This is a genomic window from Plantactinospora sp. CA-294935, assembly GCF_050936445.1.
Taxonomy (GTDB): domain Bacteria; phylum Actinomycetota; class Actinomycetes; order Mycobacteriales; family Micromonosporaceae; genus Plantactinospora.
The window spans coordinates 6769815-6882545 of sequence record NZ_JBNJMU010000001.1; the positions used below are offsets into that span (position 1 = coordinate 6769815).

Here is a 112731-nt window from a genome sequence, read left to right on the forward strand (position 1 = left end):
CCGGCGCCTACACGTTCGGCAAGACCCGCGACGTGCGCCGGGTGCAGCCCGACGGCAGCGTGCGCTCCGCGCGGCGTAAACGGGCCCGCGAGGACTGGACGGTGGTGATCGAGGACCACCACGAGGGATACCTGACCTGGTCGGACTACCTGACCGTCGAGGCGAAACTGGCGGCGAACAACACCCAGAAGAATGCCCGGCCGGTGCGGGAAGGCATGGCCTTGTGTCAAGGCATCATCTTCTGCGGCGTGTGCGGGGGCCGGGTCGGCACCCGCTACGACCGCCGTGACCGCAAGGTCACCTACAGCTGCCAGGTCAAGGACTCCGCCCGCACGCCGCAGTGCCGCAACTTCTCCGCAACGGCGGTGGACGAAGCGGTCGCCGCGTTGTTCCTGGACACCATCACACCCGAGCAGATCGGGATGGCCCTCGGCGCGGCCGAGGAGAAAGTCGCCGGTTCCTTCCGGCTCAACCCGGTCCTGCCGACAAAGCAGGCCAGGGACAAGACTGGCTCCCCAGGCCACGGCCTGTCGCGGTGACGCGACCGGGGGCATCGAAGCGACCATGATTGCAGGGGGTAGATCGTGACCGAGTGGACCAACGAGGCGGCGATCCAGCGGTGGGGGTCCATGCCGCGTGCGGTGCTGGAGCAGATGGCGCACGACGGCGATTTCGCCAAGCGCCACCTGATCAATCCGGTTCTGCTGCGCATGCTCGGTGATCTGACCGGCCAGCGGGTGCTCGACGCCGGCTGCGGCAACGGCTACCTGAGCCGGATGCTGGCCGATCGCGGCGCGCTCGTCGTCGGGGTTGAGCCCGGCCAGTCGCTGTTCGACTTCGCCGTGGAGCAGGAAACCGTTGCGCCGCAAGGCATCCGTTACGTTCAGGCCGACCTGTGCGCACTGCCGGAGCTCGGCGCACCGTTCGACGCGGTGATCGCCAGCATGGTCCTGCCCGCCGTCCCGGACTGGACCGGCGCCATGCGCGCCTGTGTGCATGCGCTCAAACCTGGCGGGCTGTTCGTGTTCACCGTCAACCACCCCTGTTTCGAACAGCTGTGGACGACCTGGCGCGAGCACGGACAGTACCGGACCAGCCGCTACCTGGACGAGTACGAGATCCCGGGCCCGAGCGGCGTCGACTTCCACCGCACCGTCTCGACCTACCTCAACCAGCTCATCAGCCTCGGCTGCCACGTGACCGAAGTCGCCGAACCGGGGCTCGACCCCGAGAGCGCTGCCGACGGCCCCGAGGACATCGAGGCGTATGCCCACCTGCCGAACTTCCTCATCGTCGCGGCGCGGCGAGCGGCCTGACACCGACGACGCACAGATCGCCTCGATGAGCCGCAGAGAACTGTGGTACGGCACGACTAGTCTCCACGTCCATGCATGCCGGGCAGGGCCCGGCATCGGCACCGCCGCGATGAGGATGGCGGAGGCGAATGAGCTTGACCTCGCCCCAAGGGAATAGCCCAGGCTGGGCGGGTGAACGACGCGGACCTCATGCTGCCCGGCGAGTTCGGCGCAGCGACCCGGCTGTCGTCGAAGGCGCTGCGCCTCTACGCCGAGCAGGGCCTGCTGGTACCCGTCGGTGTCGACCCGGCCACCGGCTACCGCCGCTATCACCGTGATCAGATCCCGCGCGGTCGGCTGATCGCCCGGCTGCGCATCTTGGATCTGCCGCTGGCGCGCATCGCCACTCTGATCGAGCTCAGCCCGCACGGCCGCCAGGCCGAACTGCGCGCCTGGCTGGCCGCCCAGGAGGCCCACCTTCGACACCGGCGCGAGCTGATCGAGGCGCTCGATGGTGCAGCTGCACCGATCACCGCCGCTCCACGGCTGCGAGTGAGGCCACCACGCAAGCTGTTGTGCCAGGAACGGCGCGTGCACATCGGCGGGCTGGACACCTTCGTCACCGACGCGCAGCAACGCATCCGTGCCCGGCTGCAGACGACCGGCCTGCCGCACGACGGACCAACCTTGGTGCAGTTCCACGGGTTCGTCACCCACGACAGTGACGGACCTGTCGAAGTAGCGGTGCCGTTCACCGGCTCCGTCGAACCCGTCGATGACTTGCGAGTCCGGCTGTCGCCGGCCGGCACCGATGTCTACCTGCCGGTCGCCGAAGCCGACGCCGGGTTCCCCGACATCCTGCGCGCCTACGAGACGGTGGAGGCGTGGATCGACGCGAACCGTCTGGTCAGCCTCGCCAGCCCGGTCGAGATCCGGCCCGGCACCGACGGCGCGCTCCTCGACGTCACCTACCCCATCTCGACCAGCGAAAGAGGCTGAAGTATGCATCCCTACATCGGTTCCGGGCCCTACTGCTACGCCAACTCGCTGGCAATGGCCCTCGGCCCCACGGCCCCCTCCCCATCGATCATCGAAGTGTTGACCGGCTCGCCGTTCGGCGTACATCTGCTCGGCGGGCGGCTGCCGCTGTTCGACCCTTACGGCTGGGACGACCGCGGCATCGACGATGCGATCGCGCTGCTCGGCTGGACCTGCCGCCGACAAAGCGCCGACGACGGCGAACAAGCCCTGGCGATGCTCCAGGAAGCGGTCAAGACCGGCCCCGTCCTGGCCGGACCGCTGGAAATGGGCCTGCTGCGTCACGTGCCCGGAATGACCGGCCCCATCGGGTCGGACCACTTCGTAGCTGTCCTGGAAGCCGACGACACGCTGGTCCGGTTCCACGATCCGTACGGCTGCCCCTACGCGACCCTGCCGACCCAGGACTTTCTGGCCGCATGGCGCGCCGACACGATCACCTTCTACCACGCCGAGCCGTACACGATGCGCGGCGACTTCCAGCAGGTCCGCGAGATCACCACCGAGGCCGCGCTGCGCGCGGCCCTGCCCGGCGCGGTCGCCTGGCTGCGCGGACGCGACGACCTCGCCGTGCCACCCGGCACCATCGGCGGCGCCGCCGCGGTGAACCACCTCGCTGACCTGGTAACCGACGGACTGGACCCCGAGACACACGATCACCTGACGCATTTCGCGATCCGGGTCGGTGCTCGGCGGCTCACCGACGCCGCCACCGCGCTCACCAGCCTCGGCCGCAAGGAAGCCGCCGCCGTCGCTACCCAGCAAGCCCGACTGGTCGGCAGCCTCCAACACGACATCGTCAACGGACACACGGAATCCGCCGCCCAGACGTTGCAGCAACTCGCTCCGACCTACGACCAACTGGCCGTCGCGCTCAGCTGACACCGCCGCACCCGCAGCGCCCGGCCGACGGTAATCTCCAACCACGACAGTCCGGCCACGCCGGCCACACCGGCACGCCACCCACCAGACAACCGAAACCGTTTCGAATCCGAACAACAACCGCAGAGAAGGCAGTATGAAAGCGCCCGTCGGGACCAGCATGGACATGGTGGCCCGGGTGCTACCCGGGTCGATCCCGACCGGCGCGGGCGACCCGGCGAGCGGCCCGGCTACGACCGGCTGGCGGTGAACAGCAGCGGGGTGTCGACCCCCTGTCCGGCGGCCAGGTCGGCGAGGAAACCGCCCAGCCAGCCGACCGCGTCGAGCGACCACTCCGTGAGCGTCCCCTGGAAGGTCACCCGGTGCCGGGGCGGGCCGTTCCAGAAACCGTCGTCGAACGGCGGCGACATGGGTGGCGGATCCTGATCGGCCAGTGAGTACGAGTCGCACTCGAAGACGTGCTGGTCCAGCCGGCCCATCCGCTCCCGGATCGGCGGTGCCGCCGAGGCGACGGACGGCGCCCGGCCGCTGTCCAGGATGACCCGGACCGGCGTACGTGACCCCGGGTCACCGGCGCCGAACCAGCCGGCGGTACGCAGCGACGGCATCCCGGCGTACTCCGGAGGCGACGACGCGGGGTCGAGGCCCTGCACCGGCAGCAACACCTGCACCGCCCGCAGGTCCAGCGTGCCGATCCGGGCCGTCACGTCACCGGCGCAGCGCAGGAACGGCTGCACCGGCAGCGGGCGGTCGGCGGGCAGCGGCTCCACCCCCACCTGGAACCAGGCGACCAGGGAGGCGTCGGGGACGGCGAGTGGATGGTCCTGCCCGGCGTCGTTCATGCCCCACAGGCCCGGTGCCCCGGTCTTCCGCTCCTCGATGCCCGCGTCGGTGATCCGGACGACCCCGCCGACGTCGTCCAGCCACCCCATCGCGAGCGACCGTTCGTAGAACAGCGCGTACGCGTCCGCGGCACTGTGCGGGTCCCGCCACGGGTGCGGCGTCAGGCTGCCGTAGAGCGCGGCGAACATGGTGCCGACGGGCGAGCGGGCACCGGGTGCCAGGCCGGGGCGGGCTTGCGCGCTGTCGCCGGTCACGTCCGCTCCGCAGCCTGGTCGGGCGGGGCCGTCGGGCGCCAGCCGAGGGCCGGGCCGAGTCGGGTCGCCATATCGGTGAGGATCTGCACGTAGTCGTCGTGCCCGAAGGTGAACGGCAGGGCGAAGGCGACCTCGTCGACCTCCTGGAAGGCGGGGTGCGCGTGCAGCCGCGCGGCGATCTCGGCCGAGCTGCCGACGAGGTCGGGCGCGAACATCATCCGGGCCGGCCCCTGCGGCGTGGCGGTGCGGGGCATGCGCTTCTCGGCGTACCCCCGGTATTTCGCGCGTTGCTCCGGCGACGCGCTGTCGGTCGGGATCACGACCAGCCCCTGGGAGACCCGGGCCCGGTCACCGTCGGGGTGGTGGGCCCGGAAGGTACGGATGTGCGAGAGCTGGATCTCGGCGAAGTCCTCGGACTCCTCCGCCTTGACCACGCTGCTGGTCAGGAAGTTCATCCCGTGCTCGCCGGCCCACCGTGCGGAGCGCAGGCTCCCGCCGCCGTACCAGATGCGCCGGCCCAGCCCCTCGGCGTGTGGCTGGACCCGGTCGGAGTAGACCTCGAAGCCCTCGACCCCGCTGAAGTCGGTGACCGGTTCGCCCCGGACGGCGTCGAGCAGCCGGCGTACCCGCTGGTAGCTGAAGTCCTCGACGTCGGCGGTCTCCGGATAGAGCGCCTGCCTGACCCGGTCGTAGTGCATCGGCGGGCCGACGCTGACGCCCGGGTTGAGCCGGCCACCCGAGAGGATGTCGACCGTTGCCAGATCTTCGGCCAGGCGCAGCGGGTTCTCCCAGCCGAGCGGGATGACGGCGGTGCCCAGCTCGATCCGGCTGGTCCGCTGCGAGGCCGCCGCCAGGACGGCGACCGGGGACGAGATGCCGTACTGGAGGTGGCGGTGCCGCACCCAGGCGCTGTCGAAGCCCAGCCGCTCGCCGAGCGTGATGATCTCCAGGGTCGTCTCGTGGCCCCGGCGTGGGTCGGCGGCGTCGAACAGCCCGATGGTGAGGAACCCCAGCTTGCGCAGGGGCTTCGAGGTCGGCGGCAAGGGTCCTCCTGTCCTGCGCGGGCGATCCGGGGCGTCGGCGTACCGGCCGGAACGACCTAACCCGGTTGCCCCGGCCCTCGCCCATCGGCGATGCTGCCGCAAGTCTGCCCCTTGATCAGGAGAGCTGTCTTGCCCGTTCCGAAGATGCACGAGGATGAGATCGACATCTCGGCGGAGCTGGTCGCCCGGCTGGTCGCCGGGCAGTTCCCCGAGTGGGCGGACCAACCGGTGCGTCCGGTGGCCGCCTCCGGCACCGTGAACGCGCTGTTTCGGCTGGGCCCGGAACTGGTGGTGCGGCTGTGCCGGGTGCCGTGGGCGGCGGGGGAGGAGGCGGCGGAGCACCACTGGTTACGACGGCTGGCGCCGTACCTGCCGGTCGCCGTACCGGCTCCGGTGGCGGTGGGGAAACCCGCCGAGGGGTACCCGTGGAACTGGTCGGTGCTGCGCTGGCTTCCCGGCGCCAACCCGGTCCCCGGCCAGCTCGCCGCGGCGGACGACCTCGCCGCCGACCTGGCCGGATTCGTCCGCGCCCTCCGGTCCGTCGGGCTACCGGACGGTCCGCCGGCCTACCGGGGCGGGCCGTTGGCGGACCTGGACGTGCACACCCGGAACGCGATCGCCGAGTTGCGCGGGACCGTCGACACCGACGCGGCCACCGCCGCCTGGGACGACGCCCTGCACGCCCCGCCCTGGGCGGGCCCGCCCACCTGGGTGCACGCCGACCTGATGCCCGGCAACCTGCTCACCGTGGACGGGCGGCTCAGCGCGGTCATCGACTTCGCCACCGTGGGTGTCGGCGACCCGGCCTGCGACCTGATCGTCGCCTGGAACCTGCTGCCGGCCGGCGCCCGGGGCACGTTCCGGGCAGCGGTCGACGACGCCGACGCCGCCACCTGGCGGCGGGCCCGGGGCCGGGCACTGTCGATCGCGCTCATCGCGCTGCCCTATTACCAGGACCGGGCACCCGGGTACGCGGCCGAGGCCCGGCACACGATCGACGAGGTCATCGCCGATTTCGACGCCTTGGGATAGCTGCCCGGGCGCGGCATAGTGAACCGATGGCCATCCATCTCACGACCCCGCGTCTGGTGCTCCGGGAGTTCACCGGGGCGGATGTCGACAATCTCGTCGCGCTCGACGCCGACCCCGAGGTCATGTACTTCATCAACGGTGGTCGGCCGACGCCCCGGGAGTACGTCGAGCAGGTGGTCCTGCCGCGATGGCTGCGTTACTACCGTGAGTCGCCGGGGCTCGGGTTCTGGGCCGTCGAGGAGCGGGCGTCCGGGGAGTTCCTCGGGTGGTTCCACCTCCGGCCGGGTGAGGGACATCCGGCGGACGAGCCGGAGTTGGGCTATCGGCTCCGCCGTTCCGCTTGGGGCAGGGGGTACGCCACGGAGGGCAGCCGGGCGCTGATCGACAAGGCCTTCGCCGAGCAGGGCGTACGGCGGGTGCTGGCCGAGACCATGGTCGTGAACACCGCGTCGCGGCGGGTGATGGAGAAGTCCGGCCTGCGGCTGGTCCGGGTGTTCCACGCGGACTGGCCGGACCGGATCCCCGGTGACGAGCACGGCGACGTCGAGTACGCGCTGGACCGGGCGGACTGGCAGCGGCAGCGGGCGGCGGGCCCGGACGGTACTCGTTAGCGCCGGCCTCCGTTCGACACGCCGTACGGTCCCCACCTGCCGGCAGGGCCGACGCCGTTGCGGTCCGGCGGGTACCCGGACCCGTTGTCCGGGGCGTGGTCGAGTCGGGCGAAGTATCAGGATTCCCCCTGGCATCATGCGTCCGTTGTGAGAGGGTTTGCGCGGTGGGGCTCGCTGGTTGGTCGCGATCGCCCCACGTCAGCATTCGACGTCGACGGGGGCCGACAGATGAGGTGGCTGGTCGGAGGGGCGGCAATGGTCGCCGGAGGATTGGTCGTCCGGCGGCTGCTCGGCGGATCAGCGCGCGGCGACGGACAGTGGCCGCAGCGCCTCGCCGGCCGCCGCAAACCGCGCTGGCACGTCGCCACCGTGAACCGCCCGGCAGACAAGATCGCCGTGGACGGCCAACTTCCGGAGCCGTTGACCGGCCTCGGCGACGCGGTCGAGATCCAGGTCCGGCCGGCGGCCGGCAACCGGGGCACCGAGATCGCGGTACGGCTCAGGGACGGCGCCCGGCTTCCCGCCGCCCCGGCGGTCCGGCGAGCGATGGGCCGGGATCCCGAGCAGGCGATCCGGGCCGCGCTGCGGGAGGCGAAGCAGCTCATCGAGACCAGCGAGGTGCTGCACCCCGACTATCCGCCGACCACCGAGTCGACCCCGTTGAACAGGCCACTCCAGCTAACTACCCGGCACGGGCGCAGGGAGGGCCGGCTGTGAAGGCGCTGGTGTGGGAAGGGGCCAACGAACTCGCCGTACGCCAGGTGCCGGATCCACAGCTCCGCAACGACCAGGACGCCATCGTACGGGTGCGCCAGACCGTGACCTGCGGGTCGGACCTGCACCTGCTCGGCGGGTACGTGCCGTTCATGGAGCGCGGCGACGTGATCGGGCACGAGTTCCTCGGCGAGGTCGTCGAGGTCGGTTCGCAGGTGCGCAAGCACCGGGTCGGGGACCGGGTGGTGGTCTGCTCGTTCGTTTCCTGCGGCAAGTGCTGGTACTGCCAGCAGAAGCAGTACTCGCTCTGCGACAACGGGAACACCAACCCGGTGATCACCGAGAACGTCTGGGGGTTCGCGCCCGGCGGCTGCTACGGGTACTCGCACGCGCTCGGCGGCTTCGCCGGCAGCCACGCGGAGTACATCCGGGTGCCCTACGCCGACCAGGGCGCCTTCGCCGTACCGGAGGGGGTGAGCGACGAGCGGGCCGTCTTCGCCTCCGACTCCGCGCCGACCGGCTGGATGGGCGCCGACCTCGGTGGCGTGCGGCCGGGCGACGTGGTGGCGATCTGGGGCGCCGGGGCGGTCGGGCAGATGGCGGCCCGCGCCTCCGCCCTGCTCGGTGCCGACCGGGTGATCATGATCGACCGGCTCGACGACCGGCTGGAGATGGCGCAGCGGCACCTCGGGGTGGAGACGCTGAACTACGAGCGGGAGGAGATCGGCGGCGAGCTGCTGGAACGCAGCGGCGGCCGGGGTCCGGACGTCTGCATCGAGGCGGTCGGGATGGAGTCGCACAGCGGCGGTCCGCAGCTCTGGTACGACCAGGTGAAGCAACAGTTGCGGATCGAGACCGACCGTCCGGTGGCGGCCCGGGAGGCGATCTACAACTGCCGCAAGGGCGGCAGCGTGTTCGTGCTCGGTGTCTTCGCCGGCATGGTGGACAAGTTCCCGCTCGGCGCGCTGATGAACAAGGGGCTGACCCTGCGCGGCGCCCAGCAGCACGGGCAGCGGTACATCCCCATGCTGCTGGAGCGGATGGCCCGGGGCGAGCTGGTCACCGAGCACCTCGCGACGCACACCATGCCGTTGGACGAGGCACCGCGCGGCTACGACATGTTCAAGCAGAAGCTCGACGGTTGTGTGCGGGCCGTCTTCGTGCCCGCCGGCTGAACTGCCGGGGCGGCCCGCCGGCAACTCCCTCCGCCGGGCCCCGGCGCCGGTGCCACCCCTCGCCCTGCCAGTCCGTTCGTCGATGGGATGAGCCGCGATGCGGAAACGGGTAACCACCGAACCCGGACACGACCCTGGGCGGCTGATCCTGGCCCCCGCCCGCTCGGGCGGATATCCCGGGCCGGTCCGGGAAGCGGTCAAGGGCAGCCAACTCCTCCGCCTGCTGGCCACCACCGACGCCAAACAGATCGGGCTGCTCTATCTGACGACGTCGTTCGGCTTCTTCCTGGCGGCGGGGCTGGAGGCGCTGCTGATGCGGGCCGAGCTGGCGCGTCCGGGAATGCAGTTCCTCTCACCGGAGCAGTACAACCAGCTCTTCACCTCGCACGGCACCATCATGATGCTGCTCTTCGCCACCCCGCTGGCGTTCGCGTTCGGCAACTTCCTGGTGCCGTTGCAGATCGGCGCTCCGGACGTGTCGTTTCCCCGGCTCAACGCGCTGGCGTACTGGCTCTACCTGTTCGGCGGCCTGATGGTGCTCGGCGCGTTCCTCGTACCCAACGGGGGGCCCGACTTCGGCTGGACGGCGTACCCGACGCTGAGCCGCTACGAGCACAGCCCCGGGATCGGCGGCAACCTCTGGGTGGTCGGTCTGGTGATCTCCGGACTGGGCACCATCCTCGGCTCGGTCAACCTGATCACCACCACCCTGACCCTGCGGGCACCGGGCATGACGATGTTCCGGATGCCGCTGTTCACCTGGGCGATGCTGATCACGGCGCTGATGGCGGTGGTCGTCTTCCCGCTGCTGGCGGCGACGCTGCTGGCCCTGCTCGCCGACCGGGTGATCGGCGCGCACGTCTTCGCCGCCGACCACGGCGGGCCGATCCTCTACCAGCACCTGTTCTGGTATTTCGGCCATCCCGAGGTCTACATCGTGGCGCTGCCGTTCTTCGGCATCATCAGCGAGATCATCCCGGTCTTCAGCCGCAAGCCGCTGTTCGGCTACAAGACCATGGTGCTCGCCCTGGTCGTCATCTTCCTCTACTCGATGACGGTCTGGGCGCACCACATGTTCTCCACCGGCCAGGTGCTGTTGCCGTTCTTCTCCGCGTTCACGTTCATCATCGCCGTACCCACCGGGATCAAGTTCTTCAACTGGATCGGCACGATGTGGAAGGGGCAGTTGACCTTCGAGACGCCGATGCTCTTCTCGGTCGGCTTCCTGGTCACCTTCCTTTTCGGCGGGTTGACCGGCGTGCTGCTCGCCAGCCCGCCGGCCGACTTCCACACCACCGACACCTACTTCGTCGTCGGCCACTTCCACTACGTGCTCTTCGGCACCATCGTCTTCGCCGCCTTCGCCGGGGTCTACTTCTGGTTCCCCAAGATGACCGGCCGGCTGCTCGACGAACGCCTGGGCCGGGTCCACTTCTGGACGATGTTCCTCGGCTTCCACGGCACCTTCCTGGTGCACCACTGGCTCGGCAACGAGGGCATGCCCCGCCGGTACGCCGACTACCTGTCGACCGACGGCTTCACGATCCTGCACACCGTCTCCACCATCAGCAGCTTCGTGCTCGGTGCCTCCACCCTCTTCTTCATCTACAACGTCTGGAAGTCGTGGCGGTTCGGCCGGATGGTCGACGTCGACGACCCCTGGGGCTTCGGCAACTCCCTGGAATGGGCCACCAGCTGCCCGCCGCCGCTGCGCAACTTCGACCGGATGCCCCAGATCCGGTCCGAGCGGCCCGCCTTCGACGCGAAGTACGGCCCGCTCGTCGCCGACCTCGGCCGGGACCTGCCGCAACGGGCCGCCGAACCACCGCAACGGATCCGCGACGAACTGCACCGTGGCCGTAGGACGCCGGAGCCGCCGATGGCGGAGGGCGCCGAGCGGGCCCGGGAGACGGTCGCGCACTATCCACCGGAGCAGTCCGGCGCCCGGCCGGTGCAGGTACCCGAGCCGGACGAGGTCCGCCGGCCGAGCTTCGAGCGGACCGACGAGGCGACCGACAACCCGTTCGACGCCGAACGCACCGGACCGAGTTCGAAACGGTGGCGGGACCCCCCGAGCGGCAGAGAGGAAGAGGAAGCGGACTAGACCGGCGGACCAGCAGCTCAGGCGCGCGGCGGAGCAGAGACGGTGACCCGCGGTGGGGGTGCCGGCGTGCGGAAAGTCCATCGAGGGGTGACACTCTGCCCATGACGGTGATCCCGCCCGCGACACGCGTCCGGCACTGACGGGGGAGCGGTCGTGGCCACCGACCTCACCCGCCGGGAGTTCCTCGGCCTCACCGCAGGGGCCGCCGCCGCTGCCACCGGACTGGCCGCCGTCCGTACCGTCGAGGAGCGGCACCGGGTGATCGTGGTCGGCAGCGGGTACGGCGGGGCGATCGCCGCGTACCGGCTGGCCGAGGCCGGCGTACGCAGCGTGGTGCTGGAACGCGGCCGGCGCTGGCCGGTGACCCCGGCCGGGGACACTTTCCCGCCGTTCCTGCGCCCGGATCGCCGGTCGTCGTGGTTCACCCCCACCCCGGTCTATCCCGGCATGCCGCCGGCGGTCTACCGGCCGTACGCCGGACTCTTCGAGAAGATCGTCGGACAGGGTATGAACGTGGTCACCGGTGCCGCCGTGGGCGGCCTCTCGCTGGTCGACGGGGTGCTGCTGCAACCGGCCGGGCCGGTCTTCGACCGGGTGATGCCGGCCGAACTCGACTACCAGGAGATGGCCGACCGCTACTACCCCCGGGTCCGGGCCCGGATCGGGGTCGGCACCATCCCCGACGACGTCCTGGCGCACCCGCGCTACGCCGGCACCCGGCTCTTCCTCGACCAGGCACGCCAGGCCGGCCTGCCGGCGGCGCGGATCGACGAGGCGTGCAACTGGTCCGTGGTCCGGGCCGAGCTGACCGGGGACGCGGTGCCGTCGGCGTCGATCGGCGAGTACCTGACCGGGATCAACAGCGGAGCGCGTACCTCGGTGGACCGCAACTACCTGGCCCGGGCCGAGGCGAGCGGGCTGGCCGAGGTCCGGCCGCTGCACGTGGTGACCGACATCGCGACCGACGCGCAGGGCCGGTACGTCGTCCGGGCCCGGCACATCGATGCCGACGGCAACCTGCTGGAACGGGTGACGTTGACCGGTGACGCCCTGGTGCTGGCCGCCGGGTCGATGGGTACCTCCCGGATGCTGGTCCGGGCCCGGGAGACCGGGGCGCTGCCGCGCCTGACCGAGGAGGTCGGCCGGCACTGGGGCAACAACGGGTCCCGGATCCACCTGCGGGCGTTGGTGCCCGAGCCGACCGGGGCGTACCAGGGCGGCCCGACAAGTGTGGCGATCATGCGCTGGGACGACCCGGAGAACGCGGTCACCATCGAGTTCGGTCCGGCGCCGTTTCCGGTGGAGACCCACGCGATGCCGGTGCCGGGCTTCGGGATCTGCGAGCCGGTCGGCCGCTTCGAGTACCTGCCGCTGACCGACGACGTCCGGCTGGTCTGGCCGCCGGACGGGGACCGGGCGGCCCAGCAGGCGATCCGGGCCGCCCTGCGACAGTTGGTCACCGGGTCGGGCGAGTCGTCCGGCCCGCCACCGCCGCCGACCGGGATCGGCGTGCTGGACGGGTTACTGTCGCTGGCCGCCGCCGCGCCGTACGGGCTGCTGGACATGAACGGGCTGGAGGCGTACACCTTCCATCCGCTCGGCGGCGCGGTGCTCGGTCGGGCCTGCGACGGCTTCGGCCGGGTCGCCGGCCATCCCGGGCTGTACGTCGTCGACGCTTCGTTGATCCCCGGTTCCACCGCGGCCTGTAACCCGGCGCTGACCGTCGCCGCGCTGGCCGAGCGCTGCCTCGACGACATCGTGGCCCGGGACGTGGGTGTCGTCTTCTGACAGCTCGGCTCGGGCGATTCTGTCGTACCGGGGCGGCAGGATGCGGGCCGACGACCCCAGGGAGTGAGTGACTGATGATCGGAAAGCTGGAGATGGTGGTGCTCGACGCGCCCGACATCCAGGGTCTCGCCGCGTTCTACGGAGGGCTGGCCGGGTGGGTGGAGTCGGACGTGGACGACGACTGGATCACGCTGGACACGCCCGACGGCTGGCAGGTCGGCCTGCAACTGGCTCCGGACCACCAGCCGCCGCGCTGGCCCGGCCAGGACCGACCCCAGCAGGCTCATCTCGACCTGCGGGTCCCCGACCTCGACGCCGGACTCGACCGGGCCGTCGGCCTCGGCGGGACCCTGCTGAACCGGAACGAGACGTGGTACACGATGGCCGACCCCGCCGGGCACCCCTTCGACCTCTGCCTGAAGGCGGACAACCCGAACACCACCCTGATGGGCGTGATGCTGGACTGCCCCGACGCCAAGGTGCTGAGCGCCTTCTACGCCGAGCTGCTCGGCAAGCCGGTCAGCTACGAGGCCGACGGCATGGCGATGATCGGCAACGACGGCGAGCAGCCGGTGCTCTTCCAGCAGGTCGCCGACTACACCGCACCCCGCTGGCCGGACCCGGCGCATCCGCAGCAGGTGCACCTGGACGTGCTCGTCGAGGACTTCGACGTCGCGGAGCCGGCGGTGCTCGCGCTGGGCGCGACGCGGCAGCCGGGCGGTGGGCGCACGTTCCGGGTCTACACCGACCCGGCCGACAAGCCGTTCTGCCTGACCCGTCCCGGGCAGCCGTAGCCGCCCAGCGGCCGTTACGCCCAGCGGGGCAGCCCGGCCCGCATCCTCGGGTCGGCGGGTTCGCCGAACCGCAGGTGGTTGCCGAACGGGTCGGCGACGGTGAGCACCCTGCCGTCCCACTGGGCCTGCTCGACCCGCGGTGTCCAGACCGCCGGCCCCCACACCGGCACCTCGGTACGCCGCTGGTTCAACCGTTCGCGTAGCTCGTCGATGCCGTCGATCCAGAGGAACACCGTCGCACCCTGACCGGCGTCGTACGCCGTCTCGGCCAGGTGCAGGGTGGTGCCGTGCCGGGACACCTGGCCGTAGTACGCGGTACCGGGGCCGGCGTTGGGTCCGCCGAAGTCGACGGTGAAACCGAGGAAGTCCACATAGAACTGGAGAGCCGGGTCGACGGCGAAGATCCGTAGTACCGGGATCGTGCTGTTGCCGGCGCCCCACGGGAACGCGGCTTCCGGCTCGTCGCCGGCCGGTGTGGCGGCGGCCGGTTGCCGGGCGGCCAGGATGTTCCAGTTGTCGACGCCGTGCTGCCGGGCGACGATCTCCAGGCACTCGCTGTGCGTCACCGCCAGGTCGAACCGGCCGCGCAATTCGCCCCGCAGCGCCCTGGCCATCGCCTTCGGGCCGGGAGTCGCGGACGCCGGACCGGGAGTCGCGGGCGTCGTGCCGGGTTCGGCCGCCGCGTTCGTCGGGTCGGGGATCGACGTGGTCATCGAAGCTCCATACCGGCGGCCGTCGTCTCAGCGCTTGCGTTACTGACCGGGCCGCCTTCGGGAGTCTCCGGTGCGACAGTCAGGAATCGAGCGATGCATTCACCAAACCCGGGGGCGCAAGCGGCCGGCCGCATCGGAGCCGGTCACAGCATAGCGTCCCGGGTATCCCACCACCGCCCCGCGCGCCGGCCTCCCGGGCGGCGGCCATCCCGCCCGGGAAGACCGGACATCCGCACGCCCGTCCCGTCGCGCGCCCGGGCATTAACTGCTCCGGACGGGACGGGACGGGACGGGCGACGGCGGCCGGTCGCCGGGTGGGCCGATCCGGCGCTCAGCTACCGGGGCGGGGGAACGCCACCGGGCTGCGGTGCCCGGCGGTGTCGACGGCGCGTACGCCGAAGAAGACGTTGTCCTTCGACAGGTCGATGGTGGTCGTGGTGACGTCGCCGACCGGGATCACGTGGGTCCACTCCGGTGCGGTGGTCTCCCGCCAGACGACCTCGTAGCCGGCCAGGTCCGGTTCGGTGCCCCGGGTCCAGCGCAGTTCGGTGTCGTTGGTCAGGTTCGAGGTGACGATGGTGGCGCCCTTCGGCGTGCCGGGGGCCTGGGCCAGGGACCAGAGCGCCGCCGCGTTCACCTTGGCCACCCGGGTGATGTACTCGAAGTCGCAGAACTCCGGCAGGTCGCCGTACTGCTTGCCGTCGACCACCCGGACGTCCTGGTGCTGGTGCGCGAAGTCCTCGTTCGGCTCGGTGAACCGGCCGGCCGGGTACCCCTGCTCCAGGAACGAGATGTGGTCGCTGCCGCGCAGGTAGCGGTCCCGGCGGTAGATCACCCGGATCCGCATCCCGGTGCTGTCGTTGTCCGCCACATCGCTGACGTACCGGGCGAGTTGCCGGCTCGGCGAGTCGTTCTCGCCGCCGACCGAGCGCCGGGTGTTGCCCTCGGCCGGCGTCTCGGCCGTCGGCACGCCCTCGGCGAAGAGCCGGAGCGTACGCCGGTCCCGGGTGCCGTCGTCCGCCGTCGAACTGCCGACGATGTCGTCGCTGAACATGCCCTGCACGTCGGCGCCGGCCGCCTTGTACTGCCGGGCCATGTATCCCGAACCGTAGAGGCCCTGCTCCTCGCCGGCCACCGCGGCGAAGACGATGGTGGCCTCGCTGCGCCGGGTCGCCATGATCCGGGCGAGTTCCATCGCCACCGCCACCCCGGAGGCGTCGTCGTCGGCGCCCGGCGAGTCGCTGGTGGCGTCCATGACGTCGGTGCACCGGGAGTCGTAGTGCCCGGTCACCACGTAGATCCGCTCCGGCGAGGTCTCTCCGCGCAGCGTGGCGACCACGTTGGTGATCCGGGTCGGCACCGGGATCCGGGAGGCCGGCTCCTGGATGTACGACTGGAGTTCCACCGTCATCCGTCCGCCGGAGCGGGCGGCGTAACCCCGCATCTGCTCGTAGATCCAGTCCCGGGCGGCGCCGATGCCCCGGGCCGGGTCGTCCTGGCTGGAGAGGGTGTGCCGGGTACCGAACTCGGCGAGCCGGCGGACGATGGCCTCGATCCGGCGCTGGTCGATCTCGCGGAGCAGCTCCCGCAGTTCCCGGTCGGGCGACTGGGGCCGGATCGGCCGACCGGGTCCGGACGGGCCGCCGCCGGTGCTGGCGGAGGCGGCCGGGGCGACGGTGAGCGGAGCGGCGACCGTGGCGGCGGCCGCGGTGACGGTGGCGGCGGACAGGAACGTACGGCGGCTCGGCTTTGTGGGCCCGTCGCCTCGGGAGTCCTGGGATGTCATGCCAGGCATCGTCATCAATGCGAGCTGTGGCTGTCAACGGGCATGATCGTCTTTCTCGCCCGGTCCGCCGTCGTCGGCGACCCGTCCGGTCCGCCCGGACCCGTCCGCCGGGTACGCCCACCGGTGGGTTTGCCCGGCGGATGGCCGGGAAGGGGCCTCCCATGACCAAACCGCGCGTTGTGATCGTCGGGGCCGGGTTCGCCGGCTACCACGCGGCCAAGAGCCTGTCCCGGATCGCCAACGGCCGGGCCGAGATCATGCTGCTGAACCCGACCGACTTCTTCCTGTACCTCCCGCTGCTGCCCGAGGTGGCGGCCGGGATCCTGGAGCCGAGCCGGGTTTCGGTCTCCCTCGCCGGCACCCTGGACGGGGTCCGGGTGGTGATCGGCGAGGCGAAGCACATCGACCTGGCCACGAAACGGGTCGACTACACCGGCGCCGAGAACGACCCCGGGCAGCTCGACTACGACCGGCTGATCATCTCGGTCGGCAGCGTCAACAAGCTGCTGCCGATCCCCGGGGTCACCGAGCACGCGCACGGCTTCCGAGGGCTGCCCGAGGCGCTCTACCTGCACGACCACGTGGTCAGCCAGATCGAACTGGCCGAGGCGACCGACGACGAGGCGGAGCGGGACGCGCGTACCACCTTCGTGGTCGTCGGCGCCGGCTACACCGGTACCGAGGTGGCCGCGCACGGGCAACTCTTCACCGACGCGCTGGCCGCCCAGCACCCCCGGCTCGGCGTACGGCCGCGGTGGATGCTGCTCGACCTCGCCGAGCGGGTACTGCCGGAACTCGACCAGCGGATGTCGCAGACGGCCCGCCGGGTGCTCGACGCCCGGGGCGTGGACGTGCGGATGGGCACCACGGTCAAGGAGGCGACGGCCGACGGCGTGCGGCTCAGCGACGGCGAGTACGTGCCGACCCGCTCGCTGATCTGGTGCGTCGGCGTCCGCCCCGACCCGCTCGTGGCCGACCTGGGACTGCCCACCGAGAAGGGGCGGCTGGTGGTCGACGAGTTCCTCAACGTGCCCGGCTTCCCCGACGTCTACGCCTGCGGGGACGCCGCCGCCGTACCCGACCTGACCCGGCCGGGCGAGTCGACGGCGATGACCGCCCAGCACGCCCAGCGGCAGGGGAAACTGGCGGCGCACAACGTCGCCGCCTCGTACGGGCAGGGCAAGCGGCGGCCGTACCGGCACCACGACCTCGGCTTCGTGGTGGATCTCGGCGGCACCGACGCGGCCGCGAACCCGGTGCACGTGCCGCTGTCCGGGCTGCCGGCCAAGGCGGTCACCCGCGGCTACCACCTGATCGCGATGCCGGCCAACCGGGCCCGGGTCAGTGCCGACTGGCTGCTGGACGCGGCGTTCACCCGACAGGCGATCCAGCTCGGCCTGGTGCCGGCGAACGCCGTACCCCTGGAGAGCGCCTCTCCCGAGCTGCCGGCCCGCCGGTAGCGGCGGGCCGGCAGGGCGCGGTGTGCCGTCACGGGCCGAAGCGGGGTCCGCTCGCCCGTTCCGGCGGCGGTGCGGCCATCCCGGCGCCGACCTCGTCGATCGCGTCGTCGATCTGGTGCGCCAGCGCCACGTCCGGCGCGGTCACCGCGTCCAGTGAACGCGTCCGGACGGTGAGCACCGCCGTCCCCGGCGACTCGCGGCCGACCATCGGCCCCCGACCGGTCTCCGGCCGCAGCCGGGACAGCCGGCCCAGCACCCGGTCCAGGTTCTCCGGCGGCAACTCGATGGTCCGGGTCAGCCTGCGGCGGTCCCCCGACCAGTAGGGGAGGGTCGCCAACGCGTCCCGCAGTTCGTCGTCGGTCAGCGCGGCGGTGGCGCCGGCCGGGTCGACCAACCCGCCGCCGGCCGGTGGCGGGCCGAGCAGGTCCCGCAGCTCCGGCGGCAGGTTCAGCGAGTCGATCAGCCCGCCGTCCTGTGCGGCGAGCGCGCTCAGCGTCGCCTGTGCCTGGTACCGGGCCTGTTCCGGGCTGCGATGGGTCAGCCGGGCCACCTCGTCGAGGAAGCCGGCCAGGTCGCGGCGCCGGTTGCCGGCGGCCAGCGAGCCGTCGTCGTGCAACTGGTTCGGTACGGCGGCGAGCAGCCGCTGCCGGTCGGCGGCGTCCAGCGCCCGGGCCAGCGTGACGACCGTGGCCCCGGCGGCGGCCCGGGCCTGTTCGAAGTCGACGCCGGCCCGGCGTCCGATGTCGGAGACGAGTTCCCGGTACCCGATCACCGGGACGTCGGTGGTGGTCGTGCCGACCAGCTCGTCGGGGACCGGGTTGGGCCGCTCGGCCGGTGCCGGCGGCGGGGTGACCGGGCCACCGCGCTCGGCGTTCGGCTTGCGGCTCCCGGCCGGGGCGGGACCGTCCCGGCGGCCCCGGTCGAGGCTGGTGAGCTGCTTGTCCGCGCCGAAGGTCGCGCCGACCTCGCTCGGCCGCCGGCCCCGCTGACGGGCCTGCCGGGCCAGGGTACGGCGCCGCTGGTTGTCGCCCTCCATCTGCTTGCCGCTCATGCCGTCTCCTCGCTGCGCTCGTCGTCGTGAGCCCGAAGAGTTCGACCGGCCGATCGCCGATCCGGGCCCACCTCGGCTCGCTCCGCGTTTCGCCACCACCGGGGGTCGGCCATGCGCCGGCCGACCGTACGCCTGCGGCGCGATCAACCGCCTTCCCGACCCCGCACCGGCGAAACGCGCCGGGACCCGGGGCCCGGAGTGCGGGGAGTTCATCCGGCCGGGGTGAGGCCAGCTCACCCGACCGGCGCCGATGATCGGGTCGGCCCGTGAGACCCACGCGCCCGCCGGAGGAGGGTCACCATGAAGCGGATCGTCGAGATCGTCCCCGCCCGGCCCGGTTGGTACGCCCGCTGGCGGCTCGCCCCGGACACGACCCGTTGCTACCCGGTGTCGCTCTGGGCACTGCTGGAGGAGACCGACGAGGGTGGTCGGGAGGTCATCGGGGTGGACGCCGTCGGCCAGTGGCCCGGCTCCGAGGAGAACGAGACGGGCGGCGAATTCGTCCGCTACCTGTTCCAGCCGCCGGACAGCGGCGCACCCGAAGATGCCGCCCGCGCCGACGAGTTGGGCGTCGAGCCGATCCGCCAGCCGGCCCGGCTCAAGGCCGTCTGAGCGACAGGCCGTCTGCGGTTCAGAGCAGTTCGAGCGGTCGCGGTCCGTCGGGTGCCGGGAAGGCCCGGTCGAGTTCGGCGAGGTCCTCCTCGGTGAGGGTCAGCGCGGCGGCCGCCCGGTTCTCCCGGACGTGCTCCGGGCTGCTCGCCTTGGTCACCGTGCAGACCCCGTCCTGACCGAGCAGCCAGGCCAGTCCCACCTGTCCGGGCGTGGCGTCGTGCCGCCGCGCGACCCGGGCCAGCACCGGGTGCCCGAGCATCCGGCCCCGCTCCAGCGGCGAGTACGCCATCACCGGCAGGCCGGCGGCGCGGCAGCGGGGGAGGAGGTCCCACTCGGCGCCCCGGCGGGTGAGGTTGTAGGGGATCTGGTCGGTCTCCACGGCGGTACCGCCCGGGATGGCGGCCAGTTCGACCACCTCCGGTACGTCGAAGTTGCTCACCCCCCAGTGCCGGATCAGTCCCTGGGTGATCAGACTGGTGAACGCCTCGACCGTCTCCGGCAGCGGTGCGTCGCCGCGCTGGTGCAGCAGGTACAGGTCGATCCGGTCGGTGCCGAGCCGCTCCAGGCTGCGGGCGCAGGCGTCGGCGGTCCCGGTGACGCCTGCGTGCTGCGAGGAGACCTTGCTGACCAGGAAGATCTCCTCGCGCCGGTCGCCGAGCGCCTCCCGGATCAGTTCCTCCGCGCCGCCGTCGGCGTACACCTCGGCGGTGTCGATCAGGGTGAGGCCGGCGTCCACCCCGGCGCGGAGCGCGGCGATCTCGTCGTCCCGCCGTCGTGGGTCCTCCGCCATGCCCCAGGTGCCCTGGCCGAGCGCGGGAATCTCCTCGCCGGAGGGAAGTGTGACCGTGGGGACGCCCCGCTCCGCCATGCCCGTTCTCCTTCCTGACCAGGCCGTACCCCTGCCGCCGGTGCGCGCCTTCCCCCGGCCGTCCCCGGCAAACCGACCTCGCCGGCCGGTGGCCGGGGAAGGCGGCGAACGGGCCGCCCGGTACCGTCGGCCGGCACCGGGGCCTCGATGTGGTCCTCTGGTCGATGCGTATACTTGCCTGACTGCAAGTATTGGCTGCCGAACGTTCGGAGGCGGGTGTGGTTTTCTCCGTCAGGCATGTGGCGCACTCCCGAGTGGTGCGCCTCCACCTGGCCGGCGAACTGGACGTCACCACCGCGCCGACGCTCGGCGCGGAGATCGACCAGTTGGTCGACGACGGGCACCATCGCCTGCTCGCCGACCTCGCGGAGCTGACCTTCTGCGACTCCAGCGGCCTGGCGGCGTTCGTCCGGGGGGACGACCGGGCCGGCTCCCGGGGCGGCTGGCTGCGGTTGACCGGCGCGACGGGGCGGGTCGAGCGGGTGTTGCGGATCAGCGGCCTGGACGACTTGCTCCGTTATGACCGGGAACAGCATGACCCGGCCGCCTTGGGCGACCGTTGATCGGTTAGAGTTCGCACGCCGCGTCAATGGTCGACAGCTTGCCGGAGACCACACCGTAGGCTGGTGACGCGGGTCGTGCCGTTCCATCCCGACGACCAGAGGCAGGTGTGCCGTGCACGCAGCCGAGCCGAACCCCGTACGCATCCTGGTCGTCGACGACGACCCGGGCGACGTCCTGATGATCGAGGAGGCATTGGCCACCTCGGAGGTGCCGAAGGCGATCGACGTGGTCGGCGACGGTCAGGAGGCGATGGAGTTCCTGCACCAGGAGGGGCGGCACCGGGAGGCTCCCCGGCCGGACATGATCCTGCTGGACCTGAACATGCCCCGGATGGACGGTCGGCAGGTGCTCAACCAGGTCAAGAGCGACGACAACCTGCGGACGATCCCGATCGTCGTGCTGACCACGTCCAACGCCGACACGGACATCCTCGGCAGCTACAACCTGCGGGCCAACGCGTACGTCACCAAGCCGATCGACCTCGACGACTTCAACGACGTGATCCGGCGGATCGACGAGTTCTTCGGGCAGATCGTGGTGCTGCCGAAACGCCCCTGACCGGGGCATCGCCGGGCGGACTCGACGCCGGCCCGGCCGAGCCCGCCGGACGGGCGGCTGGCCGTCCGGCGATACTCGCCCAGCCTACCGGCTGCACTTTCGATCATGCCCTGTCGGCGGCGTGCGTCGCCTTGTTACCGTCGGCGCCCAGCGGGATCGAGAGGAGCACGGGCGTTGGACGGGGCGACGGCGTACCTGGTGGCGGCGGCGGGTCTGCTGGTCGCGGCGGCGGGCGTGCTGGTGGCGGTGGTCGCGCTGCGTACCGCCCGGAAGCGGGCCGCCGGGCCGGCCAGGACACGGGTGACCGATCCGTTCCGGAGCGCCGACGACGACGCCGACGCGCTGCGCGGCGACCCACGCACCCTCAAGCCCGGCGACCTGGTGGAGATCCGGCACACCTCGTACGGAGTACGCGGCACGCTGCGGTTCCGGGAGGGCGCCTGGGGCTGGACGGAGCACCTGCTCGACGACGCGCACGGCAGCAAGCTCTGGCTCTCGGTCGAGGAGGACCCCGACCTGGAACTGGTGCTCTGGACCGCGCTGCCGGACGTTGACGTCAGCCCGGGCCCGGCCGAGCTGGAGGTCGGCGGCCGGCGGTACCGGCGGGACGAGTCGGGGCGGGCCACCTTCACCTCGGCCGGCAGCACCGGACTGCACCCGACCGGCACGGTCCGCTACCACGACTACGTCGCCGCCGACGGCTCCCCGCTCTCCTTCGAGGCGTACGGCGACAGCGAGCGCTGGGAGGTCGGCACCGGCGAGCGGCTGCACCGGGCCGAGGTGCTGATCTATCCACAGGCGACGGACGGCGCCGACGACCCGGCGGCGGGGCGGATCGGCTGAGACGATGCTGGTCACCCTGCACACCGCGTACGAGGACACCACCGCCGCCGAGCTGAGCCTCGCGCTGGACACCCCGGAACAGCCCGCGCTCCACCTGCTCGACCTGGGCCGGCTGGCACACCTGGGCCGGCCCGGGACCCGGCTCCAGCTCCGGCTGCTCGGCGCCTCCCACCAGGTGGTGCTGGAAGGTCCCGGCGGTGGGCTGATCGAGACGGTGGCCTGCCTGCCCGGCCGGCGCCCCGAGCTGCCGGCGACGCTGACCGACCCGGCCACCGGCTACCGGTTCACCGCCCGGGTGCGGCGGCTGGCGCCGGCGCGGATGTCGGCCGCGACCGCCCGGCTGCGGCGTGACCTCGCCGGCGACCCGTACGCGCTGGTCGGGGTCTTTCCCGGCGGTCCGGACGCGATCACCGCGCTGCGGGTGGCGCGCCGGACCGACCCGGGCGGGGACGGGACCGGCCGGATCGGTTGGCGCACCTGGCACGCGTACCCGCAGAGCGGCGAACTGGTGGAGACGGAAACGGTGGTGACGGCGGTATGACGTACCGCAGGTGGTTCGTGGTCGGCGGCGCGTTCGCGCTGGTGGGCGCCTTGGTCGCAGGCTTCGCCATCTTCTACGGCAACTTCTCCCCGCGCGGCTACGTGCGGGACCGGTACGTGCGGGCGGCGGCCCAGGACATCGGCGGGGACGCGACCGCGTACCGCTCGGACAAGTCGCCGAGCGTGGTCGCCGACGAGATCACCGGGGCGTGGCAGCCGGCCGACCGGTACGTCGACGCCAGCGGCGTCTACCTGCGCTACGACGAGGACTCGGTGGTGATCCTGCCGCTGGCCGGCGGCTCGCTGATCCTGCTGGAACGCCTGGTCACCGCCTATCCCCGCTACTCCAGCACGGTCGGCAACGCCTGGGGCTGGGGGCGCGGCAGCACGGTCCGGGGTGGCGGCCCCGGCGCCGGCAAGTAACCCGGGGCACCATCCCCGCGGCTCACCACCACCCCCACCTCCTCATCCCTCCGGAGCCTGATGTGTTGACGACCCTCGCCACCGACCTGCTGGCCACCCTCGCCTACGGGGCGGTCGGGCTCGTGCTGATGGCCGTCGGCTACCTGCTGGTCGACCTGGCCACCCCGGGCCGGCTGCACGACCTGATCTGGGCCGACCGCAACCGCAACGCCGCGCTGCTGCTCGCCTCCAACCTGGCCGGGGTGGGCGTCATCGTCACCACCGCGATCGTGGTCAGCCACGACGACTTCGTCGAGGGGATCGTGAGCTGCGCCGCGTACGGGCTGCTCGGGTTGCTGATCATGGCTGGGGCGTTCCTCCTGCTCGACCTGGCCACGCCGGGGCAGCTCGGCGAGATCCTGGTCGACCCGGAGCCACATCCGGCGGTCTGGGTCTCGGCGGTGGTGCACCTGTCGACCGGGGCCGTGATCGCGGCCGCGATCAGCTGATGGCCGCCGGCGCAAAGGGAGGCGGCGCGCGGAGCGGGAACGCGCGCTGGGTCGCCGCCGGGCGGGCGAAGGCGGCCGAGAAGACCGCCAAGCGACTCAAGATCGTCCTGGCGGTCGTCGTGAGCCTGGCCGTCGTGGGGTTCATCGTGCTCGCGGCGCTGAGCCCCGACGACGACAGCACGCTGGTGCCGCCGCCCGAGCCCGTCGAGCGGACCGACACCGTCACGCTGCTCCGGCGGGCGCACACGACGCAGCAGATCTGCTACGGCTGGCGGCTGCGGAGCGGCGGAGCGTCGTACCAGGCCACACCGGTGAGCGTCGGCTCCAACCTCGGCGACGACGTCGCGGTGGACAGCGATCCGACCCGCTGCCCCCGCTGGGTGGAGATCGACGCGGCGGTCTGGTACACCTCGGCGAGCAGCGAGTCGAGCGACAGCGCCTCGTACCGGGTGAGCAGCTCCGCCGACCTGGCGCACATCGACTTCGACCGGGGTCTTCAGCGGTTCGGCGTCGATTCCGACCGGTTCGTCGACGATCCCGGCTGGGCGGTCTGCCAGGCGGCGGTGCTGCTGCCGCTGCTGGTCTCGGAGAACGGTGCCGGCTCGGCGACCCGGGCTCCGAGCGCGTCGGCTGCCTCGACGGCACCGTCGCCGCTGCCTGATCCCGGGAACGACTTCTGGCGCGACCGCTGGGTTCTCCTGCTCGGTGCCGCCGGGCTCTTCCTGCTCACCGCCCTCTTCCTGGCGATCGGCGTGTTCGAGCGCCGGCACCAGGATCCGCCGCCGGTCGCGTCCGCCACCGACCCGAGCCCGGGCGCCGGCGGCGCGGCCGTACCCCGGAAAGGCCGCCGCAGCCGCGGTCGACGCCGATGACGGAGACCCTTCCCGACCCCGGTGCGGTGCCGGAGACCGCGCCGAGCGTGCCGGCGGGGAAGCCACGGCGGCGGGCGGCCCGGGCGGCGGTGCTCGGCGCGGTCTTCGTCTGCGCCGCCTGCGGCCTGGTCTACGAGCTGGCCCTGGTGGCGCTCGGCAGCTACCTGATCGGGGACACCGTCGGCCAGGCGTCGATCGTGCTCGGCGTGATGGTCTTCGCGATGGGCATCGGGGCGCTGGTCGCCAAGCCGTTCCAGCACCGGGCCGCCGCCGCGTTCGCGGTCGTCGAACTCGCCCTCGCGCTCTTCGGCGGACTCTCGGTGCTCGGCCTCTACGCCGCCTTCGCCTGGCTCGACCTCTACGCGCCGGCCCTGGTCGGCACCGCCCTGCTGCTCGGGCTGCTGATCGGGGCGGAGATCCCGCTGCTGATGGTGCTGTTGCAGCGGATCCGGGAACAGTCCGCCGGCAGCGCCGTCGCCGACCTGTTCGCCGCCGACTACGTCGGCGCGCTGCTCGGCGGCCTCGCCTTCCCGTTCCTGCTGATGCCCTTCTTCGGCCAGCTCCGTGGCGTACTGGTGGTCGGGGTGGTGAACGCGCTGGCCGGGTTGGCGCTGGTCGGCACGGTCTTCCGGCGGGAGCTGACCGCCCGGGTCAGGGTCGCGCTGGCCGCCGGCACCGTCGCGGTCGGACTCGTCCTCGGGTACGCCTACCTGACCGCCGCCGACTTCGAGGTGACCGCCCGGCAGCAGCTCTTCCGGGATCCGGTGGTGCACGCCGAGCGCAGCGCGTACCAGGAGATCGTGCTGACCCGGTCGGTCCCGCTGGTCTCGCAGGGCGTCACCGACCTGCGGCTCTATCTCAACGGGGACCTCCAGTTCAGTTCGGTCGACGAGTACCGCTACCACGAGGCGCTGGTGCATCCGGCACTCGCCGGCAGCCGGCGCTCGGTACTGGTCCTCGGCGGCGGCGACGGGCTGGCCGTACGGGAACTGCTGCGCTATCCCGACGTCGGCTCGGTGACCGTGGTGGAGCTGGATCCGGCGGTGGTCCGGCTGGCCCGGACCGAGCCGCAACTGCGGGCGCTGAACGGGGATGCCTTCGCCGACCCCCGGGTCCGGATCGTCAACGCCGACGCCTTCGGCTGGCTGCGCGCCCAGCCGGCCCGGTTCGACGCGGTGGTGGTGGACCTGCCGGACCCGGACGAGACGGCGACCGCGAAGCTCTATTCGGTGGAGTTCTACTCGCTGGTCCGGGCGGTGGTCGCCGACCGGGGACGGGTGGTGGTGCAGGCCGGTTCGCCGTACTTTGCGCCCCGCTCGTACTGGTGCGTCGAGGCGTCGCTGCGGTCGGCCGGCTTCGGCACGCTGCCGTACCACGTCGACGTGCCCTCGTTCGGCGACTGGGGGTTCCTGCTCGCCGCCCCGGGGCCGGACGCGCCGGTGCTGGGGCTGCCGGCCGAGGTACCCGCACTGCGCTACCTGGACGCCGGGACGCTGCGGGCCGCCACGAACTTTCCGCCGGACCGGCACCGGCTGGAGCTGCCGCCGTCCACCCTGCTGCACCCCCGGGTGCTGGAGTACGCCCGCGCGGAGTGGCGCCGCTACTGAGCCGGTCCGGCGTACCGCTCAGACCAGTGCACCGACCACGGTTCCGGCCCGCCCCTCGTGCTGGGCGTACGCGTCGGGGAACGCGGAGACCTGCACCGCCTGCGCGGCACCGGTCACGCTCATCTCCTGCCAGCCGGGGATCTGGAGCAGGGCCGCGTAGAACTGCTCGGCCGCGTACGCCGGGCGCATCAGGTCCGCGACGGTGCCCCAGCCGGAGCTGGGCCGTTGCTGGAACAGCCCGACCGAGTCGTGGTCGTAGCCGACGCCCTGGTTCGGGTAGTCCAGCGATTCCGGCAGTACGCCGCTGGCCAGGTTGTAGAGGTTGCTCTCCTGCATGGCGGTGGCGATCGCGACCACCAGCCCCCGGCGCGGGATGTCCATCTTCACCCCGACCTGGACGATGGTGTGCGCGTTGTCCATCTGTGCCTGGGTGAGCCCGGCGACCGGGGTCGGCCGGCTGGGTTTCTTGCTGGCCCGGGCGACCTTGGTCCGGGCCAGCGTCGGCCGGGCGGTCGGCGTGGCGGAGGGGGTGGCGGTCGGCGTGCTGGTCGGGGGCGGCGCGGGCGCCCGTTCGGTGGCCCGGGAGGCGGGCTGGCGTTCGGCGCTGGCGGCGCGCTCGGCGAGCAGGTTGGCCGGGGCGGGGTCGACCGGTGTGGTCGCGGCCCGCGACTCGACGAAGACCACCGCGCCGAGGCAGCAGGCCACCGCGGCGACCGAACCGACCCGGACCGGGCCGGACGAGAGCAGTGCCCGGGTCCGGCGCAGCCGGCGCGGCGCGCCGGCCCGGTGCCGGCCGGTTGCCTGGTCGGTGGAGTCGACATCGGCCGAACGGTCAGCCTGCGCCCCGTTGTCCTGTCCACGATCAGTGTGTTCCGTGTGATGCACCCGCCGAGGTTAGGTAACGCCGAGCTGAATGGGGCGGGTCGGGTCGGTGGCCTGCGCCACACTTTTGCCTGGTCAACCGGGCAGTCGTCGGCACCGGAGGCCGACCGTGGCGGGACCGGGCAGATGTGGCATGTCCGTCTTGTCGCAGCGGCCGTGCCGGTCGGGCACGCTTCGCCTTCGCCGCCCGGGCCGGCGTCGAAGATCGCCCGGTTCGGTCGTTCGGTCCAGTTCGACTGGCCCGGTCGGACCCGTCCGGAGTTGGCCCGAATGGTCGGGCGGTCGATGCGGGCGCCGTCGCCCCGCTGGTTGATGCCGCCCGGGGTGACCGGACCGGCCGGTTGGGGGCGCATGCTGTCCGGTTGTCGGCTCGGGTAGACAGCGGCTCCGATACGATGCTGTCGGTGGCGGAGAGCAAGATCAAGCCGGCGGGTGGCGGGCCGGCCGGGCGGGGGCGGCGCCGCGGCATGCTGATCCTGGTCGCGGCCGCACTGCTGACCGCGTTGATGGCCGGCCACCGGTTGATCCCCAACGTGCGGGGCCTGGGCAGCCTGGTGGACAGCGGTGCACCCTTCCTCGGCCTCGGAGTTCCGCTGCTGGTGCTCGCCGCCGTGCTGCGTCGGTCCCGGATCGCGCTGGCCGGGGCGCTGGTGCCGGCCCTGCTCTGGGCGGTGCTCTTCGGCACGGCGTGGCTACCCGGCGGCGGAGGCGGGTCGGTGCGGCTACGGGTGGCCAGTCAGAACCTGCGGGCCGGCAACCCCGACCCGGCCGGCACGGTGGCCAGCCTGGCCGATACCGAGGCCGATCTGATCGGGTTGCAGGAGGTCTCCGGCGACACCCGTACTCCGGTCGCCGGGACACTGGCCGGGCGCTACCCGTACCGGGCGGCCGTCTCCACGATCGCGCTGTGGAGCAGGTTCCCGATCCGCGAGGACGCCGGCGTCGACACCGGGCTGGCCTGGACCCGCGCGCTGCGGGCGGTGGTGGCCGCACCCGGCGGCGACGTGGTCGTCTACGTCGTACATCTCGGCTCGGCCCGGGCCGGGGACACCGGCACCCGGGACCGCACGGTGACCGCGCTCGCCACCCGGATCCGGCAGGACCCGGCCGAACGGCTGATCGTGCTCGGCGACCTCAACACCGCCACCACCGACCGCATGATCGAGCCGCTGACCGAACTGCTCAACGACGCCCAGGCGGACGCCGGTCGGGGACCGGGCTTCACCTGGCCGGCCGCCCTGCCGCTGACCCGTCCCGACCACGTGCTCTACCGGGGGCTCACCGCGGCGTACGCCCGGGTCGTCCGTACTCCGGCCAGCGACCACCGGGCGGTGACCGCCGGCTTCCGGTAGCCGCCGCCCGCCAGCGGGGCGGATCAGCGGCGGCCGGGGTCGGCCGGGGTGACGGTGAGGGTGTGTCGGCCGCCGTCGCTGGAGAACGGCCAGAGCCGGTCGGCGTACCGGGCCAGGTCGGTGAGCTGGTCGCGGTTCAGGCCGACCGAGGCGATGCTGGCCCGTACGTCGGCCCGGTAGAGCCCGTCGGCGTCCCGGGCGAGCCGGGCCTGGGCGCGGACCTGGACCGTGTGCGCCTCGTCGGTGATGCCGGTGGCCGCCTCGACCGCCGCGTGGTGCAGGCAGGAGGCGAACGCCGCCGCGAGCAACTGCTCGGGGGCGAGCCCGGTGCAGTGCGGCGCCAACGGCGAGGCCAGGGTGGTGGAGAGTTCACCGTCGTCGGTACGCAGCCGGCCCCCCTCGGCCGTCGCGGTGGCCTCGTGCACCCAGGCTTCCGATTCCGGCATCCCGTACCCCTCCCCGTGTGGCTCCCCGGCCGGGCTACCCGGCACGGCAGCCGGGAAACCCGCAGCTCAGCCCGGGCAGCCGTCAAGATCACGTCAAGAACCGCCATGCCCGTGTAGTCGAACCGTCAGGACCGGCCGGCCCCACCCGATCCGCGGGTTTACCTGGATCGGGCGGTCGAGAACGGTCGCCCGGACGCGTGTGCTGGAGAGGACGTTTCAGTGGTCGACGTCGTGTTGGTGGTGCTGACGCTGGGGCTCTTCACGGCCCTGGCCCTGCTCGCCCGGGCGGTGGAGCGGCGGTGAGCGCAGTCAATCTCATCGGCCTGGTGCTCTCAGCCGGGCTGGCCGTCTTCCTGTTGTTCGCCCTCCTGTTCCCGGAGCGTTTCTAGATGAGTACGACGACCGCGGGCATCCTCCTCCTCGCCTCGCTCGCCGTGGTGCTGGTGGCGGTCCACAAGCCCTTCGGCGACTACCTGTACCGGGTGGTCTCCGGAACCCGGCACTCCCGGGTCGAGCGGGGCATCTACCGGCTGATCGGCGTCGACGCGAAGGCCGAGCAGTCCTGGGGGACGTACGCGCGCAGCGTACTGGCGTTCTCCCTGCTCTCCCTGCTGTTCCTGTACGCCTTCCTGCGGTTGCAGGACAAGCTGTGGCTCTCGCTCGGCTTCGACCCGGTCACCGACCACATCGCCTGGAACACCGCCGTCAGCTTCGTGACGAACACCAACTGGCAGGGGTATTCGGGTGAGTCGACCATGGGTCACCTGGTGCAGATGGCCGGGCTGGCCGTACAGAACTTCGTCTCCGCCTCGGTGGGCGTCGCGGTGGCGGTGGCCCTGGTCCGGGGCTTCGCCCGGAGCCGCACCGACCAGCTCGGCAACTTCTGGGTCGACCTGGTCCGGATCACGTTGCGGATCCTGCTGCCCATCGCGGTGCTCGGCACCATCGTGCTGATGATCGGCGGGGTGGTGCAGAACCTCTCCGGCGGCACCGACGTGACCACGGTGGCCGGCGGCACCCAGACCATCACCGGCGGCCCGGTCGCCTCGCAAGAGGTGATCAAGGAACTCGGCACCAACGGCGGCGGCTTCTACAACGCCAACAGTGCCCACCCGTTCGAGAACCCGGCCACCTGGACCAACTGGTTCGAGCTGTTGCTGATCCTGCTGATCCCGTTCAGCCTGCCCCGGGTCTTCGGCCGGATGGTCGGACAGAACCGGCAGGGCTACGCGATCGTCGCGGTGATGGCGATCCTGGCGATCGTCAGCATCACCCTGACCAACGTCTTCGAGCTGACCGGCGACGGTACGGTGCCGCAGGCGGTCGGTGCGGCGATGGAGGGCAAGGAGGCCCGGTTCGGGGTCTCCAACTCGGCCTCCTTCGCCGCGATCACCACGCTCACCTCGACCGGTGCGGTGAACTCGTTCCACGACTCGTTCACCCCGCTCGGCGGGATGATGCCGCTGGTCAACATGATGCTGGGCGAGGTGGCGCCGGGCGGCGTCGGCGCCGGCCTGTACGGCATGCTCATCCTCGCGGTGATCACGGTCTTCGTGGCCGGCCTGATGGTGGGGCGCACCCCGGAGTACGTCGGCAAGAAGATCGGCGCCCGGGAGATCAAGTTCGCCTCGCTCTACTTCCTGATCACCCCGATGCTGGTGCTGATCGGCACGGCGACGGCCTTTGCCACCGGCAACAACTCCACGGCCCTCAACGTCGGCCCGCACGGCCTGTCCGAGGTGCTGTACGCCTTCACCTCGGCGAGCAACAACAACGGTTCGGCGTTCGCCGGCATCACGGTCAACACGCCGTGGTGGGACGTCGCGCTCGGGCTCTGCATGCTGCTCGGCCGGTTCCTGCCGATCATCTTCGTGCTCGGCCTGGCTGGCGCGCTGGCCAGGCAGAAGCCGGTGCCGGCCTCGGAGGGAACGCTGCCAACCCACCGGCCGCTCTTCGTCGCGATGCTCGCCGGCGTGACGGTGGTGCTGGTGGCGCTGACCTTCCTGCCAGCGCTGGCGCTCGGCCCGCTGGCCGAAGGGTTGTGAGCCCGATGAGAGTCCTGAACGACATGGTGAGGAAAGGGACAATGACTGTCAGCCCGGTGGTGCCCGCCCCTTCTGGTGGGCTGCCGTCCTCCGGTCCCGCGAGCGGTGGCCGGGTCGGCGGTGGGCTGCTGGACCCCCGGCAGTTGCTCCGCTCCCTGCCGGACGCGGCGCGCAAGTTGAACCCGGTGACGCTCTGGCACAACCCGGTGATGTTGATCGTGGAGGTCGGCGCGGTCTTCACCACGGCGCTGGCCATCGCCGATCCGAGCGGTTTCGGCTGGGCGATCACCGGCTGGCTCTGGTTGACCGTGCTCTTCGCCAACCTGGCTGAGGCGGTCGCCGAGGGCCGGGGCAAGGCGCAGGCGGCGACGCTGCGGCAGGCGAAGCGGGACACCGTCGCGACCCGGCTGACCGGCTGGACGCCGGGGACGAAGCCGGGCGCGTACCGCGACGAGGCGGTCGTCGCCACCGAACTGCGACACGGCGACATCGTGCTGGTCGAGGCGGGGCAGGTCATCCCCGGTGACGGCGACGTGGTCGAGGGGATCGCCAGCGTGGACGAGTCGGCGATCACCGGCGAGTCCGCCCCGGTGATCCGGGAGTCCGGCGGCGACCGCAGCGCGGTGACCGGCGGCACGAAGGTGCTCTCCGACCGGATCGTCGTGCGGATCACCCAGCAGCCGGGGCAGAGCTTCATCGACCGGATGATCGGTCTGGTCGAAGGGGCGAACCGGCAGAAGACCCCGAACGAGATCGCGTTGAACATCCTGCTCGCAGCGCTCACCGTGATCTTCTTGATGGCGGTGGTGACGCTCCAGCCGTTGGCGATCTTCTCCAAGGGCTTCCAGGGCGCGGCACCGGACACCGCGGCGATCAACGCGGACGGGGTCAGCGGGATCGTGCTGGTCTCGCTGCTGGTCTGCCTGATCCCGACCACCATCGGCGCGCTGCTCTCCGCGATCGGCATCGCCGGGATGGACCGCCTCGTCCAGCGCAACGTGCTGGCGATGAGCGGCCGGGCGGTCGAGGCCGCCGGTGACGTCAACACCCTGCTGCTGGACAAGACCGGCACCATCACCCTGGGCAACCGGCAGGCGGCGGAGTTCGTCCCGGTCGACGGGGTCAGCGCCGAGCAGGTCGCGGACGCGGCCCAGCTCTCCAGCCTGACCGACGAGACCCCGGAGGGGCGCTCGATCGTGGTGCTGGCCAAGAACGCGTACGGTCTGCGTGAGCGCCCCGGCCTGGCCGGCAGCGACTTCAGCGCCGGCAGGTCCGGCGGGGATCGTAACGTGCCGTTCACCGCGCAGACCCGGATGTCCGGGGTCGATCTGGCTCCGGACACCACCGTGGGCGGCGGTGCCGGCAGCCCGTCCCGGCGGCTCCGCAAGGGCGCCGCCGCCGCGGTGCTGAAGTGGGTCCGGGAGAACGGCGGGGACCCGACCGAGCAGGTCGGGGAGATCGTCGACGGGATCAGCGGCGGCGGCGGTACCCCACTGGTGGTGGCCGAGCACGTCGAAGGCGAGCCGGCCCGCGCCCTCGGGGTGATCCACCTCAAGGACGTGGTCAAGTCCGGCATGCGGGAGCGTTTCGCCGAGATGCGCCGGATGGGCATCCGGACCGTGATGATCACCGGTGACAACCCGCGTACCGCGAAGGCGATCGCGGACGAGGCCGGGGTAGACGACGTCCTCGCCGAGGCCACCCCGGAGGACAAGCTCGCGCTGATCAAGCGGGAGCAGGAGGGCGGGCGGCTGGTCGCGATGACCGGTGACGGCACCAACGACGCCCCCGCGCTGGCCCAGGCCGACGTCGGGGTGGCGATGAACACCGGTACCACGGCGGCCAAAGAGGCCGGCAACATGGTCGACCTCGACTCCGACCCGACCAAGCTGATCGAGATCGTGGAGATCGGCAAGCAGTTGCTGATCACCCGGGGTGCGTTGACCACCTTCTCGATCGCCAACGACATCGCCAAGTACTTCGCGATCATCCCGGCCATGTTCGCCGGGATCTATCCGAGCCTGGACGCGCTGAACATCATGCGGCTGTCCAGCCCGGAATCGGCGATCCTCTCGGCGGTGGTCTTCAACGCGATCATCATCGTGGTGCTCATCCCGCTCGCCCTGCGCGGTGTCCGGTACCGGCCCAGCAGCGCCAGCAAACTGCTGACCCGCAACCTGTGGGTCTACGGCCTCGGCGGCATCGTCGCGCCGTTCGTCGGCATCAAGATTCTCGACCTACTTCTCTCGCTCATTCCAGGGATCTCGTGATGCGCCTACCAACCTGGCTCGCCCAACACCTGGCCGCGTTCCGGGCCGTGCTGGTCTTCACCGCACTGCTCGGCCTGGCCTACCCGCTGGTCATGGTCGGGGTCGGGCAGATTCCTGGCCTGCACGACCGGGCCGAGGGCTCGCTGGTCCGCGGTGCCGACGGAAACCTCGTCGGCAGCAGCCTGATCGGCCAGTCCTTCACCGACGCGGACGGCAACCCCGTGCCGCGCTACTTCCAGAGCCGCCCGTCGGCGGCCGGCGACGGCTACGACCCCACCGCCACCGCCGCCAGCAACCTGGGGCCGGAGAGCGTCGAGGACACCCTCCCCGTGCCCGGCGCCGTCGACGAGGAGGGAAACCCGGACGAGGGTACCCAGAGCCTGCTCACCCAGGTCTGCGCCCGTAGCAAGGCGGCCGGTGAACTCGACGGCGTCGACGGCCGGCGACCGTTCTGCACCACCGACGGGGTCGGCGCGGTGCTGCGGGTCTTCCACCGCGACGGGCTGACCGGTCCGGTGACCCGGGCGGTCAGCGTCAACCAGGCATGTCCGGCCACCCCGTTCGTCGGCACCTTCGGCGGGGTGACGGTGGAGTGCGCCGTGCCGGGGCAGGACTACTCCGGCGGGCTGATCACTCCGATCCGGGGCGACGCCCCGGCGAAGCCGGCGGTACCGGCCGACGCGGTCACCGCCAGCGGCAGCGGCCTCGACCCGCACATCAGCCCGGCGTACGCGTCGATCCAGGTGGCCCGGGTCGCCCGGGAGCGGCACACCACCCCGGACGAGGTACGCCGGCTGGTGGAGGAGCACACCGACGGGCGGGGGCTCGGCTTCCTCGGCGAGTCCCGGGTCAACGTGCTGGGACTCAACCTCGCCCTGGACCGCGAGCTGCCGGCCGGCGGCTGATCCGCACCGGGCGGCCCCGACAGATAAGGCAGGATCGGCAGCGTGGCACGCGGGCAACTGCGCATCTACCTCGGGGCCGCCCCGGGGGTCGGCAAGACGTACGCGATGTTGGAGGAGGCGCACCGCCGGGCGGCGCGCGGCACGGACGTGGCCGTGGGTCTGGTCGAGACCCACGGCCGCCGGCACACCGCCGCCATCCTCGGCGACCTGCCGGCGATCCCCCGCAGGACGATCCGCTACCGGGACAGCGACTTCACCGAGATGGACGTCGACGCCGTGCTGGCCCGCCGGCCCGAGGTTGCGGTGGTGGACGAGCTGGCCCACACCAACGTGCCCGGGTCGCGCAACGGCAAGCGCTGGCAGGACATCCAGGAACTGCTGGACGCCGGCATCGACGTACTCACCACGGTCAACATCCAGCACCTGGAGTCGCTGAACGACGTCGTCGCGCAGATCACCGGGGTGACCCAGCAGGAGACCGTGCCGGACGGCGTGGTGCGCGGCGCCGAGCAGGTCGAACTGGTCGACATGACCCCGGAGGCGCTGCGCCGGCGAATGGCGCACGGCAACATCTACCACCCGGACAAGGTCGACGCGGCGCTGGCCAACTACTTCCGGATCGGCAACCTCACCGCGCTGCGCGAACTCGCCCTGCTCTGGCTCGCCGACTCCGTCGAGGACCAGCTCGACCGGTACCGGGCCGACCAGGGCATCGCCGCCACCTGGGAGACCCGGGAACGGGTGGTGGTCGGGCTCACCGGCGGGCCGGAGGGCGACACGCTGATCCGCCGGGCGGCCCGGATCGCGGCCCGGGGCAGGGGCGCCGAGCTGATGGCGATCCACGTCGCCCGCAGCGACGGGCTGCGCGGCGCCGACCCGGGCACGCTGGAGCGGCAGCGGCTGCTGGTGGAGCGGCTGGGCGGCAGCTACCACCAGGCGATCGGCGCCGACATCCCGACCGCGCTGCTCGACTTCGCCCGAGGCGTCAACGCCACCCAGATCGTGCTCGGGGCCAGCCGCCGGGGCCGGTTCGCCCAGATCCTCTCCCGGGGCGTCGGGGCCACCACCACCGCGCTCTCCGGGCCGATCGACGTACACCTGGTCACGCACGAGCGGGTCGGCCGGGGCCGATTGGCGACGCCGCCGGCCGCGCTGTCCCGGCGGCGCCGGCTGGTCGGCCTCGGGCTGGCCGTCGTCGGCATCCCGCTGCTGACGTACCTGCTCTGGCTGCTCGCCGACGACCTGTCGCTCAGCAGCGACCTGCTGCTCTTCCTCGCCGCCGTGATCGGGATCGCCCTGGTCGGCGGCTGGTGGCCGGCGCTGCTCGCCGCGCTGCTCAGCTCACTGCTGATCAACTTTTTCTTCACCCCGCCGCTGCACCGGTTCACCATCGCCGAGACCGAGAACCTGCTGGCGCTGGTGGTCTTCCTGCTGGTCGCCGCCGCGGTCAGCGGGGTGGTGGACCTGGCCGCCCGGCGTACCCGGGAGGCGGCCCGGGCCAGCGCGGAGGCGCAACTGCTCGGCGCGGTCGCCGGCAGCGTGGTCCGGGGCGCCCGGCCGGTGACCGCACTGCTGGAACGGCTGCGCGAGACCTACGGGCTGGGCTCGGTCACCCTGCTGGAGCGCTCCCCGGACGCGCCGGAGAGCCCGGACCGGCAACGGGACCCGCGTGCCTGGCGGGTGGCCGCGAACGTCGGCGAAGAGCCCTGCGGCACCCCCTCCGCCGGAGACGCCGAGGTGGGCGTCGACGGCGACCTGCGGCTGGTGCTGCGCGGGCGCCTGCTGCCGGCGGCCGACCGGCGCATCGTCGAGGCGTTCGCCGCGCAGGCCGCCGTGGCGCTCCGGCAGGAACGGCTCGCCGAGGAGGCGGCCGCGGCCCGGCCGATCGCCGAGGCGGACCGGCTGCGTACCGCACTGCTGGCGGCGGTCAGCCACGACCTGCGTACCCCGCTCGCCTCGGCGAAGGCGGCGGTGACCAGCCTGCGCAGCGCCGACGTCGAGTTCGACGCGGGCGACCGGGAGGAGTTGCTGGCCACCGCCGAGGAGTCGCTGGACCTGTTGACCCGGCTGGTGGCGAACCTGCTGGACATGAGCCGGCTCCAGGCCGGGGCGCTGGGGCTGCGACCGGCACTGCTCGGCCTGGAGGACGTGGTGCCGTCGGCCCTGGACGAGCTGGGCGAACCGGCCCGCCGGGTCCGGGTCAGCCTGCCCGCGCACCTGCCGGCGGTCCGCTCCGACCCCGGCCTGCTGGAACGGGTACTGGTCAACCTGGTCGCCAACGCGTTGCGGTTCAGCCCGGCGGACCGGCCACCGGCGATCACCGCCAGCGAGCACGGTGGCTTCGTCGAGCTGCGGGTGGTGGACCAGGGCCCGGGGCTGCCGCGCGAGCAGTGGGAGCGGGCCTTCCTGCCGTTCCAGCGGCAGGGCGACCGGGGCAACCACGCCGGGATCGGGCTGGGACTGGCGCTGTCCCGGGGGTTGGCCGAGGCGATGGGTGGCAGCCTGGAGCCGGAGGAGACCCCGGGTGGCGGGTTGACCATGGTGCTGCGGCTACCCGTGGCGGACGAGGAGGGGACCGGGTGACCCGGGTACTGGTGGTGGACGACGAGCCGCAGATCCTCCGCGCGCTGCGGATCAACCTGCGGGCCCGGCGGTACGACGTCGAGGTCGCCGGGGACGGCGCGGCCGCACTACGGCTGGCGGCCAGCCACCGCCCCGACATCGTGGTGCTCGACCTCGGCCTGCCGGACATGGACGGGGTACAGGTGATCCGGGGGCTGCGCGGCTGGACCAACGTGCCGATCATCGTGCTCTCGGGCCGGGCCGGCAGTCAGGACAAGGTGGCGGCGCTGGACGCCGGTGCCGACGACTACGTCACCAAGCCGTTCGGGGTGGACGAGCTGTTGGCCCGGGTCCGCGCGGTGACCCGACGGGCCGCCGGAGCCGGCGAGGAGGTGCCGGCGGTGGAGATCGGCCGGCGCATCGTGGACCTCACCGCGCACGCGGTACGCACCGCCGACGGCGCCGAGGTGCGGCTCACCCCGACCGAGTGGCACCTGCTGGAGATCCTGGTACGCAACCCGGGCCGGCTGGTCAGCCAGCGTCAACTGCTGCACGACGTCTGGGGCCCGCAGTACCAGTCGGAGACGAACTACCTGCGGCAGTACATGGCGCAGTTGCGCCGGAAGCTGGAGGACGACCCGTCCCGGCCCCGGCACCTGCTCACCGAGCCGGGGATGGGCTACCGCTTCCAGCCGTGACGTCAACCGGGCGGGGGTCCCGGCCTGCCGGATCAGCCCGGCTCGTCCTCATCGGCTCGAATCGGATGCGCCCGACGGTGCTCTCTCGCCCAAGCCAAGACCTCGGACTTGCGGCCTGCCGGCCGCAGTCTCGCCGCAACATCCATCCGGTACCGGGCCGGGCAATGGAAGATCAACGACAGGAGCTACCCAGCTGTGGCATGTCGGCGCAGTGTTGATGGTCGATTCGTTGATAACAGTGCGGCGGGAGCGGCCGGAGGCTGACGATGGAGTTGCGGGTGCTGGGGCAGGTGCAGATCCGAGTAGCTGATCGCGTGGTGGCGGTCGGGCCGCCGCAGCAGTGCGCGGTGCTGGCGGCCCTGGCCATCGACGCGGGCCGGCCGATGTCCGTCGAGGCCCTGGTGGACCGGGTGTGGGGCCCGGCCGCACCGCCGGGAGCACGCCGGACGCTGCACACCTATGTCACCCGGATCCGGCGCCTGCTGGAGCGCTCCGACACCGCGGACAACCGGTCCGAGCGGCTGGTGCTCCGCACCGCCGCAGGATATGTCCTCGACATCGACCGTCTTCGGGTGGACCTGCACCGGTTTCATGACCTGGTGGGTCGGGCGCGTGAGTCGCACTGCGCCGGGGACCGGCGGGCCGCGATGTTGCGCGAGGCCCTGGATCTCTGGCGTGGAGAGCCGCTCACCGGCCTCACCGGGCCATGGGTGGAGCGGACACGCGAGAGGTGCCGCCAGCAGCACCTCGATGCGGTCCTGGCGTGGGCCCAGGCCGAACTCCAGGTCGGCAACCCGATCGTCGTCGTCGGACCGTTGACCGACCTGCTCGACGAGTACCCGCTCGTGGAGCCGTTGACCGCCGCTCTGATGCGGGCCCTGCACGCCACCGGTCGGGACGCGGAGGCCCTGGACCGGTACGCCGCGACCCGCCAGCGGCTGGCCGACGACCTCGGCGTCGACCCCGGGGCCGCGCTGCGGGGACTGCACGTGGCGATCCTGCGCGGGGAACTCGATCGGGTCGCATCCGCGCCACTTGCGGTGGCGGCGCCGGCCCGACACGTGCCGGCGCAACTGCCTCCCGACGTGTACGGGTTCGCCGGCCGCGGCGGTGAGCTGGATCAGCTCGACACCATCCTGGACGCGGCCGCCGAGCAGCCCACCGCTGTGGTCATCTCGGCGTTGTCCGGTACGGCCGGAGTGGGCAAGACCGCGCTGGCGGTGCACTGGGCGCATCGGGTGGCCGACCGGTTCGGCGACGGACAGTTGTACGTGAACCTGCGCGGGTTCGACCCGGGCGGCTCGGTGATGAACCCGGCCGAGGCGGTGCGCGGGTTTCTGGACGCGTTCGCGGTACCGCCGCAGCAGATCCCGGCGGGCCTGGACACCCAGATCGGCCTCTACCGCAGTCTGCTGGCCGGGCGGCGGGTACTGGTCGTGCTGGACAATGTCCGGGACGCCGACCAGGTCCGCCCGCTGCTACCCGGCGCACCGGGCTGTCTGGTGGTGGTGACCAGCCGGAACCAGTTGCCCGGCCTGGTCGCCGCCGAAGGCGCCCGCCCCATCACGCTGGACCTACTCTCGGTCGACGAGGCGCGACAACTGCTGACCCGCCGCCTCGGAGCGGCCCGGGTGGCGGTCGAACTGCCGGCCGTCGACGAGATCATCGCCCGGTGCGCGCGGCTGCCGCTGGCGCTGGCGATCGCGGCGGCCCGCGCAGCCATCGATCCGAGACTTCCGCTCGCAACGTTGGCCGGCGAACTGCGCGACGCCCGGGGCAGCCTGGACGCGTTCGCCGGCGCCGACGCGGGGATCGACGCGCGGTCCGTGTTCTCCTGGTCGTACCGTGCGCTCAGCCCCGGCGGGTCGAGGCTGTTCCGGTTGCTCGGGGTGCACCCCGGTCCGGACATCGGCCTTCCCGCCGCCGCCAGCCTCATCGGCACCCCACCCGCACAGGTGGGACCGCTGTTGGCCGAACTCACCCGCGCTCACCTCGTCGCCAAGCAAGCCCCGGGCCGGTTCGCCTTCCACGACCTGCTGCGCGCCTACGCCGCCGAACTCGCGCACGCCCTCGACGACGAGGGCGACCGGAACGCGGCGGTGCACCGGGTGCTCGACCACTACCTGCACACCGCGCACCGCGCCGCCCGGCTGCTGGACCCGCACCGCGACCTGATCACGTTGGCCGACGTCCATCCCGGTACGACGGCCGAGGAACTCGTCGACGAAGCCCAGGCGACTGCGTGGTTCAACGCCGAGCACGCGGTGCTTCTCGAAGTTGTCCGGCTGGCGGCCCAGGTCGGGTTCGGCACCCACACCTGGCAGCTGACCTGGACCCTCACCGATTTCTTCGACCGCGGCGGACACTGGCAGGACCAGATCACCGCCCATACAGCCGCACTGACGGCCGCGCGGCGCCTGGCCAACCGCACCGGTCAGGCGTACGCCCACCGGGGTCTCGCCCGCGCCTACGCCCGCCAGGGGCGGGAGGACGACGCGTACACCCACTATCGGGAGGCGCTCGCGCTGTTCCGCGAGTTGGGCGATCACACCGGCCAGGCGTACACGCACCGTGGCCTGGCCTGGGTGTACGAGCAGAAGGGGCGCTGCGGGGAGGCGCTGCGCCACGCCCAACAAGCACTCGACCTGTACCGGGCCGCCGGCCACCGGGGCGGGCAGGCCAGGGCGCTGAACTCGGTCGGCTGGTTCCACACGCTGCTCGGCGACCACCAGCAGGCGCTGACTCACTGCCAGCAGGCCATCGTCCTGCATCGGGAGATCGGGGACCGTCCCGGTGAGGCCGACACCTGGGACAGCCTCGGCTACGCTCATCACCAACTCGGCGACCACCAGCAGGCCGCAGCCTGCTACCAGAACGCCCTCGAGCTGATCCGGGGCTTCGGCGACCGCTACTCCGAGGCTGCCGTCCTCAACCATCTCGGCGACACCCGCCGGGCGGCGGGTGAGATCGACGAGTCCCGCCGGATCTGGCAGCGCACCCTGGACATCCTCGACCAGCTCGGACACCCCGAGGCCGAGCAGGTCCGCGCCAAGCTCACCGGCTGACGATCCCGTCCACGCCCGCGGCCATCAACAATCCGTTGAGAACTCGACCCACAGCCCTGCCGGATGCTGAGGCGGCAACCGCAGAGGTCGCCGGCCACACCCCACCAACGGGGGTGGCATGTCAGTCGCAGCAGAGGAGAGACTGTGATGCCAGTGAAGAGATTGTCGAGTGTCCTGGTCGGTGCGCTCGCCGCAGTTGCCCTGCTCCTCGGGGTGGTCGTGGCGCCCGCCCAGGCATCGCCAAACGTCGGCAACATCGGGCTGGGTTCGTCCAACGCGGCCGGGGTGCGGTGCGTACAGGCCGGCCTGAACTACGTCGGCGGCGCCGGCCTGGATGTCGACACCATCTTCGGGCAGGCGACCAAGCGCGCGGTCGAGAACTTCCAGCGCTTCTTCGGCCTGAGCGTCGACGGCATCGTCGGCAAGGCGACCGGCACCACGCTCATCGATATGGTCAACTACAAGGCCGGCTATCCCATGTGGCCGCACGGCGGGGGCTGCTGGTCGGTCATCCCGACCTACACCTGATCGGCGAGTAGGTCCGAAGCCGTTCGGGGCTGCGGGCACGGGGTGAAGGGTGTCGAGGATCTGGTCGTGACGACAGACCTCAACACCCTTCACGCACTCTGCCTGAAGATCGAACGGTGGGCAGGCGGACAGTGCCGCGACGGGCGCCCCGACTAGCTAGCTCGCCGACAGTGCGGGGGAGCTGCCCACGGGTCGCGCCTTCGTCATTCGCGCAGGTTCCTGCCGGTGCCTGCGGGCCGGCGTTGAGCCAATGGCGTTGCCACCGGTCGGGTTGGGGCCTTGGCCTCCAACATGCCGGCGTCTCGCTGCGCCGGAGCCCGCACCACCAGCGCCAGCCCGACCAGTACGACCGCACCGGCCACGATCTCCGCCCACGTGATCGGCTCGCCGAGCAGCAGGGCGGCGGCGGCCAGCCCGAAGATCGGCACCAGCAGGCTGAACGGGGCGACCCGGGCCACCGAGTAGGTGCCGATCAGCCGGTTCCAGATGCCCCAGCCGACCAGCGTCGAGAGGTACCCGACGTAGCCGACCGCCAGCACCGCGCTCCAGGACATCCCGATGATCGCGTCGAGCACCACCCGTGGCCCGTCCACCACGCCGGCCAGGCCGAGAAGCGGCAGCGGCGGTACCAGGCTGGACCAGACCAGCAGCGACAGCGGCCGGGTCTCGCCGCTGGCCCGGACCACCACGTTCGCCAGCGCCCAACTGCCGGCGGCGGCCAGGGTGAGCGCGAAACCGATCGCGGTGGCGTGCCCACCCGTGCCGACCGCCAGCAGGGCGATCCCGGCCGAGCCGGTCAGCACCCCGGCGAGCTGCGTACCGCTCGGGCGCTCGCCGAGAAAGGCGGTGGCGAGCATCACCGAGACCATCGCCTGGGTCTGCAACACCAGCGAGGCGAGCCCGGGCGGCATCCCGGCGTCGATGGCGACGAAGAGGAGGCCGAACTTGAAGACGCCGAGGACCAGCCCGTAGCCGAGCACGTACCGGAGCCGCGCCGTCGGCCGGGGGACCAGGAAGACCAGCGGCAGTGCGGCGGCGACGAACCGCAGCGCGGTCAGCACCAGCGGCGGCAGGTCGCGGAGGCCGACCTCGATGACGACGAAGTTGACTCCCCAGAGGGCGGCGACCAGGACCGCCTGCATGCGGTGCGGAAATCTCATGCCGACCACGCTGCCGGCCGGCTCGTTTAAGGTCCAGTTCAAGATTCTTAACGGGTGTTGTAGCGTGCCTACATGGACCTGGACGTCCGGCGCCTGCGCGTACTGCACGAGGTGGCGCTGCGCGGCGGGGTGACCGCTGCCGCCGCCGCGCTGCACGTCACCCCGTCGGCGGTCTCTCAGCAGCTCGCCCAGCTCGCCCGCGAGGCCGGCTATCCGCTGGTCGAACGCTCCGGCCGGGGCGTGGTGCTCACCTCCGCCGGGCAGGTGCTCGCCGGGCACGCCGAGCGGATCCTCGGCGCCGTCGAGCAGGCGGTCACCGGGCTCGCCGTCGCGCACCGGCGGGTCGCCGGGACCGTCCGGGTCGGCTCGTTCCCGTCCGCTGCCGGCGCCCTGGTCGCCCCGGCCGCCGCCCGGGCGATGGCCGCACACCCCGACCTCGACGTACGGGTGAGCGAGGCCGAGGACGAGCAGAGCCGGCTGGACCTGCGCTCCGCCGCGCTGGACATCGCGGTCCTCCAGGAGTACGACCACGTACCCGGGATCGCCACCGCCGAGCTGGACCGGCACCCGATCGCGACCGACCCGATGCACCTGATCACTCCGGTCGGCTGGGGCCGGCGCACCGGGTGGCTCGCCGACCTGTCCGAGGTGCCCTGGGTGGCCAGTGCTGCGCACACCCCGTGCGGCCGGTCCACCCTGCACGCCTGCCACCTGGCCGGCTTCGAGCCCGACATCCGGCACCGGGCGGTCGACTTCGCGCTCACCCTGGACCTGGTGGCAGCCGGGCTCGGTGCCGCACTGGTGCCGGGGATGGCGTTGCGCAACGTACCGGCCGGGGTGCGCGTCGAGCCGCTGCTCCGGCCGGTCACCGGTCGCCGGATCTTCGCGGTGACCCGTCCGCGCGGCGACGGCCCGGTCCATCCGGCAATCGCCGCCGTGCTGGACGCGTTGGCCCAGGTACCACCCGCAACGCACTGACCGCCCGGTGCCGCAGGGCATCGTCGAGGAGTTCGTCGGTGCCGCGTGTGATGCTGGCCGGCGTGATCGTCGATTTCGAGGCCGAGCTGTGGATCTGGGACGCCCGGCGTGACGACAGTTGGACGTTCGTAAGCCTGCCGGCCGAGGCGTCCGAGGAGATCCGCGAGCTGACCGCCGGACGGCGTCGCGGCTTCGGTTCACTCCGCGTCCGGGTCACCCTGGGCGGCAGCGGGTGGACGACCTCGATCTTCCCGGACAGCGCGCGGGGATGCTTCGTGCTGCCGGTCAAGCGCGCCGTCCGCAGGGCCGAAGGGCTCGACGCCGGTGACCTCGCCGCCGTGACCGTCGAACTCCTCGATTCCTGACCGTCCACATCCTCGACTGTCGAGTCGGAACGCCCCCGGCACCGCCCGTCGCACGACCGCGGCCGAGCACCCCTGCGAGTCCTGCCGCATCGCGTCGAACAGCAGGTCCGGGGGCTACGGTCGGTCGGCGGCCTGGATGGGAACAGACTCCCGGAGCAGCGTTCCGAGTGCCGCCCAGGTGTCGGCCACGGTCGCCCAGTCCGGCACAGCGCCGTCCGGCGGCCGTTCGTCGGTCCCGCCCAGGAACAGGTAGCGGTGCTCGACGGTCTCCAGGTGGGCCAGTACGTCGAGCCGGTCATCGACGAAGTGGGTGATGCCGAGGCGCTGGCAGACCGGCGCCTTGTCCCGGCGTTCCCGGACGAAGTGCAGGTGGCCGACGGGGATGCCGGTGCGGTCGAAGAACCGGTGGTGGACCAGCCAGGCGCGGGTGTTGGCGGCCACCTTCGGCCCCGCCTTGGAGACCAGGTGCAGCCGCCCGGCGAACGGTCCGGCGGTCAGCGCGGCGAGGGCGTCGAAGACTCCCGGCACCGCCGGTGTCAGCAACGGCTGGCCGCCGAAGAACGAGGTGTCGTCGTCCCGGCCGGCGAGCGTGACGAGTACCCCTCCGACGTCGACGCCGAGCATCGGCGGTCGGGTCGGCCCCGGGCCCCGGTACGGCCCGGGCTGCTGTCCCGGCCGGCGTTGCCCGACCCGCTGCCGTGCCACCTCGACCTCCGACCCGCCGTGGAACCGCCCACCGCGACGCCGCCAGGCTATCGGCGGACCGCTGGCCGACGACAGTGCGTTTTCAGGCCGGCAGGTCCAGGTCGAGGCCGAGCCATCCGGCGAGGTCCCGGATCTCCCGGGTCATCGCGCCGGTCGACCCGCCAGACGCACTTGACCCCTCGACGACCGCCGGCTCACCCGCGTCGCCGACGTCCGACGGCTCCACCGGGCACTCCGGCCCGCGTGCCCGGGCGATCCCGAGGGCGCGCAGCCGCCGCTCGTCGCGCAGCCGCCGCGCCTGCTCCTCGGGTACGGCCTCGGCGGGGTAGACCCGGGTCGCCAGGTCCCACAGCCGGTGCCGACCGTCCCGACCGGCGACCGCCACCTCGCCGCGCAGCACCATGAATTCCACCGACGTCGAGCAGCGTCTCCGGCCGGGGCCGGTCCAGCAGTTGGGCCCGTACGGCGATCCGCCGCGCGTCGCGTCGGGAGAGCTCGTGCACGACCACCCGCCCAGGCTAGGCGAGCGCACCGGCGCAGTGCCGGGCCCGGGGCTACCGCCGCCCGAGGAAGCGCTGACCGGCGAGTTCGATCCGTTCGATCTCGGTACGGAAGAAGCCGGCGATCTCGGCGCACCGGTCGAGGTTGGTCGGGCCGCCCTCCCGGCGGGGCAGGTCCGGATAGGGGCTGCCGACCACGAAGATGTTCTCGTCGTTGAACTGGTTGGCCGGGGCCGTGTAGTTGAACGAGCCGGCGACCACCACCGCCTCGTCGATCACCATCAGCTTGTGGTGCAGCTTGCCGAAGGCCGGTGACCGGACCGGGGCGTACAGCGCGATGTTGGCCCGGTCGAGGTCGTGGGTGGCGGCCCACTTCTGCACGCCCTGCCCGGGGTCCACCGCCCCGGTCACGGTACGCCCGGCGGCGGCCAGCGCGATCATCGCGTCGTCGATCCCGGACGAGCCGGAGAAGGTGAAGATGGCGAAGTCGACCCGGGCGGTCGCCTTCAGCATCTGCTTCATGATCTCCAGCTCCGGGGTGTGGTCCGGCGCGAACAGCACCTTCACCGGCACCCCGCCGACGTTGTACGCGTTCGGCACCCGGCCGTGCTCGCCGCGCCCGAACCGCCCCTGCCGGAGCCGGGCGAACTCGTCGGCGTACTCCTGGCAGATCCGGGTGTCGTGGAAGACCACGACGTGGTTCAGGTTGCGGTGGCAGTCGGTGCCGGTGAAGTTGGCCGAGCCGGAGAGCACCGCCGCCCGCCCGGCGGCCCGCTGCCGGTAGTCGCGGACCGCGAACTTCTGGTGGAAGATCGCCGGGTTGTAGTCGGCCTTGACGTCGACGTTGCAGCGCAGCAGCGCGGCGACGATCCGCCGGTTCGGTTCCAGGCTGCGGCTGCCGGGCTCCGGCTCCCACTGGGCCCGGCGCCGGGCGTCCGCCTCGGGTTCGCCGGCCCGGACGGTGACCCGGGGCAGTTTGGCCGTCCGCAGGTAGTCCTGCTCCAGCACCATCCGGACGCTGACGCCCCGGAACCGGGCGTCCAGGATCGCCTGGGCGATCGGCTCCGAGTCGAGTTCCTGGACGGCGATGTCGAGGCTCTCCCGGGCGCCGGCGATGAAGTCGACCACCACCTGTTCGAGGTCGTCGGCCGCGCCGAGTTCCCGAGGGCCGACGTACGCCTCGATCTTCTTGCCGGCGAAGGTCGCCATGCGGCACAGGTTCGCATCCCGGGCCCCGCACCGGTGTCGTCCTGGTTACAAACCCGGCCCCGGACCGGACAGCCGTACCCGTTCGGGTGGCAGGCTGGGGGCCGTGTATCGGGAGCGGATGTCCGGGCTGGCCGGTGCCGTCGTCTGGACGGTCACCCGGACCGCCGACGCCGGCCCGGGACGGGTCCTGCCGGACGGCTGCATGGATCTGATCTGGTCCAGCCGGAGCGGCCTGCTGGTCGCCGGCCCGGACACGGTCGCCCAGGTCGCCGCCGGACCGGCCGGCGAGCGGTACGTGGGACTGCGCTTCCCGCCGGGCACCGGCCCGGCGGTCTTCGGGCTGCCGGCACACGCGCTGCGGGACCAGCGGGTTCCGCTCGCCGCGCTCTGGCCGGGACCGGAGGTGGCCGAGCTGGCCGAGCGGGTGGCGTCGCACGACCGGCCCGGCCGGGTGCTGGAGTCGGTCGCGGCCGCCCGGCTCGCCGCCGACGGCGGCCCGGACCCGCTCGCCGCGCCGCTCGCCGCCGGGCTCGCCGTCGGCGGCGACGTGGCCGGCACGGCCGACGCGCTGGGGCTCGGCACCCGGCAGCTACACCGGCGCAGCCTGGCACTGTTCGGGTACGGCCCCAAGACGCTGGCCCGGATCCTGCGGATGCGCCGCGCGCTCGCCCTGGCCCGGTCGGGTACGCCGGCCGCCGAGGTCGCCGCCCGCACCGGGTACGCCGACCAGGCGCACCTGTCCCGCGAGGTCAGGAGCCTGGCCGGGGTACCACTGCGGCAGCTTGTCAGGTCCTAGCCCGCTGCGGGTGCGAGCGGGGCGTAGAGGTCGACGCCGTTGCCGTCCGGGTCGAGCAGCACCGCGTACCGCTGGCCCCAGGGCGCGTCCCACGGCTTGAGACGGCCCTCGTGGCCGGCGGCGGTCATCTCGGCGTACACGCTGTCCACCTCGGCCGGATCGGCGCACCGGAAGGCGAGGCTCATCTGCGACCCGGCCGGCGGCGAAAAGTCCGGCTCGATCGAGCGGACCATCTCGTGGGTATCCCACATCAGGCGCACTCCGCCGGGCAGGGTGAACTCGGCATGCGGCTCGGTGTCGGCACCGGCCGGGATCTCCAGTCCCAGCTTCCGGTAGAAGGCGAGAGATCGGGCCATGTCGGCCACGACCAGCCCGAATGCGTCTAGTCTCGGTGTCATTCGGGCAGCGTAGGAACCGGTTGCGTCCGCGTCTTGAACGAATCGGACCTGCCGGCCCGGCGTTCCGGGTGCCGGTGCGGTCGGCGGATCATCGGCGTACGGTGTGTTTAACGGCATCCGACGTTCTGCTTTCCGCCACTTGGCCGGTGGGTTGCGGGGCGTCGGCCACGTTGTCGTGCGCGCGGGTCGGGTCGTCCGGGCAGGCGGCCGGACACGGCGCTCTTTTTTGGGTACGGGGGTAGACAGAAAGGGAGGTAGCCGGGAGATGGAACAACTGGCCTACCTGGACGCGGGATCGGGCAGCCTCATCGTGCAGGCCGTGGTCGGCGGCGTCGCCGGGGTCGCGGTGGCGGCGAAACTCTACTGGCGCAGACTGACCAGCCGGTTCCGCAAGCAGCCCTCGAAGCAGGATTGAGGGCGGTCCACACCCGATGGTCGCACCACCTCCCGTCCCGGCAACGTCCAGCACCCCCGATTCCGTTCCCCGAGCCGATCCCGGCTCCTTCCGCGACCCGGCGAACCGGGTCTTCCACGCCGACGGCCAGGTCCTCCGGGGCCTCGGCCCGCAGGCCGCCGAGGACTGGCGGGCACTCGCCGGTGCAGAGTTCTTCGGCCGGCTGCTCGCCGACGGCAAGGTCTGCGGCACCGAGACCGTCGACCCGGCGACACTGCCGGCGAGCGCTGCCGTGCAGTGGGCGACCGTACTCCGGCACGAGCGCATCCCGTTCGTGTCGTACCCGTACGAGTGGTCCTTCGCCATGTTGCGGGACGCCGCACTGCTGCACCTGGAGATCCTCCGTACGGCGGTACCGGCCGGCTTCACCACGAAGGACGGTTCGGCGTACAACCTCCAGTGGCGGGGCGCCGAGCCGGTCTTCATCGACATCGGTTCGTTCGAGCCGGCCCGCGACGGCGAGCCGTGGGCCGGCTACCGGCAGTTCTGCCAGACCCTGCTCTATCCGCTGCTGCTCCAGGCCCATCTGGGGCTGGACTTCCAGCCCTGGCTGCGATCCCGGATCGACGGCATCGAGGCGGGCGAGCTGCGCAAGCTCTTCGGCGGGACCCGGCGGTTCCGGGCCGGCGTGCTCAAGCACGTGCACCTGCACGACGCCATCCAGTCCCGGTACGCCGCCGCCAGCACCGGTACCGTGCGGGCGGAGTTGAAGGACGCGGGCTTCTCCCGGGACCTGGTCCTGGCCACCCTGCGCGCGCTGGAGAAGCTGGTCGGCCGGCTCGACTGGCAGCCGCCGGCCAGCCACTGGTCCGGCTACCGGGAAACCTGCACCTACTCGACCGCCGACCGGGAGGCCAAGGAGCGGTTCGTCGCCGAGGCCCTGGCCGAGCCGAACCGGTCCCGGCTGGTGCTGGACCTCGGCGCCAACGACGGCACGTACTCGCGGCTGGCCGCCGGGTACGCCGACTACGTGGTCGCGGTGGAGAGCGACCCGGCCGTGGTCGACCAGCTCTACCGCCGGCTGCGGGCCGACGGCGAGCGCCGGGTGCTGCCGCTGGTGATGGACCTGGCCGACCCGTCGCCGGGCGGCGGCTGGCGCGGGGTGGAGCGGGGTTCCTTCGCCGCCCGGGCCGAGGCGGACGCGGTGCTCGCGCTGGCCGTGGTGCACCATCTCGCCATCGGGCGCAACGTCCCGCTGCCCGAGGTGGTCGACTGGCTGGTCGGGCTGCTCGCGGCGGCGGAGGGCGGCGGCCGGCTGGTGGTCGAGTTCGTGCATCCGGACGACCCGATGGCGGTCCGGCTGCTGGCGAACAAGCCGGCCGGCCTCTTCCCGGACTACCGCCGGGAGGAGTTCGAGCGGCTGCTCGGGCAGCGGTGCACGATCGTCCGCCGGCTCGAACTGCCGTCCGGCACCCGCACCCTCTACCTCGGGACGCCGCGTGGCTGAGCCCGCTACCACCGGGCCGGCCCCCGACGACGTCCCACCCACCGACGACGCCCCACCGACGGACGAGGCACGGCCCGGGGCGTCGGGTGGGGATGCGGGACCGGTCGCCGCCGCCACGCCCGGTGGGGATGCCGAGCCGGTCGCTGCCGAGCCGGTCGCTGCCGGGGCGCCGGAGCGACCGGGAGTGGCCGCCCGGTCATGGCGTCGGGTCGAGTCGCGGGCCCTGGTGGAGATCGTGGCGCTCTGCGGACTGGTGATCACCCAGCCACTGCTCGACGTGACCGGGAAGAGCCCGGACTTCTTCCTCTTCCACGGCGCAGGCCGGCGGGACATCCTGCTGCTGGTGGCCGCGTACACCGTGCTGCCGCCGTTGGTGCTGTGGGGGACCGGTGCGCTGCTCGGGCTGCTCGGCCGCCGGGTCGCGGGGCCGGCCCGGGGCCGGGCGGTCCGGGCGGTACTGCACACGACGACCCTCGGCCTGCTGCTCGCCGCGCTGGCGGTCCAGGTGGGTAAACAGCTCACCCCGGTACGCGGCGCGCCGCTGGTCGTGCTCGCCGTGGCGGTCGGCGCCGCCGGGGCGTACGCGTACCGGCGCTGGCAGGTCACCGGCCAGGTGCTCCGGGTCGCCGCGGTCGGTCCACTGGTCTTCGTGCTGCTCTTCGTCTTCGCCTCGCCCGCCTCGGCCGTGGTGCTGCCGGGGGAGCGGTCCGGGGCGGCCGGGGCGAGCCGGGGCGGGGTCAGTCATCCGCCGGTGGTGATGCTGATCCTGGACGAGTTCCCGCTGACCTCCCTGCTCGACGCGTCGGGCGCGATCGACGCCCGCCGCTACCCGAACTTTGCCCGGCTGGCCGGCGAGTCGACCTGGTACCGCAACGCGACCGGGGTGAGCGGCTACACCCCGTACGCGCTGCCGGCGATGCTGACCGGTCGGTACCCGGGCGAGCAGCAGGCGCCGCACCACTCGCGCTATCCGGACAACCTGTTCACGGTGTTCGCCGGGCCGTACCAGATCCGGGCCCAGGAGAGCATCACCCAACTCTGCCCGCCACGGGTCTGCCCGGACCGGGCCGCCGGATCCGCCCGGGGCGGCCTGCCGACGCTGCTGCGGGAGAGCGCCACCCTGCTGGAGCAGATCGTCTCGCCGTCCGAGACGGGGCAGCGCGACCCCGAGGACTCGTACCGGGAGATCACCCGGCGCGAGGCCGGGGACGCCGACGAACCGCCGCCGCCGACGGATCCGCAGTTCCGCTGGGGCGCGCTGGACGAGAACCAGCCGGCCCGGTTCGCCGACTTCCTCGCCACCCTCCGGCCGACCGTCAGGCCGACGCTGCACTTCCTGCACCTGCTGCTGCCGCACTCGCCGTGGAACTACCTGCCCTCCGGGATCCGATACGGGTCACCGGACGGGATGCCCAACGACGGTGACGGTTGGGTCGAGCTGGCCCACCGGCGGCACCTGCTGCAACTGGAGTACACCGACCGGCTGCTCGGCGAGACGCTGCGCCGGCTGGACGAGACCGGCCTCTACGACGACGCGCTGGTGGTGCTCACCGCGGACCACGGGGTCAGCTTCACCCCGGGGGTGCAGGGGCGCGGGCTGGGCGCGGTGCAGCGGGTGCCGGGCGAGGTGCTCTGGGTACCGCTCTTCGTGAAGCGGCCGGGGCAGCGGGCCGGCGCGGTCGACGACCGGAACTGGGAGCACGTCGACCTGCTGCCGACCGTCGCCGACCTGGCCGGTGTCGAGGTGCCGTGGCGGACCGACGGCGCCTCGGCGCTGCGTACCACCCGGGCTCCCGCGGACAAGCACTACTACGACCAGCCGGGGCAGCCGCGTACGGTGCCGGCCGGTGTCTTCGCCGACGTGGTCGCCGGCCGGGCGGGCCCGGTGCTGCCGGCGCAGCCTCGACCGGACCTGATCGGTCGCTCCGTCGCCGAGCTTCCACTCGGCTCGGAGGCCGGCTCGGTGACCGTGCGGAACCGGTCCGATTTCGATCAGATCGACCAGACGGGTGGCCGGCTGCCGGCACTGGTCTACGGCACCGTGCCCGACTCGGTGCCGAACGGGACGCTGCTGGCGGTGGCGGTCAACGGCCGGATCGGTGCGGTGGCTCCGGTGGTGCCGCCGGACCCGGGCGGGCAGCGGTTCGGCGCCCTGGTGACCGACGAGTCGCTCTTCCTGCCGGGCCGGAACACCGTGGACGTGTTCCAGGTCACCGACACCGGCACCCTGCGCCCGCTGCGCGACTGACCCGCCGAGCCGGCCGGGCCTGCCCTGACCTGGGGATCGGCCCGGCTGGCGACGGCCGCCGGCGGGTGCGCCGGGACCATCCGCGCCGGCCGGGCCGGACCCGGCTCCCATGATCGCGGCCAATGCGCGCCCGGACGGGAGTTCGGCGTCGGGGCAGCGGATAGCAGGTTTCTTCCCGGCGGCAAACGTGTGACCAGCGTGATCCATCACTCACCGGTCGACCACCCGAGGTCCTCGGCTACCCTGCACGATTACCGTAAAAAGTGAAGGCAATTCAACGTAGATTCTGCCGGCGAAGCGAGGATCACATGACGGATGTCAAACTCGACCACCCGGGCGGCCAGCTGTCGATACCGGTCAAGCCCGCGGTCGACGGCCCAGCCGGCATCGCCACGGGCAACCTGTTGAAAGAGACGGGGTACGTCACCTACGACCCCGGATTCGTCAACACCGCGGCCTGCTCCTCGGGGATCACCTACATCGACGGCGACGCGGGCATCCTGCGTTACCGGGGCTACCCGATCGAGCAGTTGGCCGAGAAGTCCTCCTTCCTGGAGGTGTCGTACCTGCTGATCTACGGCGAGCTGCCCACCACGGCACAGCTCACCGAGTTCGACGAGTGGATCCGGCGGCACTCGCTGCTGCACGAGGAGATGCGGCGCTTCTTCGACGGTTTCCCCCGGGATGCGCACCCGATGGCCGTGCTCTCCTCCGCGGTGAGCGCCATCTCCACCTTTTACCAGGACAGCCTCGACCCGTTCGACCGGGAGCACGTGGAGATCTCCACCGTGCGGCTGATGGCCAAGGTGCCGACCATCGCGTCGTACGCGTACAAGAAGTCGATCGGGCAGGCGATGCTCTACCCGGACAACTCGCTCGGGTACGTCGAGAATCTCCTCCGGATGACCTTCGGAGTGCCGGCGGAGCCGTACGAGGTGGATCCGGTCGTGGCCCGGGTGCTCGACATGCTCCTGGTGCTGCACGCCGACCACGAGCAGAACTGCTCCACCTCCACTGTCCGGCTGGTCGGTTCGAGCCAGGCGAACCTCTTCGCCTCGGTCTCGGCCGGGGTGAACGCGCTGTTCGGTCCGCTGCACGGCGGCGCCAACCAGGCGGTGCTGGAGATGCTCGACGACATCAGGGCCGGCGGCGGCGACGTGCCGGCCTTCGTCCGGCGGGTGAAGGACAAGGAGCCGGGCGTCAAGCTGATGGGCTTCGGGCACCGGGTCTACAAGAACTACGACCCCAGGGCCGCCATCGTCAAGAAGGCCGCCCAGGACGTACTGGCCCGGATGAACAAGCCGGACCCGCTGCTGGACCTCGCGATGCAGTTGGAGGAGATCGCCCTCGCCGACGACTACTTCGTGTCCCGCCGGCTCTACCCGAACGTCGACTTCTACACGGGGCTGATCTACAAGGCGATGGGCTTCCCGACCAAGATGTTCACCGTGCTCTTCGCGCTCGGCCGGCTGCCCGGCTGGATCGCACAGTGGCGGGAGATGATTTCGGACCCGGAGACCAAGATCGGCCGCCCCCGGCAGATCTACACCGGCGCCGCCGAGCGGGACTACGTACCGGTCGAGAAGCGCTGATCCATCCCAGGCCGTGAGGCCCGGTCGTTCACCGGCCGTCGACGCGTACCGTGCGCGCCGGCGGCCGGTTTGTCGTGGGCCGCCCGGCGGCGGACGAAGTCGACCTTCCGTGTAATGGCTCTTACATCGGGTAGTCGGCGGTGGCCACGTGCCCGACCGCGTCAAAGCGGTGCGAACCGCTGCGTAGAAGGAGCCTGTGATGACCCATATGTCACGTTCGGCGCAACCCAGTCATGATGGCGAGTTCGAATTCTGGCGTAACCACGCGCAGATCTCCCTGCAGCCGGTGGCCGCGCCATCGATCCTGGGACTCTTCGGTTACGCGGCCGCCACCTTCGTCGTCGCCACGAACCTTGCCGGCTGGTACGGCAACACGACCACCCAGACGTTCCTGTTCCCGTTCGCCGCGATGCTGGGCGGGCTCGCGCAGTTCCTCGCCGGGATGTGGGCGTACCGGGCGCGTGACGGGCTGGCTACCGCGATGCACGGGATCTGGGGTGCGTTCTGGCTCTCCTACGGGATCCTCTACCTGCTGATCGCGATCGGCGTACTGGTCCAGCCGACCCCGTTCGTGGCGATCGGTTTCTGGTTCGCCGCGCTCGCCGCGATCACCTGGTCCGGGGCGTTCGCCGCGCTGGCCGAGAACATCGGACTCACCCTGGTGCTGGCGACCCTCGCCGCCGGGGCCACCTGTCTGGCCGTGGGGCAGATCGCCGACATCTCGCCGTGGCGTACCGCCGGTGCCTACATCCTGATCGCCTCCGCGGTGGTCGCCTGGTACACCGCGACGGCGATGATGCTGGAGGGCACCTTCCGGCGGGTCATCCTGCCGATCGGCAAGCTGCGCGGCCCGAACGTGCCGGGCCGGGAGCCGCGCCAGGTCATCCAGTTCATGGCGGGCGAGCCCGGCATCAAGGTCGGCCAGTAGCCGACCGGCCGGCGGCGGTGCCGGCCCGACGCGCCGCACGGACGGGTTCCGGACGACGGGCCGGAGCCCGTCCGCTCCCGGTGCCCACCCCGGGTGCCCGCCCGGGTCCGGTGCGGCTGGTTTGTCGCTTTGCGACGGTTGTTCGGGTTCAGCCCGATAGCGTGATGGTGCGCGGCGTCCGCGACGACGGCCGGGCGACGGTGAACGGGCGACGACGGCCGGGCGACGACGACGGGGCGACGACGGCCGGGCGACGGTGAACGGGCGACGGTGAACGGAGGGAACGATGCGGGGAGCACCGCTGGACATGCCCGACGGAACGCTGGACATGCCCGACGGCGACGGCCAACTCCTGCCACGCGCGCTCGGCCTGCTGGGCCTCGGCCTCGGTGTCGCGGCGCTCGCGGCGCCGCACCAGGTCGGCAGGCTGGTCGGGCTGGACGGCCCGGCGCCGGCCCCGTCCGTCGTACTGCGGGCGATCGGTGCCCGCGAACTGGTACCGGTCCCCGGGCTGCTGTTCGCCGGCCGGCCGGCGGGCTGGGCCTGGGTCCGGGTCGCCGGGGACCTGCTGGATCTGCTACTGCTCGCCCGGGCGCTGCCGCACCGGCGCGGCCAGCACCGCCGGCGGGTCGCCGCCACCCTGGGCGCCGTCGCCGGAATCACCGCCGTCGACGTGCTGGCCGCGCTGCGGAGCGGGCGCTCCGCCGGGGCCCGGCGTCGGACGCTGCGCGCCAGTGCCACCGTCACCGTCAACCGGCCGGCCGACGAGGTCTACCGGTTCTGGCGGGACTTCGAGAACCTGCCCCGGTTCATGTACCACGTGGAGTCGGTCCGCTCCGACGGGGACGGGCGGTCACACTGGACCGTCCGGGGCCCGGGCGGGCGGCGGATCGAGTGGGACGCCGAACTGGTCGAGGACAACCTCAGCGAGATGATCGCCTGGCGTTCGGCCCGTGGTGCCCGGGTACCCAACGCGGGGCGGGTCCGGTTCGCCCGCGCGGCCGGCGGCCGGGGCACCGAGATCCGGGTCGACCTGGCGTACGCGCCGCCGGGCGGGGCGGTGGGCCGGGCCGTCGCAGCGCTCTTCGGCGAGGAACCGGGGCAGCAGATCCGGGACGACCTGCGCCGGTTCAAGCAGGTCATCGAGACCGGAGAGGTCGTCCGCTCGGACGGCAGCCCGGCCGGGCTGGCCACCCCGCAGCAGGTACTCCAGAAGCCGGCGCGGCCCCGGGCCGGGCGAGCGGCCGGCTGACCGATCGCGCAGACCGGAGGTGGTGCATGAAGGCGAACTGCTGGCAGGGCCGGGAGAGCGTCCGGGTGGAGGAGGTGCCCGAGCCGCGGATCCTGAACGCCCGGGACGCCGTCGTACGGGTCACCAGCACCGCCATCTGCGGCTCCGACCTGCACCTCTTCCATGGGTACATCCCGACGATGAAGCACGGCGACATCCTCGGCCACGAGTTCATGGGCGAGGTGGTCGAGGTCGGGCCGGAGGTCGGCAACCTGCGGATCGGCGACCGGGTGGTGGTGCCGTTCCCGATCGCCTGCGGCAACTGCCGGGCCTGCCAGACCGGGTTCTACTCGCTCTGCGAGAACTCCAACCCGAACGCGGGACTCGCCGAGAAGCTGCTCGGGCACTCGCCGGGCGGCCTCTTCGGCTACTCGCACATGCTCGGCGGGTACGCCGGCGGCCAGGCCGAGTACGCCCGGGTGCCCTTCGCCGACGTCGGACCGCTGAAGGTCCCCGACGACCTGCCCGACGAGAAGGTGCTCTTCCTCTCCGACATCTTCCCGACCGGTTACATGGGTGCCGAGATGTGTGGACTCACCGGTGGCGAGGTCGTCGCGGTCTGGGGCGCCGGTGCGGTGGGCCTGCTGGCGATGCGCAGCGCGTACCTGCTCGGCGCCGAGCGGGTGATCGCGATCGACCGGTATCCGTACCGGCTGCGGATGGCGCAGGAGCGGGCCGGCGCGGAGCCGCTGAACTACGAGGAGGTCGACGTGGTCGAGGCGCTGCGCGAGATGACCGGCGGCCGGGGGCCGGACGCCTGCATCGACGCGGTAGGCATGGAGGGGCACCACTCGTCGGCGGTGCTGTCCGGGTACGACCGGGTCAAGCAGTCGGCCCGGCTGGAGACCGACCGGCCGCACGCGCTGCGTCAGGCGATCATGAGCTGTCGCAACGGCGGCACGGTCTCGGTGATCGGGGCGTACGCGGGCTTCGTCGACAAGTTCCCGATCGGTTCGCTGATGAACAGGTCGCTGACGCTGCGCAGCGGGCAGTGCCACGTGCAGCGCTACACCCGGATGCTGCTGGACCGGATCCGCCGTGGCGAGGTCGACCCGAGTTTCGTCATCACCCACCGGCTGCGCCTGGAGGACGCGCCGATCGGCTTCGAGATGTTCCGGCAGAAGGCGGACGAGTGCGTCAAGGTCGTGCTCAGGGCGTGACCCGGACCCCGGCCCGACCGCCGCGAGGCGCTGTCCCGGTCGCCGGGCCGGGCCCGCGGCGCGCCGCCCCGGCACGTTCGACCCCACCCGCAGCGGGTACGCCCCGGATCCGGTCCCGGATTGGCCACCGGGGCGCGGCGGACCGTGCGGAGGCGTGATGGACGGCGTCGGCAGGCAGTGGACGGCGGCGGTGCCGGTCACGCCGCGCCGCCAGTGGCTGCGGATCTTCCTGGTCGGCCTCGCGCTCTGGCTCGCCACGGTGGTGGTCATCTTCCTCACCGGGAACCCGACCCTGCTGCCCACCCTGGTGCTGCTCGGCAGCTTCCTGGTGCCGGTGACCTTCGTGGCCTGGGCGTTCCAGCGCCGGGACACCGGCGAGGTCACCGTCAGCCTGGTCTTCGGCACCTTCCTCGCCGGTGGCGTACTCGGGATCCTTGCCTCGGCCGTGCTGGAGTCGTACCTGCTGCGCCCCTCGGTGCTGCTCTTCCTGGGGGTCGGCCTGATCGAGGAGGCCGCCAAGCTGGCCGCGCTGGCGCTGCTGACCCGGCGGTTGAGAGCCAAGACCATCCGGGACGGGATGATCCTCGGTGCCGCGGTCGGCTTCGGCTTCTCCGCGCTGGAGTCCGCCGGGTACGCCTTCATCGCGCTCTTCACCGTGCAGGGCCTGTCGGTGGTGCAGGTGGTGCAGACGGAGATCCTGCGTGGCCTGGTCGCGCCGGTCGGGCACGGGCTGTGGACCGCCATCCTCGGCGGTGTGCTCTTCGCGCCGAGCGGCCGGGACCACTTCGTGGTCGGCCTGCGGCTGCTCTTCGCCTATCTGGGTGTGGCGATCCTGCACGCGCTCTGGGACGCGATGCACACGATCGCGTTCTACCTGACCCTGTTCTTCACCGACGCGCGCGGCCTGCTCACCCTGGACGGTTCGCTGGGCCAGCCGACCCCGGTCCAGGCGGTGTTGATGCCGGCGCTGGAAGGGCTTGGGCTGGCGCTCGTCGCCGTGATCGGGGTCGTCTGGCTGGTGGTGCTGTGGCGGTCCGCCCGGCACGGACCGGGGCGGCCGACGAGCGGCTGGCGGGTGCCGACCGGTTCGGGCAGGGCACCGGCACCGCGCCCCTGAGCCGCGCCGGACCCCGGCGCCCCGGCCGTGACCGCCGCCGGCGCGGCGGGAGCTGGTCGGCCGAGGCGAGTCGTAGCACGCCCCAGGCGGCCAGGCCGGCACCGACCATCGCGGCCAGGCCGCCCCAGTAGCCGCCCGCGGTCCGTTCCCCGAGCAGCAGCACGGCGATGGCGGCCGAGGCGACCGGGTTGGCCAGCGTGACGGTGGCCAGCGGTGCGCCCAGCCCGGCGCCCCGGTAGGCGACCTGGGACAGCAGCAGCCCGGCCGCGGCCATCCCGGCCACCGCCACCGCCAGTCCGGCGGTGGCGAACACCGCGCCGCCGTCGGTGACGAGTCCGGAGACGAGCTGGGTGAGCGCGGAGGCGACCGCGAAGGCGATCCCGGCCGCGGTGGCGGTGAGCAGGCTGCGCGGCAGCGCCGACCGGCTCGCCCGGCCGGCCAGTACCAGCGCGGCCACCAGTGCGGTCGCCACCCCGGCCAGCGCCCAGCCCTGCCCGGGCAGGAGGTCGTGGTCGCCCGCCCCGGGCAGCGTCAGCGCGAGCAGCAGTACCAGGCCGGCCACCGTGGCGGCGGCCCCGGACCACTGCCGGGCCGACGCCCGGCGACCGATGGCGGCCGCCGCGATCGGCAGCGCGAGCACCAGGGTGAGTACGCCCAGCGGCTGCACCACCGAGAGCGGCCCGTACGCCAGCGCGGCGACGTGCAGGGCGGCGCCCGCGCCGTTGCCCGCCACCGAGAGCCACCAGCCGGACCGGCGCAGGACGGTGCCGAGATAGCCGCGCCCTGCGTCCCCCGTCGGTCCGGCCTGGGTGGCGAGCCGTTCCTGTAGCACCGCCGCGCCCGCGTACGCCGCTGCCGAGGCCACCGACAGGACGATCGCCAGCACCAGTGCGATCACGGCCGGCCCCCGGGACCATGAATCGTCATGACCTCATGATCCTCCGTAACCGCTCTCCTGGCGTCCCCCCGTGGTGGGCATCACCCGTACGCCGCTGGGCGTAGAAGGACGCTGCCCGGTTCACCCGGGAGGGGGAGATCCTCCTCCCCGAGAGCGGTGCCGCTCCGCTGAGGAGGACGGTCCGGACAGCCGGGGCGGCGGCGTCGCCTAAGCTGTCAGCCGGACCGGATCTCAAGCGGCCGGCCGGCGGGAACGCCGAGGCGGACCAGCGGGAGGGGGAGCGGATGCACCGTACGGCGGTGAGGCTGTTCGTGCTGGCGGCGGTCGCCGAGGCGATCTCCTGGCTGGCCCTGTTGGTCGGGATGGCGGTCAAGTACGGCCCGCCCGGCAACGAGATCGGCGTGCAGATCTTCGGCCCGGTGCACGGTGGACTCTTCCTCGCGTACGTCGGGCTGGTCCTGCTGGTGGCCCGGCTCGGCCGGTGGCGCTGGCTGACCGTCGGCGTCGCACTGGTCTGCGCGGTACCGCCGTTCGCCACCCTCGGCTTCGAGCGGTGGGCCCGGCGCCGGGGCCTGTTGACCGTCTCCTCCACCGGCTCGGTCACCGGTGCGGGGCAGCCGGCCGGAGCCGACCGGCCGCTGGAGGACGCGGCCCGACCCTGACCGGTCCGGGGTGCGCGCTAGCGTCCCAGCACGAGCCAGGCGACGAACGCGCCGATCAGCAGCAGGCCGATCGCGGCCTGGGACAGCAGTGCCGGCCCGAGATGTGACCAGAGGGTCGGGGTACGTGGCGTGAGCAGTTGTCCGGTGGTGAGGTTGACGATCCGCTCCACCCGGGGTGCGAGCCCGGCGTCCTTCTGCGAGCGTACGGTCACCTGGACGTGGTCAGCCGGCTCCAGCGCGCTCTGCGGCAGGTGTCCGTGGATCTCCATCTCGCAGAGCACACCGCTGCCGTCCCGCAGCCTCAGCGGGGTCACCAGGAACTCCGGCCCCTTGCGCAGTTCCTTCCACTTCCGTCTGGCGCCCGCACCGGCACCGGCCCGGAGCACCGAGGCGAGCAGCAGCAGCGCCACCCGGACCACCGCCGCCGTGCCGAGTACGGCGACCAGGACAGGCTGCCCGACCCGGATCTCCCGGGAGTAACCCTCCATCAGCCGTACGACGTGACCGGTGATGACCGGTCCGGGACGCCAGGCGACCCGTTCGGGAAACAGTTCACCGTCCATGTGCTCACCACCGAGAGTCCGCTCCCGAGCACAAATTGTATCGATCATGGCGAATGAACCCGCAATGAGTGAATCACTTTCACGTAAGGTGACGATCTGCTCACTCCTGGCTGCTGGGGGCGGTTCCGGACGGCCGGTGGTTCCCGGCGGCGCGCTCAGGTGACAAGCCGACCGGCGTGGGTAACCCCGGCACGACCTTGGAGAGGGGACGACCCATGCAGCTGTCCTTCCTGCGTCCGATCTGTGCCCATCCCGGCCCGTGGACGTCGGTCTACCTGGACGCCTCCCGGGACACGCACGACGCCCATCCCGCACTCGACCTGCGCTGGCGGGCCCTCCAGGAACGGCTCGCGGCGCAGCGGACCGACCCGCGCGACGTGGCGGCCCTCGACGCCGTGATCCGGGGGCACGACCCGATGCCCGGCGACTACGGACTCGCCGCGTTCGCCACCGGCGGCGAGGTGGTGCTCACCGAGTACCTCACCGCACCGCCGCGCAAGGACATCGCCGCGCACGGGCCGGTCGCGCACACCATGCCGTTGGTCGCCCAGCGCCGCGAGCAGGTGCCCTGGGTCCGGGTACTGGCCAGCCGCACCGGCGCGGACGTGGACGCGGTGAGCGCCGGTGGGGTACCCCGGCACGCGCACGTCAAGGGCGGCAACCAGTTTCCGCTCCGTCGGGTCCAGCGGGGCGGCTGGAACCACTCGCACTACCAGCGGGACGCGATCACGTCCTGGCGGCGCAACGCCGAGGACGCCGCCTCGGCCACCGCCGCGCTGGCCGAGCGGGTCGGCGCCGAGGTGATCGTGGTCGCCGGGGACACCCGCGCCCGGCAGTTGCTCGCCGCACAGCTTCCGGAGTTCTGGCAGGACCGGGTGGTGCAGACCGACGCCGGCTTCCCGGCCGCCGGCGCCGACCAGAGCGCCCTGGACGACGTCACCGTGCAGGCCATCGCCGAGGTCGCCGCCGCGCACACCGACGTGGCGATGGACAAGTTCGGCATGCAGCGCGACGTCGGCGCCGGCCTGGACGCCGTGGTGACCGCCCTGCAACGCAGCCAGGTGGACACGATGCTGATCGTGGACGACCCCTCCTCGACCGAGGAACTCTGGATCGGCCCGGAGCCGACCGAGATCGCCACCGGTCCGGACGAACTCCGGGCGATGTCCGTCGCCGAGCCGCTGCGGGTACGCGCCGACGCGGCCCTGGTCCGCGCGCTGGTCGGCACCGACGCCGGAGTCACGGTTCTCGGCCCCGAGCAGGCGCCCGACCTCACCGACGGGGTCGGCGCCGTCCTGCGCTACGTCGACGCCAGCACTCCGGCAGGTCGCAATGGCTGACCCGGGGCGGTCGACGGTGCGGACGAGCACGGCGACGGCGGACCGGACCATCGCCGACCTGCTGGTCGAACGGCTGCGGGCCTGGCGGGTGCCCCGGGTGTTCGGGCAACCCGGCGAGGGGGTGGCGCTGATCGTCGAGGCGCTGCGCCGGGCCGGCGGCGATCCGGGCTTCGTACCGTCCCGGCAGCCGGAGGCGGCGGGGTTCATGGCGGCCGGGCACGCCAAGTACACCGGCACGGTCGGAGTGTGCCTGGCCACCCAGGGACCGGGCGCGCTGCACCTGCTCGGCGGACTCTACGACGCCAAGCTGGACAGCAAACCGCTGGTCGCGATCATCGGGCAGCAGACGTACAGCGCGCTGGGCAGCGCGTACCAGGAGATCGAGCTGCCCCGGCTGTTCAGCGACGTCTGCGCCCAGTTCCTGCGTACCGCCGCGGTGCCGGAACAGGTGCCCTACCTGCTCGACCAGGCGATCCGTACCGCCGTCTCGACCCGGGGCCCGACCTGCCTGGTGGTGCCGCACGACCTGCTCGGCCAGGCCGTACCCGACGGGATGCCGCACCCGGACGGCGGTGGCGTGCTCGCCTCGGCGCCCGGCCTGCCGCCGGCCCGGGTGGTGCCGCACGACGAGGACCTGAACGCCGCCGCCCAACTGCTCGGCGCGGGGCGGCGGGTCGCGATCCTGGTCGGCCAGGGCGGCTACGGTGCCGCCGAAGAGATCGTCGAGCTGGCCGACCGGCTCGACGCCGGGGTGGCCACCTCGCTGCTGGGCAAGCCGGTGCTGGACGAGCGGCTGCCCTACCACACGGGCGTGCTGGGCCAGGTGGGCACGGCGGCCAGCGCGCAGTTGATGGCCGGCTGCGACACCCTGCTGATGATCGGCACCAACGACCCGTGGACCGGCTACTACCCGGTGCCGGGGCAGGCCACGGCGGTGCAGATCGACATCGACGGCAGCCGGCTGGCCAGCCGGTATCCGATCGACATCCCGCTGATCGGCGACGCCCGGGAGACACTGCGGGCACTGCTGTCCCGGGTGCCGCAGCGGCAGAACCGGGACTGGCGCGGCATGATCGAGGGGGCCGTCGACCGGGCCCGGACCGAGTGCGACGCCCGGGCCGAGGAGCGGACCGCGCGGTTGAACCCCCGGCTGGTGCTCCGGGAACTCTCGCCGCGACTTCCGGCCGATGCCTCGGTCGCGGTGGACGTCGGGTCGGTGACCTACTGGTACGCCCGGCACCTGCAACTTCCGCCCGGAGTCCGGGCACACCTCTGTGGCACGCTGGCCTCGGTAGGTTCGGCGGTGCCGTACGCCATCGCGGCCAAGTTCGCCCAGCCGGACCAGCCGGTCTTCGTGCTGCTCGGCGACGGCGCGATGCAGTCCGGCGGACTGGCCGAACTGATCACCGTGGCCCAGCACTGGCCGGAGTGGCCGGATCCCCGGCTGGTGGTGCTGGTGCTCAACAACGAGGACCAGGCCGGCCGGGGCGGCGAGCCGGAGCGGGGGCCGGACAGCGAGGCGGTCCGGGCGCCCTGGCCGGACCTGGACCGGCCGGCCGCGCCCGGGATGCCGTCACCCGAGGCGGTACGCGCCGGAGACATCCCGTACGCCGGCTGGGCCCGGCTGCTCGGGTTGCACGGCATCGGTGTCGACCGGCCGGACCAGATCGGGCCGGCCTGGGAGGAGGCGATCGCCGCCGACCGGCCCACCCTGATCGAGGCGGTGGTGGACCCGTCGATCCCGCTGGACGCACCGGAACAGCCCTTCGCCGACCTGCGTGCCCTGACCGCCGGCGGCGTCGAGCAGGGGGCCGGTTCGGCGGTCCGGGGCCGCGCCCAGACCCTGGCCGAACGCGCCGCCAACGGCGCCGACCTGGTCTGACACCCGCCCAACGGCCGGCACCTTGGTCAGAAACGCGGACAGATGCCTCTACCGAGGGGCCGGCGGCTTGTGCCGCCGGCCCCTCCGGTCGGTCTCCGGCCGTCGTCAGGTGGTACAGAGCACGATGTCGACGGTCAAGGTGCCGGTCCTCGGTACCGCGAACACGGCGGGCTTCGGCTGTCGGCCGCGGGCCGCAGCGGCGTCCTGCCCCGCTGACGTCGTCGGATCGGTGGCGGAGCAAGGAACGTACGGGCCGTCGTAGGACCGCTGGTCGTCGGAGACCGTCTGATATCTGGTTGCCCTAGCTCCACCTCGGCGCCCGGCCGGAGTGCGGCTGGCGGCCGTACGGCCGGGCCGGATCAGGCGCGCTCGACCTGCCGGCCGGACCACTGCTCGACCAGCCGGATCGCCTCCTCGGCCGGCACGTCGGCCCGGTCCACCGAACCGAGCCAGACCGGGGTGCGCGCCCCGGTCGGCCAGGCCGCCAGCAGGCGCTGGTCGTCGGCCCCGCTGTGCAGGCTCAGCTTGCCGACCCGGGTCCAGGCGAGCACGCTCTGCCGCCCGGTGCGGATCCCGTCCGGGCCCGCCGACCGTCCGGCCCGGCTCCGCCGCTCCGCCAGCAGCAGGCCGACCGCCACCAGCAGACCGGCCAGGCTGGTCACCAGGGTCGCCAACGCGAGCGGCCGAAGCCCCTCGCCCGACGCCGCCTGCCAGCCGGCCATCGCCGCCACGACCAGGGCGAACGGGACGACGGCGATGGCGAAGTAGCTGGCGTACCGGGGGCCGCCGGCTGGTCCGAAGCTCAACTGGGTCACAGCCCTCGATCATCCGGCTCCGGCCCGCCCGGGGCAACTCGACCCGCACCGGGCGCGGCGGGCCGGAGGCGCTGCGGCCGGACATAACCGGCCGTCCTCCGAATTGCGCCCGCGAGGTTGCTGACCGCCCGTTTAGACGCGATCGGGACGGGAAGGCCCGGGCAGCGCGGACGAGGGGGGTGAGCCCGGTGCGGGAGATGCAGGAGTGGCTGGCCGCGGGCGGGTCCGGGCTCCCGGAGCCGGACCGCATCGTGTCGCCGGAGAGTACCGGCCGGGTGCTGCTGGCCGTGGCGTCCCGCGGGGTCCGCGGCCGGGACTGCGCGGACCTCGGGTACCACCCGCTGCTGTCGCGCTTCCGGGGCGCGCCGGAGGCGGTACGCCGCTCCGCGCTGGCCCGGGCCGCCACCCGCACCGCGCTCACCGCCGAGCAGGCCGGTGCGTTCGACGCCGGCCGGGTGGCCCGGTGGATGGTCGGGCACTATCCGCCGCGCTGGTATCCGGGTGTGGTGATCGGCTCGCCGCACGGCGGGGCGGTCCACCTGGCCACCGCGATGGGGGTGCCGTGGCTGCCGGCCGGTTTCGACGTGGCGGTGCAGTGGCCGGACGGCCGGGTGGACAGACCGGTCGAGGCGTCGGCGTACGGCGCTCGGATCGCGGCCCGGCTGATCGGGGGCAACCCGGGGGTACGGGTGCGGCAGGTGCACGATCCGGCCTGTCGGGGCGTACTGGCCGGCTCGACGGTGTCCCTGGTGGTCCGCTGGCACACGCTGCCGGAGGCGTACCGGGAGTTCCTCGGCAGCCGGCTGGCGCCGGGCGCTCCGGTGCTGCTGCTGCGCGATGTGCGTACCTGGCCGGTGCTCGACTCGGGTGACGGGCACAGCTTCCAGCTCGGCGGCCCGGCCAGCGGGCTGGAGCCGGCCGACTTTCGCGCCGGCAGCGACCTGCTCGGGCAGGTGCTGCGCGGGGCCGGCGGTGACGGGGCGAGCTGGGACGCGCCGGAGGGCGGCCGCCCCGGGTACGCCGAACAGGGCGTCGAGCCCGGTTTCGAGACCAGCCTGCTGGACTGGGCGCGGGGGGCCGGCAGCCCGCTGCACCGGGTGCTCTTCCCCGGCCCGGACGCGTTGAGTGCCGCCGCGGCGGACGTGTACCGGAGCTGGCTGCGCGGGGCCGGCAAGAGCGGCGACCGGTGCGTGGTGGAGTGCGGGCGGCTGATCGACCCGTGGCAGGTGGTCCGGGCCGGGCTGGTGCCGTACTGGTGCGAGAACGCCACGGCGCGCAGCGTGACCGGTGCGGAGTGGTGGCTGGCCGGCAGCACGCCGTTCAGCTCGCTGGACGTACTGCCGGAGCCGCCCGGGCTGCGCTCGCCGGCGCTGGCCGGGCTGCCGCAGTGGCTCGCGGTGGCCTCGTTCGGGCGCCTCCGCCGGGCGGTGGACCGGGTCGCCGCCCGGGGCTATCCGGTGACCTCGGTGGCTACCCGGCACGCCACCGAGGTACTCCGGAACCAGCCCTACGACCTGCCGGCGCCCGCGCCCCTGCGGGTGGTGGAGGCGCTTGCCGGGCTGCGGGCCAGCGGCGCCCCGCAGGGGCTGCTGGTCTGCTGATCCCCCTGATCGCAAAACTCCTCGCGGACGTCACGTCCCGTGATTGAGTACCTACAGGGCGGGAAGAACGCTGACGCTACTGGTCAATCGCGCTGCGCAGCGGAGTGTGCGGGCGTTCATCCGTCCAGTTTCGGTACATGTTCGCTTCCGGCGAGGTGACGTTCCGTACGGCACCGATGACCGGATTCGCATCCCGGGCGGGGGACCTTCCTGAGGGAGGCGCGGATGTTCGGACAGATCACGACCACACCACCGGCCGAGCGTGGGCTGGAGGACCTGGACGCGGCCGCCTTGGCGTACGCGGCGAGAATCGCCGGCCTGCCGCCGGAACGCCGGCAGGAGGCCCGGGACGACCTCGTCCGGTTCGCCCTGCCGTTCGCCGGCAGGTTGGCCCGGCGCTACCGGGGCCGGGGTGAACCGCTGGAGGACCTGGAACAGGTGGCCCGGTTGGGCCTGGTGAACGCGGTCGACCGGTACGACCCGGAACGGGGCTCGTTCACCGCGTACGCCGCGATCACCATCGTGGGCGAGATCAAACGGCACTTCCGGGACCGGACCTGGGGAGTGCACGTGCCCCGGCGGCTGCGCGACCTGATCCTGGAGGTCGGCCAGGCGACGGCGGCGTTGACCAGCGAGCTGTCCCGCTCGCCCAGCGTGGCCGAGCTGGCCGCCCGGCTCGAGACGCCGGAGGAGGAGATCCTCGCGGCGCTGGAATCGGCGGCCGGCTACAGTCCGGCCTCGCTGAACGCGCCGGTCGGCGGGGAGAGTTCGGCGGAGTTCGGCGACCTCGTCGGCGAGTCCGACACCGACCTCGAGTCGGTGGACGACCGGGTGACGGTCAGCGGGCTGCTCGGCCGGCTGCCCTGGCGGGAGCGGCGGATCCTCGCCATGCGGTTCTACGGCAACCAGACCCAGGCCGAGATCGCCGCCCGGTTCGGCATCTCGCAGATGCACGTCTCCCGGCTGCTCTCCCGGGCGCTCACCTGGCTGCGGCAGGCGATGCTCGCCGACTCGCCCTCGCCGTGGCAGGCCGGCGGGACCGAGGCAGGCGGCCAGCCGGCCCGGCTCTCGGTGCGTCAGGTGGGGGAGCGGGTGGTGGTCGAGGTGACCGGGGAGATCGATCGGGACACCGCCGAGCAGTTGCGCCAGGCGGTGGTCGAGGCGGTCGCCGACCGGCATCCGTCGGAGGTGGCGATCGACCTGACCGACGTGGCGAAGCTGGACGGGCCGGCGCTGGCCGCCCTGGTCGCCGGACGGGACGCCGCGCACCGGGCCGGAGTCCGGTGGCGGCTGGCTCGGGCGCAACCAGTGGTGCAGCATTCGCTCAGCGCCGCCGGCCTGGTCGCGCTGCCCGCGGACTGACCGGCGCGCCGGGGCCCGCTGGTACGCCCCTCGTCGTCATCGACCGTCCTCCTCTTCCGGCTCTTCCGGTTGGTCGCCACGGGTCCGCCCGGTGCGCCAGCGTGGGCTCTCCGAGCCGCCCCGGGCAGCGTCGTCGACGTCTTCGTCGGGTTGGCTCGGCTCGAACGCCGGCCGGCGTACCTCGTCGGGCTCCGGCACCTCGATCGGGCGGGCACCGGACCGGGCCGGTGGGTGGTGCGCCACCGCGGCCTCGGCGCCGTGCGCCCCCTCCGGGGCGGGCACCTCGGCCTCCGGGTGGCGCTCCTCGTGCCGCAGTTCGTCGCGGACCTCCTGCGGCGGTCGGGTGGACCGCTGTGGCAGGTCCCGGCCGAGGTCGGCGACGAGCGGGCCGTACTTGTCGTCGAAGGCGGGCCGCTCGGACCGGATCCGGGGCATCCGGTCGAAGTTGCGCAGCGGCGGCGGGCAACTGGTCGACCACTCCAGCGAGTTGCCGAACCCCCAGGGGTCGTCCACGTCGACCATCCGACCGAACCGCCACGACTTCCAGACGTTGTACATGAAGAACAGCGTGGAGAAGCCGAGCACGAACGAGCTGATCGTGGAGACGGTGTTCAGCACGGTGAAGCCGTCGGTGGGCAGGTAGTCGGCGTACCGGCGGGGCATGCCCTCGTTGCCGAGCCAGTGGTGCACCAGGAAGGTGCCGTGGAAGCCCAGGAACATCGTCCAGAAGTGCGCGCGGCCGAGGCGTTCGTCGAGGAGCCGGCCGGTCATCTTGGGGAACCAGAAGTAGACCCCGGCGAACGCGGCGAAGACGATGGTGCCGAAGAGCACGTAGTGGAAGTGGCCGACGACGAAGTAGGTGTCCGTGGTGTGGAAGTCCACCGGCGGGCTGGCCAGCAGCACCCCGGTGAGCCCGCCGAAGAGGAAGGTGACCAGGAAGCCGACCGAGAAGAGCATCGGCGTCTCGAAGGTCAACTGCCCCTTCCACATCGTGCCGATCCAGTTGAAGAACTTCACCCCGGTCGGTACGGCGATCAGATAGCTCAGCCAACTGAAGAACGGCAGCAGCACCTGGCCGGTGCCGAACATGTGGTGCGCCCAGACGGTCATCGAGAGGATCGTGATCGCGATGGTCGCGGCGACCAGGCCCTTGTAGCCGAAGATCGGCTTGCGGCTGAAGACCGGGATGACCTCGGTGATGATGCCGAAGAACGGCAGCGCCACGATGTAGACCTCGGGATGGCCGAAGAACCAGAACAGGTGCTGCCAGAGCAGCGGCCCGGCGTTGGCCGGGTCGTAGACGTGCGCACCCATCCGCCGGTCCGCGTAGAGCGCGAGCAGGGCGGCGGCGAGCAGCGGGAAGACCAGTACCACCAGCAGGGCGGTGAAGAGCATGTTCCAGGTGAAGATCGGCATCCGGAACATGGTCATCCCGGGTGCCCGCAGGGTCAGGATGGTGGTGATCAGGTTGACCGCGCCGAGGATGGTGCCGAGCCCGGAGAGGACCAGCCCGATCACCCACATGTCCGGGCCGATGCCTGGCGAGTGCTGGTCCCGGCTCAGCGGGGTGTATGCGGTCCAGCCGAAGTCCGCCGAGCCGTTCGGGGTGAGGAAGCCGAGCAGCACCAGCGAGCCGCCGAGCAGGTAGAGCCAGTACGCCAGCGCGTTGAGCCGGGGAAACGACACGTCCGGGGCGCCGATCTGCAACGGCACCACGTAGTTGCCGAACGCGAACGCCAGCGGGGTGGCGAAGAGCAGCAGCATGATCGTGCCGTGCGCGGTGAAGAGCTGGTTGTACTGCTCGGTGGAGAGGAACTGCAACCCCGGACGGCCCAGCTCGGCCCGCATCAGCATCGCCATCGCGCCGGCGACGAGGAAGAAGCCGAACCCGGTGACCATGTAGAGCAGGCCGATCTGCTTGGCGTCCGTGGTGCCGAGCAGCCGGATCAGCGTGCTGCCCCGGATCGCCCGGCGTACCGGGCCCGGATAGCCGCCGGACCGGGCGGGGGCTAGGACCAGCGGCCCGCGCTGCTGCCCGGGATCGGTGACCACCCGCTTCGGCATGCCCGGCTCACCCCGTACCTGATTCGCAGCTAGGACGAGGGGCGGCTACCCGGTATTCGAACGGCAAAACCCGGCAGGCTAGCAATTTCCGCTCTGTTTGCCTCTAACGGGTGAAAACCGGCGTTACTGCCCGGGTCAGCGGCGGGGCCGGCGCCGGCCACCCAGGGTGGCGAGCGCGATCATGGCGATGCCGAGGCCCAGGTGCAGCCAGTTGTCCGCGTCGTCGACCGGCAGGAAGTTCGCCGCGCTGTCCTGCTCGATCGCGCTGCCGTAGACCACCAGGACCAGGTAGACCGCGCCGGCGCCGATCAGGAAGCCGCGGGCTCCGGTGGCCGTCCGGGCCAGCGCCAGCCCGACCACCCCGGTGAGCAGGTGTACCAGGTTGAGCAGCACGGAGACCTGGAACAGCCCGAAGAGCCGGGCGTCGGACCGGTGCCCGGCCAGCCGCAGCTCGTCGTAGTCGCTGGTGATCTCCGGAATGAAGCCGAGTACCCCGAGCGCCAGGAAGGCGACCGCGACCCCGACCGCGGCGGTGCTCACCGGTGACCGGCCGGTGTGCGGCCGGGTCACCGTCGAACTGGCTCTGTGCACGTCGCTGGACCCTTCCGTGTGTCGTCTCCCCGGTCGCGCTCTGCCGGGACACCCATGCCGACGCCGGACCGCCCTGCCCGGCGGTGCCCGGGCCGGACCCGCACGGGTCAGCCCGGCGCGGCGGCGGCCGACCGGCGTACCTGCTCGTACAGCTCGACATACCGCTCGGCCATGATCGTCGGGGTGAACCGGCGGCTGGCCTCCCGGCGGCAGTCCCGCTCGTCCAGCCCGGCGGCCTCCCGCACCAGGTCGGCCAGCCCGTCCTCGTCGTCGGCGAGCAGGCCAGTCCGACCGTGCTCGATCAGCTCCGGCAGGCAGCCCCGGCCGATCGCCAGCACCGGGGTACCGAGCGCGAGCGACTCGATCACCGCCGTGCCGCCGGGCTCCTCCCAGCACAGCGGGAAGAGGCTGGCCCGGGCCGCCGCCACCAGCTCGTCCCGGGCGGTCCCGGCCACCATTCCGACCCAGCGCACCCGGTCGCCGTCCACCAGCGGGGCGACCTGCTCGCGCCAGTACCGTACGTCCGGGTTCTGTCCCGCCTCCGGCCCGGCCGCGGCCAGCTCCTCGGGCCGCCGGTACGGCCCGACCGGTCCGGCCAGCACCAGGTCGAACCCGGCCTGGTGGGCGAGCCGGGCCCCGACGTGCTGCCCCTTGCCCGGCGTGATCCGGCCGAGGATCACCAGGTGGTCGGACTTCTCGACCGGTGGCCGACGATCGGCCTCCACCGCCAACGGGGTGGCCAGGTGCACATGCCCGACCGCGTGGTCGCGCAGCGCCTGCGGCGCCCGGGCGAGCTGCGCCGCCGAGACGCCGTTCACCCGGACCCGGTCACCGCCGTCCAGATATCCGTAGAGGTCCGGGTGCTTGCCGAGGTCCCAGTGCAGGGTGTGCAGCGCCGGACCGCTCCCCGGGCCCATCGCGGTCAGCACCGCCAACCCGACCGCCTCCACGTGGTCGTGCACCAGGTCGATGTCGTCCCGTTCGCGCAGCGCCCGGACCACCCCGGACAGGTGCGCGTGCGAGATACCGCAGACCTGGTTGTACGGCCGTTGCAGCGCCCCGAACTGGCCGTCGGGAAAGACCGACAGAAGTTCGTCGACCGGCAGCGTGGCGTCGGCGGTGGAGGCCAGCACCACCCGTACGCCGAGCCGGCGCAGCTCCGGCACCAGGGTGGCGACGACGTTCTCGATCCCGCCGTACCCGGGCGGTGGCACCGGAAGCCACGGCCCGGCGTTCATCAGCACGGTCAGGCTCATCCGCCCTCCCCGGCCCGTCCGGCGTCCTCCGCGGCGCGTCCGGCGGCGTCCCCCGCAACCCGTCCGGCCGGCCCGGCCTGCCCCGTCACGCGGCGCTGCCCGACCGGACCCCGGTGCCCGGTCATACCGCCGCCCTCCGGGACGACGACGGCCGGAGTTCCGCCAGCGGCGGGCGCTCCCGGACCGAGACGTCGCTGACCACGATCTCCCGGTCCAGGTTGGGCAGTGCGCTGCTGCCGTCCCGGCGGAACTGCACCAGCAGGTTCCCCGGCGGCGCGGTCTCCTCGACCAGGCCCCGCCGGCACAGCCGCTGCCACACGGTGTGCATGATCTGCCCGGACATCCGGCCGAGCGCCTCGGTGTCCTGGTGCCGGTGCAGGCGTTCGCCGAGGTCGACCTGGGCGAGCGCGTCCAGGCCGCACATCTCCAGCAGGTCGATCAGCATCGCCGTCTCGACCCCGTAACCGGAGACGAAGGGCACCCGTTCGAGTACGTCGCGCCGGCCGGCGTACTCCCCGGCCAGCGGCTGGACGAAGCCGGCCAGTTCCGGCCAGAAGAGGTTGAACAGCGGGCGGGCCACCAGCTCGGTCACCCGGCCGCCGCCCTCCGCCTCCACTCCGCTGGTGCCGACCAGCGGGCGGTGGTAGAAGCCCTTGACGAACGCGACGGACGGGTCGGTCAGCAGCGGGCCGAGCAGTCCGGTGACGAAGTGGGGCTGGAACTCCCGCAGGTCGGCGTCGACGAAGGCGACCAGGTCCCCCGTGGACGCGGCCAGCCCGGCCCAGAGCGCGTCCCCCTTGCCGTCCAGCCGGGGCAGCCCCCGGGTCATCTCGTCCTGGCCGACCACCCGGGCCCCGGCCGCCGCCGCCACCACCGCGGTCCGGTCGCTGGACCGGGAGTCGACCACCACGACCTCGTCGACCAGCTCGACCTGCTCGACCAGGCAGGCCCGGATCGCCGCCACGATCGCGCCGACGGTGGCCTCCTCGTCCCGGGCCGGGATCACCACACTGACCGTGCGGTCCCCCTTCAGGTACGCGAGCTGTCGCGGCGTCCACTGGTCGGCCACCCCGGTACGGTGGGTGGACCACGCCTCCAGCGCCGGTGACACGGGTGTACGCGAGCGCCGCATGGGACGACCTCCCCCACTGCCTCGACCGGTGCCCGGCCGGGCCCGGTGCAGCCCTACAGCCTTCCCCGCCGGTCCCGGATCAACCGTCCCGACGAGCTGGTGCAGTGCGTGCCGGCTGTAGACGACCCGCCCGGGACCACTCCGGGGAGGGCGCCGGGGCGCCGCTCGCATTCCGCCCATCCGGGCACACTCGGGCGGTACGGACATCCGGCCACCGGCCCGGCCGAGAGCGGACCCGGCACGCGGCCGGGCGGGCCGCACTTTGCCGGAGAGTTCGCGTACCGTTGCCCGTCATGGGTGTGTCGCAACGGTTGAAGACCAGGGTCCGGCGTTTCCTCCAGCGTCCGGGCACCACAGTTGATCTGGCGCCGCTGGAGAAGCTGCTGCCCACGATCGAGGCGCGCGAGGAGGAACTCACCGAGCTGGACGACGCCGAGCTGACCGAGGCGGCCGGCAAGGCCGAGGACTTCGTCGAGATCTGCGCGGTGGGCCGCGAGGCCGCCCGGCGCGGGCTCGACCAGCGGCCGTACGACGTCCAGCTACTCGGCGCCATGTCGCTGCTCGCCGGCAAGGTCGCCGAGATGGCCACCGGTGAGGGCAAGACGCTGACCGCGACGATCGCCGCGTACGGGCACGTCCGGCGGGGCAACGGGCCGGTGCACGTGCTCACCGTCAACGACTACCTGGCCCGCCGGGACGCCGAGTGGATGGAGCCGGTCTACCGGCTGCTCGGGCTGAGCGTCGGCTGGGTGACCGAGGCGTCCACCCGCGAAGAGCGCCAGGCGGCGTACGCCTGCGACGTCACCTACGTCTCGGTCAGCGAGGCCGGTTTCGACTTCCTCCGCGACCAGCTCGTCACCGACATCGACGACCGGGTGCAGCCGCCGCTGACCACCGCGATCGTGGACGAGGCCGACTCCATCCTGATCGACGAGGCCCGGGTGCCGATGGTGCTGGCCGGTGCGGTGCCGGGCGAGCAGGACCCGGTGCACCAGGCAGCGGCGGTGGTCCGTGGGCTGCGCGCCGGCCGGCACTACACGGTGGCCGACGACGGCCGCAGCGTCGCCTTCACCGACGCCGGGCTGGCCGAGGTCGAGTCCCGGCTCGGCGGTGTGGACCTCTACGACGCCGAGCACGTCGAACAGCTCTCCGCGGTCAACGTCGCCCTGCACGCGCATGCCCTGCTGCACCGGGACGTCGACTACATCGTCCGCAACGACGGGGTCGAGCTGATCGACGAGATGCGCGGCCGGGTCGCCCAGCGCCGCCGCTGGCCGGACGGGCTCCAGGCGGCCGTCGAGGCGAAGGAGGGGCTCGACGCCACCGCCGAGGGTGAGGTGCTGGGCACCATCACCGTGCAGGCGTTCGTCGCGCTCTACAAGACCGTCTGCGGGATGACCGCCACGGCGGTGCTGGTCGGCGACCAGTTGCGGGAGTTCTTCTCACTCGAGGTCGCGGTGATCCCGCCGAACACCCCCTGCGTCCGGGTGGACGACCCGGACCGGATCTACGCCACCCGGGGTGAGAAGGAAGAGGCGCTGATCCAGGAGATCCAGGAGCAGCACGAGACCGGGCGTCCGGTGCTGATCGGCACCCTGGACGTCCAGGAGTCGGAGCGGCTCGCCGAGGCGCTGCGCGAGGCCGGGGTGCCGTGCACGGTGCTCAACGCCAAGAACGACGCTGAGGAGGCGGCGATCATCGCCGAGGCCGGCAAGTACGGTGCGGTGACCGTCTCCACCCAGATGGCCGGCCGGGGTGTCGACATCCGGCTCGGCGGCAGCGACCAGGCCGACCGGGACCGGGTCGCCGAACTCGGCGGCCTCTTCGTGATCGGCAGCGGCCGGCACGACAGCCGGCGGGTCGACGACCAGCTCCGGGGCCGGGCCGGCCGGCAGGGCGACCCCGGTCGCTCCGTCTTCTTCGTCAGCCTGGAGGACAACCTGGTCATCCGGCACGCCCCGGACGCGATCCCGCCGTCGCCCCGGATGAACGCCGACGGTCTGGTCACCGACGAGCAGGTCGACTTCGCCGTCGAGCACGCCCAGCGGATCGCCGAGGGCGTCAACCACGAGATCCACCGCAACACCTGGCGCTACAGCGTGGTGATCGAGCAGCAGCGCAAGGCGCTGGCCGAGCGCCGGGAGCGGCTGCTCACCACCGAGGTGGCGGCGGAGATGCTGACCGAGCGCTTCCCGGACCGGGCCAAGGAGATGGACGAGGAACTCCTCTCCAAGGTCGGCCGGTCGATCGCGCTCTACCACCTCGACCGGCTCTGGGCCCTGCACCTGGCCGAGCTCTCCGAGGTACGCGAGGGCGTGCACCTGCGGGCGCTGGGCCGGCTCGACCCGCTCGACGAGTTCCACCGGTCGGCGGTGCCGGCGTTCAACGCGCTGGTACCGGAGATCGAGACCCGTACGGTGGAGACCTTCGAGGAGAACGAGTTCGACGACGACTGGGAGCCGGGCGAGGGAGAGCTGGCGCGGCCCAGCGCCACCTGGACCTACCTGGTGCACGACAACCCGTTCGGCTCGGAACTCGACCGCCTGATCGCCGCCGTCGGCCGCCGGCTCAGCTCCGGCTCGCGCTGACCCGGAACGCACCGCGATCCCGGGGTTGATCGTCGGAAGCCTGACGGCAACCCCGGGACGGGCGGGATCGTTCTCTTCCTGGAACGGGTGGTTTGTCCACCCGGCGCTCGGGTAGTAGCGCAGGTCCGTACCGGCACGGGATCGGGAACGGCGGGGGAGAGGCGACCATGAGACAGGCGACGGCGCGAACCGGACGTACCGCGGCAGCCGCGGTGGTGGCGGGGGTTTCGGACCGGTGCTGAAGCTGAGGACGACGACGGAGCCGTCGACCGAAGCCCCGGGCGTGCTGGAGACCGCCGCCCTGCTCCGCGAGGTGACTGCCGGACTGATCGCGAGCGACGACTTCGACGCCGCGCTGGACCGGCTGGTACGTACCGTCCGGGACGCCATCCCGGCAGTGACCTGGTGCGGGGTCACCGTGCTGCGGGCCGGGGCGCCCCCCTCGGTCGCGGCCTCGGAGCCTCGACTCGGCGATCTCGACGACGTCCGGCACGGCCAGGACGGGCCGGCGATGGTGGCGATCCGCTCCCGGGAACTGGTCTGGTCCGGGGACCTGCGCACCGAAACCCGGTGGCGGCCGTGGACCGGCCGCGCGCTGGCCCTCGGCGTACGCGGGGTGCTCGCCGTACCGGTGGACGTCGACGAGCACGTGGTCGGCTCGATCAACCTGTACGCCCGCGAGCCCGGAGTGCTGACAGCCAGCCAGCAGCTCACCGCGATGCTGCTGGCCGAACACGCCGGACTGCTGCTCGGCGCGGTGCGGGACCGGTCACGGCAGACCGGGGCGGCCGGCGACGCCGACGACATGCTCACCGCAGGGCAGGTCATCGACCAGGCGGTCGGGGTTATCATGACTCAACGTGGCTGTCCGGCCACGGAGGCGCTACGGGTGTTGCGGTCCGCCTCGGCGGCGCTGGCCATCCCACTACGGGACGTGGCCGAGCGGCTGGTCACCTCGGTGGCCCGGCGCCGCGATAGCTGACCGTCCGGCGTGGACCGCGCGATTGCGGTCCGTTTCGGCCGGGTGGCCCGGGGGTAGCACGCTGGGGCTGGTCGAGAGCGAGCCGGGGAGGCGTCACCATGCAGAGCCGCCTGCGGGTGCACGGACATCCGATCCAGCCCATGCTGGTGACCTTTCCGTTCGGGCTGTTCGTCTCCGCCACGGTCTTCGACCTGGCCGACGTGCTCGGCGGCCCGGCGATCCTGGGGCTGGTCGGCTACTGGACCGCGGTCGCGGCGCTGGTCGCGGGCGGGCTCGCGACCGCGGCCGGCATGGTCGACCTGTGGGACGTGCCGGGCGATCCGACCCGGCGTACCGCGATCATCTTCAACCTGGTGAACGCCGCCGTCGCGGTGCTCTTCGTCTTCGCCTGCCTGATCAGGTCGGGTGAGCCGGAGCACGGGGCGAGCGGTGGGCTGGTCGCGGTCGAGCTGCTCGGCCTGCTGCTCGGCGCGGTCGGGGTACGACTCGGCGGCAGCCTGGTCCGGCAGTTCGACCAGGGGCGCGGTGAACCGACCAGCTTCGACGGGTTCGGCCCACCGGCGAGTTCGGTGGCCGGCGGGTTCGGCCGGCGCCGCGGCGGCTGACCCGAGGGCCGGGCGACGGCCGCCCGGCTCGGCCTCGCCGTCTCAGGGGTGGCCGCTGGCCCGGTGTTCGGCGAGCAGGTCGGCACCGAAGTCGCCGCGCGGGCGGCGCAGCACGGTGTGCGCGTGGTTGCCGTCCTCGCTGGTGTTGTCGTACTCGATCAGCAGGTCCTCGCCCTGGACGCGGTAGTAGTGCCGCCCGCCCGGCCTGGTCGGGCCCTCCCAGGCGAAGTAGAGGTCACCCCGGCGGACCCGGGCCGCCTCCTGACCGGCCAGTTCGGGCGGGAGCCGGTCGAGATAGAGCGCGACGAGCTGGTCGAGCAGCGCCCGGCCGGTCGGTCCGAGCCCGCCGGCCCGGAGCCCGACCGGCTCGATCCGGCCGTCGAACCGCGCCCGGGTGCCGCTGCGGATGTCGGCGGGTGCCTCATCGGCGACCACCGCCGCGCCGCGCCCGTCCGGGCCGACCGCGTCGAGCAGGGCGCGGGCGAGATCCTCCTCGGGCCCGAGCGGCCGGCTGACCGGGCGGCCGCCGTAGCTCACCGTCGCCGGGTTGGCGCCGAGGAAGAGCGGCGCGGGGGAGACCCGGTCGCCGGCGACGGTCATCGTCACCGACAGGTGGTGTCCCTCGAACCGCCAGGACCAGTCGTCGTCCCGGGCCGGGTCGCCGAATACCACGATCCGGTAGTCGTCGCTGTGCCGGCCCCGCCGCCAGTCCTCCCGCCGGTCGAGTACCTCCTCCAGGGCCATCACGGTGGCCGCCTGGGCGTACGCGTGCGGGCTCAGCGCGGTGGCCAGCAGCCGGTGCGTCGCCTTGCGGCCGGTCCGGTCGAGGTCGGCGAGGCAGGCACCCGGCCGGGGCAGTGGCCGGTACTCGATCCAGCGGCGGCCGGCCTCGTCGTCGAACGGGCGGGCGGCCAGCGCCCGGGCCGGCCCCGGCAGCGCGTCCAGCAGTGCGGTGGCCGCCGTCCGCATCTGTCCGGCCAGGGTGGTGTTGCGCATTGCCCCTGTATACCGGCTGCCCCGGTGACCCGGTGGGCCAGGCCCGCGGTGCGGGCGAGGTCGACCATTCGGGTGGACGAACATGAAATCTACTCGTCCACCCCTTCGGTATCCGTCCACTCTAGAGCTGCCTGCTCCGGGCCTGTCCCGGGCCGGTGGGCCCGGTTTATGCCTTGTGGACCGCGCCTGGTCGGCGCATGATCAGGGGAAGTTCCTTGATCATTAATAATGTGATGGGGATCACATCGACGTACTCTGACTCCAGGTAAGGTCTGCACAATCGTCAACCCCTTTCGAAGGGTGCCGCCAGATGTTCAAACTCTCCCCACAAGGGCCGCGGCGACTACGGATCGTCGGGCTCGCCGCCCTCTCCTTCCTGGTGGTGACCGTTGCCGTTGCCCCGGCAAGCAACGCCCAGCCAGTGGCCGCAACGGGCCAGACCACAACGGACGTTGCCAGCCCGCCCGGCGTAGACGAGATCTCCAGCAGTCCGAACCTCCGCCAGATAGCCAACGTCCCGAAGCAGGGCACCTTCGCCACCGAGGGCGCCCTCGACTCGGACCTCGCCTTCCAGGGCCGGTACGTCTTCGCCGGCAACTACGAGGGCTTCGTCATCTACGACGTCAAGAACCCGGCCCGGCCGTCCATCGTGTCGCAGGTCCAGTGCTCGGGCTCGCAGAACGACATCTCCGTCTACGGTGACCTGCTGTTCCTCTCCACCGACGACCCGCGCAGCGACGACTCGTGCGCCAGCACGAGCGTGCCGCGCAGCGAGACGGTCTGGGAGGGCATCAAGATCTTCGACATCAAGGACAAGCGCAACCCGCGCTACATCAAGGCGGTGAAGACCGCCTGCGGCTCGCACACCCACACCCTGGTGCCGAGCAAGGACAAGAAGTCGGTCTACCTCTACGTCGCCTCGTACGGACCGTCGGACACCTACGCCGGCTGCGCGACCCCGCACGACTCGATCTCGATCGTCAAGGTGCCGGTGAAGAAGCCGACCCAGGCCGCCGTGGTGGCGGTGCCGAACCTGTTCCCGGACGGTGGCAACCCGGGTAGCAACGGCAGTTCGACCACGAGCGGCTGCCACGACATCACCGTCTACCCGAGCAAGGACCTGGCCGCCGGCGCCTGCATGGGTGACGGCATCCTGCTGAACATCGCCAACCGGGAGGCGCCTCGGGTGATCAACCGGGTCCGGGACACCGTGAACTTCTCGTTCTGGCACTCGGCGACGTTCAACAACTCCGGCACCAAGGTGGTCTTCACCGACGAACTCGGTGGCGGCTCCGGGGCGACCTGCGTCGAGACCGTCGCGCCGACCCGGGGCGCCAACGCCATCTACGACATCACCGGTCGGGGTGACGGCCGCAACCTGGTCTTCAAGAGCTACTACAAGATCCCGCGGCTGAACACCACCCTGGAGAACTGCGTCGCGCACAACGGCTCGCTGATTCCGGTGCTGGGTCGGGACATCATGGTCCAGGCGTGGTACCAGGGCGGTGTCTCGGTGTTCGACTTCACCGACTCGGCCCGCCCGGTCGAGATCGCCTACTGGGAGCGCGGCCCGCTCTCGACGGACCGCCGGATCATCGGCGGATCGTGGTCGGCGTACTGGTACAACGGCCACATCTACTCCAACGACATCCAGAAGGGTCTGGACGTACTGGAGCTGCGGGACTGGCGGATCTGGACGGCGCACCTGACCAGGTTCAAGGAGCTGAACGTGCAGAGCCAGCCCAGCTTCCTGGGCAGCAACTGGTAGCCACAGCCGTATCCGGCACGGACGGCCCGGTCCCCAGCGGTGGGGACCGGGCCGTTCCCGTGATAACTTGCCCGACCTGTGGAGGGGAGGGCCGGGTGCGGGACGGCATCTACGTGGGCCAGGCGGGCGCCGACGGCGCGGAGAACGGGGGCTGGCTGCTCGGCCACTTCATGCCCGGTGCGGACGTACGGCACAGCGCCGACGTGGAGGTCAAGTGGGGCGTTCATCCGGCCGGTGACACCCGGGCCGAGTGGGTGACCGGGGAACGGCGTACCGCCCTGCTGGTGCTGGTCTCCGGCCGGTTCCACGTCGAGCTGCGGGACCGCACCGTCGTGCTGACCAGGCCGGGTGACTACGTCGTCTGGGGACCGGGTGTCGACCACTCCTGGCTGGCCCCGGAACCGGCGGTGGTGCTCACCGTCCGCTGGCCGTCGGTCGCCGGCTACAAGGTCGCCGCGGGCTGAGCCGCACCGCGCGCCGGGCCGGGGAGGCGTCCCGGCGCGGCCGGGTGGGTCCCCGTGTCCAGGGGACCGACCGCCACGACGGGGGCACGCGGGGCCGGTTCCTGGGCACGGGGACGTCCTCGGCACCGGGCTTCTGCCAGGCGGCACCGGCCGGTCGGTCAGCCGAAGGTGCAGCTCACCGCCGGGGCCGGATTGCTGCCGGTCCAACTGCCCACGAAGCCGAACGTGGCCGTACCGGCGGGGGTCAGCGCGCCGTTCCAGCCGACGTTCCGGGCGGTCACGGTGCTGCCGCTCTGCGAAACGGTGGCATTCCAGGCCTGGCTGACCTGCTGGCCGGAACCGAACGCCAGCTCGACCGTCCAGGACCGGCTCGGTGCGGTGCCGTCGTTGCGTACCGTCACCTCACCCTGGAAGCCGCCCTGCCACTGCCCGATGCTCCGGTAGGTCGCCGCGCAGCCGCCGGCCGGCGGCGGAGTGGTGGTGGGCGGCGGGGTCGGCGTCCGGGTCGGCGGTGGCGTGGGGGTCCGGGTCGGCGGCGGGGTGGGCGTGACGCCGTCCAGCGCGGCCGTCAGCGCCGGGTACCACCGGTCGGACATCTTCTGGTCGCCGGCGGCGTTGGGGTGCACACCGTCGTAGGTGTCGGTGCCCGTGCTGAAGCCGCTCCACTGGTCGACCACCACGATCGGCGATCCGGCGGTGGTCTTCGAAGCCGCCCAGCCCGGAATCGCGTCGTTGAGCGCCACCACCCGCTGGCCACACTCGGCGCAGGTGCTCGGCGCCATCGGGATGATCTTCGCGACCAGGATCTTCATGCCCGGGTTGCTGGCCCGCATCTGGTCCACCAGTTTCCCGTACGCGGCGAGGATGGTCGCGGTGGCCCGGTTGCTCCAGACGTCGTTGGTGCCGAAGTGCATCAGTACGACGTCCGGGCGGGTGGCGGCCAGCCAGGGCGGCAACTGGTTCTGGTCGGCCACGGTGGTCACCAGGGCGCCGCCGTGCCCCTCGTTCTCCCCGTCGTACGGCTCTCCGCAGCCCTGCGGGCCGAGCGTGCCGACGAAGTCGATATCGGTGTAGCCGGTGTCCTGCAAGCGGTTCCAGAGGATGGAGCGCCAGCAGCCCGGGGAACCGGTGATCGAGTCACCGAGCGGCATGATGCGCACGGGTGCCGGCGCCTCCGCCGGCAACGCGGGTCTGGCGATGACGACCGTGCCGAGCGCGACGACGAGCGCGGCCAGTACGGTGCTGAGCAGGGGCCTGCGGAGCATGGTTGTCTCCTGTCACGGTGCGAGAGGTGAGACGTGCCCGGCCCGGTGCTCCCGAGACATTCAAGCAGGTAACTGGATCGGAACTCAACCGGTCAAGTGGGCGTACGGCTGGCCGTCGCCGTGGCACCGTTACGCCGATGGTGAACCGGTCTTTGCCGGGCTGCCGGCGGCGGCGACGATGGACCGGTGAACCAGCCCGACACGGCGGTACGCCGACTCGACCTCGGCTACTTCGTCCGGCCGGCCGCGGAGGCGGGTGAGTCGCATCCCCGGGTCGAGCCGGCGTACGGCTACCTGGTCCGGCGTGCGGAGGGGCTGCTGCTGTTCGACACCGGGATCGGCGAGGTCGATCCGGAGACCGAGGCGCACTACCGCCCGGTCCGCCGGCCGGTACTCGACGCGCTGGCCGCCGCCGGGGTCGAGCCCGGCGAGATCTCGCTGGTGGTCAACTGCCACCTGCACTTCGACCACTGTGGTGGCAACCCGGCGCTGGCCGGCCGCCCGGTCGTGGTGCAGCGGGCCGAACTGGCCGTGGCCCGCCAGCCCGGTCACACCATCCCCGAACTGGTCGACTTCCCGGCCGCCCGCTACGAGGAACTGGACGGCGAGGCCGAGATCTGGCCGGGAGTGTGGGTGGTGCCCACCCCCGGACACACCGTCGGGCACCAGTCGCTGGTGGTACGCCAACCGGACGGCACGGTGATCCTGGCCGGGCAGGCCCACGACTTCGCCTTCCAGTTCGGTGCGGCCCAGCTCGCCCTGCGGGCGGCCCGGGACGGGGTGGCGGAACCGCTGCCACCGGTGCCGGAGTGGCTGCCCCGGCTGTTGGAGCGCGACCCGGCCCGGGTGCTCTTCGCGCACGACGGCGCGGTCTGGGAGCCCTCGTTCCGCTGAGCCGCCGGCAACCGCAGGGCCGGTCCGCGTTCCTGGCGTCGCGGATTGATCCGCTGGTAGCGCAAACCGTTGCCCCACCGCGACACCTGGTCGACGCTGGGTCGGAGCCCGTGCGGCGGGCGGTGCGAACTGGAGGTGGGCCGGATGTCCGACGACTCCCGGATCGAGGCGCTCCGTGCGGCCGAGCGGCGGCTACAGGCCGCCCAGCTCAGCTCGGACGTCGCCGAGCTGGACCGGCTGCTCGACGAGCGGCTCGTCTTCACCGGGCCGGGCGGCCGGCTCTACGACAAGGGGGACGATCTGCGGCTGCACCGCACCGGGGAGCAGGTGTTGACCGAGGCCAAGGAGGAGGAGTTGACCGTCCTGGTCAGCGGGGACACCGGCGTTACCTGGTTTCTGGGCACCCTCACGGGGGTGCTCGCCGGCACGCCGTTCACCGCCCGGGTCCGGTACACCCGGACCTGGATCCACACCGAGGGATCCGGCTGGCGGCTGTTGGCGGCACACGTCAGCGCCCTGTGACCGGCCGGACCGGTCCGAGTGGGGCGGGTCGCGGCGACAGTCGTACCGTTGGCGGTCGTGGAGCATTGCGACGAGTGCGGGTTCGACTATGCCTCGGTGCCGGCCGAGGCACTGCCCGACCGGCTGCGCGGGTTCGGGCCGAGGTATTCCGCCGGGCTGCGCGCGGCACGGGATCCGCGACGGCGGCCGGCGGAGCGGGTCTGGTCGCCGCTGGAGTACGCCTGCCACGTGCGGGACGTCTTCCGGGTACAGCGCCAGCGGCTCGCCCTGGCGCTGGCCGTCGACGAACCGGAGTTCACGCCGATGGGACGCGACGAGCGGGCGGTCGCGGACGCGTACAACCAGCAGGACCCGGCCGTGGTGCTCGGTGAACTTGCCACGGCCGCCGGAGAACTGGCGACGGCGTTCGGCAGGCTCGGCCCGCCGGAGCTGGCCAGGACCGGCGGCTATCCGTGGCCGAAGCGGCAGGTCCGGACGCTGTTGTGGTTGGGCCGGCACACCGTGCACGAGGGGGAGCACCACCTACTCGACATCAGCCGCGGCTCGTAGCCGCCGGCCAGGGTTCGTCGCCAACTCCGTGTCGACTCCGAGCGTCCGTTACGTTGCTCACGGCGAGTACGTCGCTAACGGCGATCCGGCCGCCGAATCGGGTCAGCGGCGACCGTTGAGCGAGTCGAGGAAGCGCTCCTCGAACGCTGCGCCGAGGGCGGGTCCATCCACATGTTGAACTCCTGCGAGTTGTCGAACCCGGGCAGCGCCGAGCCGTACAGGTTGCCGGGTGCCGTACGCGTGCCGGGATCCGCCCGGCGGGACGGACCGCGGTCCGTCCCGCCGGGCGGGGAGGTGTGCCGGCGCTACCGTCGCTCGCCACCGCCGGGTGGTCGGCCGGCGGCGGTGGCCAGGTGCAGGGAAAGTTCCCGGATCAGCTCGTCCATCGACTGTCCACTCTGGGCACGCAGCAGCCCGAGGGCGAGGTCGGCCAGGAGATAGAAGCCGAGAGTTCTGGCCTGTTCGGTGGGGAAGGCGGCCAGCAGGGCCTCGGCGCCGTCGAGGTCGCCGCGGTGTCGGGCGGCGACGACACCGGCGGCCCGTTGCACGGCTTCGGCGGCGGTGGGGACCGGGGTGGGGTCCACCGGGATCAGATCTTGGGTCGGCTGGCTCGGGCGGCGTCGAACCGGGCGGTGACGTCGGTCCAGTTGACCAGATCCCAGAGCCGGTCGACGTAGTCCGGGCGGACGTTGCGGTATTGCAGGTAGTAGGCGTGTTCCCAGGCGTCGAAGACGAGGATCGGGGTGGAGCCCTGGCCGACGTTGCCGTGGTGGTCGTAGACCTGCTCGACGATCAGCCGGCGGCTCAGCGGTTCCCAGGCCAGCACGCCCCAGCCGGAGCCCTGCACGCTCTTGGTGGCGGCGGAGAGCTGCTTGCCGAAGGCGTCGAACGATCCGAAGTGTTCGTCGATGGCGGCGGCGAGGTCGCCGTCGGGGCGGTCGCCGCCGTCGGGGGAGAGGTTGTTCCAGAAGATCGTGTGGAGTACGTGGCCGGAGAGGTTGAACGCGAAGGTCTTCTCCAACCCGACCAGGGTCTCGTAGTCGCCCTTCTCCCGCGCCTCGGCGAGTCGGTCGAGGGCGTCGTTGCTGCCCTTGACGTACGCGGCGTGGTGCTTGCTGTGGTGCAGCTCCAGGATCTCGCCGGACATGGCGGGTTCGAGCGCGCCGTAGTCGTAGGGCATGTCAGGAAGCGTGTAGACAGCCATCCGGATCGGTCCTCTCCAGTCTCGCCAGCATTTTGCTACTGCCACAGTATGGCAATAGTGTCGGAGGCGTTCGGGTCACCCGCCGATGCCGGGCCAACCGGACCGGCAGTCGACCGGCCGGTTACGCGAACAAGATCACAGGCTTAAAGCCACCTCTGCGTTGTTGCCAAAGTTTTGCAACTCTGCCACCGTGATCAGCCAAGGGTGTTGCTGACCTGGCACTGCCCGAGCCAGCCGGCTCCGTCAGGTCGTCGGCGCCCGGTCCCAGGCCGTCCGGCGCCGGTGTCGACCACCGCGCCCGGTCGGCGGGGTGCCTCCATGTCCGACCTCCGTGGGAGACCTCCGTGATCCGGATCCGTCCGACCGTCCGACGACTGGTGGCGGTGGCCGCCGCCGGTGGCGTGCTCGCCCTCGCGTCCTGCTCGTCATCGACGACGCCCGGGGCGCCTGCCGCCGGTGACACCTTCGTGGTCGCCACCGCCGGTGAGCCGGACACGTTGAACCCGGTGCTCAACTACGGTGTCGACGGGGCGTCGCTGATCTTCGACGGGCTGGTCGCCCGGGACGCGCAGAACCGGCTGGTGCCGGGCCTGGCGGCGGAACTGCCGACGGTCTCGGCGGACGGCCGGACGGTGACGGCCAAGCTGCGCGACGGGGTGGTGTTCCACGACGGTGCGGCGCTCACCGCCGCCGACGTGGCCTTCACCTACCGGACCGTGCTGGACCCGAAGGTCGACTCGACGCTCCGGTCCGACCTGGAGATGCTGGAGTCGGTCGAGGCGCCGGACCCGGCCACGGTGGTGTTCCGGCTCCGGCACGCGTACGCGCCGTTCCTGCAACGACTCACCCTCGGCGTCGTGCCGGCCAGGGCGCTGAGCGGGCAGGACGTCAACAAGGCCGAGTTCAACCGGAAGCCGGTCGGCACCGGCCCGTACCAGGTGGAGTCCTGGACCCCCGGCGACCGGCTGGTGCTCACCGCCAACGACCGGTACTTCGGCGGCCGGCCGACGAACCGGCGGCTGGTGGTGGCGTTCGTCGCCGACGACAACATCCGGGCCCAGCGGATGCGGGCCGGTGAGTTCGACGTCGCCGAACTGGCCCCGAAGCTCGCCGCCGGTTTCGACGGCAGCGCCGGCTACCGGGTCGAGCGGGTGCCGACGGCCGACTACCGGGGCGTGATGCTGCCGATGGGCAACCCGGTCACCGCCGACCCGGCGATCCGCCGCGCCCTCAACCTCGCCGTCGACCGGGCCGCGATGGTGGCCGGGGTACTCGGCGGCGCCGGTGAACCGGCCTACGGCCCCGTCCCGCCCACCTCGGAATATGCCGAACCGGCCGTTACCGGCAAGCCGACCGCCGATCCGGGCGCCGCCACCGCGCTGCTCGACGCGGCCGGCTGGACGCCCGGCGCGGGCGACATCCGGGCCCGGGACGGCCGCCCGGCCCGGTTCACCCTGATGTACCCGGCCAGCGACAGCCTGCGCAAGGAACTGGCGCTGGCGGTGACCGCCGACGCCAAGAAGGTCGGTATCGAGATCACCCCCGAGGGGCTGACCTGGGACGCGATCGACCCGCGGCTCAACTCGGACGCCCTGATCATGGGCTACGGCACGCCGTACGACCCGGACTTCGTCTCCTACAAGCTGTTCGGGTCCCGGTTCGCCGGGCAGGGCTACTTCAACCCGGGACATTACAAGTCCAGTGTGGTGGACCAGGCGTTGCAGCAGGGCCGGGACCAGTCCGACCCGGCCCGGCGCAAGGCGGCGTACTCGACGTTCCAGAAGCAGCTCGCCGCGGACGTTCCGTGGGTGTACCTCAGCTATCTCAAGCACACCTACGTGCTGCGGGACACGATCGACGGCGTGACGCCCCGGGTCGAGGCGCATGAGCACGACGTGGCGAACAGCCTCTGGTGGAACATCAACACCTGGACCCGGCGGTGACCCGGCCACCGACCCGGCGCCGGCTCGCCGGGGCGGGTGCCGTGGTCCGGCGCCGGCTGCTCGTCGCCGTACCGGTGCTCGTCGCCACCAGCATCGGCATGTTCGCGCTCGGCGCGGCCTCCCCGGTCGACCCCGCCAAGCAGTACGCCGGGGCGGCGGCGTTCACCACCACCGAGGAGAACCTGGCGCAGCTCCGGGCCAACTGGGGCGTCGACGACCCGCTGCCGGTGCAGTACCTGCGCTGGGTCGGCAACCTGCTCCGCGGCGACCTGGGGTGGTCGACGAGTCGACACGAGGCGGTCGGCTCGGTCATCGCGGCCCGGGCCGGCTGGACGCTGCTGCTGGTCGGTGCCGCGCTCGGCGTCGTACTCGTGGCGAGCCTGCTGCTCGGTTCGCTGGCCGCGTACCGGCGCGGTGGGCTCTTCGACCGCGGCCTGCGGGCGGCCGCGTACGCCGTCGGGTCGATGCCGGTGTTCTGGCTCGGCCTGGCCGCGATCGCCCTCTTCGCCCTCGCCCTGGGCTGGTTGCCGGCCGGCGGCCTGACCGACGTGACCGCGACCGGAACCTCGTGGACCGACGTCGCCCACCACCTCGTGCTGCCGATCGGAGTCCTCGCGGTCTCCCAGGCCCCGTGGTTCGTGCTCTTCGTCCGGGACGCGGTCGCCGAGAGCCTCCGCGACGACCATGTGCTCGCCGCCCGGGCCCGGGGACTGCCCGGCCGGACGGTGCTGTTCGGGCACGCGCTGCGCACCGCGTTGCTGCCGTTCCTCACCCTGGTCGGCACGCACCTGCCGGAACTCGTCGGCGGTGCGGTACTGGTCGAGACCGTCTTCTCGCTGCCCGGACTCGGCGCGGTCACCGTGCAGGCCGCGCTGGGCAGCGACTTCCCGCTGCTGGCCGCGATCACCCTGCTGACCACCACCGTGGTGCTGGCCGCGAACCTCGCCGCCGACCTCGGCTACGCCGCCGCCGATCCCCGGGTACGCCTCGATGGCTGAGCTGACCCGTACCCGTGTCGGGCTCGCCGGTCGGCGGCCCCGGCTCCGGCTGCGTCCGGGCCAGACCGGTGCGGCCGTGGCCGGCACGGTGCTGGTGCTGGCGATCGCCGCCTGCCTGCTCGCACCCCTGCTCTGGCCGCTCGACCAGAGCGCCGTCGCCCTGGACCGGACCCGGTTGGCCCCGTCCTGGACCCATCCGGCCGGCACCGACGACCTCGGCCGCGACGTCGCGCACCGTGCCCTCTACGGGCTGCGGGTCTCGCTGCTGGTCGGCGCGGTCGCCGCGCTGGTCGCCACCGTGATCGGCGGGATCGTCGGTGGGATCGCCGGCACCGTCGGTGGCCGCGTCGACCGGGTACTGATGCGGATCGTGGACACCGTCGCGGCCCTGCCACACCTGCTGCTCGGCATCTTCATCGTCGCGATGCTCCGGCCCAGCCTCGGCGCGGTGATCGCCTCGATCGGGCTCACCCACTGGCTCTCCACCGCCCGGATCGTCCGGTCCGAGCTGCTGAGCCTGCGTACCCGGCCGTTCGTGGACGCGGCGATCACCGGGGGTGCGAGCCGGGGCCGGGTGCTGACCCGACACCTGCTGCCGCACGTGCTGCCCCGGCTGGCCCTGGCCATCACGCTGATGATTCCGCACGCCGTCTGGCACGAGACCGCGCTCTCCTTTCTCGGGCTCGGCCTGCCGCCGCACCTCGCCTCGCTCGGCAACATGATCAACGACGGACAGGGGTCGCTGCTGGCCGGTGCCTGGTGGGCCAGCCTCGCCCCCGGGGCGGTCATCGTCGTGGTCACCCTGGCCATCGCCGTACTCGCCGCCCGTTGGCGGGACCGGCTCGATCCCCGCGTCCGAGCGGAGTTGCAGCTATGAAGACCGGTCGGAGCATCACCGCCGCGCAGACCAGGCCGCCCGCCGACACCACACGGTCCGCCGATGCCGCGCAGTCTCCGGACGCGCGGGGGTCCGACGGTACGGGGCGGTCCGATGGTGCGGGGCGGTTCGACGGTGCGGGGCGGTCCGACGGTGCGGGGCGGTCCGACGGTGCGGGGCCGGTGCTCGACGTCGAGGGGCTCACCGTCCGGTTCCGGCTCCGGGACGCGACCGTGCACGCCGTCACCGACCTCACCCTCCGGGTCCACCCCGGCGAACTGCTGGCCGTCGTCGGCGAGTCCGGCTGCGGCAAGTCCGTGCTGGCCCACGCTCTGCTCGGTCTGCTGCCCCGGAACGCCACCGTCACCGGCCAGGCTCGGCTGCACCAGCCCGGCGGCGGCCCGAGCGGCCCGATCGACCTGGTCGGCTGCGGCGAACGGGTACTCGCCGGACGGGTCCGGGGCCGGCTGGCCGGTCTGGTGCCGCAGAGCCCGGCCACCGCGCTCAACCCGGTGCGTACCGGCCGGCGGCTGATCGAGGAGACGCTCCGGGCCCACCGGCACACCCGGGCCGAAGCCGTCGGCGCGGCCGAACGCGTCGCCGCCGAGGTCGGCCTCGACGTCGCCGACCTGGACCGCTATCCGCACGAACTCTCCGGCGGCATGGCGCAACGCCTGGTCACCGCGCTGGCCCTCGCCCCGGACCCGACCCTGCTGATCGCCGACGAACCCACCAGCGGGCTGGACCGGCCCCTGGTCGACCACACCCTCGACCTGCTGCGCCGCAGGTGCGACAGCGGACAATCCGTCGTGCTGATCACCCACGACCTGGCCGCCGCCGAGCGGGTTGCCGACACCGTCGCGGTGATGTACGCCAGCCGGATCGTCGAACACCTGCCCGCCGGGCGGTTCTTCGCGGCCCCCGCCCACCCGTACGGTGCCGCCCTGCTCGACGCGCTGCCGGGTCGCGCCTTCCGGGCCGTACCCGGGCATCCGCCGATGCTCACCGCCCTGCCGGACGGCTGCGCCTTCGCCGCCCGCTGCCCGTACGCCACCGACGCCTGCCAGCGGCAACCCGGGTTGACGGCGTACGACGCCGGGGCGGTCGCCTGCCACCACCCGCTCTCCGCCGGAGTTCCGTCGTGACCACCGCACCCGTACCCGTACCCGCGCAACTCGCCGCGCACGAGGTCACTGCGAGCTACGGGCGGCAGGTGGTGCTCGACCGGGTCGGCCTGTGGATCGACCGAGGTGAGACGGTCGGGCTGCGCGGGCCGTCCGGCGGTGGCAAGTCCACCCTGGTCCGGGTACTCGCCCTGCTGCACCGGCCGGATCACGGACGGGTGACGGTCGACGGCACGCCGGTCACCGGCACCCGGTATGCCGTGCCGGTCGCCGTGCGTACCCGGATCGCCGTGCTCTTCCAGAGCCCCCGCGCCGCCGCCGACCCACGGCTGAGCCTGACCGACCTGATCGCCGAACCGCTCCGGGCCACCCGGCATCCCGAGGACGAGATCCGCCGGCGGGTCGCCGAACTCGCCGACCTCGTCGGACTCACCCCCGACCTGCTCGGCCGGCGCCCGCACGCGGTCAGCGACGGGCAGCTCCAGCGCGCCTGCCTCGCCCGCGCCCTCACCCACCGCCCCGACTACCTGCTCTGCGACGAGGCCACCGCCATGCTCGACGCCTCCACCCAGGCGCACGTCGCCGCCGTGATCACCGACTACCAGCGGACGCACCGGGCCGGGGTCCTGCTCGTCACGCACGACCCGGCGCTGATGAGCCGCTGGGCGGATCGGGTCGTCGACCTTCCGACGGCGGCGGGAACCGGCGGGGCGGGGAGGTCAGCGGGCGGGGCGGGCAGGTCAACGGCCGGCGCGGAGACGCCAGCGGGCGGGGCGGGGACGTCGAGCGGCGTCGACCGGCCCGTAGCAGGTGGTGTGCCCGGCCGGCCATGATGGTGGCTGATGGCCCGGCTGACGCAGATCCATTCGATACCGGCGCAACCACAGGCCGTGGCGTGCGAGACGATCGTCCGGCTCCCGCACCCCCGGCTGCGGCACCATGTGCTGGGCTATGCGGGATTCCGGGCCGGAGCGCGGGGCCGGATCCCACACCGGCTGCTGCCGTTGAGCTACGTCATCCTGCTGGTCGACTTCGCGGACCCGTACGCCCTGGTCACCGGGGCGCGCCGCACGGCGACGGTGGCCGGGCAGACCGACTGGGCGTACGGGGTGAGCGTCGGGATGACGCCGGCCGGGGTGTCGGCGCTGCTCGGCGTACCGATGCCGGAGCTGGCCGAGGCCACGGTACCGCTGTCGGAGCTGGTCGGCCGGCGCGCCGCCGGGTTGGCCGAGCGGCTGGGCGCGGCACCGGACTGGCCGAGCCGGTTCGCACTCCTCGACCAGGTGCTCACCGGCTGGCTGGCCGGTGCACCGTCCGGGCCGGCGGGCGGGCTGGTCACCGCAGCCTGGTGGCGGCTCGCGCACAGCCCCGAGCGGCTCCGGATCGGCGCGCTGGCCGACCGGCTCGGAGTCAGCCGCCGTTATCTCGAACTCGGCTTCCGCCGCCAGATCGGCCTGTCACCGGCGGCCGTGGCCCGGACCGCCCGGTTCCAACACGCGATCGGGCTCCTCGTCGAGGGTGCGGACCTGGCGGGGACGGCGGCCGACACCGGGTACGCCGACCAGCCGCACTTCACCCGCGAGGTGCGTGCCCTCTCCGGCCTCACCCCGACCGAGCTGTGCGCATTTCTTCAAGACCACGCACCTGGCTCCGGATAGCGTCCGGACCCATGACATTGGCTGGCAGGACGGCACTGGTCACCGGCGGTTCCCGGGGCATCGGCCGGGCGATCGTGCGACGGCTCGCCGAGGCCGGTGCCCGGGTGGTCTTCACCTACCGCAGCGACAAGGCGGCGGCCGACGACCTCGTCTCCCGGTACGGCGACGTGGTTGCCGTCCGCGCCGACCAGGCCGACCCGACCAGCCTCGGGCCGATGTTCGCGCCGGTCCGGGACGGCCTGGACATCCTGGTCAACAACGCCGCGATCGTCTCGTCGACGCCGATCGCCGAGATCACCGCCGAGGAGTTCGACCGGGTGATGACGGTCAACGCGAGGTTTCCGCTGCTGGCGATGCGCGAGGCGGCCACGGTGCTGCGGGACGGCGGCCGGATCGTCAACATCTCCACCCTGAACACCGTGCTGGCGGCGCCCGGACTCGCCCTCTACTGCGCCAGCAAGGCGGCGCTCGAACAGTTCACGGCGGTGGCCGCCCGGGAACTCGGCCCCCGGGGCATCACCGTCAACACCGTCTCGCCCGGAGCCACCGACACCGACATGCTCCGGGCGTCGAACCCGGCCGAAGCGCTGACCCGGACCGCGACGCTCACCGCGCTGGGCCGGCTCGGGCAACCGGAGGACATCGCCGCCGTCGTCGCGTACCTCGCCGGACCGGACGCGCAGTGGATTACCGGGCAGAACATCCGCGCGACCGGCGGCCTGCTGGTCTGAGACCGGCTTCGGCGCGGGTGTGCCAGGTCAGACCCGGTCGAGGGTGTGCCAGGTCAGACCCGGTCGAGGGGGGTGCGGCTCGGGCGGCAGCTCGACGGTGATCTCGTCGCCGGGGCGGATCTCGCCGCCCTCGCGTACCACGCCCATGATCCCGGCGAGCCGGACCAGGTTGCCGGTCTCGTCGCGGTGGACGACCCGCTTGAGCAGCCCAGGCTGGAAAATAGTGCCCCTCGTCCCGGGACACCGCCGTCACCACCGCGGCAACCGTGAGCGAAAGCAGCGGATGTGTGGGCAGAGGATGGGCAACCCGGAGCATTTTTGGCGGTGACAGTCCGCAGTGGACACGACTACGCTCTGATCCGGCATTCGGCTGATCGCGGAGAGTGATCGACTGAGGCCGTGGAGGCGGTCGATGGCACGAGTCCATTACGAGCAGGGGAGTAGCGGCAGATGACCATGTCACCGTCCGAGTTCCTGATCCGCGAGTTGCGCCGCCGCAGAGTCGCGGCCGGACTCAGCCAGGAGGCGCTGGGGAGCTGATGCACTTCTCCGGCTCACACGTCAGCTCGGTCGAGACCGGCCAACGCCCACCCGACCCCCAAGTTCCTCAAGGTCGCCGATGAGGTACTGAACACCGGCGGCCTGCTGATGAGCATCTACGAGGACCTCGTCAAGGCCGACGAGTCACCGGTATGGGCCAAGGAGTGGTTGTTCTACGAGGAGCAGGCCGAGGCGCTACGGACGTTCGAGAACACCACGATCCCCGGTTTGCTCCAGACCGAGGCGTATGCCCGGGCGATTTTCGAAAGCGGTGGCCTGCTGACACCTGGCGAGGTGGAGCGCCGGGTGAAAGCTCGGCTGCAACGACAGTCGGTGTTGCGGGGGGAGAACCCGCCGCAGTTCACTGTCGTGCTGGACGCTGGGGTACTGCGGCGGGCGGTCGGCGGCCCTGAGGTGATGCGGGAGCAGTTGCTGCACCTGGTCGAGATCGCCAAGGAGTTGCCACACGTCCGGATGCAGGTCGTGCCGGAATTGGTTGGTGCGTACCCTGGGCTCGGCGGTGCCTTCATCATCGCCACCCTGCCTGACAACGAGGACGTCGCCTATCTGGACCACCAGGCGCCGGGTCAGGTGGTGGTCGGCGGTCCGGTTCTGGCCTGGATCCTGAAGGCGTGGGAGGCCATTCGGTCCGAGGCGCTGCCGCACCAGCAGCCGATCGAGCTGATTTCGGAGGCGGCGGAGACATGGGCGACCTGAGCGGTGCGTGCTGGCGGACGAGTAGTCGAAGTGGCCAGACCGGCAACTGTGTCGAGGTGGCGGACAATCTGGCTGGCGTGGTTGCGGTACGGGACAGCAAGGACCGGTCGGGGCCGGTGTTGCGTTTCGCGCCGGCCGCCTGGCGGGCGTTCGTCGGGCTCCCACCGCTCCGGTGACGGGTGTTCCGATCTGGAGGGCTTCCGGGCCGGAGTCGAGAGCACAGCGTGTCACCTCGGTGTCGGGGCGGCCGGAACCCCGGGCGGGCAGTCGATCGTCTCCGGAGTGATCTCGCGCGGCCCACTGCTCGCCCGGCGGACCTCGAAGCGTACGCAGACGTTGTAGTCCTTCTCGTCTCCGCCCATCCACAGACTCGACGCCGATTGCACCAACAGGACCTCTAGCGTGGCCAACCGGCCCACCCCGCGCTCGTCGGGGTTGTGCACCACGGACGTGAGCCGCTCCCCCTGGGTCAGGAAGACCAGGTGATCGAGCACCGCCTGGTTACTCGCCCAGCCGCCCAGGTTGTGCGAGTCGGTCGCCCACGGCTCGGTCTCGTGGGCAGCCTGCTCGGCCTCCGCCATCACATCGTCCCGAGCACGGTCGGGGCCCGGAGAGCCACATCCTGCGGATGACAGCACGAGAAGACAGGCCAGCAGGCCGGCGGGGCCGGCCGTCCCTGTCGTCCCCCGGTGAACCCGGCCGACCGCCGGCCGAGGAGCGCGGACGCGTCGCGCCATGACATCAGACAACATGACACCAGGCAATCAGCGATCCCTATGCCGCGTATCCGTCCCGGTACTCAGTTCGCTCGGGTCGGGGCCGACGGCTGCGGGTGCTCGCGATCCCGATCGTCCTCGCCTGGATCCCGCTCGTCCTCGGCGCGCTGTACGGCGGGACCGCGCAGACCCTGCTCTGGGCGGCGTCGTTGCTGGTCGACATCGGTGGTCAACGGCTCACGCTCGCCGCCGTCGGGGGCTGGCAGCTACGGAACCCCGGTCACTTCAGCGAGCGGCACAACCTGGCGTTGATCATCGCACTCGGCGAGTCGCTGATCTCCGTCGGTACCGGGGCCGGGACGGCGGTCACCCACCCGCCGGTGCTGGCAGCCGCCCTGCTGGCCCTGCTCGCGACGGTCTGCCTGTGGCGGTTGTACTTCGAGAACGTCGGGCCGGCCGCGGCCCGTGTCCTGGCCGGCGCGCCACCGCCGCAGCGCGACCGGATCGCCGCCGACGGGTACGGCCTGACCTACCTGCTGATGATCGCGGGAATCATCTACCTGGCGCTCGGGATCGAACAGGTCGTCGCGCACCTGGCGGAGGACCGGTCCGGCCGGTTCGCCGGTGAACCGTTGGACTGGCCGTCGCTGATCGCCCTATACGGTGGTGCGGCCCTCTACCTTGCCGGCCGACCCCTGTTCCTCCGGGTCGCCGTCCGGTCGGCACCCCGGGCACAACTCGGCGCGGTCGGCGCGGCCCTGCTCCTGTTGCCGGCAGGAAGGCACCTGCCCGCCCTGGCCGCGTTGGGCCTGATCGTGGCATTGCTGTTGGTGGTTGCCGGTTACGAACGCGCGATCTGGCGGGCGGAGCCGGAGTCGTGACCGGCGGCGCGTTACTCGTCCTCGTACGGCGGGCGGCCGACCATCTCCCGGTAGATCTCGGGCCGCCGGCGGTGCTTTGCCGGCGTTCGTCCGTTTGATTGAAGTACGTCATTTCGGGGGTTACGATGACCGGGTAAGTGGTGGCTTACCCGGACTCCGCTTCGTCGTAGCCGACGTGCGCTGGGGATGGGTGGGAAACGTGAACGTCACCGGGATCGACCGTCGCCCGACGGTCCTGCGGGCTCCGCCCGGGCCGACTCGACGCCGCACCTCCGCCGGCACCCTCGCCGGGGCCATGGCCGGAGCGGCGCTCGCGCTCCTGCTCGGCTACCTCTCCGGGGTACACCTCGGCCTGCCGGGCCGGCCGACCGGACCCACCGGACCGCAGCTCCGGTGGACCTTCACCGCCGCCGACGAGACCCATGCCGGCCCGGTCGTCGCGGCCGGCACGGTCTATCTCGGCAGCGCCGACGGCACCCTCTACGCGCTCGACGCCGCGACCGGCGCCGTTCGCTGGACGCACCCGGTTCCCGAACCGGACACCACGCTGACGATCGCCGACGGCGTCCTCTACCTCGCCGGTTCCGAGCTGCTGTACGCGCTCGACGTCGACACCCACCGGATCCGCTGGAGCTACCGGGTCGGCGGCAGTCTCCGCTCGACGCTGAGCGCGGCCGACGGGCTCGTCTACGTCACCGACCAGCACGGCGGTCTCGGTCCGAACCTCTACGCGCTGGACCAGGCCACCGGCCAGCTCCGCTGGAGCCGCAACCTGGGCCGCTCGGAAGGTACCGGTCCGACGGTGGCACACGGCGTCGTCTACGTCGGCGGCGATCGCACGCTGTACGCGCTCGACGCGGGTACCGGTCTCCTCCGGTGGAGCTATTCCGGGCTGCCGGGCCCGGTGGATGCCGCCCCGGTGGTCTCGGAGCGGGCCGTGCACATCACGGCCGCCGCCAGCTACCTGGGCGCCTTCGACCTGTCGGACGGCCGGAAACTGTGGAGCCACGAGTCCGATCTCGTGGCCGCACCGGTCGTCCGGGGCGACACCGTCTACGTGCCGTTCGGCACCGGCTGCTGTTTCGACCGCTGGCGTACCAACGCCTACCGGGCGTCGACCGGCGAGCTGCTCTGGTCGGCGGCGTTCCACGCGTCCGAGCTGGTCACGGCCGGTCCGATCCTCTACTCCAGCGCTGCCGGCGACGGCACGGTGTATGCGTTCGATCCGGCGACCGGCCAGGTGGGCTGGCGCTTCGCGGCCGGGGACCGGAACTCGGGACCGCCCGCCGCGACCGGCGACACGGTCTACGTGGCCGACGGCGAGCACACCCTCTTCGCGGTCCGGGCCCCGCCGCCGCCACCGTGGCGGTGAGCCACCGCACCACCGCCGCACCACCGCACAACAGCACCGCCGCCACCGCCCGCCGCACAGCCGCACAGCCGCACCGCCGTGCCGCCGTGCCGCCGTGCCGCCACACAACAGCACCGCCGCCACCGCCGCCACCGCCCGCCGCACCGCCGTGCCGCCGCACCGCCGTGCCGCCACGTCCGTTGCGGCCGAACGGTCGCCCCGGTCGCGGTTCAGCGGATGCTGCGGCGCAGGGTGCGCAGGCGCCGGCCGCTGGCCCGGCTCGGTCCGCCGGCCGCGTCGGCGAGCAGGTCGGCCAGGTCGTCGAAGCCGTCCCGGACCAGCCCGACGGTGAGCCGGACGTGGTCGGTGCCGAGCGGATCGATCTCGAACGGGGTGCCGGGGGCGACCGCGATCCCGTGCGCGGCGAGCGAGAGCATCGCCTGCTGCTGGTCGCGTACCGGAATCCACATGTTGATCCCGTCCGGGGCCGGAGCGTCGACACCCCGGTCGGCCAGCGCGGCGGTGAGCAGGTCGCGGCGGCGGGCGTACTCGCGGCGGGCGCCGGCCAGCGACCGTACCGTCGCCGGATCGGTGAGCAGGTCGAGCAGCACGGCCTGCAGCACCCGGCTGGACCAGCCGGGGCCGAGCAGGCGCCGGTCGGCGACCGAGGCGACCAGCGCGGCCGGCCCGCCGACGGCGGCGAGCCGCAGGTCGGGGCCGTGGCTCTTGGAGAAGCTGCGGATGTGCACCACCTGGTCGGGCAGCCACTCGCCGAGCGAGACCGGCGGGGCGGAGGCGATGTCGCCCGCGTGGTCGTCCTCGACCACCACGACGGCGCCGCCCAGCGGGTGCCCGGCGAGCACGCTGGCCAGCTCGACGGCGCGCTCCGGCGTCATCGAGATGCCGGTCGGGTTGTGCGCCCGGGGCTGGAGCAGCAGCGCCACCGGGGCCCGGTCGAGTCCGGCGGCGAGCGAGGCCGGCGCGATGCCGGACCCGTCCAGCGAGACCGGCACCGGCACCGCACCGACGGTGTCGAGCAGGTCGAGCAGGGGTGGAAAGGCCGGGTTCTCCACGAGTACCCGGTCGCCGAGCCGGACGGCCACCCCGACCACCCGGTCCAGCGCGTCCAGCGCACCGTCGACCACGGTGAGCTGCTGCGGTGGAAAGGGCCAGCGGTCCCGGAGTACCACCTCCAGGCGGGGCAGCACCGGCTCCTCCAGGTACGACGTGGTGAGCCGGGTGTCGCCGATCCGGCGCAGCGCGGGTGCCAGGTCCGGCAGCAGGTCGTGATCGGGTACGCCGGTGGAGAAGTCGTGCGGCAGCGTCGCCGGCCTGGCGGTGAGCCGGGCGTACCGGAGGCTCTGCCGGAGCCGGTTGGGTGGCAGCACGAAGGTGCCGGAGCGACCCCGGGTCTGGATCGCGCCGGCACTGGCCAGCGAGCGCCACGCCTCGCTGACCGTGGTCGGGCTGATCCCCAGTTCCCGGGCGACGGAGCGGACCGTCGGCAACCGGGTGCCGGCCGGCAGCTCGCCGGTACGGACCAGCCGGCTCACCGCCGCGGCGACGCCCCGGGCCGTACGGTCGTCGATCGCACTGGCGATGAGCTGCAGCATGTTACTTCTCCGAAAAAATCAGTAACAAATTGGCCATTGTCCGCCCCGACTTGTGTCACTAAAGTCCTACGCCATCCGGTCGGAAAATCAAAGGTCACACAAGGTCATCGCAAGGTCAGCAGGCTCTCCACCGACGAGCACCACCAGCGGGCACGGTGCCGAGGAGGTTCGACCATGGCAGAGATCATCCGCGCGGCCCTGGTGCAGACGAACTGGACCGGCGACAAGGAATCGATGATCAAGGCGCACGAGGAGTACGCCCGGCAGGCCGCCGCACAGGGCGCCAAGGTCATCTGTTTCCAGGAGCTGTTCTACGGCCCGTACTTCTGCCAGGTGCAGGACCAGGGCTACTACGCGTACGCCGAGTCGATCCCGGGCCCGACCACGGAGCGGTTCGCCGCGCTCGCCGCCGAACTCGGCATGGTGATGGTGCTGCCGATGTACGAGCAGGAGCAGCCCGGCGTGCTCTACAACACCGCCGCGGTGGTCGACGCCGACGGCAGATATCTCGGCAAATACCGGAAGACGCACATCCCGCAGGTGAAGGGATTCTGGGAGAAGTTCTACTTCCGCCCCGGCAACCTCGGATATCCGATCTTCGACACCGCCGTCGGCCGGATCGGCGTCTACATCTGCTACGACCGGCACTTCCCGGAGGGCTGGCGGGCGCTCGGCCTGGCCGGTGCCACCGTGGTGTTCAACCCGTCGGCGACCAGCCGGGGCCTGTCGGCGTACCTGTGGAAGTTGGAGCAGCCGGCCTCGGCGGTGGCGAACGAGTACTTCGTCGGCGCGATCAACCGGGTCGGGGTGGAGGACCTCGGCGACAACGACTTCTACGGCACGTCGTACTTCGTGGACCCGGAGGGGCAGTTCGTCGGGGAGGTCGGCGACGACCACGCCCCGGAGCTGATCGTCCGGGACCTCGACCTGGGCCTGCTCGCCGAGGTACGCGACCGGTGGGCCTTCTACCGGGACCGCCGCCCGGACGCGTACGGCGGCCTCGTCCAGCCCTGAACAGGAGGCACGCCATGACACTGCTGGTCAGTGGGGGCACCGTCGTCGGGGCGACCGGCACGCACGCCGCCGACGTCCTGGTCGACGGCGAGACCATCGTCGCGCTCTTCGCACCCGGGCGGGCGCCGGGCGGCGACCACCAGGTCGTCGACGCCACCGGGAAGTACGTCATCCCCGGCGGGATCGACGCGCACACCCACATGGAGCTGCCGTTCGGCGGCACCAACGCCTCCGACACCTTCGACACCGGCACCCGGGCGGCGGCGTACGGCGGCACCACCACCATCGTCGACTTCGCGGTGCAGCGCACCGGCGAGGTGGTGCAGGACGGGCTGGCCGCCTGGCACGCCAAGGCCGACGGCAACTGCCACGTCGACTACGCGTTCCACATGATCCTCGGTGGGGTCGACGACGACGCGCTCAAGGCGATGGACATGCTCGTCGCCGACGAGGGGATCAGCAGCTTCAAGCTCTTCATGGCGTACCCGGGGGTGTTCTACTCCGACGACGGCCAGATCCTCCGGGCGATGCAGCGGGCCCGGGAGAACGGCGCCATGATCATGATGCACGCCGAGAACGGCATCGCGATCGACGTACTCGTGCAGCAGGCGCTGGCCCGGGGCGAGACCGACCCGATCCACCACGGGCTGACCCGGCCGGAGGCGCTGGAGGCCGAGGCGACGCACCGGGCGATCCGGCTCGCCGAGGTGGCCCGGGACTGCCCGCTCTACATCGTGCACCTGAGCGCCAGCCAGGCCCTGGCCCAGGTCGCGGCGGCCCGGCACGCCGGCCGGAACGTCTTCGCCGAGACCTGCCCGCAATACCTCTACCTGACCCTGGAGGACCAGCTCGGCGCACCCGGCTTCGAGGGCGCCAAGTGGGTCTGCTCGACCCCGCTGCGCAGCAAGCACGAGTCGCACCACCGCGACCTGTGGCAGGGGCTGCGCAGCAACGACCTGGCGGTGGTCTCCACCGACCACTGCCCGTTCTGCTTCAAGGACCAGAAAGAGCTGGGGCTCGGCGACTTCTCCAAGATCCCGAACGGGATCGGCGGGGTGGAACACCGGGTGGACCTGCTCTATCAGGGCGTGGTGGACGGCAAGCTGACCCTGGAGCGCTGGGTGGAGACGATCGCCACCACCCCGGCCCGGATGTTCGGGCTCTATCCCCGCAAGGGGGTGCTCGCCCCGGGCTCCGACGCCGACATCGTCGTCTACGACCCGGCCGGCCGGACCAGCATCGGCGTCGGCACCCACCACATGAACATGGACCACTCGGCGTACGAGGGCTACGAGATCGCCGGCCGGGTCGACACCGTGATCAGCCGGGGCAGCGTACTGGTCGCCGACGGGGCGTACCACGGGCGGCGCGGGCACGGGCGCTACCTGCGGCGCGGACTGTCGACCTATCTGAACTGAGGTGGCGTGATGCGGGAGATTCCACACTGGATCGACGGGGCCGAGGTCGCCGGCACCGGGGACCGGCGGCTGCCGGTCTACGACCCGGCGACCGGAGAACGGCAGGCCGTGCTGGTCGCCGCCACCGACGCCGAGGTACGTACCGCGGTCCGCTCCGCCGCCGCCGCGCAACCGGCCTGGCGGGCGGCGTCGCTGTCCCGGCGGGCCGAGGTGATGTTCCGGTTCCGCGACCTGGTGGACGCCAACCGGAAGGAGATCGCCACCCTGCTCTCCGCCGAGCACGGCAAGACGGTGGCCGACGCGGCCGGCGAGCTGGCCCGGGGCCTGGAGAACGTCGAGTTCGCGGCCGGCGCGCCGCACCTGCTCAAGGGCGGCTACAGCGAGCAGGCCGCGACCGGGGTGGATGTCTATTCGATCCGGCAGCCGCTCGGGGTGGTCGCCGGGATCACCCCGTTCAACTTCCCGGCCATGGTGCCGATGTGGATGTTCTGCACCGCGCTGGTCGCCGGCAACACCTTCGTGCTCAAGCCGAGCGAGAAGGACCCGAGCGTCTCGCTGCTCCTGGCCGACCTGCTGCGCCGGGCCGGGCTGCCGGACGGGGCGTTCAACGTCGTCCAGGGCGACCGGTCGGCGGTCGAGGCGCTGATCGCCGACCCGGACGTGGCCGCGCTCTCCTTCGTCGGCTCCACCCCGGTCGCCCGGTCGATCTACACCGCCGGCACCGCCGCCGGCAAGCGGGTACAGGCGCTCGGCGGGGCCAAGAACCACATGGTGGTGCTGCCGGACGCCGACATCGGGGCCGCCGCCGACGCCGCCGTCTCGGCCGGGTTCGGTTCGGCGGGGGAGCGCTGCATGGCGGTCTCGGTGGTGGTCGCGGTCGGCGCGGTCGCCGACCCGCTGGTCGAGGCGATCTCGGAGCGGATGGCGCGGATCCGGGTCGGCCCGGCCAGCGACCCGGACGCCGAGATGGGGCCGCTGATCACCGGCGAGCACCGGGACCGGGTGCGGGCGTACCTGGACCGGCCCGGCGGCCGGGTGGTGGTGGACGGCCGGGCGCTGCCGGCCGCCGACGGGCCCGGCTTCTTCCTCGGCCCGTCCCTGGTGGACCACGTCGCGGCCGACTCCGACTACTACCTCGACGAGATCTTCGGGCCGGTGCTGTCGGTGGTCCGGGTGGACAGCTACGCCGAGGCCGTCGCCCTGGTCAATTCCAACGAGTACGGCAACGGCACCGCGCTCTTCACCCGGGACGGCGGCGCGGCCCGGCGGTTCCAGTACGACGTGGTCTGCGGCATGGTCGGGATCAACGTGCCGATCCCGGTGCCGGTCGCCTACTACAGCTTCGGCGGCTGGAAGTCGTCGCTCTTCGGCGACCTGCACATGTACGGCCCCGAGGGGCTGGCCTTCTACACCAGGACCAAGGTGGTCACCTCGCGCTGGCCCGACCCGGCGACCAGCGAGGTCGACCTCGGCTTCCCGAGGGTGCGGTGAGCGGTTGATGGACATCGGGGTGGTCTTCCAGTGCGACCCGCCGGCCCGCGAGGTGGTGGCGCTGGCGAAGCAGGCCGAGGCGGCCGGCTTCAGCCACGTCTGGACGTTCGACTCGCACCTGCTCTGGCAGGAGCCGTTCGTGATCTACTCGCAGATCCTCGCCGAGACCGAGCGGGTGATGGTCGGACCGATGGTCACCAACCCCGGCACCCGGGACTGGACCGTCACCGCCTCGCTCTTCGCCACCCTCAACGAGATGTACGGCAACCGTACGGTCTGCGGGATCGGCCGGGGCGACTCGGCACTGCGCACCCTCGGCTATCCGCCGACCACCATCGGGGAGCTGCGGGACTGCGTGACGGTGATCCGGGAGCTGGCGCACGGCCGGACCGCCGACTACCGGGGGCGGCAGGTGCGGTTCCCGTGGGTCTCCGGCGGGGCGCTGGAGATGTGGATCGCCGCGTACGGGCCCCGGGCGCTGGGGCTGGCCGGCGAGGTGGGTGACGGCTACATCCTGCAACTCGCCGACCCGGACATCGCGGCCTGGATGATCGGCACGGTCCGGCGGGCCGCCGAACGGGCCGGCCGGGACCCGGCGGCGATCACGTTCTGCGTCGCCGCACCCGCCTACGTCGGTGACGACCTGGCACACCAGCGCGACCAGTGCCGGTGGTTCGGCGGGATGGTCGGCAACCACGTCGCCGACATCGTCGCCCGGTACGGCGCCGACGGCTCGGGCGCGGTACCGAGAGCGCTGACCGACTACATCGCCGGGCGGCGCGGCTACGACTACGCCGAGCACGGCCGGGCCGGCAACACGCACACCGACTTCGTACCGGACGAGATCGTCGACCGGTTCTGCCTGCTCGGGCCGGTCTCGGCACACCTGGAGAAGCTGGCCGCGCTGCGGGAACTCGGCGTCGACCAGTTCGCCGTCTATCTCCAGCACGACGACAAGGAACACACCCTGGCCGCGTACGGCGAGTCGGTGATCCCGGTGCTGGGCGGGGTGCCGTCCCTGGCACCGGCACCCCGGACCGGTCCCGACGTGCCGGCGACGGCGGGCTGAGCGCGGCATGCCGGTGAGTGGCGGTTGGCGGGGGCGGGGCCGGGTGGTCGCCGGCACGCTCGGTGCGACGCTGCTCGGCGTACTGCTGTGGGAGGGCTACAAGGCGGTCGGCGATCCGGACGGCACGACGTTGTTCGGGGTACGGCTGCTGCCCCGGGCCGACGACGGAGCCATGCCGCACGTCGCCGAGATCCTCGGCCGGTTCGCCGATCCCGAACTGGCCGGTGGCGAGCCGGTCGGCCTGGTGGTGCTGCGGGCCGCCGCGTTCACCCTGCGCGCCGTGGCGGTCGGCTTCGTCGCGGCGGTGCTGGTCGGTGCCGTACTGGCGGTGCTGATGCAGCGGTTCCGGGTCGCCGAGCGGGGACTGCTGCCGTACGTGATCCTCTCCCAGACCGTGCCCCTGATCGCGCTGGCCCCGGTGATCGCCGGCTGGGGCGGGCAGTTCAGCATCGGCTCCCGCCCGTGGCAGCCGTGGATGTCGGTGGCGACCATCGCGGCGTACCTGGCGTTCTTCCCGATCGCGGTCGGGCTGCTGCGCGGACTCCAGTCCCCGGCCCCGATCGCCGAGGAGCTGATGCGCAGCTACGCGGCCGGCTGGTGGCGCACGCTGGTCAAACTGCGGCTGCCGGCGGCCCGACCCTACCTCTTTCCGGCGCTGCGGCTGGCCGGCGCGGCGGCGGTGGTCGGCGCGGTGGTCGGGGAGATCTCCACCGGTACCCGGGGCGGCATCGGCCGGCTGGTCGTCGAGTACGCCCGGGAGGCGACCACCGACCCGGCCAAGGTCTACACCGCGCTGCTCGGTGCGGCGCTGCTCGGGCTCGTCGTGGCCGGCGCGGTCGGCCTCGCGGAACTGCTGCTGTCCCCCCGACGAAGGGCCTCGACGCGGTGACGGAGATGGAGACCGGTGCGGTGACCGACCGGGCGCCCGAGGCGGTGACCGACCGGGCCGAGACCGAGGCGGTGGTCGACCGGGGATCCGAGGCGGTGATCGATCGGGTGGTCGGGTCGACCGGTGGCCCGAGCCCGGGCGGTCGCGCCGGACGGCCGGTCGAACCCGGTCCGGCCGTCGAGCTGGCCGGGGTGACGAAGGTGTTCAACGCCGGCCGCCCGGACGAGGTGACCGCGCTCGACGGCGTCGACCTGACGGTCGGCCGGGGCGAGTTCGTCACCCTGATCGGGCCCTCCGGCTGCGGCAAGTCCACCCTGCTCCGGCTGGTGGCCGACCTGGTGCCGCCGACCGGCGGCACGGTACGGGTGGCGGACCGGTCGGCCCGGCAGGCCCGGCGGGACCTGGCCTACGGCATCGCGTTCCAGCAGGCCGGGCTGCTGGACTGGCGGACGGTGGCCCGCAACGTGGAGCTGCCGCTGGAGCTGCGCGGCCTGTCCCGGCGGGACCGGCAGGCCAAGGCGCGGGAGATGCTGGACCTGGTCGGGCTGGCCGACTTCGCCGGACACTATCCGGACCAGCTCTCCGGCGGGATGCAGCAGCGGGTGGCGATCGCCCGCGCGCTGGCGGTGGACCCACCGCTGCTGCTGATGGACGAGCCGTTCGGGGCGCTGGACGAGATGACCCGGGAACGGTTGCAGGACGAACTGCTGCGGATCTGCGCCCGCAAGGGCACCAGTACGGTCTTCGTCACCCACTCGATCCCGGAGGCGGTCTACCTGTCGGACCGGGTGGTGGTGATGTCCGCCCGGCCCGGCCGGATCGTCGAGATCGTCGGGGTGGAGCTGGGGGAGCGGACCGAGGCGACCCGGCAGTCCGCGGCGTTCTTCGCCGGCATCACCCGGGTCCGGCAGGCGCTGCGGGGCACGCCAGGGTCGGCCCCGCCAGCGGGGGCGGACCCGGCTGCCGCCGGAGCACCGGCATGACCACCGGCGGAGCCGCGCCGGGGTCGCCGGCCGGGTCGGCCGTCCTGGTCGACCCGACCGTGGCGGTGGATCCGGCCGCACCGGTCGGGGGCCGCCGACGCCGCCGGCCGGCCGGGGCCGTCGGGCTGGTCCGGTCCGCCTGGCCGCCGCTGCTCTTCGGCGTACTCGGGCTGGTGCTCTGGGAGCTGACGGTCACCCTCGGCCGGGTGGCGCCGTTCCTGCTGCCGGCGCCGTCCCGGATCGGCGTGGAGTTCTGGGACAACCGGGCCACCATCTGGCAGGTCGGGCTGGCCAGCGGCGGCAACGCCGGGATCGGGCTGCTCCTCGGCGCGCTGGCCGCGCTCGGCGCCGCGATGCTGGCCAGCCGGTTCGGTTTCCTGGCCGAGGTGTCGCTGCCGGTCGCGGCGGCGCTGAACGCGCTGCCGATCATCGCGCTGGCTCCGATCCTGAACAACATGTTCTCCTCGACCAGCAGCATCCCGCGCCGGCTGGTGGTGGCGATCGTGGTCTTCTTCCCGGTCTTCCTCAACACGCTGCGCGGGCTCGCCGAGGTCAATCCGGTGCACCGGGAGCTGATGGCCAGCTACGCGGCCGGCGGTTGGACCTTCACCCGGCTGGTCCGGCTGCCCGGGGCGCTGCCGTTCGTCTTCACCGGACTGCGCCAGGCCGCCTCGCTCGCGGTTATCGCCGCCGTGGTTGCCGAGTACTTCGGTGGGCGGCAGGACGGGCTCGGCTCCCGGATCACCTCGGCCGCCTCGTACACCGCGTACCCGAGGGCCTGGGCGTTCGTGCTCGGGGCCTGCGTACTCGGTCTCGTCTTCTATCTCGCCGCCCTCGGCCTGGAACGCCTCGCGATGCCCTGGCGCGCGCGGCGGCCGGGCTGAGTCCCGACCCGCCTGGCCCTCGCCCGCCCGGCGCAGCCCGACCCCGGGGCCGACCGGCCCCGAACGGAGTTCACCGCTGGAGGAACGATGCGAACATCGGCACGTCTGCTTCCGGGTTTCGGCGGCCACCTCGGCCGCGGCCTCGTCGCCGGAATACTGAGCGTCGCCCTGCTGACCGGCTGCGGCACGGCGGACACCGCCGGCACCCCGAGCGCCGGGGCGGGCGGGACCACCAAGGTCCGCCTGCAGTTGCAGTGGTTCGTCCAGGCCCAGTTCGCCGGCTTCATCGCCGCCGCCGACCAGGGCTTCTACGCCGAGCAGGGCCTGGACGTGCAGATCCTGGAGGGCGGCGTCGACATCGTGCCGCAGACCGTGCTGGCACAGGGGCAGGCCGACTTCGCGGTGGCCTGGGTGCCGAAGGCGCTCGCCTCTCGGGAGCAGGGCGCCGGGATCACCCAGATCGCGCAGATCTTCCAGCGGTCCGGGACCTACCAGGTCAGCTTCGCCGACAAGAAGATCACCTCGCCGGCCGACCTGCGGGGGAGGAAGGTGGGCAACTGGGGGTTCGGCAACGAGTTCGAACTCTTCGCCGCGATGACCAGGGCCGGGCTCGACCCGGGCCGGGACGTCACGCTGGTGCAGCAGCAGTTCGACATGCAGGCGCTGCTGCGCGGCGACATCGACGCCGCCCAGGCGATGAGCTACAACGAGTACGCCCAACTGCTGGAGGCGAAGGACCCGAAGACCGGCCAGCTCTACCGGCCGGAGGCGTTCACCGTGCTCGACTGGAACACCGTCGGCACGGCGATGCTCCAGGACGCGGTCTGGGCCAGCAGCGAGCGGCTGTCGACCGACAAGGCGTACCAGGAGACCGCGACGAAGTTCCTGGCCGGCACCCTGAAGGGGTGGATCTACTGCCGGGACAACGTCGCACACTGCCGTGACCTGGTGGTGAAGCGGGGGTCCAAACTGGGCGCCAGTCACCAACTGTGGCAGGCGAACGAGGTCAACAAGCTGGTCTGGCCGTCGCCGGGCGGCATCGGAGTGGTCGACGAGGCGGCCTGGAACGCCACCGTCGACCTGGCGTTGACCACCCGCAATCAGGACGGCAAGACGGTGCTGACCAAGCGGCCGGAGCCGACCGCGTACACCAACGACCACGTCCGGGCGGCGCTGGACCAGGTCCGGGCGGCCGGCCTCGACGTGACCGGCACCGGGTACAAGCCGGTCACGGTCACCCTGAACGAGGGCGGCGCCTGAGCGGACACCTCGGCCCTCGGGTGGCTTCTCCGGTCGGTGGTTCACCGGGAGGGGCCCTCCGAGTGCCGGCCGGGGCTTGTGGCAAAACCTACTAAGCAGATAGGTTTTATGGGCTACTCTCACCGGTAGTCGAACGCCTGCCCCGAGGACCGAAAATGATCTCCATTTCTTCGAACCCGTTGACCGGGCCGGACCCGCTGGCCGTCGCCCGCCGGTACGCGGCGGACGCGGCCGGCCCGGCCGGCTGGCCGGTGCCGCTGCGCTTCGATCCGGTCGAGCGCTGGTACCACCGCCTGGCCAGCGCCACCGACCACGAGGTGTGGCTGCTCACCTGGCTGCCCGGCCAGCACACGGACCTGCACGATCACGGCGGATCCGCCGGCGCCTTCCTGGTCGCCGCCGGAACGCTGGTCGAGGAGACCGTGGCGCGCGGCCGGCTCCACCCCCGCCGGCTCGGCACCGGCACCGGTCGCCGGTTCGGTGCCCGGCACGTGCACCGGGTGGCCAACAACGGCGACCAGCCCGCGGTGAGCGTGCACGTCTACCGCCCGGCGCTGCGCCGGATGACCCGCTACCGGATCGACGGCGGGCGGCTACGGGTCGCGGACGTCGCCGAGGCGGGGGTCGCCTGGTGACCAGGTGTGGCATCCGGTGCGGGGACCGCCTGGTGAGCAGGTGCGGCGCCCGGTGCGGGTTCGAGGCCCGACACGACGGAAGGACAGCGCGGTGAACCTGACCAACCTCCGAGAGCCGGTCGACGGCTGTCGCCGAGCGCAGGCCCCGGCCGGTTCGCGGAGCATCGACGAGATCCTCGCCGCCGCCCGGGTGCGGCTGCGTCGCCTGGAACCGGAGGCGGGGCATCTCGCCGCCCGCGCCGGTGCGGTGCTGGTGGACATCCGCCCGGCCGCCCAGCGGGCCGCCACCGGATCGGTCCCCGGCGCGCTGGTGGTGGAGCGGAACGTCCTCGAGTGGCGGTTCGACCCGCGCAGCTCCGCCCGGCTCCCGCTCGCCGACCGGTACGACCTGCCGGTCATCGTCTTCTGCCAGGAGGGCTACGCGTCGTCACTGGCCGCCGCCGCGCTCCAGGACCTCGGCCTGCACCGGGCCACCGACATCGTCGGCGGGTTCGTCGCCTGGCGCGGGCTCGGGCTGCCCGCCTTCGGGCCGACCGACGTCTACGCCCAACCCGATTTCGTCCCGCCGGTCATCCCCCGGCGGGCGCTCACCTGACCCCGCGCGCCACCGCACGCGGGCGGACCGGACCAACGTCCCACGAAGGAGTTCCCATGTCGGTCGTCGCCATCCACCCGCGTACGCCGTCACCGGCCGGACCGCGCCGGGCCACCTCGGCCCGGCGCCGGCCGCCGGCCGCCGAGACCGCACCGGTCATCCGGGTCACCGTCGACCTCCCGCTGGTCGGCGGGCGGGTCACCCCGGAGCTGGCCCTGCTGCTGGGACTGGTCCGGGAACTGCGTGACCAGGGCGCCGACGTGGCGACCGAGACCCGCCTGCCGGGCCATGCCGCCACCGACCCGGGCTCGGTGCTGCCCGACCTGCCGGATCCGCTGCTGGCCGACGGTGCCACCTCGGTGCTGCCCGACCTGCCGGATCCGCTGCTGGCCGACGGTGCCACCTCGGTGCTGCCCGGCGTCGCCGGGTCGGCGACCGGTCCGGGTGGCGCCGGTACGGGGGCGCTGCGGGTGCTCACCGGCCCCCGGGTGGTACTCCAGGGCGGGCGACCCGTCCCGTTCACCCGGCTGGAGTTCGACCTGCTGGTCTTCCTCGCCCGCAACCCCCGCCGGGTGTTCACCCGGTTGCAACTGCTCAGCAACGTCTGGGGGTACGAGCACGCCGTCGCCCGCACCGTCGACGTGCACGTACGCCGGCTGCGGGCCAAGGTGGCCCGGTCGGTGCCGCTGGTCACCACCGTGCACGGGGTCGGCTACCGGCTCGCCGACGACGCCCCGGTACGGATCGACGACGGCGCCTGACCGACGGAGCGCAGGGGCCGGGGATCGGTGGGGTCCGCAAGCGCCGGCTCCGGTCCGGCGGTCCGGCGGTCCGGCGGTCCGGCGGTCAGGCCGGTTCCGGTCCGGCGGTCCGGCGGTCCGGCGGTCCGGCGGTCAGGCGGTCAGGCCGGTTCCGGTCCGGCGGTCCGGCGGTCAGGTCGGTTCCGGTCCGGTTCCGGTTCCGGTGGGTCAGGCCGGGGCCCGGTCCGGAGGTCGGGGCGGCTGCGCTCAGCCGAGCAGGGCGGCGATGGCGGCGAGCGAGACGGCGGCGGCGATGGTGGAGAGCACCACGACGTCCCGGGCGTGCGACTGGGCCTGCCGGTAGTGGGTGGCGAAGACGAAGACGTTCTGCGCGGTCGGCAGGGCCGAGGTGACCACGGCGGCCAGCAGGGCCGGCCCGGTCAGGCCCAGCGCGTACCGCGCGATCAGGTACGCCACCACGGGTTGTACGACGATCTTGAGGGTCACCGCGACGTACCGCTGCGCGGCGCCGGGGCCGACCGCCAGCGGGCGACTGCCGGGCAGCGACATGCCGAGCGCGATCAGGGCCAGCGGGACGGCGGCCGAACCGACCAGGTCGAACGGGCGCAGCAGCTCGGCCGGTGGCTGCCAGCCGGAGACCGAGACCAGCAACCCGCCGGCCGAACCCAGCATGATCGGGTTTCGGGCCGGCAGTAGCGCCAGCCGGCGTACCGACAGGCCCCGGTCGGTGGTGGTGGCATCCAGTACCCCGAGTGCCAGGGGCGCCGCCACCAGCACCTGGAAGATCAGGACCGGGGCGACGAAGGAGACGTCGCCCAGCACGTACGCGGCGACCGGCAGCCCGAGGTTGGCCGCGTTGACGTACGCCGCGGACATCGCCCCGATGGTCGACTCGCCGGCCGGGCGGCGCCAGCCGAAGCGCGCGACGAGCAGGTAGGCCGCCGCCACGATCAGGGTACTCAGCACGAAGGCGGCCAGTGCCGGGGTGAACAGATCGGCCACTGTGGAGCGGGCCAGGGTGCCGAAGAGCAGCGCGGGGGTGGCGATCAGGAAGACCAGCCGGGCGATCACCACGGTGCCGTGCGGGCCGAGCAGGTCGTACCGGCCGACGAGGTAGCCGACCAGGGTGACCGACCAGATCACCGCGAACCCCGTCACCACACCCCGCATGTTGACCATCCTGCCGGGCGTGCGGGGCGTGACATGATCTGGTACTAAGAGCGAGCAAGTGATTCCGGTGAGTTTGTCGATTGTCACATTCATGCATCGTCGTGTCCCCTTGACCCTTGCCCCGGTGGCCGGAAGCATCGAGGCAGCGGCGGTTCGGGCCGTGGGGGAACACCCGTTGCAGCCAAGGAGGACCATGTCGGTCAGCCCCGCCTCGTCGCGTACCGGGTGGCACAGCGCCCAGCCGGTCGGCCCCGGTCGACCGCCCGGAGCGTCCCGCCGGCCCGCCGGGTCGACCGCACCAACGCCGACGCTGACGGTGACGCTATCCATCCCGCTGATCGGCAACGAGGAGGTCCTGACGGCACCGGCCCGCCGACTGCTCGAGGCCGCCCGTGAGCTGGTCGAACGGGGTGAGGCGACGATCACCGGTGGGTTCGCCGGCCAGGCGGAGCGTCGCGCCGACGCCGCCGTGCCGCGCACCCCGGCCCGGCCGGTCAGCGCCACCGCCACCGGCGCGTCGGCGCTGCACATCCTCGCGGCGTCCCGGTCCGTGCTGCTCGGCGGCGAGCCGCTGCCGCTCACCCGGCTGGAGTTCGACCTGCTGATGCACCTGGTCGCGCACCCCCGGCGGGTCTTCACCCGACTCCAGCTCCTCACCGCGGTCTGGGGCTACGAGCACACCGGGGTACGCACCGTCGACGTGCACATCCGGCGACTGCGTGGCAAGGTCGGCGACGTACCGTTGATCACCACCGTCTACGGGGTCGGCTACCGGCTGGCCGACGACGCCGTGGTCACCATCGACCGCAACGCCTGACCCGGCGACCGTCACGCCTGGCCTGTCCCGGGCGAGTCGTCAGTCCCACGGAGCGGGCCCGGCGTCGCGGGCCAGCAGGGCGGCCTGCACCCGGTTCGTGCAGTCCAGTTTCGCCAGGATCCGGCTCACGTAGGTCTTGATGGTCATCTCGCTCATCCGCAGCCGCCGGCCCACCTCCGCGTTGGACAGTCCCTCGGCGACCAGGCGCAGGATCTCCGACTCGCGTGCGGTCAGCGCCGCCAGCCGGTCCCGCGCCTGCCGCCGGCGCCCCGCCGGTTCCGGCGCGACCATGCCGAGCAGCAGCCGGGTCACCGCCGGGGAGAGGTAGGCGTCTCCGTCGTGCGCGGCCCGTACCGCACGGATCAGCTCCTCCGGCGTGCAGTTCTTCAGCACGAACCCGGCCACCCGGGCCTGTACCGCCCGCAGCACGTTCGGCTCCGCCCCGAAGGAGGTCAGCACCACCACCCGGAGGCCGGGCACCCGCCGGCCGAGTTCGTCGACCGTGTCGAGCCCGTTCAGCACCGGCATCCGGATGTCGAGCAGCGCCACGTCGGCCCGGTGCCGCAGCGCTGCGTCGACCGCAGCCCTGCCGTCCGCCGCCTCGGCGACCACCTCGATGTCGCCGGCCGACTCCAGCACCGTACGGATGCCCGCCCTGATCAGTGGCTCGTCGTCGGCGAGCAGCACCCTGATCACGTCACCGCACTCCCAGCAGCATGCTCGCCGGCATCGCCACGAACATCACGGCCGCGGTGGTGAGCCCCAGGGCCAGGGTACGGGTCCCGGCCGGCGTGGCGGGCTCCGCGCTCTCCCCGCCCGACTCCGTGGCCGGCAGCATCGCGAGGAGTCGCCAGCTCCGCCCGCCGCCGTCCGGGAGGGCGGGATCGCCGGGCTCGACGATCCGGTACGCCACGAGTCCACCCGCCTGGTCGGCCCGCTCCCGCAACCCGGCCAGCCCGTGCCCGACCGCCCCCGGCCGGATGCCCTCGGCGTCGCCGCTGCCGGTGCCGGCGGCCTCGACGGTGCCAGCGGTGGGTCCGGGGTCGGGCGTCGTCCTCGGGTCGTTGGGCAGCGGGTTGTCCAGGGTGAGCAGCAGCGCGTCCGGCTCCCACCGGAGCCGCACCGTGACCGGCTGGCCGGGGGCGTGCTTGAGCGCGTTGGTCAGCCCCTCCTCGACCACCCGGTACGCCGCCTGCCCGACCGCGCTCCGCAGCGGGCGCGGAGTTCCCTCCTCGCGCAGGGTCACCGGCGTCCCGGCCGCGCGGAACTCCGCCACCAGCGGGCCGATCCGCTCCGGGCCCGGCGACCGCTGATCGGTGCCGTGCCCGCCGCGCAGCGCACCGACCAGCTCGTAGAGTTCGTCCAGGGCCCCGCGCGCGGCGCCGGCGAGCTGCCGCACCGCCTGCCGCTGCACCGGCGGCAGCTCCGCCACCTCCAGCGCGGCGGCCTGCACCGAGACCAGGCTGAGCCGGTGACCGAGCGAGTCGTGCATGTCCCGGGCGATCCGCAGCCGCTCCCGGAGCTGCTCCTGCTCGCCGAGCAGCTCCCGTTCCCGGCGGAGCTGCCGGTTGTGCCGGTCGAGGGTGGAGACGAGCCGCTCGTGCTGGGCCAGGTACCGGCCGACCAGCACCGGCAGCGCGGCGAAGACCAGGTACGTGGAGACCAGGTTCGGGATCGTCCGGGGATCCGCCGGTGCGCTCACCAGATGTACGGCGAGCGCGCCGGTCAGCGCCCCGCCCAGCATGACGGCCCGGGTACGGTCCAGCGACTCCCGCCCCGCCTGGTAGGCGGCCCAGAGCAGCAGCACGTACCCGCCGTCGGAGAGCGCGACGAGCAGCAGCGCGCCCATCAGCGCACCGACCGGGGCCCGGTGGCGTACCGCGATGACCAACGCCACCAGCCCGGCGTGCCCGGCGACGTCCCACGGTGACGCCCCGTCCCCGGCTCCGGCCAGCAACAACGCGGTCTCCGCCAGCAGTACGACCACGGGCAGCAGGTGTCGACGCATGCCAGCAGGTTACGTCCGTCGGTCACCCGCCGGCACCGGCCGCCGACTCCGCACCCGACCGGCGTGGCCCGTCGACATTGGTGGCCGGAGTCGACGACTTTCGAGGACTGTTCCGGCGGCCGGAGCTGCCTAGCGTGGCGGGCGTGATCGACGTGTGCAGTCTCCGCAAGCGCTACGGCAGAACCGTCGCGGTCGACGGGATCTCCTTCACCGTCCGGCCAGGGCAGGTGACCGGCTTCCTCGGACCGAACGGCGCCGGCAAGTCGACGACGATGCGGATGATGCTCGGCCTCGACCGCCCGAGTGCCGGGCAGGTGCTGATCGACGGCCGGAGCTACCCGGAGCAGACCGCACCGCTGCGCTCGGTCGGCGCGTTGCTGGAGGCCCGGTCGGCGCATCCGGGACGGCGCGCGTACCACCATCTGCTCTGGTTGGCGCAGAGCAACCGGATCCCGCGCTCCCGGGTCGCCGAGGTGCTGGCGCTGGTCGGTCTGCAGGACGTGGCGAAACGGCGGGTCGGCGGCTTCTCGCTCGGCATGGTGCAGCGGCTCGGCATCGCCGCCGCGCTGCTCGGCGACCCGCCGGTGCTGCTCTTCGACGAGCCGGTCAACGGGCTCGACCCGGAGGGCATCCGGTGGATCCGGGAGTTGATGCGCGGGCTCGCCGCCGAGGGGCGGACGGTCTTCGTCTCCAGCCACCTGATGAGCGAGATGGCGCTGACCGCGGACCACCTGGTGGTGATCGGGCAGGGCCGCCTGCTCGCCGACACCGGGATGCGCGAGTTCGTCGAGGCGAACTCCGGCACGGCGGTACGGATCCGGACTCCGGAACCGGAGCGGCTGCGGGGCGTACTGGCAGCCGCCGGCATCCGGGTCGAGGCGGAGCCGGACGGGACGCTGCTGGCGTACGACAGCGAGGCCGCCCGGATCGGGGAGCTGGTCGCGGCCAACCGGCTGACCGTGCACGAGGTCGGCGTGCAGCGGGCGTCCCTGGAGGAGGCGTTCATGCGGCTCACCGCGACGGCGGTGCACTACCGGGCCGGCGGCGACCCGCCGGCGGACGCCGACCGGAGCGCGGCCGGAGATCGACGGGTGGACGGCGGCTCGGGCGTGGACGGCGGCGCGGCCGGAGGTCGACGGGTGGACGGCGGCTCGGGCGTGGACGGCGGCGCGGCCGGAGGTCGACGGGTGGACGGCGGCTCGGGCGTGGACGGCGGTCAGCGGGTGCGGGGCGGTCAGCGGGTGGACGGGGGAGAGCGGTGAGTGCGGTGACGGAAATCGGCGCGACGACCGGCGGGCCGGCGCGGGACCGGGCCGCCCGGCCCTGGCTCGGTGCGGTGCTGCGGGCCGAGCTGACGAAGATCCGGACCGTCCGGTCGACGGTCTGGACCCTGCTGCCGACCTTCGTCGTCGGCGTCGGCATGAGCCTGCTGGCCGGGCTCAGCTTCGGGTCGCGGCCACCGGAACGGACGGCCGGCTTCGACCCGCTCTTTCCCGCCTTCTACGGACTGACGCTCGGCCAACTCG

General features: G+C 72.6%; 106 protein-coding genes and 2 pseudogenes (2 of these 108 running past the window's edge). 79 read left to right on the top strand and 29 right to left on the bottom strand.

The window, feature by feature from the left end; genetic code table 11:
* The 4 genes from ACQEVC_RS29680 to ACQEVC_RS29695 all read left to right on the top strand — a co-directional run.
* A protein-coding gene (locus tag ACQEVC_RS29680) for a recombinase family protein (RefSeq protein ID WP_432883972.1) crosses the window boundary here: on the top strand, positions 1 to 539 show its 3' portion. Its footprint begins 133 nt before the window's first position; 539 of the gene's 672 nt are visible here — the last part of the coding sequence; its start codon lies beyond the left edge, outside the window; it ends in the stop codon at positions 537 to 539.
* Positions 540 to 584: 45 nt separating this feature from the next.
* Positions 585 to 1316: a class I SAM-dependent methyltransferase gene (locus tag ACQEVC_RS29685; protein WP_432883975.1), complete on the top strand. Its 732-nt coding sequence runs from the start codon at positions 585 to 587 to the stop codon at positions 1314 to 1316.
* Between the two features lie 171 nt (positions 1317 to 1487).
* Positions 1488 to 2294, top strand: coding sequence for a MerR family transcriptional regulator (locus ACQEVC_RS29690; RefSeq protein WP_432883977.1), 807 nt, complete (start codon positions 1488 to 1490; stop codon positions 2292 to 2294).
* A gap of 3 nt (positions 2295 to 2297) precedes the next feature.
* The gene (locus ACQEVC_RS29695; RefSeq protein WP_432883979.1) at positions 2298 to 3215 is read left to right on the top strand and encodes a hypothetical protein; all 918 of its coding nucleotides are present in this window, start codon (positions 2298 to 2300) and stop codon (positions 3213 to 3215) included.
* Between the two features lie 230 nt (positions 3216 to 3445).
* On the opposite strand, the gene ACQEVC_RS29700 is transcribed toward ACQEVC_RS29695, so the two are convergent.
* Entirely contained in the window at positions 3446 to 4312 is an 867-nt protein-coding gene (locus tag ACQEVC_RS29700; RefSeq protein WP_432883982.1) for a hypothetical protein, read from the bottom strand.
* Positions 4309 to 5355 carry an LLM class flavin-dependent oxidoreductase gene (locus tag ACQEVC_RS29705; RefSeq protein WP_432883985.1) on the bottom strand — a complete coding sequence of 349 codons (1047 nt, stop codon included), beginning with the start codon at positions 5353 to 5355 and terminating at the stop codon, positions 4309 to 4311. The genes ACQEVC_RS29700 and ACQEVC_RS29705 overlap by 4 nt, the downstream gene beginning before the upstream one ends.
* Positions 5356 to 5484: 129 nt before the next feature.
* Between ACQEVC_RS29705 and ACQEVC_RS29710 the strand changes: the two genes are divergently transcribed.
* The 7 genes from ACQEVC_RS29710 to ACQEVC_RS29740 all read left to right on the top strand — a co-directional run bounded on the left by ACQEVC_RS29710 (position 5485) and on the right by ACQEVC_RS29740 (position 13573).
* Complete coding sequence (locus ACQEVC_RS29710) at positions 5485 to 6387, top strand: aminoglycoside phosphotransferase family protein (RefSeq protein ID WP_432883988.1); 903 nt, start codon at positions 5485 to 5487, stop codon at positions 6385 to 6387.
* A 26-nt stretch (positions 6388 to 6413) separates the two neighbouring features.
* The gene (locus ACQEVC_RS29715; RefSeq protein ID WP_432883991.1) at positions 6414 to 6998 is read left to right on the top strand and encodes a GNAT family N-acetyltransferase; all 585 of its coding nucleotides are present in this window, start codon (positions 6414 to 6416) and stop codon (positions 6996 to 6998) included.
* Between the two features lie 255 nt (positions 6999 to 7253).
* Positions 7254 to 7715: a hypothetical protein gene (locus tag ACQEVC_RS29720; protein ID WP_432883994.1), complete on the top strand. Its 462-nt coding sequence runs from the start codon at positions 7254 to 7256 to the stop codon at positions 7713 to 7715.
* A complete protein-coding gene (locus ACQEVC_RS29725) occupies positions 7712 to 8887 on the top strand; it encodes a zinc-dependent alcohol dehydrogenase (RefSeq protein WP_432883996.1) in 1176 nt (391 codons plus the stop codon). Before ACQEVC_RS29720 ends, ACQEVC_RS29725 begins: the two co-directional genes overlap by 4 nt.
* A gap of 97 nt (positions 8888 to 8984) precedes the next feature.
* Complete coding sequence (ctaD, locus tag ACQEVC_RS29730) at positions 8985 to 10991, top strand: aa3-type cytochrome oxidase subunit I (protein ID WP_432883999.1); 2007 nt, start codon at positions 8985 to 8987, stop codon at positions 10989 to 10991.
* Positions 10992 to 11144: 153 nt separating this feature from the next.
* Entirely contained in the window at positions 11145 to 12779 is a 1635-nt protein-coding gene (locus ACQEVC_RS29735; protein WP_432884002.1) for a GMC oxidoreductase, read from the top strand.
* Between the two features lie 74 nt (positions 12780 to 12853).
* The gene (locus ACQEVC_RS29740; protein ID WP_432884004.1) at positions 12854 to 13573 is read left to right on the top strand and encodes a VOC family protein; all 720 of its coding nucleotides are present in this window, start codon (positions 12854 to 12856) and stop codon (positions 13571 to 13573) included.
* Between the two features lie 14 nt (positions 13574 to 13587).
* Here ACQEVC_RS29740 and ACQEVC_RS29745 read toward each other — a convergent pair whose 3' ends face one another.
* Together ACQEVC_RS29745 and ACQEVC_RS29750 are read right to left on the bottom strand one after the other, a co-directional pair.
* Positions 13588 to 14286: a glyoxalase superfamily protein gene (locus ACQEVC_RS29745; RefSeq protein ID WP_432884007.1), complete on the bottom strand. Its 699-nt coding sequence runs from the start codon at positions 14284 to 14286 to the stop codon at positions 13588 to 13590.
* Between the two features lie 331 nt (positions 14287 to 14617).
* On the bottom strand, positions 14618 to 16072 hold the full coding sequence (locus ACQEVC_RS29750; RefSeq protein WP_432884009.1) for a M20/M25/M40 family metallo-hydrolase: 1455 nt from the start codon (positions 16070 to 16072) through the stop codon (positions 14618 to 14620).
* Between the two features lie 161 nt (positions 16073 to 16233).
* Between ACQEVC_RS29750 and ACQEVC_RS29755 the strand changes: the two genes are divergently transcribed.
* Positions 16234 to 17532, top strand: coding sequence for an NAD(P)/FAD-dependent oxidoreductase (locus ACQEVC_RS29755; protein WP_432884011.1), 1299 nt, complete (start codon positions 16234 to 16236; stop codon positions 17530 to 17532).
* Between the two features lie 28 nt (positions 17533 to 17560).
* Here the strand turns inward: ACQEVC_RS29755 and ACQEVC_RS29760 are convergent, their stop codons facing one another.
* Positions 17561 to 18583, bottom strand: a complete 1023-nt coding sequence (locus tag ACQEVC_RS29760; RefSeq protein ID WP_432884013.1) for a DUF2267 domain-containing protein — start codon at positions 18581 to 18583, stop codon at positions 17561 to 17563.
* A gap of 300 nt (positions 18584 to 18883) precedes the next feature.
* On the opposite strand from ACQEVC_RS29760, the gene ACQEVC_RS29765 reads away from it, so the two are divergent.
* Positions 18884 to 19195 (top strand): hypothetical protein, encoded by a 312-nt coding sequence (locus ACQEVC_RS29765; RefSeq protein ID WP_432884015.1) that lies wholly within the window; start codon positions 18884 to 18886, stop codon positions 19193 to 19195.
* 19 nt (positions 19196 to 19214) lie between these two features.
* Here the strand turns inward: ACQEVC_RS29765 and ACQEVC_RS29770 are convergent, their stop codons facing one another.
* Positions 19215 to 20063, bottom strand: a complete 849-nt coding sequence (locus tag ACQEVC_RS29770; protein ID WP_432884018.1) for an aldo/keto reductase — start codon at positions 20061 to 20063, stop codon at positions 19215 to 19217.
* Between the two features lie 239 nt (positions 20064 to 20302).
* Between ACQEVC_RS29770 and ACQEVC_RS29775 the strand changes: the two genes are divergently transcribed.
* From ACQEVC_RS29775 to ACQEVC_RS29810, 8 genes are all read left to right on the top strand, one after another.
* Positions 20303 to 20626, top strand: a complete 324-nt coding sequence (locus tag ACQEVC_RS29775) for an STAS domain-containing protein (protein ID WP_432884020.1) — start codon at positions 20303 to 20305, stop codon at positions 20624 to 20626.
* 112 nt (positions 20627 to 20738) lie between these two features.
* The gene (locus ACQEVC_RS29780) at positions 20739 to 21185 is read left to right on the top strand and encodes a response regulator (RefSeq protein WP_318394058.1); all 447 of its coding nucleotides are present in this window, start codon (positions 20739 to 20741) and stop codon (positions 21183 to 21185) included.
* Positions 21186 to 21359: 174 nt separating this feature from the next.
* Positions 21360 to 22028, top strand: a complete 669-nt coding sequence (locus tag ACQEVC_RS29785; protein ID WP_432884023.1) for a DUF4178 domain-containing protein — start codon at positions 21360 to 21362, stop codon at positions 22026 to 22028.
* A gap of 4 nt (positions 22029 to 22032) precedes the next feature.
* On the top strand, positions 22033 to 22569 hold the full coding sequence (locus tag ACQEVC_RS29790; RefSeq protein ID WP_432884026.1) for a DUF2617 family protein: 537 nt from the start codon (positions 22033 to 22035) through the stop codon (positions 22567 to 22569).
* The gene (locus tag ACQEVC_RS29795; RefSeq protein WP_432884028.1) at positions 22566 to 22991 is read left to right on the top strand and encodes a DUF4247 domain-containing protein; all 426 of its coding nucleotides are present in this window, start codon (positions 22566 to 22568) and stop codon (positions 22989 to 22991) included. The genes ACQEVC_RS29790 and ACQEVC_RS29795 overlap by 4 nt, the downstream gene beginning before the upstream one ends.
* A 62-nt stretch (positions 22992 to 23053) precedes the next feature.
* Positions 23054 to 23479: a DUF350 domain-containing protein gene (locus ACQEVC_RS29800; RefSeq protein WP_432884030.1), complete on the top strand. Its 426-nt coding sequence runs from the start codon at positions 23054 to 23056 to the stop codon at positions 23477 to 23479.
* Positions 23479 to 24351 carry a hypothetical protein gene (locus ACQEVC_RS29805; protein WP_432884032.1) on the top strand — a complete coding sequence of 291 codons (873 nt, stop codon included), beginning with the start codon at positions 23479 to 23481 and terminating at the stop codon, positions 24349 to 24351. The genes ACQEVC_RS29800 and ACQEVC_RS29805 overlap by 1 nt, the downstream gene beginning before the upstream one ends.
* On the top strand, positions 24348 to 25958 hold the full coding sequence (locus ACQEVC_RS29810) for a polyamine aminopropyltransferase (protein WP_432884035.1): 1611 nt from the start codon (positions 24348 to 24350) through the stop codon (positions 25956 to 25958). The genes ACQEVC_RS29805 and ACQEVC_RS29810 overlap by 4 nt, the downstream gene beginning before the upstream one ends.
* 18 nt (positions 25959 to 25976) lie before the next feature.
* On the opposite strand, the gene ACQEVC_RS29815 is transcribed toward ACQEVC_RS29810, so the two are convergent.
* Entirely contained in the window at positions 25977 to 26843 is an 867-nt protein-coding gene (locus ACQEVC_RS29815; protein WP_432884038.1) for a hypothetical protein, read from the bottom strand.
* 401 nt (positions 26844 to 27244) lie between these two features.
* Between ACQEVC_RS29815 and ACQEVC_RS29820 the strand changes: the two genes are divergently transcribed.
* A complete protein-coding gene (locus ACQEVC_RS29820) occupies positions 27245 to 28192 on the top strand; it encodes an endonuclease/exonuclease/phosphatase family protein (protein WP_432884041.1) in 948 nt (315 codons plus the stop codon).
* A gap of 23 nt (positions 28193 to 28215) precedes the next feature.
* Here ACQEVC_RS29820 and ACQEVC_RS29825 read toward each other — a convergent pair whose 3' ends face one another.
* Complete coding sequence (locus tag ACQEVC_RS29825; RefSeq protein ID WP_346262763.1) at positions 28216 to 28638, bottom strand: OsmC family protein; 423 nt, start codon at positions 28636 to 28638, stop codon at positions 28216 to 28218.
* A gap of 299 nt (positions 28639 to 28937) precedes the next feature.
* Here ACQEVC_RS29825 and kdpF point away from each other — a divergent pair, with 299 nt between their 5' ends.
* The 8 genes from kdpF to ACQEVC_RS29865 all read left to right on the top strand — a co-directional run bounded on the left by kdpF (position 28938) and on the right by ACQEVC_RS29865 (position 40711).
* Complete coding sequence (kdpF, locus tag ACQEVC_RS29830; protein ID WP_101366169.1) at positions 28938 to 29027, top strand: K(+)-transporting ATPase subunit F; 90 nt, start codon at positions 28938 to 28940, stop codon at positions 29025 to 29027.
* Positions 29028 to 30683 (top strand): potassium-transporting ATPase subunit KdpA, encoded by a 1656-nt coding sequence (gene kdpA, locus ACQEVC_RS29835; protein WP_432884045.1) that lies wholly within the window; start codon positions 29028 to 29030, stop codon positions 30681 to 30683.
* A 41-nt stretch (positions 30684 to 30724) separates the two neighbouring features.
* Complete coding sequence (gene kdpB, locus ACQEVC_RS29840; protein WP_432884048.1) at positions 30725 to 32953, top strand: potassium-transporting ATPase subunit KdpB; 2229 nt, start codon at positions 30725 to 30727, stop codon at positions 32951 to 32953.
* Positions 32953 to 33858 (top strand): potassium-transporting ATPase subunit C, encoded by a 906-nt coding sequence (locus tag ACQEVC_RS29845; protein ID WP_432884050.1) that lies wholly within the window; start codon positions 32953 to 32955, stop codon positions 33856 to 33858. The genes kdpB and ACQEVC_RS29845 overlap by 1 nt, the downstream gene beginning before the upstream one ends.
* A gap of 42 nt (positions 33859 to 33900) precedes the next feature.
* Positions 33901 to 36441, top strand: coding sequence for a DUF4118 domain-containing protein (locus ACQEVC_RS29850; protein WP_432884053.1), 2541 nt, complete (start codon positions 33901 to 33903; stop codon positions 36439 to 36441).
* Positions 36438 to 37118: a response regulator gene (locus ACQEVC_RS29855; RefSeq protein ID WP_432884055.1), complete on the top strand. Its 681-nt coding sequence runs from the start codon at positions 36438 to 36440 to the stop codon at positions 37116 to 37118. Before ACQEVC_RS29850 ends, ACQEVC_RS29855 begins: the two co-directional genes overlap by 4 nt.
* Positions 37119 to 37384: 266 nt before the next feature.
* Complete coding sequence (locus ACQEVC_RS29860; RefSeq protein ID WP_432884058.1) at positions 37385 to 40183, top strand: BTAD domain-containing putative transcriptional regulator; 2799 nt, start codon at positions 37385 to 37387, stop codon at positions 40181 to 40183.
* 147 nt (positions 40184 to 40330) lie between these two features.
* Positions 40331 to 40711 (top strand): peptidoglycan-binding domain-containing protein, encoded by a 381-nt coding sequence (locus tag ACQEVC_RS29865; protein ID WP_432884061.1) that lies wholly within the window; start codon positions 40331 to 40333, stop codon positions 40709 to 40711.
* A 203-nt stretch (positions 40712 to 40914) separates the two neighbouring features.
* Here ACQEVC_RS29865 and ACQEVC_RS29870 read toward each other — a convergent pair whose 3' ends face one another.
* On the bottom strand, positions 40915 to 41871 hold the full coding sequence (locus ACQEVC_RS29870) for an EamA family transporter (RefSeq protein ID WP_432884063.1): 957 nt from the start codon (positions 41869 to 41871) through the stop codon (positions 40915 to 40917).
* A gap of 72 nt (positions 41872 to 41943) precedes the next feature.
* Here ACQEVC_RS29870 and ACQEVC_RS29875 point away from each other — a divergent pair, with 72 nt between their 5' ends.
* Both ACQEVC_RS29875 and ACQEVC_RS29880 read left to right on the top strand, forming a co-directional pair.
* Complete coding sequence (locus ACQEVC_RS29875; protein ID WP_432884066.1) at positions 41944 to 42849, top strand: LysR family transcriptional regulator; 906 nt, start codon at positions 41944 to 41946, stop codon at positions 42847 to 42849.
* 62 nt (positions 42850 to 42911) lie between these two features.
* Positions 42912 to 43214 carry a DUF1905 domain-containing protein gene (locus ACQEVC_RS29880; RefSeq protein ID WP_432891755.1) on the top strand — a complete coding sequence of 101 codons (303 nt, stop codon included), beginning with the start codon at positions 42912 to 42914 and terminating at the stop codon, positions 43212 to 43214.
* 114 nt (positions 43215 to 43328) lie between these two features.
* On the opposite strand, the gene ACQEVC_RS29885 is transcribed toward ACQEVC_RS29880, so the two are convergent.
* The 3 genes from ACQEVC_RS29885 to ACQEVC_RS29895 form a co-directional block, all read right to left on the bottom strand.
* On the bottom strand, positions 43329 to 43919 hold the full coding sequence (locus tag ACQEVC_RS29885) for a hypothetical protein (RefSeq protein WP_432884069.1): 591 nt from the start codon (positions 43917 to 43919) through the stop codon (positions 43329 to 43331).
* Between the two features lie 82 nt (positions 43920 to 44001).
* Positions 44002 to 44331, bottom strand: a complete 330-nt coding sequence (locus ACQEVC_RS29890; RefSeq protein WP_432884072.1) for a hypothetical protein — start codon at positions 44329 to 44331, stop codon at positions 44002 to 44004.
* Between the two features lie 142 nt (positions 44332 to 44473).
* Positions 44474 to 45628, bottom strand: a complete 1155-nt coding sequence (locus ACQEVC_RS29895) for a phospholipase D-like domain-containing protein (protein WP_432884074.1) — start codon at positions 45626 to 45628, stop codon at positions 44474 to 44476.
* A 103-nt stretch (positions 45629 to 45731) separates the two neighbouring features.
* Between ACQEVC_RS29895 and ACQEVC_RS29900 the strand changes: the two genes are divergently transcribed.
* Positions 45732 to 46424 carry a helix-turn-helix domain-containing protein gene (locus tag ACQEVC_RS29900; protein WP_318394073.1) on the top strand — a complete coding sequence of 231 codons (693 nt, stop codon included), beginning with the start codon at positions 45732 to 45734 and terminating at the stop codon, positions 46422 to 46424.
* Here ACQEVC_RS29900 and ACQEVC_RS29905 read toward each other — a convergent pair.
* Positions 46421 to 46822 (bottom strand): VOC family protein, encoded by a 402-nt coding sequence (locus ACQEVC_RS29905; RefSeq protein ID WP_432884077.1) that lies wholly within the window; start codon positions 46820 to 46822, stop codon positions 46421 to 46423. The genes ACQEVC_RS29900 and ACQEVC_RS29905 overlap by 4 nt on opposite strands.
* 265 nt (positions 46823 to 47087) lie before the next feature.
* Between ACQEVC_RS29905 and ACQEVC_RS29910 the strand changes: the two genes are divergently transcribed.
* The 8 genes from ACQEVC_RS29910 to ACQEVC_RS29945 all read left to right on the top strand — a co-directional run bounded on the left by ACQEVC_RS29910 (position 47088) and on the right by ACQEVC_RS29945 (position 57059).
* The gene (locus ACQEVC_RS29910) at positions 47088 to 47237 is read left to right on the top strand and encodes a hypothetical protein (RefSeq protein WP_432884079.1); all 150 of its coding nucleotides are present in this window, start codon (positions 47088 to 47090) and stop codon (positions 47235 to 47237) included.
* Between the two features lie 16 nt (positions 47238 to 47253).
* The gene (locus tag ACQEVC_RS29915) at positions 47254 to 48723 is read left to right on the top strand and encodes a class I SAM-dependent methyltransferase (RefSeq protein WP_432884082.1); all 1470 of its coding nucleotides are present in this window, start codon (positions 47254 to 47256) and stop codon (positions 48721 to 48723) included.
* Entirely contained in the window at positions 48716 to 50971 is a 2256-nt protein-coding gene (locus tag ACQEVC_RS29920; RefSeq protein WP_432884085.1) for a sulfatase-like hydrolase/transferase, read from the top strand. The genes ACQEVC_RS29915 and ACQEVC_RS29920 overlap by 8 nt, the downstream gene beginning before the upstream one ends.
* Before the next feature lie 308 nt (positions 50972 to 51279).
* Complete coding sequence (locus ACQEVC_RS29925; RefSeq protein WP_432884087.1) at positions 51280 to 52563, top strand: citrate synthase; 1284 nt, start codon at positions 51280 to 51282, stop codon at positions 52561 to 52563.
* A gap of 199 nt (positions 52564 to 52762) precedes the next feature.
* On the top strand, positions 52763 to 53491 hold the full coding sequence (locus ACQEVC_RS29930) for an acetate uptake transporter family protein (protein WP_432884090.1): 729 nt from the start codon (positions 52763 to 52765) through the stop codon (positions 53489 to 53491).
* 286 nt (positions 53492 to 53777) lie between these two features.
* Positions 53778 to 54743, top strand: a complete 966-nt coding sequence (locus ACQEVC_RS29935) for an SRPBCC family protein (RefSeq protein ID WP_432884092.1) — start codon at positions 53778 to 53780, stop codon at positions 54741 to 54743.
* A 26-nt stretch (positions 54744 to 54769) separates the two neighbouring features.
* Complete coding sequence (locus tag ACQEVC_RS29940) at positions 54770 to 55942, top strand: zinc-dependent alcohol dehydrogenase (protein WP_432884094.1); 1173 nt, start codon at positions 54770 to 54772, stop codon at positions 55940 to 55942.
* A gap of 157 nt (positions 55943 to 56099) precedes the next feature.
* The gene (locus tag ACQEVC_RS29945) at positions 56100 to 57059 is read left to right on the top strand and encodes a PrsW family intramembrane metalloprotease (protein ID WP_432884097.1); all 960 of its coding nucleotides are present in this window, start codon (positions 56100 to 56102) and stop codon (positions 57057 to 57059) included.
* Between the two features lie 76 nt (positions 57060 to 57135).
* Here the strand turns inward: ACQEVC_RS29945 and ACQEVC_RS29950 are convergent.
* Positions 57136 to 57957 (bottom strand): annotated as a pseudogene (locus ACQEVC_RS29950) (DMT family transporter); the annotation flags it as partial.
* A 299-nt stretch (positions 57958 to 58256) separates the two neighbouring features.
* On the opposite strand from ACQEVC_RS29950, the gene ACQEVC_RS29955 reads away from it, so the two are divergent.
* A complete protein-coding gene (locus tag ACQEVC_RS29955; protein WP_432884100.1) occupies positions 58257 to 58619 on the top strand; it encodes a DUF3817 domain-containing protein in 363 nt (120 codons plus the stop codon).
* A gap of 17 nt (positions 58620 to 58636) precedes the next feature.
* Here ACQEVC_RS29955 and ACQEVC_RS29960 read toward each other — a convergent pair whose 3' ends face one another.
* On the bottom strand, positions 58637 to 59182 hold the full coding sequence (locus ACQEVC_RS29960) for a hypothetical protein (protein WP_432884102.1): 546 nt from the start codon (positions 59180 to 59182) through the stop codon (positions 58637 to 58639).
* A gap of 215 nt (positions 59183 to 59397) precedes the next feature.
* Here ACQEVC_RS29960 and ACQEVC_RS29965 point away from each other — a divergent pair, with 215 nt between their 5' ends.
* Positions 59398 to 60522 carry a Vms1/Ankzf1 family peptidyl-tRNA hydrolase gene (locus tag ACQEVC_RS29965; protein WP_432884104.1) on the top strand — a complete coding sequence of 375 codons (1125 nt, stop codon included), beginning with the start codon at positions 59398 to 59400 and terminating at the stop codon, positions 60520 to 60522.
* Positions 60523 to 60538: 16 nt separating this feature from the next.
* Positions 60539 to 62404: a thiamine pyrophosphate-binding protein gene (locus tag ACQEVC_RS29970; RefSeq protein ID WP_432884107.1), complete on the top strand. Its 1866-nt coding sequence runs from the start codon at positions 60539 to 60541 to the stop codon at positions 62402 to 62404.
* Between the two features lie 359 nt (positions 62405 to 62763).
* Here the strand turns inward: ACQEVC_RS29970 and ACQEVC_RS29975 are convergent, their stop codons facing one another.
* Positions 62764 to 63219 carry a hypothetical protein gene (locus tag ACQEVC_RS29975; protein ID WP_432884109.1) on the bottom strand — a complete coding sequence of 152 codons (456 nt, stop codon included), beginning with the start codon at positions 63217 to 63219 and terminating at the stop codon, positions 62764 to 62766.
* A gap of 197 nt (positions 63220 to 63416) precedes the next feature.
* Here ACQEVC_RS29975 and ACQEVC_RS29980 point away from each other — a divergent pair, with 197 nt between their 5' ends.
* Positions 63417 to 64820, top strand: coding sequence for a hypothetical protein (locus tag ACQEVC_RS29980; protein ID WP_432891758.1), 1404 nt, complete (start codon positions 63417 to 63419; stop codon positions 64818 to 64820).
* Between the two features lie 225 nt (positions 64821 to 65045).
* On the top strand, positions 65046 to 66182 hold the full coding sequence (locus ACQEVC_RS29985) for a SigB/SigF/SigG family RNA polymerase sigma factor (RefSeq protein ID WP_432884112.1): 1137 nt from the start codon (positions 65046 to 65048) through the stop codon (positions 66180 to 66182).
* 36 nt (positions 66183 to 66218) lie between these two features.
* Here the strand turns inward: ACQEVC_RS29985 and ctaD (ACQEVC_RS29990) are convergent, their stop codons facing one another.
* The 4 genes from ctaD (ACQEVC_RS29990) to ACQEVC_RS30005 all read right to left on the bottom strand — a co-directional run bounded on the left by ctaD (ACQEVC_RS29990) (position 66219) and on the right by ACQEVC_RS30005 (position 71225).
* Entirely contained in the window at positions 66219 to 68246 is a 2028-nt protein-coding gene (gene ctaD / locus ACQEVC_RS29990; RefSeq protein WP_432884115.1) for an aa3-type cytochrome oxidase subunit I, read from the bottom strand.
* 135 nt (positions 68247 to 68381) lie between these two features.
* A complete protein-coding gene (locus ACQEVC_RS29995; RefSeq protein ID WP_432884118.1) occupies positions 68382 to 68837 on the bottom strand; it encodes a DUF4383 domain-containing protein in 456 nt (151 codons plus the stop codon).
* Between the two features lie 107 nt (positions 68838 to 68944).
* On the bottom strand, positions 68945 to 70093 hold the full coding sequence (locus tag ACQEVC_RS30000; protein ID WP_432884121.1) for a glycosyltransferase: 1149 nt from the start codon (positions 70091 to 70093) through the stop codon (positions 68945 to 68947).
* 121 nt (positions 70094 to 70214) lie between these two features.
* Complete coding sequence (locus ACQEVC_RS30005) at positions 70215 to 71225, bottom strand: glucosyl-3-phosphoglycerate synthase (protein WP_432884123.1); 1011 nt, start codon at positions 71223 to 71225, stop codon at positions 70215 to 70217.
* Positions 71226 to 71518: 293 nt separating this feature from the next.
* Here ACQEVC_RS30005 and secA2 point away from each other — a divergent pair, with 293 nt between their 5' ends.
* The 3 genes from secA2 to ACQEVC_RS30020 all read left to right on the top strand — a co-directional run bounded on the left by secA2 (position 71519) and on the right by ACQEVC_RS30020 (position 75400).
* Positions 71519 to 73813 carry an accessory Sec system translocase SecA2 gene (gene secA2 / locus ACQEVC_RS30010; RefSeq protein ID WP_432884126.1) on the top strand — a complete coding sequence of 765 codons (2295 nt, stop codon included), beginning with the start codon at positions 71519 to 71521 and terminating at the stop codon, positions 73811 to 73813.
* A gap of 244 nt (positions 73814 to 74057) precedes the next feature.
* Entirely contained in the window at positions 74058 to 74795 is a 738-nt protein-coding gene (locus ACQEVC_RS30015; RefSeq protein ID WP_432891761.1) for a GAF and ANTAR domain-containing protein, read from the top strand.
* Between the two features lie 98 nt (positions 74796 to 74893).
* Positions 74894 to 75400, top strand: a complete 507-nt coding sequence (locus ACQEVC_RS30020; RefSeq protein ID WP_432884129.1) for a DUF2231 domain-containing protein — start codon at positions 74894 to 74896, stop codon at positions 75398 to 75400.
* 42 nt (positions 75401 to 75442) lie between these two features.
* Here the strand turns inward: ACQEVC_RS30020 and ACQEVC_RS30025 are convergent, their stop codons facing one another.
* Positions 75443 to 76396, bottom strand: coding sequence for a DUF3500 domain-containing protein (locus ACQEVC_RS30025; protein ID WP_432884131.1), 954 nt, complete (start codon positions 76394 to 76396; stop codon positions 75443 to 75445).
* A gap of 310 nt (positions 76397 to 76706) precedes the next feature.
* On the opposite strand from ACQEVC_RS30025, the gene ACQEVC_RS30030 reads away from it, so the two are divergent.
* Both ACQEVC_RS30030 and ACQEVC_RS30035 read left to right on the top strand, forming a co-directional pair.
* Positions 76707 to 78164: an LVIVD repeat-containing protein gene (locus tag ACQEVC_RS30030; protein WP_432884133.1), complete on the top strand. Its 1458-nt coding sequence runs from the start codon at positions 76707 to 76709 to the stop codon at positions 78162 to 78164.
* Between the two features lie 95 nt (positions 78165 to 78259).
* Positions 78260 to 78628 carry a signal peptidase I gene (locus ACQEVC_RS30035; protein ID WP_432884136.1) on the top strand — a complete coding sequence of 123 codons (369 nt, stop codon included), beginning with the start codon at positions 78260 to 78262 and terminating at the stop codon, positions 78626 to 78628.
* A gap of 158 nt (positions 78629 to 78786) precedes the next feature.
* Here ACQEVC_RS30035 and ACQEVC_RS30040 read toward each other — a convergent pair whose 3' ends face one another.
* Entirely contained in the window at positions 78787 to 79893 is a 1107-nt protein-coding gene (locus ACQEVC_RS30040; protein ID WP_432884139.1) for a cellulose binding domain-containing protein, read from the bottom strand.
* 186 nt (positions 79894 to 80079) lie between these two features.
* Between ACQEVC_RS30040 and ACQEVC_RS30045 the strand changes: the two genes are divergently transcribed.
* The 3 genes from ACQEVC_RS30045 (at position 80080) to ACQEVC_RS30055 (ending at position 81858) form a co-directional block, all read left to right on the top strand.
* Positions 80080 to 80787 carry an N-acyl homoserine lactonase family protein gene (locus tag ACQEVC_RS30045; protein WP_432884142.1) on the top strand — a complete coding sequence of 236 codons (708 nt, stop codon included), beginning with the start codon at positions 80080 to 80082 and terminating at the stop codon, positions 80785 to 80787.
* Between the two features lie 144 nt (positions 80788 to 80931).
* Positions 80932 to 81309 (top strand): nuclear transport factor 2 family protein, encoded by a 378-nt coding sequence (locus ACQEVC_RS30050; RefSeq protein ID WP_432884144.1) that lies wholly within the window; start codon positions 80932 to 80934, stop codon positions 81307 to 81309.
* A 57-nt stretch (positions 81310 to 81366) separates the two neighbouring features.
* Positions 81367 to 81858 (top strand): DinB family protein, encoded by a 492-nt coding sequence (locus ACQEVC_RS30055; protein ID WP_432884146.1) that lies wholly within the window; start codon positions 81367 to 81369, stop codon positions 81856 to 81858.
* A gap of 305 nt (positions 81859 to 82163) precedes the next feature.
* Here the strand turns inward: ACQEVC_RS30055 and ACQEVC_RS30060 are convergent, their stop codons facing one another.
* Both ACQEVC_RS30060 and ACQEVC_RS30065 read right to left on the bottom strand, forming a co-directional pair.
* A complete protein-coding gene (locus ACQEVC_RS30060) occupies positions 82164 to 82442 on the bottom strand; it encodes a superoxide dismutase (protein WP_432884149.1) in 279 nt (92 codons plus the stop codon).
* A gap of 5 nt (positions 82443 to 82447) precedes the next feature.
* Positions 82448 to 83062 (bottom strand): superoxide dismutase, encoded by a 615-nt coding sequence (locus ACQEVC_RS30065; protein ID WP_432884152.1) that lies wholly within the window; start codon positions 83060 to 83062, stop codon positions 82448 to 82450.
* Positions 83063 to 83406: 344 nt separating this feature from the next.
* Here ACQEVC_RS30065 and ACQEVC_RS30070 point away from each other — a divergent pair, with 344 nt between their 5' ends.
* The 9 genes from ACQEVC_RS30070 (at position 83407) to ACQEVC_RS30110 (ending at position 91826) form a co-directional block, all read left to right on the top strand.
* Positions 83407 to 85005, top strand: a complete 1599-nt coding sequence (locus ACQEVC_RS30070) for an ABC transporter substrate-binding protein (protein ID WP_432884155.1) — start codon at positions 83407 to 83409, stop codon at positions 85003 to 85005.
* Positions 84975 to 86003, top strand: coding sequence for an ABC transporter permease (locus ACQEVC_RS30075; RefSeq protein ID WP_432884158.1), 1029 nt, complete (start codon positions 84975 to 84977; stop codon positions 86001 to 86003). The genes ACQEVC_RS30070 and ACQEVC_RS30075 overlap by 31 nt, the downstream gene beginning before the upstream one ends.
* Positions 85996 to 86880, top strand: a complete 885-nt coding sequence (locus tag ACQEVC_RS30080) for an ABC transporter permease (protein WP_432884161.1) — start codon at positions 85996 to 85998, stop codon at positions 86878 to 86880. Before ACQEVC_RS30075 ends, ACQEVC_RS30080 begins: the two co-directional genes overlap by 8 nt.
* Complete coding sequence (locus ACQEVC_RS30085) at positions 86877 to 88025, top strand: ABC transporter ATP-binding protein (RefSeq protein WP_432884164.1); 1149 nt, start codon at positions 86877 to 86879, stop codon at positions 88023 to 88025. The genes ACQEVC_RS30080 and ACQEVC_RS30085 overlap by 4 nt, the downstream gene beginning before the upstream one ends.
* Positions 88022 to 88837 carry an ABC transporter ATP-binding protein gene (locus ACQEVC_RS30090; RefSeq protein WP_432884168.1) on the top strand — a complete coding sequence of 272 codons (816 nt, stop codon included), beginning with the start codon at positions 88022 to 88024 and terminating at the stop codon, positions 88835 to 88837. The genes ACQEVC_RS30085 and ACQEVC_RS30090 overlap by 4 nt, the downstream gene beginning before the upstream one ends.
* Before the next feature lie 9 nt (positions 88838 to 88846).
* A complete protein-coding gene (locus ACQEVC_RS30095) occupies positions 88847 to 89662 on the top strand; it encodes a helix-turn-helix domain-containing protein (protein ID WP_432884171.1) in 816 nt (271 codons plus the stop codon).
* A gap of 11 nt (positions 89663 to 89673) precedes the next feature.
* Positions 89674 to 90393, top strand: coding sequence for an SDR family oxidoreductase (locus ACQEVC_RS30100; RefSeq protein WP_432884173.1), 720 nt, complete (start codon positions 89674 to 89676; stop codon positions 90391 to 90393).
* Between the two features lie 648 nt (positions 90394 to 91041).
* Positions 91042 to 91650, top strand: coding sequence for a DUF5753 domain-containing protein (locus tag ACQEVC_RS30105; protein ID WP_432884175.1), 609 nt, complete (start codon positions 91042 to 91044; stop codon positions 91648 to 91650).
* Entirely contained in the window at positions 91638 to 91826 is a 189-nt protein-coding gene (locus ACQEVC_RS30110; protein WP_432884178.1) for a DUF397 domain-containing protein, read from the top strand. The genes ACQEVC_RS30105 and ACQEVC_RS30110 overlap by 13 nt, the downstream gene beginning before the upstream one ends.
* Positions 91827 to 91877: 51 nt before the next feature.
* Here the strand turns inward: ACQEVC_RS30110 and ACQEVC_RS30115 are convergent, their stop codons facing one another.
* Complete coding sequence (locus ACQEVC_RS30115; protein ID WP_432884181.1) at positions 91878 to 92231, bottom strand: hypothetical protein; 354 nt, start codon at positions 92229 to 92231, stop codon at positions 91878 to 91880.
* A gap of 245 nt (positions 92232 to 92476) precedes the next feature.
* Between ACQEVC_RS30115 and ACQEVC_RS30120 the strand changes: the two genes are divergently transcribed.
* Together ACQEVC_RS30120 and ACQEVC_RS30125 are read left to right on the top strand one after the other, a co-directional pair.
* The gene (locus tag ACQEVC_RS30120) at positions 92477 to 93247 is read left to right on the top strand and encodes a low temperature requirement protein A (protein WP_432891764.1); all 771 of its coding nucleotides are present in this window, start codon (positions 92477 to 92479) and stop codon (positions 93245 to 93247) included.
* A gap of 199 nt (positions 93248 to 93446) precedes the next feature.
* Positions 93447 to 94619 (top strand): PQQ-binding-like beta-propeller repeat protein, encoded by a 1173-nt coding sequence (locus tag ACQEVC_RS30125; protein ID WP_432884183.1) that lies wholly within the window; start codon positions 93447 to 93449, stop codon positions 94617 to 94619.
* Between the two features lie 209 nt (positions 94620 to 94828).
* Here the strand turns inward: ACQEVC_RS30125 and ACQEVC_RS30130 are convergent, their stop codons facing one another.
* Positions 94829 to 96211: an aminotransferase class I/II-fold pyridoxal phosphate-dependent enzyme gene (locus ACQEVC_RS30130; RefSeq protein WP_432884185.1), complete on the bottom strand. Its 1383-nt coding sequence runs from the start codon at positions 96209 to 96211 to the stop codon at positions 94829 to 94831.
* Between the two features lie 174 nt (positions 96212 to 96385).
* Here ACQEVC_RS30130 and ACQEVC_RS30135 point away from each other — a divergent pair, with 174 nt between their 5' ends.
* From ACQEVC_RS30135 to ACQEVC_RS30185, 11 genes are all read left to right on the top strand, one after another.
* Positions 96386 to 97225 carry a nitrilase-related carbon-nitrogen hydrolase gene (locus ACQEVC_RS30135; protein WP_346261232.1) on the top strand — a complete coding sequence of 280 codons (840 nt, stop codon included), beginning with the start codon at positions 96386 to 96388 and terminating at the stop codon, positions 97223 to 97225.
* A 14-nt stretch (positions 97226 to 97239) separates the two neighbouring features.
* Entirely contained in the window at positions 97240 to 98643 is a 1404-nt protein-coding gene (gene hydA / locus ACQEVC_RS30140; RefSeq protein WP_432884187.1) for a dihydropyrimidinase, read from the top strand.
* Positions 98644 to 98652: 9 nt separating this feature from the next.
* On the top strand, positions 98653 to 100134 hold the full coding sequence (locus ACQEVC_RS30145; protein WP_432884190.1) for a CoA-acylating methylmalonate-semialdehyde dehydrogenase: 1482 nt from the start codon (positions 98653 to 98655) through the stop codon (positions 100132 to 100134).
* Positions 100135 to 100141: 7 nt separating this feature from the next.
* Complete coding sequence (locus tag ACQEVC_RS30150; RefSeq protein WP_432884192.1) at positions 100142 to 101203, top strand: TIGR03842 family LLM class F420-dependent oxidoreductase; 1062 nt, start codon at positions 100142 to 100144, stop codon at positions 101201 to 101203.
* A gap of 7 nt (positions 101204 to 101210) precedes the next feature.
* Positions 101211 to 102092, top strand: coding sequence for an ABC transporter permease (locus ACQEVC_RS30155; protein WP_432884194.1), 882 nt, complete (start codon positions 101211 to 101213; stop codon positions 102090 to 102092).
* Between the two features lie 5 nt (positions 102093 to 102097).
* On the top strand, positions 102098 to 103075 hold the full coding sequence (locus tag ACQEVC_RS30160; protein ID WP_432891766.1) for an ABC transporter ATP-binding protein: 978 nt from the start codon (positions 102098 to 102100) through the stop codon (positions 103073 to 103075).
* Entirely contained in the window at positions 103072 to 103959 is an 888-nt protein-coding gene (locus tag ACQEVC_RS30165) for an ABC transporter permease (RefSeq protein ID WP_432884197.1), read from the top strand. The genes ACQEVC_RS30160 and ACQEVC_RS30165 overlap by 4 nt, the downstream gene beginning before the upstream one ends.
* A gap of 87 nt (positions 103960 to 104046) precedes the next feature.
* Complete coding sequence (locus ACQEVC_RS30170) at positions 104047 to 105219, top strand: ABC transporter substrate-binding protein (protein WP_432884199.1); 1173 nt, start codon at positions 104047 to 104049, stop codon at positions 105217 to 105219.
* A 155-nt stretch (positions 105220 to 105374) separates the two neighbouring features.
* Positions 105375 to 105854, top strand: a complete 480-nt coding sequence (locus tag ACQEVC_RS30175; protein ID WP_432884201.1) for a cysteine dioxygenase — start codon at positions 105375 to 105377, stop codon at positions 105852 to 105854.
* 97 nt (positions 105855 to 105951) lie between these two features.
* Positions 105952 to 106449 (top strand): rhodanese-like domain-containing protein, encoded by a 498-nt coding sequence (locus ACQEVC_RS30180; protein WP_432891769.1) that lies wholly within the window; start codon positions 105952 to 105954, stop codon positions 106447 to 106449.
* 56 nt (positions 106450 to 106505) lie between these two features.
* Positions 106506 to 107210: a winged helix-turn-helix domain-containing protein gene (locus ACQEVC_RS30185; RefSeq protein WP_432884204.1), complete on the top strand. Its 705-nt coding sequence runs from the start codon at positions 106506 to 106508 to the stop codon at positions 107208 to 107210.
* Between the two features lie 246 nt (positions 107211 to 107456).
* Here ACQEVC_RS30185 and ACQEVC_RS30190 read toward each other — a convergent pair whose 3' ends face one another.
* The gene (locus ACQEVC_RS30190) at positions 107457 to 108380 is read right to left on the bottom strand and encodes an AEC family transporter (protein ID WP_432884207.1); all 924 of its coding nucleotides are present in this window, start codon (positions 108378 to 108380) and stop codon (positions 107457 to 107459) included.
* 193 nt (positions 108381 to 108573) lie between these two features.
* On the opposite strand from ACQEVC_RS30190, the gene ACQEVC_RS30195 reads away from it, so the two are divergent.
* A complete protein-coding gene (locus ACQEVC_RS30195) occupies positions 108574 to 109197 on the top strand; it encodes a winged helix-turn-helix domain-containing protein (RefSeq protein WP_432884210.1) in 624 nt (207 codons plus the stop codon).
* 39 nt (positions 109198 to 109236) lie between these two features.
* Here the strand turns inward: ACQEVC_RS30195 and ACQEVC_RS30200 are convergent, their stop codons facing one another.
* Positions 109237 to 109893 (bottom strand): response regulator, encoded by a 657-nt coding sequence (locus tag ACQEVC_RS30200; protein ID WP_432884212.1) that lies wholly within the window; start codon positions 109891 to 109893, stop codon positions 109237 to 109239.
* A 1-nt stretch (position 109894) separates the two neighbouring features.
* Positions 109895 to 111205 carry a sensor histidine kinase gene (locus ACQEVC_RS30205; RefSeq protein WP_432884215.1) on the bottom strand — a complete coding sequence of 437 codons (1311 nt, stop codon included), beginning with the start codon at positions 111203 to 111205 and terminating at the stop codon, positions 109895 to 109897.
* A 143-nt stretch (positions 111206 to 111348) separates the two neighbouring features.
* Here ACQEVC_RS30205 and ACQEVC_RS30210 point away from each other — a divergent pair.
* Both ACQEVC_RS30210 and ACQEVC_RS30215 read left to right on the top strand, forming a co-directional pair.
* A pseudogene (locus tag ACQEVC_RS30210) lies at positions 111349 to 112287 on the top strand (ABC transporter ATP-binding protein); the annotation flags it as partial.
* A 176-nt stretch (positions 112288 to 112463) separates the two neighbouring features.
* On the top strand, positions 112464 to 112731 hold the start of the coding sequence (locus ACQEVC_RS30215) for an ABC transporter permease subunit (RefSeq protein ID WP_432884218.1). Its footprint extends 563 nt past the window's final position; the window shows 268 of its 831 coding nt (coding positions 1–268); it begins with the start codon at positions 112464 to 112466; its stop codon lies beyond the right edge, outside the window.

Bases quoted from the DNA above. Each gene is read 5' to 3' on its own strand.
- ACQEVC_RS29695 (WP_432883979.1), top strand. From the start codon at position 2,298: ATGCATCCCTACATCGGTTCCGGGCCCTACTGCTACGCCAACTCGCTG.
- ACQEVC_RS29715 (WP_432883991.1), top strand. From the start codon at position 6,414: ATGGCCATCCATCTCACGACCCCGCGTCTGGTGCTCCGGGAGTTCACC.
- ACQEVC_RS29720 (WP_432883994.1), top strand. From the start codon at position 7,254: ATGGTCGCCGGAGGATTGGTCGTCCGGCGGCTGCTCGGCGGATCAGCG.
- ctaD (WP_432883999.1), top strand. From the start codon at position 8,985: ATGCGGAAACGGGTAACCACCGAACCCGGACACGACCCTGGGCGGCTG.
- ACQEVC_RS29740 (WP_432884004.1), top strand. From the start codon at position 12,854: ATGATCGGAAAGCTGGAGATGGTGGTGCTCGACGCGCCCGACATCCAG.
- ACQEVC_RS29745 (WP_432884007.1), bottom strand. From the start codon at position 14,286: ATGACCACGTCGATCCCCGACCCGACGAACGCGGCGGCCGAACCCGGC.
- ACQEVC_RS29750 (WP_432884009.1), bottom strand. From the start codon at position 16,072: ATGACATCCCAGGACTCCCGAGGCGACGGGCCCACAAAGCCGAGCCGC.
- ACQEVC_RS29755 (WP_432884011.1), top strand. From the start codon at position 16,234: ATGACCAAACCGCGCGTTGTGATCGTCGGGGCCGGGTTCGCCGGCTAC.
- ACQEVC_RS29760 (WP_432884013.1), bottom strand. From the start codon at position 18,583: ATGAGCGGCAAGCAGATGGAGGGCGACAACCAGCGGCGCCGTACCCTG.
- ACQEVC_RS29765 (WP_432884015.1), top strand. From the start codon at position 18,884: ATGAAGCGGATCGTCGAGATCGTCCCCGCCCGGCCCGGTTGGTACGCC.
- ACQEVC_RS29770 (WP_432884018.1), bottom strand. From the start codon at position 20,063: ATGGCGGAGCGGGGCGTCCCCACGGTCACACTTCCCTCCGGCGAGGAG.
- ACQEVC_RS29790 (WP_432884026.1), top strand. From the start codon at position 22,033: ATGCTGGTCACCCTGCACACCGCGTACGAGGACACCACCGCCGCCGAG.
- ACQEVC_RS29795 (WP_432884028.1), top strand. From the start codon at position 22,566: ATGACGTACCGCAGGTGGTTCGTGGTCGGCGGCGCGTTCGCGCTGGTG.
- ACQEVC_RS29805 (WP_432884032.1), top strand. From the start codon at position 23,479: ATGGCCGCCGGCGCAAAGGGAGGCGGCGCGCGGAGCGGGAACGCGCGC.
- ACQEVC_RS29810 (WP_432884035.1), top strand. From the start codon at position 24,348: ATGACGGAGACCCTTCCCGACCCCGGTGCGGTGCCGGAGACCGCGCCG.
- ACQEVC_RS29825 (WP_346262763.1), bottom strand. From the start codon at position 28,638: ATGCCGGAATCGGAAGCCTGGGTGCACGAGGCCACCGCGACGGCCGAG.
- kdpA (WP_432884045.1), top strand. From the start codon at position 29,028: ATGAGTACGACGACCGCGGGCATCCTCCTCCTCGCCTCGCTCGCCGTG.
- kdpB (WP_432884048.1), top strand. From the start codon at position 30,725: ATGACTGTCAGCCCGGTGGTGCCCGCCCCTTCTGGTGGGCTGCCGTCC.
- ACQEVC_RS29845 (WP_432884050.1), top strand. From the start codon at position 32,953: ATGCGCCTACCAACCTGGCTCGCCCAACACCTGGCCGCGTTCCGGGCC.
- ACQEVC_RS29860 (WP_432884058.1), top strand. From the start codon at position 37,385: ATGGAGTTGCGGGTGCTGGGGCAGGTGCAGATCCGAGTAGCTGATCGC.
- ACQEVC_RS29865 (WP_432884061.1), top strand. From the start codon at position 40,331: ATGCCAGTGAAGAGATTGTCGAGTGTCCTGGTCGGTGCGCTCGCCGCA.
- ACQEVC_RS29870 (WP_432884063.1), bottom strand. From the start codon at position 41,871: ATGAGATTTCCGCACCGCATGCAGGCGGTCCTGGTCGCCGCCCTCTGG.
- ACQEVC_RS29875 (WP_432884066.1), top strand. From the start codon at position 41,944: ATGGACCTGGACGTCCGGCGCCTGCGCGTACTGCACGAGGTGGCGCTG.
- ACQEVC_RS29895 (WP_432884074.1), bottom strand. From the start codon at position 45,628: ATGGCGACCTTCGCCGGCAAGAAGATCGAGGCGTACGTCGGCCCTCGG.
- ACQEVC_RS29905 (WP_432884077.1), bottom strand. From the start codon at position 46,822: ATGACACCGAGACTAGACGCATTCGGGCTGGTCGTGGCCGACATGGCC.
- ACQEVC_RS29910 (WP_432884079.1), top strand. From the start codon at position 47,088: ATGGAACAACTGGCCTACCTGGACGCGGGATCGGGCAGCCTCATCGTG.
- ACQEVC_RS29915 (WP_432884082.1), top strand. From the start codon at position 47,254: ATGGTCGCACCACCTCCCGTCCCGGCAACGTCCAGCACCCCCGATTCC.
- ACQEVC_RS29925 (WP_432884087.1), top strand. From the start codon at position 51,280: ATGACGGATGTCAAACTCGACCACCCGGGCGGCCAGCTGTCGATACCG.
- ACQEVC_RS29930 (WP_432884090.1), top strand. From the start codon at position 52,763: ATGACCCATATGTCACGTTCGGCGCAACCCAGTCATGATGGCGAGTTC.
- ACQEVC_RS29935 (WP_432884092.1), top strand. From the start codon at position 53,778: ATGCGGGGAGCACCGCTGGACATGCCCGACGGAACGCTGGACATGCCC.
- ACQEVC_RS29940 (WP_432884094.1), top strand. From the start codon at position 54,770: ATGAAGGCGAACTGCTGGCAGGGCCGGGAGAGCGTCCGGGTGGAGGAG.
- ACQEVC_RS29945 (WP_432884097.1), top strand. From the start codon at position 56,100: ATGGACGGCGTCGGCAGGCAGTGGACGGCGGCGGTGCCGGTCACGCCG.
- ACQEVC_RS29960 (WP_432884102.1), bottom strand. From the start codon at position 59,182: ATGGACGGTGAACTGTTTCCCGAACGGGTCGCCTGGCGTCCCGGACCG.
- ACQEVC_RS29965 (WP_432884104.1), top strand. From the start codon at position 59,398: ATGCAGCTGTCCTTCCTGCGTCCGATCTGTGCCCATCCCGGCCCGTGG.
- ACQEVC_RS29980 (WP_432891758.1), top strand. From the start codon at position 63,417: ATGCAGGAGTGGCTGGCCGCGGGCGGGTCCGGGCTCCCGGAGCCGGAC.
- ACQEVC_RS29985 (WP_432884112.1), top strand. From the start codon at position 65,046: ATGTTCGGACAGATCACGACCACACCACCGGCCGAGCGTGGGCTGGAG.
- ctaD (WP_432884115.1), bottom strand. From the start codon at position 68,246: ATGCCGAAGCGGGTGGTCACCGATCCCGGGCAGCAGCGCGGGCCGCTG.
- ACQEVC_RS30000 (WP_432884121.1), bottom strand. From the start codon at position 70,093: ATGAGCCTGACCGTGCTGATGAACGCCGGGCCGTGGCTTCCGGTGCCA.
- ACQEVC_RS30005 (WP_432884123.1), bottom strand. From the start codon at position 71,225: ATGCGGCGCTCGCGTACACCCGTGTCACCGGCGCTGGAGGCGTGGTCC.
- secA2 (WP_432884126.1), top strand. From the start codon at position 71,519: ATGGGTGTGTCGCAACGGTTGAAGACCAGGGTCCGGCGTTTCCTCCAG.
- ACQEVC_RS30020 (WP_432884129.1), top strand. From the start codon at position 74,894: ATGCAGAGCCGCCTGCGGGTGCACGGACATCCGATCCAGCCCATGCTG.
- ACQEVC_RS30025 (WP_432884131.1), bottom strand. From the start codon at position 76,396: ATGCGCAACACCACCCTGGCCGGACAGATGCGGACGGCGGCCACCGCA.
- ACQEVC_RS30030 (WP_432884133.1), top strand. From the start codon at position 76,707: ATGTTCAAACTCTCCCCACAAGGGCCGCGGCGACTACGGATCGTCGGG.
- ACQEVC_RS30040 (WP_432884139.1), bottom strand. From the start codon at position 79,893: ATGCTCCGCAGGCCCCTGCTCAGCACCGTACTGGCCGCGCTCGTCGTC.
- ACQEVC_RS30050 (WP_432884144.1), top strand. From the start codon at position 80,932: ATGTCCGACGACTCCCGGATCGAGGCGCTCCGTGCGGCCGAGCGGCGG.
- ACQEVC_RS30065 (WP_432884152.1), bottom strand. From the start codon at position 83,062: ATGGCTGTCTACACGCTTCCTGACATGCCCTACGACTACGGCGCGCTC.
- ACQEVC_RS30080 (WP_432884161.1), top strand. From the start codon at position 85,996: ATGGCTGAGCTGACCCGTACCCGTGTCGGGCTCGCCGGTCGGCGGCCC.
- ACQEVC_RS30085 (WP_432884164.1), top strand. From the start codon at position 86,877: ATGAAGACCGGTCGGAGCATCACCGCCGCGCAGACCAGGCCGCCCGCC.
- ACQEVC_RS30095 (WP_432884171.1), top strand. From the start codon at position 88,847: ATGGCCCGGCTGACGCAGATCCATTCGATACCGGCGCAACCACAGGCC.
- ACQEVC_RS30100 (WP_432884173.1), top strand. From the start codon at position 89,674: ATGACATTGGCTGGCAGGACGGCACTGGTCACCGGCGGTTCCCGGGGC.
- ACQEVC_RS30105 (WP_432884175.1), top strand. From the start codon at position 91,042: ATGAGCATCTACGAGGACCTCGTCAAGGCCGACGAGTCACCGGTATGG.
- ACQEVC_RS30110 (WP_432884178.1), top strand. From the start codon at position 91,638: ATGGGCGACCTGAGCGGTGCGTGCTGGCGGACGAGTAGTCGAAGTGGC.
- ACQEVC_RS30115 (WP_432884181.1), bottom strand. From the start codon at position 92,231: ATGGCGGAGGCCGAGCAGGCTGCCCACGAGACCGAGCCGTGGGCGACC.
- ACQEVC_RS30130 (WP_432884185.1), bottom strand. From the start codon at position 96,211: ATGCTGCAGCTCATCGCCAGTGCGATCGACGACCGTACGGCCCGGGGC.
- ACQEVC_RS30135 (WP_346261232.1), top strand. From the start codon at position 96,386: ATGGCAGAGATCATCCGCGCGGCCCTGGTGCAGACGAACTGGACCGGC.
- hydA (WP_432884187.1), top strand. From the start codon at position 97,240: ATGACACTGCTGGTCAGTGGGGGCACCGTCGTCGGGGCGACCGGCACG.
- ACQEVC_RS30145 (WP_432884190.1), top strand. From the start codon at position 98,653: ATGCGGGAGATTCCACACTGGATCGACGGGGCCGAGGTCGCCGGCACC.
- ACQEVC_RS30150 (WP_432884192.1), top strand. From the start codon at position 100,142: ATGGACATCGGGGTGGTCTTCCAGTGCGACCCGCCGGCCCGCGAGGTG.
- ACQEVC_RS30155 (WP_432884194.1), top strand. From the start codon at position 101,211: ATGCCGGTGAGTGGCGGTTGGCGGGGGCGGGGCCGGGTGGTCGCCGGC.
- ACQEVC_RS30160 (WP_432891766.1), top strand. From the start codon at position 102,098: ATGGAGACCGGTGCGGTGACCGACCGGGCGCCCGAGGCGGTGACCGAC.
- ACQEVC_RS30165 (WP_432884197.1), top strand. From the start codon at position 103,072: ATGACCACCGGCGGAGCCGCGCCGGGGTCGCCGGCCGGGTCGGCCGTC.
- ACQEVC_RS30170 (WP_432884199.1), top strand. From the start codon at position 104,047: ATGCGAACATCGGCACGTCTGCTTCCGGGTTTCGGCGGCCACCTCGGC.
- ACQEVC_RS30175 (WP_432884201.1), top strand. From the start codon at position 105,375: ATGATCTCCATTTCTTCGAACCCGTTGACCGGGCCGGACCCGCTGGCC.
- ACQEVC_RS30185 (WP_432884204.1), top strand. From the start codon at position 106,506: ATGTCGGTCGTCGCCATCCACCCGCGTACGCCGTCACCGGCCGGACCG.
- ACQEVC_RS30190 (WP_432884207.1), bottom strand. From the start codon at position 108,380: ATGCGGGGTGTGGTGACGGGGTTCGCGGTGATCTGGTCGGTCACCCTG.
- ACQEVC_RS30195 (WP_432884210.1), top strand. From the start codon at position 108,574: ATGTCGGTCAGCCCCGCCTCGTCGCGTACCGGGTGGCACAGCGCCCAG.
- ACQEVC_RS30205 (WP_432884215.1), bottom strand. From the start codon at position 111,205: ATGCGTCGACACCTGCTGCCCGTGGTCGTACTGCTGGCGGAGACCGCG.